104 protein-coding genes and 2 pseudogenes (1 of these 106 only partly in view) are annotated in these 115,343 nt (G+C 34.6%); 77 read left to right on the top strand and 29 right to left on the bottom strand.

The window, feature by feature from the left end; all coding sequences use genetic code 11:
• Window positions 1-61 precede the first annotated feature (61 nt).
• The gene (locus tag BLV64_RS02255) at window positions 62-268 is read left to right on the top strand and encodes a hypothetical protein (protein ID WP_092131862.1); all 207 of its coding nucleotides are present in this window, start codon (window positions 62-64) and stop codon (window positions 266-268) included.
• Window positions 269-359: 91 nt separating this feature from the next.
• Here the strand turns inward: BLV64_RS02255 and BLV64_RS02250 are convergent, their stop codons facing one another.
• Window positions 360-1,289, bottom strand: coding sequence for an SPFH domain-containing protein (locus tag BLV64_RS02250; protein ID WP_092131859.1), 930 nt, complete (start codon window positions 1,287-1,289; stop codon window positions 360-362).
• A 218-nt stretch (window positions 1,290-1,507) separates the two neighbouring features.
• Entirely contained in the window at window positions 1,508-3,016 is a 1,509-nt protein-coding gene (gene gltX, locus BLV64_RS02245; protein WP_092131857.1) for a glutamate--tRNA ligase, read from the bottom strand.
• A gap of 104 nt (window positions 3,017-3,120) precedes the next feature.
• On the opposite strand from gltX, the gene BLV64_RS02240 reads away from it, so the two are divergent.
• From BLV64_RS02240 to BLV64_RS02215, 6 genes are all read left to right on the top strand, one after another.
• The gene (locus tag BLV64_RS02240; protein ID WP_092131854.1) at window positions 3,121-6,576 is read left to right on the top strand and encodes a DUF4175 family protein; all 3,456 of its coding nucleotides are present in this window, start codon (window positions 3,121-3,123) and stop codon (window positions 6,574-6,576) included.
• 93 nt (window positions 6,577-6,669) lie between these two features.
• Window positions 6,670-7,080, top strand: coding sequence for an rRNA maturation RNase YbeY (gene ybeY, locus BLV64_RS02235; RefSeq protein ID WP_092131851.1), 411 nt, complete (start codon window positions 6,670-6,672; stop codon window positions 7,078-7,080).
• An 88-nt stretch (window positions 7,081-7,168) separates the two neighbouring features.
• The gene (gene mnmG / locus BLV64_RS02230; protein WP_092131849.1) at window positions 7,169-9,040 is read left to right on the top strand and encodes a tRNA uridine-5-carboxymethylaminomethyl(34) synthesis enzyme MnmG; all 1,872 of its coding nucleotides are present in this window, start codon (window positions 7,169-7,171) and stop codon (window positions 9,038-9,040) included.
• 68 nt (window positions 9,041-9,108) lie between these two features.
• Window positions 9,109-9,969 (top strand): class I SAM-dependent methyltransferase, encoded by an 861-nt coding sequence (locus tag BLV64_RS02225; protein WP_317042096.1) that lies wholly within the window; start codon window positions 9,109-9,111, stop codon window positions 9,967-9,969.
• A gap of 229 nt (window positions 9,970-10,198) precedes the next feature.
• Window positions 10,199-10,711 carry an OmpH/Skp family outer membrane protein gene (locus BLV64_RS02220; protein WP_092131846.1) on the top strand — a complete coding sequence of 171 codons (513 nt, stop codon included), beginning with the start codon at window positions 10,199-10,201 and terminating at the stop codon, window positions 10,709-10,711.
• 141 nt (window positions 10,712-10,852) lie between these two features.
• Complete coding sequence (locus BLV64_RS02215; protein ID WP_143034122.1) at window positions 10,853-12,871, top strand: hypothetical protein; 2,019 nt, start codon at window positions 10,853-10,855, stop codon at window positions 12,869-12,871.
• A gap of 17 nt (window positions 12,872-12,888) precedes the next feature.
• Here the strand turns inward: BLV64_RS02215 and BLV64_RS02210 are convergent, their stop codons facing one another.
• The gene (locus tag BLV64_RS02210; protein WP_092131840.1) at window positions 12,889-14,043 is read right to left on the bottom strand and encodes a DNA polymerase III subunit; all 1,155 of its coding nucleotides are present in this window, start codon (window positions 14,041-14,043) and stop codon (window positions 12,889-12,891) included.
• 217 nt (window positions 14,044-14,260) lie between these two features.
• Between BLV64_RS02210 and BLV64_RS02205 the strand changes: the two genes are divergently transcribed.
• Genes BLV64_RS02205 through BLV64_RS02195 form a run of 3 tightly spaced genes read left to right on the top strand, consistent with a single transcriptional unit; the run spans window position 14,261 to window position 18,090 of the window.
• Window positions 14,261-15,451 carry a phosphoglycerate kinase gene (locus tag BLV64_RS02205; RefSeq protein ID WP_092131837.1) on the top strand — a complete coding sequence of 397 codons (1,191 nt, stop codon included), beginning with the start codon at window positions 14,261-14,263 and terminating at the stop codon, window positions 15,449-15,451.
• A 48-nt stretch (window positions 15,452-15,499) separates the two neighbouring features.
• The gene (locus tag BLV64_RS02200; RefSeq protein ID WP_092131834.1) at window positions 15,500-17,089 is read left to right on the top strand and encodes a LysM peptidoglycan-binding domain-containing protein; all 1,590 of its coding nucleotides are present in this window, start codon (window positions 15,500-15,502) and stop codon (window positions 17,087-17,089) included.
• 23 nt (window positions 17,090-17,112) lie between these two features.
• Window positions 17,113-18,090, top strand: coding sequence for a DUF4837 family protein (locus BLV64_RS02195; RefSeq protein ID WP_245705849.1), 978 nt, complete (start codon window positions 17,113-17,115; stop codon window positions 18,088-18,090).
• A gap of 69 nt (window positions 18,091-18,159) precedes the next feature.
• Here the strand turns inward: BLV64_RS02195 and BLV64_RS02190 are convergent, their stop codons facing one another.
• Complete coding sequence (locus BLV64_RS02190; protein ID WP_092131831.1) at window positions 18,160-18,348, bottom strand: Sec-independent protein translocase subunit TatA/TatB; 189 nt, start codon at window positions 18,346-18,348, stop codon at window positions 18,160-18,162.
• Between the two features lie 115 nt (window positions 18,349-18,463).
• Between BLV64_RS02190 and BLV64_RS02185 the strand changes: the two genes are divergently transcribed.
• From BLV64_RS02185 to BLV64_RS02060, 26 genes and pseudogenes are all read left to right on the top strand, one after another.
• Window positions 18,464-19,333 (top strand): M23 family metallopeptidase, encoded by an 870-nt coding sequence (locus BLV64_RS02185; RefSeq protein ID WP_092131829.1) that lies wholly within the window; start codon window positions 18,464-18,466, stop codon window positions 19,331-19,333.
• Window positions 19,334-19,336: 3 nt separating this feature from the next.
• Window positions 19,337-20,836 (top strand): GH3 auxin-responsive promoter family protein, encoded by a 1,500-nt coding sequence (locus BLV64_RS02180; RefSeq protein WP_092131826.1) that lies wholly within the window; start codon window positions 19,337-19,339, stop codon window positions 20,834-20,836.
• Between the two features lie 28 nt (window positions 20,837-20,864).
• Window positions 20,865-22,562: a DUF6909 family protein gene (locus tag BLV64_RS02175; protein ID WP_092131824.1), complete on the top strand. Its 1,698-nt coding sequence runs from the start codon at window positions 20,865-20,867 to the stop codon at window positions 22,560-22,562.
• 134 nt (window positions 22,563-22,696) lie between these two features.
• Window positions 22,697-23,764, top strand: a complete 1,068-nt coding sequence (locus BLV64_RS02170; protein WP_092131821.1) for a hypothetical protein — start codon at window positions 22,697-22,699, stop codon at window positions 23,762-23,764.
• 135 nt (window positions 23,765-23,899) lie between these two features.
• Complete coding sequence (gene rfbB / locus BLV64_RS02165) at window positions 23,900-24,982, top strand: dTDP-glucose 4,6-dehydratase (RefSeq protein ID WP_092131818.1); 1,083 nt, start codon at window positions 23,900-23,902, stop codon at window positions 24,980-24,982.
• Window positions 24,983-24,984: 2 nt separating this feature from the next.
• On the top strand, window positions 24,985-25,848 hold the full coding sequence (gene rfbA, locus BLV64_RS02160; protein WP_092131815.1) for a glucose-1-phosphate thymidylyltransferase RfbA: 864 nt from the start codon (window positions 24,985-24,987) through the stop codon (window positions 25,846-25,848).
• A 9-nt stretch (window positions 25,849-25,857) separates the two neighbouring features.
• Window positions 25,858-26,397, top strand: a complete 540-nt coding sequence (gene rfbC, locus BLV64_RS02155) for a dTDP-4-dehydrorhamnose 3,5-epimerase (protein ID WP_092131813.1) — start codon at window positions 25,858-25,860, stop codon at window positions 26,395-26,397.
• Window positions 26,398-27,246, top strand: a complete 849-nt coding sequence (rfbD, locus tag BLV64_RS02150; protein ID WP_092131811.1) for a dTDP-4-dehydrorhamnose reductase — start codon at window positions 26,398-26,400, stop codon at window positions 27,244-27,246.
• A gap of 248 nt (window positions 27,247-27,494) precedes the next feature.
• Entirely contained in the window at window positions 27,495-28,619 is a 1,125-nt protein-coding gene (wecB, locus tag BLV64_RS02145; protein WP_092131808.1) for a non-hydrolyzing UDP-N-acetylglucosamine 2-epimerase, read from the top strand.
• Between the two features lie 3 nt (window positions 28,620-28,622).
• Window positions 28,623-29,837, top strand: a complete 1,215-nt coding sequence (gene wecC, locus BLV64_RS02140; RefSeq protein ID WP_092131805.1) for a UDP-N-acetyl-D-mannosamine dehydrogenase — start codon at window positions 28,623-28,625, stop codon at window positions 29,835-29,837.
• Between the two features lie 12 nt (window positions 29,838-29,849).
• A complete protein-coding gene (locus BLV64_RS02135; protein ID WP_092131802.1) occupies window positions 29,850-30,350 on the top strand; it encodes a hypothetical protein in 501 nt (166 codons plus the stop codon).
• 11 nt (window positions 30,351-30,361) lie between these two features.
• The gene (locus BLV64_RS02130) at window positions 30,362-31,678 is read left to right on the top strand and encodes an oligosaccharide flippase family protein (protein ID WP_092131800.1); all 1,317 of its coding nucleotides are present in this window, start codon (window positions 30,362-30,364) and stop codon (window positions 31,676-31,678) included.
• Window positions 31,678-32,664 (top strand): nitroreductase family protein, encoded by a 987-nt coding sequence (locus tag BLV64_RS02125; RefSeq protein WP_218138662.1) that lies wholly within the window; start codon window positions 31,678-31,680, stop codon window positions 32,662-32,664. The genes BLV64_RS02130 and BLV64_RS02125 overlap by 1 nt, the downstream gene beginning before the upstream one ends.
• Before the next feature lies 1 nt (window position 32,665).
• Entirely contained in the window at window positions 32,666-33,778 is a 1,113-nt protein-coding gene (locus BLV64_RS02120; RefSeq protein WP_092131797.1) for a polysaccharide pyruvyl transferase family protein, read from the top strand.
• A gap of 44 nt (window positions 33,779-33,822) precedes the next feature.
• Window positions 33,823-35,037 carry a hypothetical protein gene (locus BLV64_RS02115; protein WP_092131794.1) on the top strand — a complete coding sequence of 405 codons (1,215 nt, stop codon included), beginning with the start codon at window positions 33,823-33,825 and terminating at the stop codon, window positions 35,035-35,037.
• Window positions 35,018-36,277, top strand: a complete 1,260-nt coding sequence (locus BLV64_RS14820) for an O-antigen ligase family protein (RefSeq protein ID WP_092131791.1) — start codon at window positions 35,018-35,020, stop codon at window positions 36,275-36,277. Before BLV64_RS02115 ends, BLV64_RS14820 begins: the two co-directional genes overlap by 20 nt.
• A 22-nt stretch (window positions 36,278-36,299) precedes the next feature.
• Window positions 36,300-37,349 (top strand): glycosyltransferase family 4 protein, encoded by a 1,050-nt coding sequence (locus BLV64_RS02105; RefSeq protein WP_092131789.1) that lies wholly within the window; start codon window positions 36,300-36,302, stop codon window positions 37,347-37,349.
• Window positions 37,346-38,506 (top strand): hypothetical protein, encoded by a 1,161-nt coding sequence (locus BLV64_RS02100; protein WP_092131786.1) that lies wholly within the window; start codon window positions 37,346-37,348, stop codon window positions 38,504-38,506. Before BLV64_RS02105 ends, BLV64_RS02100 begins: the two co-directional genes overlap by 4 nt.
• A gap of 337 nt (window positions 38,507-38,843) precedes the next feature.
• A pseudogene (locus BLV64_RS14860) lies at window positions 38,844-39,005 on the top strand (DapH/DapD/GlmU-related protein); the annotation flags it as partial.
• Window positions 39,006-39,008: 3 nt separating this feature from the next.
• The gene (gene asnB / locus BLV64_RS02090) at window positions 39,009-40,835 is read left to right on the top strand and encodes an asparagine synthase (glutamine-hydrolyzing) (RefSeq protein WP_092131780.1); all 1,827 of its coding nucleotides are present in this window, start codon (window positions 39,009-39,011) and stop codon (window positions 40,833-40,835) included.
• On the top strand, window positions 40,835-41,977 hold the full coding sequence (locus tag BLV64_RS02085) for a hypothetical protein (protein ID WP_143034121.1): 1,143 nt from the start codon (window positions 40,835-40,837) through the stop codon (window positions 41,975-41,977). Before asnB ends, BLV64_RS02085 begins: the two co-directional genes overlap by 1 nt.
• Window positions 41,955-42,698, top strand: a complete 744-nt coding sequence (locus BLV64_RS02080) for a WecB/TagA/CpsF family glycosyltransferase (RefSeq protein WP_092131775.1) — start codon at window positions 41,955-41,957, stop codon at window positions 42,696-42,698. Before BLV64_RS02085 ends, BLV64_RS02080 begins: the two co-directional genes overlap by 23 nt.
• 351 nt (window positions 42,699-43,049) lie before the next feature.
• Entirely contained in the window at window positions 43,050-44,402 is a 1,353-nt protein-coding gene (locus BLV64_RS02075) for an exopolysaccharide biosynthesis polyprenyl glycosylphosphotransferase (RefSeq protein WP_092131772.1), read from the top strand.
• A gap of 323 nt (window positions 44,403-44,725) precedes the next feature.
• Entirely contained in the window at window positions 44,726-46,024 is a 1,299-nt protein-coding gene (locus tag BLV64_RS02070) for a UDP-glucose dehydrogenase family protein (RefSeq protein ID WP_092131770.1), read from the top strand.
• Window positions 46,024-47,016, top strand: a complete 993-nt coding sequence (locus BLV64_RS02065) for a UDP-glucuronic acid decarboxylase family protein (protein ID WP_092131767.1) — start codon at window positions 46,024-46,026, stop codon at window positions 47,014-47,016. Before BLV64_RS02070 ends, BLV64_RS02065 begins: the two co-directional genes overlap by 1 nt.
• 3 nt (window positions 47,017-47,019) lie before the next feature.
• On the top strand, window positions 47,020-48,429 hold the full coding sequence (locus BLV64_RS02060; RefSeq protein ID WP_092131764.1) for an exopolysaccharide biosynthesis polyprenyl glycosylphosphotransferase: 1,410 nt from the start codon (window positions 47,020-47,022) through the stop codon (window positions 48,427-48,429).
• Between the two features lie 47 nt (window positions 48,430-48,476).
• On the opposite strand, the gene BLV64_RS02055 is transcribed toward BLV64_RS02060, so the two are convergent.
• The gene (locus BLV64_RS02055) at window positions 48,477-48,857 is read right to left on the bottom strand and encodes a hypothetical protein (RefSeq protein ID WP_092131762.1); all 381 of its coding nucleotides are present in this window, start codon (window positions 48,855-48,857) and stop codon (window positions 48,477-48,479) included.
• Window positions 48,858-49,004: 147 nt separating this feature from the next.
• Window positions 49,005-49,169, bottom strand: coding sequence for a hypothetical protein (locus BLV64_RS14615; RefSeq protein ID WP_218138661.1), 165 nt, complete (start codon window positions 49,167-49,169; stop codon window positions 49,005-49,007).
• A 64-nt stretch (window positions 49,170-49,233) separates the two neighbouring features.
• On the opposite strand from BLV64_RS14615, the gene purD reads away from it, so the two are divergent.
• Window positions 49,234-50,505: a phosphoribosylamine--glycine ligase gene (gene purD / locus BLV64_RS02045; protein WP_092131757.1), complete on the top strand. Its 1,272-nt coding sequence runs from the start codon at window positions 49,234-49,236 to the stop codon at window positions 50,503-50,505.
• 19 nt (window positions 50,506-50,524) lie between these two features.
• Here the strand turns inward: purD and BLV64_RS02040 are convergent, their stop codons facing one another.
• Window positions 50,525-50,752, bottom strand: coding sequence for a DUF6341 family protein (locus tag BLV64_RS02040; protein WP_092131755.1), 228 nt, complete (start codon window positions 50,750-50,752; stop codon window positions 50,525-50,527).
• A 39-nt stretch (window positions 50,753-50,791) separates the two neighbouring features.
• Here BLV64_RS02040 and BLV64_RS02035 point away from each other — a divergent pair, with 39 nt between their 5' ends.
• Window positions 50,792-51,715, top strand: a complete 924-nt coding sequence (locus BLV64_RS02035) for a DUF6427 family protein (RefSeq protein ID WP_092131752.1) — start codon at window positions 50,792-50,794, stop codon at window positions 51,713-51,715.
• On the opposite strand, the gene upp is transcribed toward BLV64_RS02035, so the two are convergent.
• Window positions 51,704-52,363 carry a uracil phosphoribosyltransferase gene (upp, locus tag BLV64_RS02030; RefSeq protein WP_092131749.1) on the bottom strand — a complete coding sequence of 220 codons (660 nt, stop codon included), beginning with the start codon at window positions 52,361-52,363 and terminating at the stop codon, window positions 51,704-51,706. The genes BLV64_RS02035 and upp overlap by 12 nt on opposite strands.
• 281 nt (window positions 52,364-52,644) lie before the next feature.
• On the opposite strand from upp, the gene BLV64_RS02025 reads away from it, so the two are divergent.
• Complete coding sequence (locus tag BLV64_RS02025) at window positions 52,645-53,256, top strand: DUF4254 domain-containing protein (RefSeq protein ID WP_092131747.1); 612 nt, start codon at window positions 52,645-52,647, stop codon at window positions 53,254-53,256.
• 28 nt (window positions 53,257-53,284) lie between these two features.
• Window positions 53,285-54,304 carry a glycosyltransferase family 9 protein gene (locus BLV64_RS02020; protein WP_245705848.1) on the top strand — a complete coding sequence of 340 codons (1,020 nt, stop codon included), beginning with the start codon at window positions 53,285-53,287 and terminating at the stop codon, window positions 54,302-54,304.
• Window positions 54,305-54,364: 60 nt separating this feature from the next.
• On the opposite strand, the gene BLV64_RS02015 is transcribed toward BLV64_RS02020, so the two are convergent.
• Window positions 54,365-55,423 carry a ferredoxin--NADP reductase gene (locus BLV64_RS02015; protein ID WP_092131743.1) on the bottom strand — a complete coding sequence of 353 codons (1,059 nt, stop codon included), beginning with the start codon at window positions 55,421-55,423 and terminating at the stop codon, window positions 54,365-54,367.
• Window positions 55,424-55,623: 200 nt separating this feature from the next.
• Between BLV64_RS02015 and BLV64_RS02010 the strand changes: the two genes are divergently transcribed.
• From BLV64_RS02010 to BLV64_RS01920, 19 genes are all read left to right on the top strand, one after another.
• Entirely contained in the window at window positions 55,624-57,096 is a 1,473-nt protein-coding gene (locus tag BLV64_RS02010) for a DUF5687 family protein (protein ID WP_092131741.1), read from the top strand.
• A gap of 21 nt (window positions 57,097-57,117) precedes the next feature.
• Window positions 57,118-57,825 carry an ABC transporter ATP-binding protein gene (locus BLV64_RS02005; protein ID WP_177165284.1) on the top strand — a complete coding sequence of 236 codons (708 nt, stop codon included), beginning with the start codon at window positions 57,118-57,120 and terminating at the stop codon, window positions 57,823-57,825.
• 186 nt (window positions 57,826-58,011) lie between these two features.
• Complete coding sequence (gene porW, locus BLV64_RS02000; protein WP_092131739.1) at window positions 58,012-60,564, top strand: type IX secretion system periplasmic lipoprotein PorW/SprE; 2,553 nt, start codon at window positions 58,012-58,014, stop codon at window positions 60,562-60,564.
• Window positions 60,565-60,583: 19 nt separating this feature from the next.
• Window positions 60,584-60,985, top strand: coding sequence for a bactofilin family protein (locus tag BLV64_RS01995; protein ID WP_092131736.1), 402 nt, complete (start codon window positions 60,584-60,586; stop codon window positions 60,983-60,985).
• Complete coding sequence (locus BLV64_RS01990; protein WP_092131734.1) at window positions 60,957-61,181, top strand: AtpZ/AtpI family protein; 225 nt, start codon at window positions 60,957-60,959, stop codon at window positions 61,179-61,181. The genes BLV64_RS01995 and BLV64_RS01990 overlap by 29 nt, the downstream gene beginning before the upstream one ends.
• 23 nt (window positions 61,182-61,204) lie before the next feature.
• The gene (locus BLV64_RS01985; RefSeq protein WP_092131731.1) at window positions 61,205-61,576 is read left to right on the top strand and encodes a DUF6168 family protein; all 372 of its coding nucleotides are present in this window, start codon (window positions 61,205-61,207) and stop codon (window positions 61,574-61,576) included.
• A gap of 137 nt (window positions 61,577-61,713) precedes the next feature.
• Window positions 61,714-62,823 (top strand): F0F1 ATP synthase subunit A, encoded by a 1,110-nt coding sequence (gene atpB / locus BLV64_RS01980; protein ID WP_092131728.1) that lies wholly within the window; start codon window positions 61,714-61,716, stop codon window positions 62,821-62,823.
• Between the two features lie 111 nt (window positions 62,824-62,934).
• A complete protein-coding gene (gene atpE / locus BLV64_RS01975; RefSeq protein WP_008638050.1) occupies window positions 62,935-63,123 on the top strand; it encodes an ATP synthase F0 subunit C in 189 nt (62 codons plus the stop codon).
• A gap of 99 nt (window positions 63,124-63,222) precedes the next feature.
• Window positions 63,223-63,723, top strand: a complete 501-nt coding sequence (locus tag BLV64_RS01970) for a F0F1 ATP synthase subunit B (protein ID WP_092131725.1) — start codon at window positions 63,223-63,225, stop codon at window positions 63,721-63,723.
• A gap of 75 nt (window positions 63,724-63,798) precedes the next feature.
• Window positions 63,799-64,335, top strand: a complete 537-nt coding sequence (gene atpH / locus BLV64_RS01965; protein ID WP_092131722.1) for an ATP synthase F1 subunit delta — start codon at window positions 63,799-63,801, stop codon at window positions 64,333-64,335.
• A gap of 27 nt (window positions 64,336-64,362) precedes the next feature.
• Window positions 64,363-65,943 carry a F0F1 ATP synthase subunit alpha gene (gene atpA, locus BLV64_RS01960; protein ID WP_092131719.1) on the top strand — a complete coding sequence of 527 codons (1,581 nt, stop codon included), beginning with the start codon at window positions 64,363-64,365 and terminating at the stop codon, window positions 65,941-65,943.
• Window positions 65,944-65,988: 45 nt separating this feature from the next.
• Window positions 65,989-66,849 (top strand): ATP synthase F1 subunit gamma, encoded by an 861-nt coding sequence (gene atpG, locus BLV64_RS01955; protein ID WP_092131716.1) that lies wholly within the window; start codon window positions 65,989-65,991, stop codon window positions 66,847-66,849.
• A gap of 128 nt (window positions 66,850-66,977) precedes the next feature.
• Complete coding sequence (locus tag BLV64_RS01950; RefSeq protein ID WP_092131713.1) at window positions 66,978-68,618, top strand: hypothetical protein; 1,641 nt, start codon at window positions 66,978-66,980, stop codon at window positions 68,616-68,618.
• Window positions 68,619-68,824: 206 nt separating this feature from the next.
• Complete coding sequence (locus BLV64_RS01945; protein WP_092131710.1) at window positions 68,825-70,285, top strand: oligosaccharide flippase family protein; 1,461 nt, start codon at window positions 68,825-68,827, stop codon at window positions 70,283-70,285.
• A 1-nt stretch (window position 70,286) separates the two neighbouring features.
• Entirely contained in the window at window positions 70,287-70,721 is a 435-nt protein-coding gene (gene dut, locus BLV64_RS01940) for a dUTP diphosphatase (RefSeq protein ID WP_092131708.1), read from the top strand.
• A gap of 121 nt (window positions 70,722-70,842) precedes the next feature.
• Entirely contained in the window at window positions 70,843-71,862 is a 1,020-nt protein-coding gene (locus BLV64_RS01935; protein ID WP_092131705.1) for a sugar phosphate nucleotidyltransferase, read from the top strand.
• A 21-nt stretch (window positions 71,863-71,883) separates the two neighbouring features.
• A complete protein-coding gene (locus BLV64_RS01930; RefSeq protein WP_092131982.1) occupies window positions 71,884-73,245 on the top strand; it encodes a tetratricopeptide repeat protein in 1,362 nt (453 codons plus the stop codon).
• On the top strand, window positions 73,245-74,021 hold the full coding sequence (locus BLV64_RS01925; protein ID WP_092131702.1) for a lipoprotein insertase outer membrane protein LolB1: 777 nt from the start codon (window positions 73,245-73,247) through the stop codon (window positions 74,019-74,021). Before BLV64_RS01930 ends, BLV64_RS01925 begins: the two co-directional genes overlap by 1 nt.
• Entirely contained in the window at window positions 74,021-75,253 is a 1,233-nt protein-coding gene (locus BLV64_RS01920) for a murein hydrolase activator EnvC family protein (RefSeq protein ID WP_092131699.1), read from the top strand. The genes BLV64_RS01925 and BLV64_RS01920 overlap by 1 nt, the downstream gene beginning before the upstream one ends.
• 59 nt (window positions 75,254-75,312) lie before the next feature.
• Here the strand turns inward: BLV64_RS01920 and BLV64_RS01915 are convergent, their stop codons facing one another.
• A complete protein-coding gene (locus BLV64_RS01915) occupies window positions 75,313-75,822 on the bottom strand; it encodes an acyl-CoA thioesterase (RefSeq protein WP_092131696.1) in 510 nt (169 codons plus the stop codon).
• A gap of 116 nt (window positions 75,823-75,938) precedes the next feature.
• Complete coding sequence (locus BLV64_RS01910; RefSeq protein ID WP_092131694.1) at window positions 75,939-76,877, bottom strand: HU domain-containing protein; 939 nt, start codon at window positions 76,875-76,877, stop codon at window positions 75,939-75,941.
• A 104-nt stretch (window positions 76,878-76,981) separates the two neighbouring features.
• On the opposite strand from BLV64_RS01910, the gene dprA reads away from it, so the two are divergent.
• Window positions 76,982-78,085 carry a DNA-processing protein DprA gene (gene dprA, locus BLV64_RS01905; protein ID WP_092131691.1) on the top strand — a complete coding sequence of 368 codons (1,104 nt, stop codon included), beginning with the start codon at window positions 76,982-76,984 and terminating at the stop codon, window positions 78,083-78,085.
• Here the strand turns inward: dprA and trpS are convergent.
• Window positions 78,082-79,050: a tryptophan--tRNA ligase gene (gene trpS / locus BLV64_RS01900; RefSeq protein ID WP_092131688.1), complete on the bottom strand. Its 969-nt coding sequence runs from the start codon at window positions 79,048-79,050 to the stop codon at window positions 78,082-78,084. The two genes, dprA and trpS, sit on opposite strands and share 4 nt — an antisense overlap.
• Before the next feature lie 126 nt (window positions 79,051-79,176).
• Here trpS and BLV64_RS01895 point away from each other — a divergent pair, with 126 nt between their 5' ends.
• Window positions 79,177-79,932 carry a lysophospholipid acyltransferase family protein gene (locus BLV64_RS01895; RefSeq protein ID WP_092131685.1) on the top strand — a complete coding sequence of 252 codons (756 nt, stop codon included), beginning with the start codon at window positions 79,177-79,179 and terminating at the stop codon, window positions 79,930-79,932.
• 74 nt (window positions 79,933-80,006) lie between these two features.
• Here the strand turns inward: BLV64_RS01895 and BLV64_RS01890 are convergent, their stop codons facing one another.
• The 4 genes from BLV64_RS01890 to recA all read right to left on the bottom strand — a co-directional run bounded on the left by BLV64_RS01890 (window position 80,007) and on the right by recA (window position 83,755).
• Window positions 80,007-81,638, bottom strand: a complete 1,632-nt coding sequence (locus tag BLV64_RS01890; RefSeq protein WP_092131682.1) for an outer membrane beta-barrel protein — start codon at window positions 81,636-81,638, stop codon at window positions 80,007-80,009.
• 1 nt (window position 81,639) lies between these two features.
• Entirely contained in the window at window positions 81,640-82,188 is a 549-nt protein-coding gene (locus tag BLV64_RS01885; RefSeq protein WP_092131679.1) for an RNA polymerase sigma factor, read from the bottom strand.
• A 25-nt stretch (window positions 82,189-82,213) separates the two neighbouring features.
• On the bottom strand, window positions 82,214-82,621 hold the full coding sequence (locus BLV64_RS01880) for a hypothetical protein (RefSeq protein ID WP_092131675.1): 408 nt from the start codon (window positions 82,619-82,621) through the stop codon (window positions 82,214-82,216).
• A 123-nt stretch (window positions 82,622-82,744) separates the two neighbouring features.
• The gene (gene recA, locus BLV64_RS01875; RefSeq protein ID WP_092131672.1) at window positions 82,745-83,755 is read right to left on the bottom strand and encodes a recombinase RecA; all 1,011 of its coding nucleotides are present in this window, start codon (window positions 83,753-83,755) and stop codon (window positions 82,745-82,747) included.
• A gap of 426 nt (window positions 83,756-84,181) precedes the next feature.
• On the opposite strand from recA, the gene trhO reads away from it, so the two are divergent.
• The 15 genes and pseudogenes from trhO to BLV64_RS01795 all read left to right on the top strand — a co-directional run bounded on the left by trhO (window position 84,182) and on the right by BLV64_RS01795 (window position 98,828).
• A complete protein-coding gene (gene trhO / locus BLV64_RS01870) occupies window positions 84,182-85,246 on the top strand; it encodes an oxygen-dependent tRNA uridine(34) hydroxylase TrhO (RefSeq protein WP_092131669.1) in 1,065 nt (354 codons plus the stop codon).
• Between the two features lie 193 nt (window positions 85,247-85,439).
• Window positions 85,440-86,906, top strand: a complete 1,467-nt coding sequence (ricT, locus tag BLV64_RS01865) for a regulatory iron-sulfur-containing complex subunit RicT (RefSeq protein ID WP_092131666.1) — start codon at window positions 85,440-85,442, stop codon at window positions 86,904-86,906.
• A gap of 7 nt (window positions 86,907-86,913) precedes the next feature.
• Window positions 86,914-87,405, top strand: a complete 492-nt coding sequence (locus BLV64_RS01860; RefSeq protein WP_092131663.1) for a gliding motility lipoprotein GldH — start codon at window positions 86,914-86,916, stop codon at window positions 87,403-87,405.
• Window positions 87,406-87,424: 19 nt separating this feature from the next.
• A complete protein-coding gene (locus tag BLV64_RS01855) occupies window positions 87,425-89,761 on the top strand; it encodes a penicillin-binding protein 1A (RefSeq protein WP_092131660.1) in 2,337 nt (778 codons plus the stop codon).
• Between the two features lie 386 nt (window positions 89,762-90,147).
• Window positions 90,148-91,683, top strand: a complete 1,536-nt coding sequence (locus BLV64_RS01850; RefSeq protein WP_092131657.1) for a hypothetical protein — start codon at window positions 90,148-90,150, stop codon at window positions 91,681-91,683.
• A complete protein-coding gene (locus BLV64_RS01845) occupies window positions 91,652-92,281 on the top strand; it encodes a hypothetical protein (RefSeq protein ID WP_143034120.1) in 630 nt (209 codons plus the stop codon). Before BLV64_RS01850 ends, BLV64_RS01845 begins: the two co-directional genes overlap by 32 nt.
• 306 nt (window positions 92,282-92,587) lie before the next feature.
• Window positions 92,588-93,541, top strand: coding sequence for a hypothetical protein (locus BLV64_RS01840; protein ID WP_092131652.1), 954 nt, complete (start codon window positions 92,588-92,590; stop codon window positions 93,539-93,541).
• Window positions 93,481-94,323 carry a hypothetical protein gene (locus tag BLV64_RS01835; RefSeq protein ID WP_143034119.1) on the top strand — a complete coding sequence of 281 codons (843 nt, stop codon included), beginning with the start codon at window positions 93,481-93,483 and terminating at the stop codon, window positions 94,321-94,323. The genes BLV64_RS01840 and BLV64_RS01835 overlap by 61 nt, the downstream gene beginning before the upstream one ends.
• A 2-nt stretch (window positions 94,324-94,325) precedes the next feature.
• On the top strand, window positions 94,326-94,757 hold the full coding sequence (locus BLV64_RS01830) for a hypothetical protein (RefSeq protein WP_092131647.1): 432 nt from the start codon (window positions 94,326-94,328) through the stop codon (window positions 94,755-94,757).
• 387 nt (window positions 94,758-95,144) lie between these two features.
• On the top strand, window positions 95,145-95,462 hold the full coding sequence (locus BLV64_RS01825) for a hypothetical protein (RefSeq protein ID WP_092131644.1): 318 nt from the start codon (window positions 95,145-95,147) through the stop codon (window positions 95,460-95,462).
• A 185-nt stretch (window positions 95,463-95,647) separates the two neighbouring features.
• On the top strand, window positions 95,648-96,082 hold the full coding sequence (locus BLV64_RS01820) for a hypothetical protein (protein WP_143034118.1): 435 nt from the start codon (window positions 95,648-95,650) through the stop codon (window positions 96,080-96,082).
• Window positions 96,075-96,709 (top strand): annotated as a pseudogene (locus BLV64_RS14855) (DUF6705 family protein). The gene BLV64_RS01820 and the pseudogene BLV64_RS14855 overlap by 8 nt, the downstream one beginning before the upstream one ends.
• 219 nt (window positions 96,710-96,928) lie before the next feature.
• Complete coding sequence (locus tag BLV64_RS01805; RefSeq protein WP_092131633.1) at window positions 96,929-97,216, top strand: hypothetical protein; 288 nt, start codon at window positions 96,929-96,931, stop codon at window positions 97,214-97,216.
• A gap of 154 nt (window positions 97,217-97,370) precedes the next feature.
• Window positions 97,371-98,072, top strand: coding sequence for a CoA transferase subunit A (locus tag BLV64_RS01800; RefSeq protein ID WP_092131630.1), 702 nt, complete (start codon window positions 97,371-97,373; stop codon window positions 98,070-98,072).
• Between the two features lie 102 nt (window positions 98,073-98,174).
• Window positions 98,175-98,828: a 3-oxoacid CoA-transferase subunit B gene (locus BLV64_RS01795; protein WP_092131628.1), complete on the top strand. Its 654-nt coding sequence runs from the start codon at window positions 98,175-98,177 to the stop codon at window positions 98,826-98,828.
• A 455-nt stretch (window positions 98,829-99,283) separates the two neighbouring features.
• Here the strand turns inward: BLV64_RS01795 and BLV64_RS01790 are convergent, their stop codons facing one another.
• Window positions 99,284-100,975: an ABC transporter ATP-binding protein gene (locus tag BLV64_RS01790; RefSeq protein ID WP_092131625.1), complete on the bottom strand. Its 1,692-nt coding sequence runs from the start codon at window positions 100,973-100,975 to the stop codon at window positions 99,284-99,286.
• Window positions 100,976-101,154: 179 nt separating this feature from the next.
• Here BLV64_RS01790 and BLV64_RS01785 point away from each other — a divergent pair, with 179 nt between their 5' ends.
• Window positions 101,155-103,575, top strand: coding sequence for a GEVED domain-containing protein (locus BLV64_RS01785; protein ID WP_092131623.1), 2,421 nt, complete (start codon window positions 101,155-101,157; stop codon window positions 103,573-103,575).
• A gap of 225 nt (window positions 103,576-103,800) precedes the next feature.
• Here the strand turns inward: BLV64_RS01785 and BLV64_RS01780 are convergent, their stop codons facing one another.
• The 12 genes from BLV64_RS01780 to hemA form a co-directional block, all read right to left on the bottom strand.
• Complete coding sequence (locus BLV64_RS01780) at window positions 103,801-104,514, bottom strand: 3'-5' exonuclease (RefSeq protein ID WP_092131620.1); 714 nt, start codon at window positions 104,512-104,514, stop codon at window positions 103,801-103,803.
• A 32-nt stretch (window positions 104,515-104,546) separates the two neighbouring features.
• The gene (locus BLV64_RS01775; RefSeq protein WP_092131617.1) at window positions 104,547-105,707 is read right to left on the bottom strand and encodes a serine hydrolase domain-containing protein; all 1,161 of its coding nucleotides are present in this window, start codon (window positions 105,705-105,707) and stop codon (window positions 104,547-104,549) included.
• 348 nt (window positions 105,708-106,055) lie between these two features.
• Complete coding sequence (locus tag BLV64_RS01770) at window positions 106,056-106,532, bottom strand: methylated-DNA--[protein]-cysteine S-methyltransferase (RefSeq protein ID WP_092131615.1); 477 nt, start codon at window positions 106,530-106,532, stop codon at window positions 106,056-106,058.
• Window positions 106,533-106,542: 10 nt separating this feature from the next.
• Entirely contained in the window at window positions 106,543-107,658 is a 1,116-nt protein-coding gene (locus BLV64_RS01765; RefSeq protein WP_092131613.1) for a CNNM domain-containing protein, read from the bottom strand.
• A gap of 111 nt (window positions 107,659-107,769) precedes the next feature.
• Window positions 107,770-108,762, bottom strand: a complete 993-nt coding sequence (hemB, locus tag BLV64_RS01760; RefSeq protein ID WP_092131611.1) for a porphobilinogen synthase — start codon at window positions 108,760-108,762, stop codon at window positions 107,770-107,772.
• Window positions 108,763-108,803: 41 nt separating this feature from the next.
• The gene (locus BLV64_RS01755) at window positions 108,804-109,178 is read right to left on the bottom strand and encodes a YchJ family protein (protein ID WP_092131608.1); all 375 of its coding nucleotides are present in this window, start codon (window positions 109,176-109,178) and stop codon (window positions 108,804-108,806) included.
• Window positions 109,179-109,207: 29 nt separating this feature from the next.
• Window positions 109,208-110,110: an oxygen-dependent coproporphyrinogen oxidase gene (gene hemF, locus BLV64_RS01750; RefSeq protein WP_092131606.1), complete on the bottom strand. Its 903-nt coding sequence runs from the start codon at window positions 110,108-110,110 to the stop codon at window positions 109,208-109,210.
• Window positions 110,100-110,639 (bottom strand): GNAT family N-acetyltransferase, encoded by a 540-nt coding sequence (locus BLV64_RS01745; RefSeq protein ID WP_092131604.1) that lies wholly within the window; start codon window positions 110,637-110,639, stop codon window positions 110,100-110,102. The genes hemF and BLV64_RS01745 overlap by 11 nt, the downstream gene beginning before the upstream one ends.
• A complete protein-coding gene (locus tag BLV64_RS01740; protein WP_092131602.1) occupies window positions 110,636-111,418 on the bottom strand; it encodes an EI24 domain-containing protein in 783 nt (260 codons plus the stop codon). Before BLV64_RS01740 ends, BLV64_RS01745 begins: the two co-directional genes overlap by 4 nt.
• A 71-nt stretch (window positions 111,419-111,489) precedes the next feature.
• Window positions 111,490-112,521 carry a uroporphyrinogen decarboxylase gene (gene hemE / locus BLV64_RS01735; protein WP_092131600.1) on the bottom strand — a complete coding sequence of 344 codons (1,032 nt, stop codon included), beginning with the start codon at window positions 112,519-112,521 and terminating at the stop codon, window positions 111,490-111,492.
• A 58-nt stretch (window positions 112,522-112,579) separates the two neighbouring features.
• Window positions 112,580-114,166 (bottom strand): hydroxymethylbilane synthase, encoded by a 1,587-nt coding sequence (gene hemC, locus BLV64_RS01730; protein ID WP_092131597.1) that lies wholly within the window; start codon window positions 114,164-114,166, stop codon window positions 112,580-112,582.
• Window positions 114,159-115,343: the 3' portion of a glutamyl-tRNA reductase gene (gene hemA, locus BLV64_RS01725; protein ID WP_092131595.1), read on the bottom strand. It continues 63 nt past the right edge of the window; 1,185 of the gene's 1,248 nt are visible here — the last part of the coding sequence; its start codon lies off the right edge, out of view — the gene reads right to left on this strand; it ends in the stop codon at window positions 114,159-114,161. Before hemA ends, hemC begins: the two co-directional genes overlap by 8 nt.

Below are 115,343 nucleotides of genomic sequence, written 5' to 3'. Positions count from 1 at the left end.
TATTATAAGTTAGTTATAATATAATCTTGTAACTGGAACCTTTAATTAAAAACTAAAAATTATGGATAGTAAAGCTAAAGATATACTTACAGATATTACACGTCTAACTAATGAAATAGAATCGAAGTATCCGGAGATGCAAAAGTATTTAGACGAAACACGAGCAACCTTACCACAAGGAGCTTTTGAAAATTCTGAGATGGATGTTAGTGCTCTTGAAAATTATAGAAACAGTCTTAAAGAAATGATGTTAAAGTATAAAAAATAGCATTAGAATGTAAGGTAATTAAAAGATATAAAAAAGGCTGTTACGTAAGTAGCAGCCTTTTTTTGATGGAGCAGTAGGTAATAGATACCTTCTATTCCTCTAATTCTTTAGCCTTTTTAGACGCTTTCATAGCTTCTCCTATTTGGTTACTTGCTGTAAAGCTAGCTACCATGTCATTTAACATTTGGCTTCCTGCTTGTGGTGAGTTAGGAAGTAATATTAAATTACTGTTAGTTTCACTACCAATAGCTTGTAATGTATCGTAATGTTGTGTTACTACAATAAGAGCAGACGCTTCTTGAGAATTAATACCAACACGGTTTAAAACATCTACAGACTCCTCTAGACCACGAGCAATCTCACGACGTTGATCGGCAATACCTTGTCCTTGTAAACGCTTACTTTCTGCTTCAGCTTTCGCTTTTTCAACGATTAAAATACGTTGTGCATCTCCTTCATATTGAGCGGCAGTTTTTTCTCTATCGGCAGCGTTAATTCGGTTCATAGCTATTTTTACCTGGGCATCTGGGTCGATATCGGTAACTAATGTTCTAATGATATCAAATCCGTAGTCCATCATAGCATCATTAAGTTCTGCTTTTACGGCCAAGGCAATGTCATCTTTTTTAACAAAGACATCATCCAATTTCATTTTAGGAACTTCGGCACGAACCACATCAAATACATAACTCGTTATTTGTTCATGCGGATAATCTAACTTGTAAAAGGCATCATAGACTTTTTCAGTCACCACTTTGTATTGTACTGAAACTTTAAGTTTGACAAATACATCATCCAAAGTTTTGGTTTCAATAATAACATCTAATTGCTGAATTTTTAAACTCAAACGACCAGCAATTTTATCGATAATAGGAATTTTTAATTGTAATCCAGAGTGACGAATGCTTTGGAATTTACCAAAACGTTGCACAATAGCTGCACTCTGTTGTTTTACTGTAAAGAAGGAAGATATTAATATAATAATTCCGAATACAATAATAATAGGAAGAAATAGATTCATAAATGTTTATTTTATAAGGTTAATGTACTTGCTCTAATTTAAGGTATATTTAATGACTAACATCTTAATTTAGAATGAAAAACACATGTTTATCTTATTAGTAGTACCTACGCTATGTTTGTTACATCCTTTCCATAGAATATTAAATTTTTTTCTAAAGCATAAAAAAAGCGAGTTCCCTAAAGGACTCGCTTTTTTTGATTGTTAGTGCTAAGTTATTATAATATAGCGATCACTTTTTCTATTCGTTTAACGGTTTCTTGTTTTCCTATCATATACATAATATCGAACACATCAGGACCTTGTAGAGCACCAACTAAGGCTAGTCGCAATGGCATCATAATTTTACCAAAACCAATAGCGTTACTAGTGATCCATCCTTTTATTTCTGTTTGAAGCGTTTCTACTTCAAATTCTGTATTTTTTGATATAATATCCACCAACTGAAGCATTAAGTCCTTAGTATCGTCCTTAAATGCTTTTTTAGAAGCTTTTTCATCATAAGATTCTGGTGCAACAAAGAAATAACTACTTAACTCCCATAAATCTGAAATAAAAGTGGCACGTTCTTTAACTAATCCAACCACTAAAGCGATATAATTAACATCTATACTAGCTAATTCGTTGTGTTGCTTTTGGAAGGTTTCAGCAATAGCATCATCGTTTTGCTCTTGCATATAATGGTGGTTAAACCATTTTATTTTATCCGGATCAAAACGTGCTCCAGCCTTGTTTACACGTTCTAGTTCGAAAGCGGCAACCAATTCGTCTAAACTAAATAATTCTTGTTCTGTACCTGGATTCCAACCTAAAAAAGCTAAGAAGTTAATAACGGCTTCTGCGAAATAACCCTCTTCTTTATACCCTCTTGAGACTTCTCCTTCTGGAGATGTATATTCTAAAGGAAATACTGGGAAACCTAACTTGTCACCATCACGCTTACTTAATTTTCCTTTTCCTGTTGGTTTTAGAATTAATGGTAAGTGTGCAAACTCTGGTGCTTCCCAACCAAATGCGGTATATAACTGCATGTGTAATGCTAAACTTGGTAACCATTCTTCCCCTCTAATAACGTGCGAAATTTCCATTAAATGGTCGTCAACAATATTAGCAAGGTGGTAAGTAGGCATACCATCACTTTTAAATAAAACCTTATCGTCAAGTATGTTGGTATCAATTTTTATTGCACCACGAATACTATCGTTTAGGTGTAAAATTTGATCTTGAGGTGATTTAAAACGAATCACATAATCCTCTCCAGCTTCTAATTTGGTTTTTACATCCTCGGCAGAAAGTGATAATGAATTATTTAATTTTTCTCTATTATGCCAGTTGTAAATAAAGGTTTTCCCTTTAGCTTCATGATCTTTTCTATGAAAATCTAATTCCTCTGCAGTATCAAAAGCGTAGTAGGCATTGCCGCTAGCTATTAATTCATCAGCATATTGTTTATATAAATGTTTGCGTTCACTTTGTTTGTAAGGTCCGCAATTTCCTTCTTTTCCTGGACCTTCATCATAAGGGATATTACACCAGTTTAAAGAGTCGATAATGTATTTTTCGGCCCCTTCAACAAAACGATTTTGGTCGGTATCCTCAATTCTTAGAACGAAAGTTCCGTTGTGTTTTTTCGCAAATAAATAGTTAAATAAGGCAGTACGAACGCCTCCAATATGTAATGGTCCTGTTGGACTTGGTGCAAAGCGCACACGAACGTTTTTAGACATTTTCTTGTGTTTAAGACTGCAAAGATACAATTAACACGCAATTATTTATTTGCTAAAAAATAAAATTGTAGTTTTATAAGTTAAACACAGTAAACAACGGCGATTTGAGTACTTTTAAAACCATACAGAATAAACTGGAGGAGTTTATTAAAAAATACTATATCAACGAATTGATTAAAGGCGTGATATTATTTTTTAGTATCGGCTTACTTTATTTTTTAATTACCCTTTCGATCGAATCACTTTTGTGGTTAAATACAACGTCTCGTGCTATTTTATTTTGGTTATTTATAGCCGTAGAAGTTGCTTTATTTTATCGGTTTATCGCCCTGCCTTTAGCTAAACTTTTTCATCTAAAACAAGGTATTAACACAATTGAAGCTTCTAAACTTATCGGAGATCACTTTCCAGAAGTGAACGATAAGCTATTGAACGTTTTACAATTGCATTCTGAACATTCACAGTCGGAGCTTCTTTTAGCTAGTATTGATCAAAAATCTGAAGAATTATCACCAATTCCCTTCAAATTGGCGGTTAATTTTAAACAAAATCTTAAGTATTTAAAATATGCTGCTATTCCGTTAGTAATTATTATTGCGGTTGCTATTTCAGGAAAATTAAATTGGTTTAGTGATAGTTATGAACGCGTCGTGAATTATAAAACAGCTTATGAGGCACCAGCACCTTTTCAGTTTTACGTTTTAAACGATCCGTTAACAACAACCGAAAACCAGTCGTTTACCTTGATAGTAAAAACAGATGGTGAGGTTATTCCAGAAACTGCCCAAATAGAGTTTAATAGTGAAAGCTATTTTTTAAAACAACAGGGTAGTGGGGCTTTCGAGTTTGTATTCGAGCAGCCTAAATCGGATATTTCGTTTAGATTAAATGCTAATGGTGTGTATTCTAAACCCTATACCTTGCAGGTGGTAGAGGTTCCTACTTTATTGAGTTTTGATATGGCTTTAGATTATCCGAGTTATACTAATAAACCTGACGAAGTGATTAGAAGTTCTGGTAACGCTGTGTTACCTCAAGGGACTAAAGTGACGTGGACAATTCAAACAAAGGCGACCGAAAATGTGCACTTATACAGTAGTGATACATTAGTTTTTACAGCTGTTAATCCAGAAACGTTTCAGGCAAGTAAGCAGTTATTTAATGGCTTGGATTATTCTATTTCTACGAGTAATTCTAATCTTAAAGATTATGAGAATTTAGCTTTTAATCTAGCGGTTATTAAGGACCAATATCCAGAACTTTCAATTGAAACTAAAGTAGATTCTTTAGATTTACAAACGCTTTATTTTTACGGAAAAGCAAGCGATGATTATGGAATATCAAAACTGCGTTTAGTGTATTATCCTGTTGATAATGAGGTTAATAAAGAGGTGAAGTCTATCCCTATAGCCGCTTCTAATTATGCTGAATTTATAACTGCATTTCCTAATGATATTGATATTAAAGAGGGTATTGCTTACGAATTGTATTTTGAGGTTTTTGATAATGATGGGTCGCGTCGACCAAAAAGTACTAAAAGTTCTGTTTTTACATACCGAAAGCGAACACAATCTGAAGAGGAGCAAAAGCAATTAAAAGAACAAAATGAAACCATTCAAGGTTTAGATAAAGCTTTGGATAAATTTGATAAGCAGCAAAAGGAATTGGAGCAGCTTTCTAAAACGCAGAAAGAGAAATCGGAATTAAATTTTAATGATAAAAAGAAATTAGATCAATTTATTAAACGACAAAAGCAACAAGAAGAGATGATGCAGGAGTTTAATAAAAAGTTGAAAGATAATTTAGATGATTTTCAGAAGGAGAATAAAAAAGAAGATCCTTTTAAAGAGGATTTAAAAGAACGTTTAAAGGAAAATGAAGAACAGTTAAAGCGTGATGAAAAACTTTTAGAGGAACTTAAAAAGATTCAAGACAAAATTTCTAAAGAAGAACTTTCAGAAAAAATAGAGAAATTATCTAAGCAAAATAAAAGTCAAAAACGAAGTTTACAGCAGATCTTAGAATTAACGAAACGTTATTATGTATCTAAGAAGATGGAAAAAATAGCAGAGGAATTACAAAAACTTGGTGAAAAGCAAGAGGCCTTATCTAACAAAGATTCTAAGGATAATACGAAAGAGAAACAGGATAAACTTAATGACGAGTTTAAACAGTTGCAAGAGGAAATGGATCAATTACAAAAGGAGAATTCCGCTTTAAAGCAACCCTTAAAACTTCCTCGAAAGACTAAAGAAGAAGCCGCTATAACGCGAGAACAAAATCAAGCGAGTGAATCTTTAGAAAAAAAGGAAAACGCCGAGTCCTCACCTTCAGAACAGCAAGAGTCCCAAAAGAATGCGCAACAAAAACAAAAGAATGCTGCTCAGAAGATGAAAGAAATGGGTATGCAAATGCAACAGCAAATGGGACAGTCGGGCCAAGAAAGCCTAGAAGAGGATATGACTATGTTGAGACAGATTTTGGATAATCTGCTGCTTTTTTCTTTTGATGAAGAAGCTGTTATGAATGATTTTCGATCTATCGAAACCAATCACAATGAATATGCTAAATATCTAAAAAAACAGAAAGATTTGCGTACACATTTTGAACATGTAGATGATAGTTTATTTGCGCTTTCCTTACGTCAGCCAAAAATCAGTGAGCAAATTAATAATCAGATTTACGAGGTGTATTTTAATGTAGATAAAGCTTTGGATCAGTTGGCAGAGAATAATATTTATCACGGAGTTTCTGCTCAACAGTACGCGGTGACTTCTGCTAATAATTTAGCTAATATGTTGAGTACTATGTTTGATTCTATGCAAATGCAAATGATTCCTTCACCGGGTCAGGGATCTGGTGATATGCCTTTACCGGATATTATTATGAGTCAAGAGGAGTTGAATGAGCAGATGAAGGATGGTATGAAAAAGGGTGAACAGGGACAACCTAAGGAGGGCGACGGTCCAAAGCCTGGGGAGCAAGGTACTCCTGGAAAGGAAGGGGAATCTGGAAAAGAGGGACAGGAGGGTAAATCAGGCGAGGATGGTACTGGTGGTGAGTCTGGTAAAGGTGGTAAGGATGGCAAAGGTCAGGGAAATGGTGAAGGTTCTCAAGGTTTAGATGGTTTTAATGAAGATTTAAATGGGGAGTTATACCAAATATATCAAGAACAACAGCGTATTCGCGAGGCTTTAGAAGACCGTTTGGAGAAGGATGGTATAAGACAAAGTAGAGAAGCTAAACAGCTTTTAAAAGATATGGAAAATGTGGAACTAGATTTGATTAATAAAGGTTTTACCAATCAAACATTAAGTAAAATGATGAATTTACAGCATCAGTTATTAAAACTTGAAAATGCTACTTTTCAACAAGGTCAAGACACAAAACGTAAGGCAGATACCAATACTAAGACTTTTGAGAATACAACACAGAATCAAATTCCTAAGGCTAAAGAATATTTTAATTCAATCGAAATTTTAAATAAGCAAACCTTACCTTTGCAGCCGATTTATAAGGAAAAGGTTCAGAATTATTTTAAAATTCAAACGACCGATTAAGTTAGTCTGTTATAACTATATGTTGTTAGTTTGTTAAACTAGTTGTTAGTTCTTCTTTTTTTTTAGTACATCTGTTAACTATAATAGTATTACATGATACATTTTAATTATGAAAATGATTTTAGCCTATCAAATGAAGGGCGTTTATCTACTTGGTTAATATCGGTTATAAGCGCCGAAAATTGTTCTATTTCTGAGATTAATTATATTTTCTGTGATGATGATTATCTACATAAATTGAACGTGGAATTCTTAGAACATGATACGCTTACCGATGTTATCGGTTTTGATTATTCTGTGGGCAAACAGTTGGAAGGTGATATTTTTATTTCTACTGAACGTGTTGCAGATAATGCCAAAGATTTGGAGGTCTCTTTTAATGATGAATTATGTCGTGTGATGGTACACGGCTTACTACATTTTTGTGGTTATAAAGATAAAACTTCCGAGGAAGCTAAAGAGATGAGAGCAAAGGAGGATTCGTATTTAAAGGCGCTTGTTTAAAGTCGTTAATTCGCCCTATCTTTGCAAAAATATAATAACCTTAGATAATTGTTTCACGTGGAACAATCTAAAATAAAATATACAGATAATGTTTAATGAGGAATATGATGTTATAGTTGTTGGAGCTGGTCACGCTGGAAGTGAGGCTGCTGCTTCGGCCGCTAATATGGGGAGTAAAACATTGTTGATTACAATGAACCTTCAAAACATTGCCCAAATGTCTTGTAATCCTGCTATGGGAGGAATTGCAAAAGGACAAATTGTAAGAGAAATTGATGCATTAGGTGGGTACAGTGGTATTGTAAGTGATACGAGTGCTATTCAATTTAAAATGCTAAATAAGTCTAAAGGACCAGCGATGTGGAGTCCTAGGGTTCAAAGTGATCGTATGCGTTTCGCCGAAGATTGGCGACTACTTTTGGAGCAAACAGAGAACTTAGATTTTTATCAGGAAATGGTTTCTGGGTTGATAGTAGAAGGAGGAAAAGTGTGTGGAGTAGTTACTTCTTTAGGGTTAAAAATTAAATCTAAAACGGTAGTTCTTACAAATGGAACGTTCTTAAATGGATTGATTCATATTGGTGATAAAAATTTTGGTGGCGGTAGAGCTGGTGAAAAAGCGGCTACCGGTATTACCGAACAATTGGTGCAATTGGGGTTTGAATCTGGTAGAATGAAGACTGGTACACCACCTAGAGTTGATGGTCGATCTTTAGATTTTTCGAAGATGATTGAACAACCAGGTGATGTTTCGCCTGAGAAATTTTCTTATTTAGATGTCACTAAACCATTAACGCATCAGCGCTCTTGTCATATGAGTTATACCAGTGAAAAGGTACACGATTTGTTGCGTGAAGGTTTCGATCGTTCGCCGATGTTTAATGGTAGAATTCAAAGTTTAGGACCACGCTATTGTCCGTCTATAGAAGATAAGATTAATCGTTTTGCAGATAAGGATCGTCATCAATTATTTGTGGAGCCCGAAGGATGGAATACGGTAGAGTATTATATAAATGGGTTTTCTACATCCTTGCCAGAAGATATTCAGTTTAAAGCTCTACGTTCGGTGGTTGGTTTTGAGAATGTCAAATTTTTTAGACCGGGTTATGCTATAGAATACGATTACTTTCCGCCAACACAATTAAAGCACACTTTAGAGACGAAGTTAGTGGATGGTTTGTTTTTTGCAGGTCAGATTAATGGTACAACAGGGTATGAGGAAGCGGCTTCTCAAGGCTTAATGGCAGGTATAAATGCTGCTTTAAAAGTTCAAGAACGCGATCCATTTATATTACAACGTAACGAGGCGTATATTGGTGTATTGGTAGATGATTTGATTACCAAGGGTACTGAAGAGCCTTATCGTATGTTTACTTCTCGTGCGGAATATAGAACCTTATTGCGTCAAGATAATGCCGATTTCAGATTAACGCCTAAAGGTTATGAATTGGGATTAGCTAGTGAAAAACGTTTAAAACGTATGGAAGAAAAACAGGAGGCTTCTGAAAAGTTAGTCCAATTTTTTAGAAATACAAGCGTAACAGCCGAGGAGGCTAATCCTGTTTTAATCGCTAAAAATTCTGCTCCAGTTAAGCAGCAAGGAAAAATGTTTAAGTTGTTTGCTAGACCAAATATTACCATAGACGATGTGCGTCAATTTGATGCGGTCGAGGAGTATATTACTTCTAATAATTTGGATAGCGAAGTTATCGAGCAAGCAGAAATTCAGGTTAAATATTCTGGTTATATCGATAAGGAAAAGAATAATGCTGATAAATTAAACAGGTTAGAAAATGTAAAAATTCCCGCTAATTTTGATTATTCTAAATTGCAATCTATGAGTTTAGAGGCTCGTGAAAAATTAAATAAAATACAACCCGTAACCGTGTCACAAGCATCGCGAATTAGTGGTGTTTCTCCGAGTGATATTTCAGTGTTATTAGTTTATATGGGTCGTTAAATAATTATACAAGTGGGTTGTGTTTCACGTGGAACACAACCCACTTTATCTTTCTAAATTACTTTTGAGTGGAAATAAATAAAACAGCGTCTTTGTATAATGCGGTCAAAGATTTTACAGTATCTGGTGAAACCTTTCAATTAATTTATAATAAGGAATGGGATTATTTAGAAACCTATCCGCAGCCTTCAAAAGATAAATTACCGGAATATTATAAGAGTGAGGATTATATTTCACACACGAATGCGAAACGTAATCTTTTTGAAAAAGTATATCACGCTGTTCGTACTATTTCATTAAAACGAAAAGTTAAACTAATTAATAGTTGTTCTTCAACCGGAAAACAGCTTTTAGATATAGGTTGTGGAACTGGTGCATTTTTAGCGGAAGCTCAGAAAAATAAATGGAATATAACCGGAGTGGAACCAGATGATAAAGCGCGTGCTATTGCGAAATCAAATACGGGAATCGAAATTTATAATACGGATGCTCTAGATCAATTTACCTCTCATAGTTTTGATGTGATTACCTTGTGGCATGTTTTAGAACATTTACCAAATCTTGAAGAACATATTAACGTATTGCAACGTTTATTAAAAAAAGATGGTACGCTAATCGTAGCTGTGCCTAATTACAAAAGTTATGATGCAAGGTATTATAAACAGTTTTGGGCAGCTTTTGATGTGCCGAGACATTTGTGGCACTTCTCTCAAGATGCTATAAGTCGATTGTTTAGTAAAAAAGAAATGGACGTGGTAAAAACACTGCCAATGGTTTTTGATGCCTATTATGTAAGCTTGCTTTCTGAAAAATATAAGAAAAGTACCTGGCAGGTGTTTAGAGCTTTTTATCGCGGTTGGATCTCAAATAGTAAAGCAAAACAGACTTCTGAGTATTCTTCTCTTATATACTGTATAAAAAACAGGTAAAAACGAATTTTAAAGCGATTTAAGGGGTTTTTACCGTTGATTAAGTATTGTGTATCGAATAAAATGTAAAACCGCTTTAAACCCCTTTAAATTTAATGGTTTTTAATAGATTTAATTTATTTAAATAAAATTTAATATAAATATTATTTATATATGTATAATGAGCTTAAAAAAATGAAAGTCGGCCGTACTTTTATACTTTTGCCAAAACCTTTAAAAAAAATATAAAATGAAATATTACTTAGTAATCCTTTTCGCATGTTTAGCATTAACTTCTTGTGAGAAACAAAAGATAGCATTTGTCGATAACGGAAAAGTGATTAATGAAATCCAAGAGAAATTAGATTTAGAAGCTAAATACAAAATCAAGGAGGATGCGTTTAATGCAAAAGCCGATAGTTTAGATGAAGCTATTCAAGCAGAAGTTTTAGAATTTCAAAAGAATGTTGAAAAAATGTCCAGAGCAAATCAAGAGAAAAATTACCAAGCTCTAGTTCAAAAAAAACAAGCTCAAGATCAAAAATTACAATTCGAAAGACAACAAATTACTCAAGAGTTTAGAACGGATGTTGATAGTGTTATCGCACGAGTAAAGACCTTTGTAAAAGACTACGGTAAAGCAAATGGTTATACTTATATTCTTGGTACTAGCGAAGTCGCTGCTACAGTTCTTTATGGTTCTGAAGAGAATGATTTAACCAATATTGTAATCGAAGCTTTAAACAAAGAATACAAAAAATAGGACGTACAACTTAATAGTTTAGTACTATTTTAAAAGCGTTAAACAGCAGTTTAACGCTTTTTTTTGTTTATAATATGCTATATATCAATAGATTTAATTTTAATACTTATATTTAAATGCTATTAATTATTTCTATTTAAGATGATGAAAACGTCCCATTGGTTGTTACTCATTTTCTTTGCCTTTACAAAATTAACCACGGCGCAGGTAACACTACCTTTTAAAGCTCAAAAGGAGTTTTATATTTATGGCAATGCTACTGTGATTGGTAATACAATAATGGGTAAAGATGCTATAACTTCTTTTAATGATATCTCGTTAACCAACGATGATATCGATATGACCTATACCGATATTGATCAGGACGACACGACTTTTAGTTCGAGTTCGGCCATTTTAGAATTGCCAGCTAACCATACTAAAATAAAATATGCTGTGCTGTATTGGGCAGCAACGTATAGTTATGAACGGGGTCATAGGCAGGAGTCTGGAGGACAGTTTTTATTTCAAGGAAAACGGGTTAAAAACCGAAGTGCTATTAGTAAGATAAAATTCAAATTACCAGGAACCGACACCTATAAAAATATTAATGGAGATATCATTTTTGATGGCGCTAATGATAAAGCATTTTCTTTAAATTCACCTTATGTCTGTCAAGCCGATGTAACTAAACTCTTAAAGCATGCTAAAGAAACTAATGGTGAATACACCGTAGCAAACGTAACCGCAACACAGGGCTTTGTTTCTGGTGGGAGTGCTGCTGGATGGTTGCTTTATGTGGTTTATGAAGCACCGACGAAAAATCCACAGTATATTACGACGTATAACGGTTTTGCCCACGTAGGTAGTGACGCTGTAAAAGTGACTTTCGATAATTTTATGGCTTTAGAAGAAGGTGAAATAAACACTTCTATTACCTTATCAGCTTTAGAAGGGGATTCTGCTTTAATAGACGATGAGATTTTAATTTCTAATCCTGTGCTCAAACGCATGATGTTGCTAAGTACAAATCAGCGTTCCCGAAATAATTTTTTCAACAGTAAAATCACAAGAGATGATTCTGAATTTATTAGTCGTAATCCGGCGAGTATAAACACACTGGGATTCGATATCGCTACCGTTACGATTCCGAATCAATCGCAACCTATTATCGATAACAATACGCAAAAGGTTGATCTTATTTTTAATACACGATCCGATCGCTTTTATCTGTTTTTTACGGCTTTCCAAACCGAAATTAGTAAAGTGTTTTACGAGCAACAGCAACAAAAAGAACGCACTCTTGTAGGTGCTGTTAGCCAACAGCAAAGAGCAGAAGATACTAAGGCTAAAAAGGCGAGGACCAAAGCTGAAAACAGCTTAGAAGCGGAAGAATTACTAGAGAAAAAGAAGAAGGATAAATTGGTGAATAAAGAAGGGGAGGTGAGTTCTTATAAGAAACCGGCTCCTAAAATGACTGAATTTAAACCAAAAAAAGAGCCTAGCGTTGCTAAAGTTCAACAACCACTACGAGCAAGTAAAATTAATGAAGAGAAAGACTTAAGTTCTAAAAGTAAAACCTCTAAAGTTTGGGTGGTTGACGCTCCTAAAAAAGAAGATGTATTTGTTTCGAGACCTTCATCAAAACCACCAAAAACAGAACAAAGGCGAGCAATAGACTATTCGCAAGAAACCTCTGATAAACCTTTGCCTATTTGGTTAAAACAAAAACAAAAGGTCGCGCCAAAAGACGATAAAATTTACCGGCCTAAAGGACAAATATTACCGGAGTCTCCGGGTTATAATTCCTTGGCTTTAAATCGTGATAATTATGAAAAACTCTTAACTGTCGAAGATTATATTTATGAAACCCAAACCTTTAAGCGGGTTTTAAATCAGGAATCGACAATTTTGGAAGATGTCGAATCGGGTTATTATATTATAGCGACTTTGGTCTATGATTTTGATGAGGCTATTCGCTATCAAAATGAACTAAAAAGTAAAGGGGTAAATTCTAAGATTTTTAAGGGTAACGGTAATAGCTATTATGTGAATCTCTATAATTCAGATAATTTTTATGATGTTTTTATGCTTCGGAAGGCCTTTATTAAAGTTGATTTTTTAAGTAAGGTGTGGATCCTAAATATAAACATCAAAAAGGGTGGTCTTAAAAAGATTTAAAACGAATACAGCTTATTTTATTCCGATTTTTTATGTAGTAAACGTGTTAATTTAATAGATAAATCGGTAAGAATAATTTTTGAATTTCCGTTACGTTCAATATGATAAATAGCGTCTTGGATTTCTTGGGAGATGTCTAAAATATTATTGTTATGAACAAAAGGCGCGAAATTTTCTAGTTTAAATTTTTCGGTTTTAATATCCATAAATACTAAATCTGGAGTACCATAATTTAGCAGCAGTGCTTGTCGGAAAAAATCTAAACAAAAATTAAGAAACTGTTTTTGCGTTTCTCGGCCTGTTTTTGCGATATCCTCACTCCACGAAATTAAATCATGAATGGCTGCCTTGTTTCCTTTAGCTTTAAAAGCAGCACGAATCCAAAAAATAAACCAAGTTTCAAACTGAATATCCTCGCTATCTTGATAGACTAAATCGCAGGCTTTATTGTAATTACCATTTGCTTGATGCGCTATTTTAGTTGCTTCAGCATCATTTATATCATAAGTTTTAATTAATGCTTCTTTAATATCAAATTCTGCTAATGGCGGGAAGTGTAATAATTGACATCTAGATTTTATCGTGGTAATTATTTGTTCTTCATCTTCAGCTATTAGAATAAAAACAGTTTTATTTGGCGGTTCTTCAATCAGTTTTAAAAGTTTATTAGAAGCCGAAGTATTCATTTTTTCGGCCATCCAAATAATCATTACTTTATAACCACCGTCATAGGCCTTTAAACTTAAAGCCTTTACAATATCTTGTGCCTCATCGACACCAATTTGCCCTTGTTTATTGTCTACCCCTAAGTATTTGTACCAATCAAATAAATTACCATAAGGTTGTTTACTTAATAACTCGTGCCATTCTTCAATAAAATGTTTAGAAACGGGATGTTTTTTAATTTTATCATTGCTCGTAACTGGAAAGGCAAAATGTAAATCCGGATGTGCAAACGATTCGAATTTAGAGTTACAACTGGCGTTTCCCGAGTTATTTTCTCCGTCAGAATTTTTGCACAAAATATACTGAGCATAGGCAATAGCCATGGGTAAAGTCCCAGAGCCCTCTGGACCAACAAATAATTGGGCATGAGGAATTCTTCCGTTATCTACGCTTTGCGTAAGATGTTTTTTTATATGTGTTTGACCTAAAATATCACTGAATTGCATAGCGCAAATATACTTTAGATAACAAATAAAAACTATTTTTTGGTTTCAATATGTTTTACACTTTTAATTTTTAAGAGTGATCGCAAAAGAGTATCACAGTATTTGCATATATTTGAAGCGATTTAGATAAATTTTTAATCCTTAAATAATAGTGTAAACACCTTGTTTAACAAGTGTTTATGATTAAAAATAGACTTATAATAATTATAATATTCAAATGAAGACTTTACAAGATTTTAATTTTAAAGATAAGAAAGCATTAATTCGTGTTGATTTTAACGTCCCTTTGGATGAGAATTTTATGGTTACAGATGCTACAAGAATTGCCTCTGCAAAACCGACATTAATTAAAATTCTTGAAGATGGTGGTAGTTGTATTTTAATGTCTCACTTAGGGAGACCAAAAGGTGTTCAAGATCAGTTTTCATTAAAACATATTATTAGTAAAGTTGAAGATATTATAGGGGTGGAAACAAAATTTGTTTCTAATTGTGTGGGAGCTGAAGCTGAAGAAGCAGCAGCAAATTTACAGCCTGGAGAACTTTTAATTCTTGAGAATTTACGTTTTCACGATGAAGAAACAGCTGGTGATACAGCATTCGCTGAACAGCTTTCAAAATTAGGTGATATTTATGTTAATGATGCTTTTGGTACGGCTCATAGAGCACATGCATCGACAACAGTAATTGCTCAGTTTTTTCCGGGAAAGAAATGTTTTGGAAGTCTTTTAGAAAAGGAAATAAAGAGTATCGATAAAGTATTAAAGGACGGTGAAAAACCAGTATTAGCTATTTTAGGAGGTGCCAAAGTATCCTCTAAAATTACTATTATCGAAAATATATTAGATAAAATAGACCATTTAATTATTGGTGGTGGAATGGCCTTTACTTTTGTGAAAGCTCAAGGCGGTAAGATTGGTGATTCTATCTGTGAGGATGATAAAATGGACTTGGCTTTATCTATTTTAAAACAAGCCGAAGAAAAAAATGTAAAAATTCATATTCCTGTAGATGCTTTAGCTGCCGATGCTTTTAGTAATACAGCAAATACTCAGGTGGTCGCTATTAATGCAATCCCAGATGGCTTTCAAGGTTTAGATGTGGGACCAGAGTCTATAAAACAATTTCATGATGTTGTGATGCAGTGTAAAACCATTTTATGGAATGGTCCACTAGGTGTTTTTGAAATGGAAACCTTCGCTAAAGGAACTATTGGATTGGGAGATTCTATCGCTGAAGCAACTAAAAATGGTGCCTTTTCACTTGTAGGTGGCGGGGATTCGGTAGCCGCAGTAAAACAATTTGGCTTCGAGAAAAAGGTGAGTTATGTGAGTACTGGTGGTGGCGCAATGTTAGAAAGCTTAGAAGGTAAAACCTTGCCAGGAATTGTTGCTATTTTAAACGATTAAATAAGAAAAACTGTTTAGTAACGTTAGACTTAAAACTAAATAACAGTAATGAAATTATATACATTATACAGTATACTATTAGGTACTCTGTTTTGTGCTGCTCAAAGCTACGGACAAGATACACTAATCGTGTCGAAAAAGAATGACAGCCTAAAGGTTACCAACATAAATGCTACTGAAGTAGTAACAGAAAATCTTGAAATTTTAGACACGCTTATCGATGGTAAAACGTACTTAAAGTCGTCTGATGAATTGTTAAAACCTTCTGAAGTTTTACAAGATGATAAGGTCGCATCAGATTACGATAAGAAATGGATTGAAGAGCTGTATAATAACTCTTTATTTGATACGATTTATCGCGATGTTACCAACTTAAAATATGAAGTTGTAGAGTATCCTGAATTGTCTACCGATACTTTAAAGGCACGGTTAGAACGCTTAAATGCCCGTACACCTTTTAATGTGGAATACAATCCAGGATTAGAAAGTGTTATTAAATCGTTTTTAAAAAGAAGACATCACTCTCTAGAACGATTAATGGGATTAAGTAATTTTTATTTCCCAATGTTCGAGCGTGAATTGGATAATTATAATATTCCTTTAGAGATGAAATATCTCGCAATTGTAGAATCGGCACTAAAACCTAGAGCTAAATCTAGAGTAGGAGCGACGGGATTATGGCAGTTTATGTTCGCTACTGGTAGGCAGTATGGATTAGATGTAAGTAGCTATGTCGATGAGCGAAGTGATCCTATAAAATCTACAGAATCGGCAGCTAAATATTTGGCGCGATTATATGAGATTTTCGATGATTGGGATTTGGCGTTGGCAGCTTATAACTCGGGTCCTGGAAATGTAAATAAAGCAATAAGACGTTCGGGAGGATCTCGAAATTATTGGAATATTAGACCTAATTTACCACGTGAAACAGCAGGGTATGTTCCTGCGTTTTTAGCCACTATGTACATCTTTGAATATGCTGAAGAACACGGATTTGTAAAACACAAACCACAATTTAATTACGTTGAAACAGATACGATTAGAGTTAAGAAAACCATAACTTTAGGCCAGGTCTCTGAGTATACTGGAGTGGATATGGCCACTTTACAGTTTTTAAATCCCGCTTACAAATTAGACGTTATCCCGTATATAAAAGGCAAAAATTATACGTTAAGATTACCGCGTGAATATGTCGGTACTTTTGTAAATAACGAAGATAAAATTTATCAATTCGTTCAAAAGGAATTAGACGCACGAGAAAAGCCGTTACCACAATTAGTAGAGGTAGATACCAAAACGCGGTATAAAGTGAGGAGCGGTGATTATTTAGGTAAAATAGCCCGTAAATTTGGTGTTAGAGTCAGTCAGATAAAACAATGGAACGGCTTACGAAGTAATAATCTTAAAGTTGGTCAGCGTTTAACGATTTATCCTAGAAACCCGTCAAGCGTTAGTCAGGCTTCAAAAACGACCGTGACTAGTAGTACTGCTAAAACCTATAAAGTGAAGAGTGGCGATTCCTTATGGAGTATTTCACAAAAATTTCCAGGAGTTTCTGTTCAAAATATTAAAGATTGGAACGGTATTAGTGGTAATAAATTAAAACCAGGAATGACCTTAAAAGTTTCTAAAGGATAATTCTTGTTAAAAATCAATATATTATGATACGAAAAGGACTTTTAGTTATTGCTGTTGTCTTAATTACGCTCTCGTGTAAGGATGGAAATAAGAAAGGACATCGCGTTATTCCCGAATCTTCAGGTCCCTTAAATACAGTGGCTGTAGTAATAGAAAATGAAAAATGGGAGGGCCGTTTAGGACAAGCAGTTAGAAACGTACTAGCCGCTCCTATAGATGGATTGCCTCAGGATGAACCACTATTTTCATTAAAACAGATTCCACCACATGTATTTACCGGGTTTTCTAGAATAAATAGGGATATTATTAAAATTGAATTGGGAGAGGCTGGTGTGACCATTCAAGATAATGTGTACGCACGACCTCAGAAATTTATTGTGGTAAGTGGTGCTAATATACAAGAGATAGAAGAGCAATTACAAGCAAATGCACAAACTATTGTTAAGGCGTTTAAAGTCGAAGAAATAGCCGAAAAACAACGTCGTATTCGCAAATCGTTATTTCCAGCAACAAGTCTTAAAAAGAAATTAGGTGTCGATATTCAGTATTCAACAGCGTATCGCATTTCTAAAGATGAAGATAATTTTTTCTGGATGCGTAAAGATATTCCTACAGGATATACAAACTTATTAGTTTATGACATTCCTTTAAACAGCTTAAAAGATAAAGATAGTTTAGTAAGTCGTATTGTAAAAATTAGAGACTCTATTGGACAAAAATACATCCCAGGGCCTACAGACGGCAGTTATATGATTACCGAAAAAGCCTATGCGCCTCATTTGTTTGAAACCACTTTAGATAATAAACCAGCATGGGAGGTTAAAGGACTTTGGGAAGTTCAAAACGCTTTTATGTCAGGACCGTTTATAACTTATATTATAGAAGACAAAGATAATAATAGGTATGTAGTAGCCGAAGGGTTTGCTTACGCGCCATCTATAGAGAAAAGAGAGCATGTATTTGAACTTGAAGCTATGATAAAATCTATTAAAATAGACTAGTATTAAAACATACAGATATAAAAAAACCAACGTATTTACGTTGGTTTTTTTATATCTGTAAAAGATTAATTATTTAGAATCTTTAGCTTTTTCTTCATCTTCTTCTTTACTAGCGTCTTTAAATTCTTTAATTCCGCTACCAAGACCTCTCATTAATTCTGGTATTTTTTTACCTCCAAACAATAACAGTACAAGTATAACGATAACCGCTATTTGCCATGGACCAACCATTCCTAAAAATATATTTGATGCTATCATAACTTTTAATTTAGGATGCAAAGTTAGTAATTAAAGTTTAAAAACAACGTTATAAAGCTAACTTTAGCATATTCTAAATCAGGTAGAGTTATTATTTTATTTACTTTTGCTTATTATGACAGTCAAGAAGAAGAAATCCAAGAAAATATCTAAAAAACTACTACACAAGTATCGATTAGTGATTCTAAATGAAGCTACGTTCGAAGAGCGCTTATCATTCAAACTTAACCGGTTAAATGTATTTGTACTTGTTACCTTGTCTTCTATTCTCCTTGTCGTCTTCACGATACTTTTAATCGCTTTTACGTCGCTTAGAGAATACATACCAGGATATTCATCTACCGCTTTAAAGAAGAAAGCTATAGAGCTTAATTTTAAAACGGACTCGCTACAAAAAGTTATTACTTTGAACGAACAGTATTACGCCTCTATAAAAAAAGTGTTAGAAGGCGATGTAAAAACAGTGGTATTTAATAGAGATTCTATTATTAATGCGGCGAGTATTGAAACTGCAGATATTAATTTAAAACCAAGTCCTGAAGATTCCCTATTGCGAGAGCGCGTTGAAAAGGAAGATAAGTACAACCTTTTTGAATCGGCAATCTCTAAAACCAACTTTATACTATTTCCGCCAGTAATTGGTACGATTAGCGAAGCTTATAATCCTGAAATTAAACATTACGCTGTTGATATTGTAGTCGCAAAAAATACGCCAATAAAGGCAACTGCTGATGGTACAATAATTTTTTCTGAATGGACTGCCGAAACCGGTTATGTGGTAATTATAGAACATAGCCATGGTCTTATTTCTGTTTATAAACACAATGCGTCGTTAACAAAAAGTCAAGGTGATTTAGTGAAAGCAGGAGAAGTCATTGCTACTTCAGGTAACACTGGAGATTTTACTACGGGACCTCATTTACATTTTGAATTATGGAGTGACGGTTACTCTGTAAATCCAACAAATTTTATAGATTTTAAATAGCTTATGTCAATTAAATCTTTACTTGCAAAACCCTTTGCTTACTTTACATATTTAAGTGTTAAAAAATGGGCCGATAAGCCTATTAAAACACAAGATAAGGTCTTTCAGGATCTCATTAATCAGGCTAAAGACACCCAGTTTGGTAAGGATCATAAGTTTTCAGAAATACAGACTTACGAGCAATTTGTAGCGCAAGTGCCTATTCGTGATTATGAAGACCTAAAACCGTATGTAGAACGTGTGGTTGCAGGGGAGTCTGATATTTTATGGCCAGAAAAACCCCTGTATTTTGCAAAAACCTCTGGGACGACTTCAGGAGCGAAATACATTCCTATTACTAAAGAAAGCATGCCTAATCATATTAAAGCCGCACGAAATGCGATTTTAATGTATATTAACGAAACCGGGAATTCAAGTTTTGTTAATGGTAAAATGATTTTTTTACAAGGCAGCCCAATTCTAACCACTCAAAACGGAATACAATTAGGGCGTTTATCTGGAATAGTTGCGCATTATGTTCCTAAATACCTTCAGAAAAACCGAATGCCATCTTGGGAAACCAATTGTATAGAAGATTGGGAAACGAAAGTGGAAGCTATTGTAGATGAAACAGTAGACCAAGACATGTCGGTGATTTCAGGAATTCCTTCCTGGGTACAAATGTACTTTGAAAGACTTCAGAAACGCACGGGAAAACCGGTAGGCGAGCTGTTTAAAAATTTTAATCTGTTTATTTATGGAGGCGTTAATTATGAACCTTACCGCGCCAAATTTGAAAATTTAATAGGAAGGAAAGTCGATAGTATAGAGCTCTATCCTGCAAGTGAAGGGTTTTTTGCTTTTCAAGATCGTCAGAAAGAAAAAGGCATGCTATTACAACTAGATTCGGGTATGTTTTATGAATTTGTAGAAGCCGATTCCTTTTTTAAAGAACACCCTAAACGCATCACGATTAAAGATGTGAAAGTGGGGGTTAATTATGTAATGTTAATTTCTACAAACGCGGGTCTTTGGTGTTATAATATTGGCGATACCGTACAGTTTACGAGTACACAACCGTACCGAATTATTGTGTCCGGTCGTATTAAACATTTTATATCAGGTTTTGGAGAGCACGTTATAGGTAAAGAAGTAGAATATGCTTTGCAAGAGGCTATTGTTACTGGAAACGCGAGAGTGTCAGAGTTTACGGTAGCTCCTCAAATTACTCCAGAATCAGGTCTTCCTTATCACGAGTGGTTTATAGAATTTGAACAGGAACCTGATGATATACATGCTTTTGCATATAAAATTGATCAGGCATTACAACAGCAAAATAGTTACTATTTAGATTTAATTGAAGGCAAAGTACTTCAGCCTTTAAAAATTACCAAAGTACAAAACAACGGGTTTCAGGAGTATATGAAATCGATAGGTAAATTAGGCGGACAGAATAAACTGCCGCGTCTATCTAACGATCGTAAGATTGCTAATGCATTGCAAAAGTACATTGTTGGGAAATAATGCTATCTTTGTTTGTTAAATAAAGCATATGAATAAAGAAAAATTCCATGTAAGAACCAGAGCACAAGAAAGTTCTAATGCCATAGAGCGTATGTATATTACTATGCGCCATTTATTTAATAGAGGGTTTTATAAACCCATGGGTATTTCGGGAGAAACGCTTCGTGAATCCCTATTGGTATTACGACCAGAAATTTATGGCTCTATAGCCGATGAAAAAGCCGAGTTAGATGGCTTATTGTATGTTATAGATAGGTTGCCTGCTGGAATTGAAGAGTGTCGTTTTATTAATTTAACAAGCGATGAAGGTTATGCTAACTCTCATTTTGAAGTGATTATTCCTCCTAAACGAAGACGAAATTGTTACCGTATCGACAAGGAGCAAATGAATATTGAAATCACAAGAGGGCGCTCTGAGATTTATGATATTTTAACGCATTTAACCTTTTTGTTTATCGAGTCTCATAAAATAAGCAAGCGTGTGCTTATTGATGAAAATGGAAGCACAACCCGCGATTGGCAAAAGTTGGAAGCTGCGGTGTTAACCGAAGATAAATTAAGTTTAAAAGAGCGTGAAATCGCTCTATCTCATACAGCAAATATTTTAGGTCGTACTTTTGAACAAGTAAAAGAGGCGCACTCTAAATTTGCCACTAACCAGCAGCCAGAACGTATTTTACATATTATCTATTGGTTAGGAAAATTAGCTATCGATGAGGTCATATCTAACAATAAACGCACGGTAACCTTTAGTCCGGTATTACGCGAGCGCTTGGGGCACCATATTCATGGTGAAATGTGGGCAAATACCATAAAAGAAACCTTAGAAAAGCATAATTTATTATCGCGACCTATTCATATTATTAGTGCCAATTTACATAGTGTTATGAACACCTTGTATGCACCTTTAGCGATAAAACAAACCAAAGCTGATAAAGACATATTTGTAACCTATGAAAAGCTGAGTAATTCTGATAATGAAGCCTTGCGTAAAAAGGTAACTCAGAAGGCGCTACAGCAAGGTATGTTGTTTATTAAAGATACCTCGGGTACCAATATCGATGTTCAGATTTTTGATACCGCAAAGTTAGATCTTGAAAAATTAGATCTGGGTGTTAAAACTATAGAGAAAGATAAGGAAGCCCCTGTGCTTTTTGTAATGGATTATGCATTTGGAGAGCAAGCGTACGAAACTATAGACGAGCTCTTAAAACCTTATAAGTCTAGAAAACAAGACATTCATTTAAATGTGGATTCTGTATCTATAATGGGTAAAGCGGGGATTTTAGAAGGTGGAAAAGGAGATATCATGATTCCGTCGGCACATATTTTTGAAGGCACAGCCGATAATTATCCATTTAAAAATGAATTGAGTAAATCGGATTTAGAAGGCGAGGGGATCGATGTGTATGAGGGAGCAATGGTTTCTGTTTTAGGAACCTCTCTTCAAAATAAAGACATTTTAAAATTCTTCCACGATTCTACATGGAATGTTATCGGACTTGAAATGGAAGGCGCTCATTACCAAAAAGCCATCCAAGCAGCTTCAAAAGTAAGACGTAGCATAAACCCTGATGTTAAAGTAAGATATGCCTATTACGCTAGTGATAACCCATTAGAAACAGGAAGCACACTAGCTTCTGGAGGTTTAGGAACCTCTGGAGTAAAACCGACATACCTGATTACAAGAAAAATTTTACAACAAATTTTTAATAGTAACACATAGCATATTTTATTTAAAGAGTTGTTGATTTTTCTTATTTAAAATAAATTGTACATTTATTAACCTAATTAAATTTATTAAAGTATTTAATTATTGCTTGTTTCTAACAAGTAATTCTATATAACGAACTAATCTTTATGAGTGAGATACACAAGCAGGAACCTAAATCGAACCCAGAAGAAATCGATTTAATAATGTTTTTTAATTTAATCGGAAATACATTTTCGAGATTATTTAATTTTATAGGAGGGGTAATTAAATCAATTTTTTCGTTTATAATCTCTATTTTAAAGGTTATTATCGATTTTTGGAAACCAGTACTAATTGTTCTAGCAGTTACTTCTGTGCTAGGTTATTTTTTAGAGCGTACTAATACACCTATTTATAGTTCTGAAATGCTAGTAGAACCATATTTTGGTACTAAGTATCAATTGGTATCTAATATTGGTTATTTCAATTCCTTAATTTCAAATAAAGATTATGATGCGCTTAATGTTATTTTTGATAACGATAGTTTAGATGTGGATGTTAAAGCGTTAACGGCGTTTAAAATTAAACCAGGACCTGAATCTGAGAACGAAAAATATTTAGCTTATCAGGAGTTTATGGCTCAATTAGACAGTACACGTACTGCTGATCCTATTAGTTATCCTGAGTTTTTAGAAAATAGAAGTATATACCAAAGTACTATATTTACAATAGTTGCAGAATCAACGAAAAAAAATATATTTAAAGACCTAGAGCCTGGTGTTAGTTCAGCATTTTCCAATGCTTTTTCTAATACTAAAAAAATAAAAGAAGAAAAATTATACAAACTTCAGCGAGATAATATTCAGAAAAACTTAGAAGAAGTTATGTCTTTACAACGTGTTTATATTAACATGTTAAACGAGGAGGCAAATAGCCCAAATAAAGAAGTTATGTTGGGTGGATTAGCCCTATCTCAAGAACGGTCAAATACTAGGGAATATGAATTGCTAGAAAAAGAGATAGAATTACGAGAAGAATTACAAAAAATAGAAGAAAAAATAATTACAAAGGATGTTTTTGTAGATGTTATTTCTACGTTCCAAAATATTGGTAATAAAGAAGATAAACTAATAGAAAAGTATTCTATTATTTTACCTACTGTGGTATTTTTAATCTTATGTTTAGGGTTTATTATAAAGCGTGTCGTTGTTTTTGTTAATAATTATAAAGCCTAGATATAGCTTAGTATACACTAGAAACCAATGGTGTTTTAACTTTAGATAGCTAACCTAAGCTTCTGCTTTTAAGATTATAGTATTACGCCTTTATAATATTCCAATCATGTAATTGATTAGACCCATACCATTACTATGTTAAATCAACAGTTAAAAAAAGAAGATAAATCAATATTAATTACAGGAGGTGCTGGGTTTATTGGCTCGCATGTTGTAAGATTATTTGTTACTAAATACCCGAACTATCACATCTATAATTTAGATGCATTAACGTATGCTGGTAATCTTGAAAACCTAAAGGATATTGAAGAGTCTGAAAATTATACTTTTTTAAAAGCCGATATTACAGACGAAGAACAAATTAACACCTTATTTACCACCCATCAATTTGATAGTGTAATACATTTGGCTGCCGAAAGTCACGTGGATCGCTCTATTTCCGACCCTTTAGCTTTCGCTAAAACGAATATTTTAGGAACTATGATTTTGCTAAATGCGTTTAAAAACCTTTGGCAAAACGATTGGAAGGATAAGTTGTATTACCATGTAAGTACCGATGAGGTATATGGATCATTAGGACAAACAGGATTGTTTACAGAAACAACCTCTTACGACCCTAATTCTCCCTATTCAGCTTCGAAAGCAAGTTCAGATCATTTTGTTCGCGCTTATGGTGAAACTTACGGATTACCGTATGTAATAAGCAATTGTTCTAATAACTACGGACCAAATCATTTCCCAGAAAAATTAATTCCATTATTTATAAATAATATCATTCATAACAAGCCGTTGCCGGTTTATGGCGATGGGAATTATACTCGAGATTGGTTGTATGTAATCGATCATGCTCGTGCTATAGATACCGCATTTCATAAAGGAGTACTAGGAGAAACGTATAATATTGGAGGTTTTAATGAGTGGAAAAATATTGATTTGGTTAAACTGCTTTGTACACAAATGGATAAGGCTTTAGGAAGAGCTTTAGGAACCTCTGAAGCCTTAATAACCTATGTAAAAGACCGTCCAGGTCACGACTTACGATATGCTATCGATGCTAACAAAATTAAAAATGAATTGGGGTGGCAACCTTCGGTAACTTTCGAAGAAGGTTTGGAGAAAACCATAGCATGGTATATGGCAAACGGAGATTGGTTAAAACAAGTAACCTCTGGAGCCTATAAAACATATTACAGTAAACAGTATAATCAAGACGCTTAATTATGAAAGGAATAATATTAGCAGGTGGGTCGGGAACACGATTACACCCTTTAACATTGGCTGTAAGTAAACAATTAATGCCTATTTACGACAAGCCAATGATCTATTACCCCTTATCGACATTAATGTGGTCGGGAATTAAAGAGATATTAATTATTTCAACGCCTCAAGATTTACCGTTATTTAAAAAGCTGTTGGGAGATGGTACACAGTATGGTTGTTATTTTGAATATGCTGTACAAGAACAACCCAACGGATTAGCTGAAGCTTTTATTATCGGTGAAGAATTTATTGGAAATGATAAAGTAGCGCTAATTCTAGGAGATAATATCTTTTATGGTACTGGTTTAGAAAAGCTTCTTCAAGCCAATAACGATCCCGATGGAGGTATTATATATGCTTATCACGTATTGGACCCTGAACGTTACGGTGTGGCAGAGTTTAATAAGGAAGGACAGGTTATTTCTATTGAAGAGAAACCTAAACATCCAAAATCTAATTATGCAGTTCCTGGAATTTATTTTTATGATAATAGTGTAATTAATATCGCTAAAAATATAAAACCAAGTCACCGTGGTGAATTGGAAATAACCGATATTAATAAAGCGTATTTAAAGCAAGGCAAATTAACAGTAAGTGTCTTAGATAAAGGCACCGCTTGGCTAGATACCGGAACCTTTAATTCGTTAATGCAAGCGTCTCAATTCGTTCAGGTTATAGAAGAGCGTCAAGGTCTCAAAATTGGAGCTTTGGAAGAAGTGGCATATAAAATGGGTTATATAAACAAAGAAGAATTTAGAATCCTTATACAACCACTTATAAAAAGCGGTTATGGTAAACATTTATTAGGTATTTTAGAGCAGTAAAATTTTACAATGAAAGCAATCCCAACGAAATTAAAGCAGTGCTTTATTATTGAACCTTCAGTTTTTATCGATTCGAGAGGATATTTTTTCGAAAGCTTTAATCAAAAGACATTTAATGAACTTATTGGACAAAAGGTTGATTTTGTTCAAGATAATGAATCTTACTCTACAAAAGGGGTCTTAAGAGGTTTGCATTTCCAAAAAGAGGAATGGGCACAAGCTAAATTAGTGCGCGTAGTTAAAGGTTGTGTTTTAGATGTAGCAGTTGATATTAGAAAGGATTCTCCTACCTACGGGGATTATTTATCAGTAGAATTATCGGATGATAATAAAAAACAATTATTTATACCTCGCGGTTTCGCACATGGCTTTGTAGTGCTTAGTGATACCGCAATATTTTCGTATAAATGCGATAATTATTACAATAAGGCTTCAGAAGGTGGAATTATATACAATGATACTACTCTAAATATCGATTGGAAATTACCATTCGATAAACTTATTATCTCTGAAAAAGACAGTATTTTACCAACATTCGAAACCCTATAAATGAACCCAATACATGTTTTAGTAACAGGCGGTAAAGGTCAGTTAGGCTTAACTTTTAAAGAGGCAAATTATGCTGAAAATGAAACCTATGTTTTTGTAGACAAAGACGAGTTAGATATCACTAATAAATCTGTCATTGAAGGTTTTTTCGCTAACTATAATTTTCAATATTGTATTAATTGTGCGGCCTATACCAATGTAGAACAAGCTGAAACGGATAAAGAGACTGCTTTTTTAATTAATGCCGATGGTGCAAAGTATTTGGCTGAGGTGTGTAATACATTCGGTACCACCCTGATTCATATTTCAACCGATTATGTGTTTGACGGGGAAAAAACTGTGCCGTATGTAGAAACCGATATAACCGGTCCAATCAATGTCTATGGCGATTCAAAACTACAAGGAGAAGACTATATAAGAGCTGTTTTATCCAACCATTTTATAATTAGAACCTCTTGGTTGTACTCTAAGAATGGTAAAAACTTCTTAAAAACGATTGCTAATAAAATTCAAGAACAAGCCGATTTGAAAATCACAACTGCCGAAAGAGGAACGCCTACTAGTTGTGTGGATTTAGTCGATTTTGTACTGTTTATAATGCGCTCAAACAATAAATCGTATGGGACCTACCATTACAGTAACGAGGGAGAGGTTACATGGTACGATTTCGGGCTTGAAATAGCAAAGCATTACACGGACTATGATTCTGCAAAAATAACGCCTGTAGCGGCCTTTAAAACACAAGCGCAACGACCGGCATATAGCGTAATGAGTAAGTCAAAAATCCCTGCAGACTTCCGACGCGATTGGAAGGTGAGTTTAAAGCGTGTTATTGATAGTTTAAGGTAGTATTTAGTTTTTGGGAGTAATGGTTTAGGGTATAGGTTGTAACTTGTATTAAATCCTTTAATTTAAACCAAGTCTATCTGATACTCGCTCAAATTCATTTATAAGGACATCAAATACATCATGTTTGCTTGAAATAAGGTTTGTTCTGGTTAAGATTGTTGCGAAGACCTTTACGATTAACTATTTTAAATAGTACTTTTGAAAAATAGTATACAAGCCAGTTAATTAATTTAAGACGTTCTTCATTCATGAAAAAAAACCTAATTATTTTTGGTACTCGGCCGGAGGCTATAAAAATGGCACCTTTAGTTAAGGAGTTTTTAAAACATTCTGATACTTTTGATACCAAAGTGTGTATTACGGCTCAGCATCGTGAAATGTTAGATCAGGTGTTATCTTTTTTTGAAATCATTCCAGATTTTGATTTAGATTTAATGAAGCCTAATCAGAACTTGTATACGTTAACAGCAGATATCATAACCAATTTAAAACCTATACTAGAGGATTTTAAACCTGATTTTGTATATGTACATGGTGATACAACAACCACGATGGCAGCGAGTATTGCAGCGTTTTACTCTGGAGCTAAGGTGTGTCATATAGAGGCAGGATTACGTACTTTTAATAAGCGTTCGCCGTTTCCAGAGGAAGTGAATAGAAGTATAGCAGGAGTCATTTCCGATTATCACTTTTCACCAACCCCATCGTCTCAACAAAATTTACTTAACGAAAACATTAAAAAAGATACAATCGTAGTCACTGGTAATACAGTAATCGATGCCCTGCAATTTAGTGCGGCAAAAGTGACTTCTAAGACCTATTCTGATACCGAAATAGACCGACTAAAAGAGGTCGTTGATAGCTCTAAGAAATTAGTCTTAGTTACCGGTCATCGTAGAGAAAATCACGGTCAAGGATTTATTAATATTTGTAGTGCACTTAAAGATATAGCCGTACAAAATAATGACGTCCAAATTATTTATCCTGTGCATTTAAATCCTAATGTACAAAAACCGGTCTACGAATTACTAGAAGGTATTAGTAATATACATCTCATCAATCCGTTATCTTATCCTGCATTTGTTTGGTTAATGGGTAAGTCGTATTTAATTATTACAGATAGTGGTGGGGTGCAAGAGGAAGCACCTAGCTTAGGTAAACCGGTTTTGGTGATGCGTAATACTACCGAGAGACCTGAAGCTGTAGAAGCGGGAACCGTGTGTTTAGTTGGCACCAATAAAGATAAAATAGTTACAGAAGCAACCCGTTTATTAAATAATACGGAGGCGTATTCCGCAATGAGTACACTACATAACCCGTATGGCGATGGAGCTTCTTGTAAGCGAATAGTAGAATTTATTTCAAAGTTATAAAGTATGAGTAAAAGTCCGAGTGTTGTAATGATAGGTTTAGGCTATATAGGCTTGCCAACAGCAGCTTTAATAGCTCAAAATAAGACCTATGTACACGGCGTAGATATTAATCCGAGTGTGGTAGACACTATTAATCAAGGTAAAATACATATCGTAGAGCCGGAACTAGATACAGCCGTTGCTAGAGCCGTTAAAGAGGGGTATTTAAAAGCCGCTACAACACCTGTGGAAGCTCATGTTTATCTAATTGTTGTTCCAACACCGTTTAAAGCTAAAAATGAGCCTGATATTTCTTTTGTAGAGGCAGCGACTAGAGCCATATTACCATTACTTAAAGCGGAAGATTTGTTTATTATAGAATCGACATCTCCTGTGGGGACTACCGAAAAGATGATGGATCTAATATATACTGAACGCCCAGAACTTAATGGAAAAATAAATATTGCCTATTGTCCCGAACGTGTATTACCAGGAAATGTCATGTACGAATTGGTACATAACGATCGCGTTATTGGAGGAGTAGATGATAAATCTACGGTGAAGGCCGTTGCATTTTATTCCCAATTTATAAAAGGAGCATTACATAAAACAAATGCACGAACGGCAGAGATGTGTAAATTAGTAGAAAATTCGTCGCGTGACGTTCAAATAGCTTTCGCTAACGAGTTGTCTTTAATTTGTGATAAAGCAGATATAAACGTGTGGGAATTAATAGCTTTGGCAAACAAACATCCCCGCGTCAATATATTGCAACCGGGTTGTGGAGTAGGAGGTCACTGTATTGCAGTAGATCCTTATTTTATTGTAGCCGAATACCCAATGGAATCTCAAATTATAGGTAAAGCAAGAGAGATAAATAACTATAAATCGTTTTGGTGTGCCGAAAAAGTTCAAACAGCAAAACTAGAATTCGAATTAAAGCACGGGCGTAAACCTAGTATCGCATTAATGGGATTAGCGTTTAAGCCTAATATCGACGATTTAAGAGAATCTCCAGCGAAATATATTGTGCAAAAAGTTTTACAAAATGCTAATAACGAAGAATATTATATTGTAGAACCTAATATAACCGACCATAAAGTATTTAAAATAACAGGCTTTAAGGAGGCTATCAAGCAGGCAGATATTATTGCGTTTTTAGTCGCTCACGATGAGTTTAAAACCTTAGCAATTCCTTCTAATAAAGTGGTATTAGACTTTTGTGGGGTGCTTAATTAAACATTTTATACGATGAACAAATTGGTAGTTATGGCAGTTTCTGTATTAATGTTGGTTTCTTGTAAACAAGATAAGTTACTAAAACATTTAGAAACGGGTTTGGTAGATTATGAACGTACGAGGCTAGTTAAAGAGAATTTAATTAATGACATTATTCTAGAAAAATTAGCAATATTTAAAATAGATCAAAATAAGTATAAACTTGTTCTAATGTTGAATAAGAGTATAAAAAGAGAAATAGCAGAAAAATACAGGTTAGGGGTGAAAATTGAAATTTTAAATGGGGATGAGGAAATTAAAACTGCTGAAATGAATAAAGTTAAAAGTTATTTTAGAAATATAGATTTTAACCCTAAACTTAAAGTGTATAATATGAATAATTATTATATACATAATTTTGAAGGAGATTTTAAAAGGCTCGAGAGTATGGATTTATACCTCTATAAATACGAGAATGAGGTTTTTAATGGTGCCATTGGTAACAGAGTGACTCTTAAAAACATAGGATTATAAAAAGCTATATTTTGAAAACTGGACAAAGCACAAATAAACGGTCTTTAAAATCCTCTTTAAAATCTTTATCATTTTTATGGGGAGGTTCTTTTTTAGGAAGTGGGAGTACATTTTTATTATATATAATATTAGCAAGAGAATTTGGGCCTAACGAATTTGGTGTTTTTTCTTCGGCTTTTTCAATTGTTACAATTCTCTCCCTTTTAGCAGGATTTGGTGTATCTCAGTTTTGGTTAAAAGCTTTTGGTAAGGAAGGCTGGGAAGGGATAAGATGGTTAAAACCTTCATTTCTTTTTGTTACAATAACACTGTTTATTATAACCGGATTTATAGTCTTATTGTATGTCTTAAATTTAAATGATGACGGTACTGAAAATTTGTTACTGGTGTTGTGCTTTTATATTTATGGATATATTTCTATTGATTTGGTATCATCAAAACTGCAATTAGAAGAACGATTTATGTTTCTTTCTTTTTGGCAACTCTCTTCCAATTTATTAAGGCTATTATTAGTCCTTTTAAGTTTTTACGTTTTAAATATTTCATTATCTCTCTTTCAAGTTGGATTGATTTACGCATTAGTAGGGTTTTTATTTACAATTCTAAGTCTCTTTAAGTTACGAAAAATGAGTACAGACGAATTTAAATTAAAAGGGCATTTAGATAAGGTGGATATTAAAGTTGTAATCCCGAAATTAAGACATGTTTTATCCGAAACGTGGCCTTTCGGTTTAGGGACTGTATTTGCCTTTATATACATTCAAAGTGATATAATAATGGTAAAGTATATAGCAGGAAATGTAGAGGCGGGGTATTATAATACTGCATTTGTAATACTTACAGGAGTATTAGTCCTGCCTTCTATAATTTTTGGAAAATTCTTGTTGGTCAAATATCATAGATGGGCTAATTCAGATCAAGAAAAGTTGTATTTAGTATATAAAAAAGGAAATATTTCTATGTTTATTCTAGGTGTCTTATTAATGTTGATACTATTAGGGACTTCTAGTTATTTTATTCCAATACTGTTTGGATTTGATTATAACCCATCTATTGCTTTAGTAAATATTTTAGCTTTAACTTTACCTTTTTCCTTTTTATCGTATAGTGTAGGAGCTACACTTGTTACTAAGGATAATATGAAGTTTAAGGTAAAATTAATGGGTTTAATAGCCTTGTTTAATGTACTACTAAATAGTGTGCTTATATCATCTTTTGGGGCAAAAGGAGCAGCTATTTCTACAGTCGTTAGCAATGTTTTACTACTGTTTTTATATCATAGAGCCGTAAACAGAAAGGTTTTTATGCAAAACAAAAATAATATATAATGTTTATTTGGAAAAAAATCAGACCTTTTTTTAGAAGTTTTTATAGGTTGTTAAATGCCTTTAATGGTTTCTTTTACGACTTTAAAAGGTTCTTTTACTATAGTGGATGGAAAGAAAATTTAAAAGACAATCAAGTACGTAATTATAATTCGGCTATGGTGTATCATGGTTTAGAAAAGAGTCTTAGCTATAAGAAAAGAAACCCCAATTCAGGTTGGTCGAACGCAGAAAAAATACTACATAGATTAAGTGTGGCAAATGAAAAAGGAGAATTGGGATATCACGATAAAGCAGCAAAAGACGTACTATTTCAGTTTTTAAATTTACCTGAGAATAAAAGCTTAGATAAATCAAAACAAATGTTATCAGAGCTTGATAAAATGGATTTTCAGTCTAATGATCTACATGGGGCATTACAATATTCTATTAATAATTATAAAAAGGGTATTCTAGAAACGCCTGAAGACTTTTTCTTATCGAGATATTCGCTTCGTGAATTTAGTAAAGAAGTAGTACCAAATAATACAATAGAAAGGGCTGTTCAATTAGCAATGAAAACACCATCTGTCTGTAATAGACAAGCCTGGCATGTTTTTCATAGTTCTGAACAAGAGGTGATTCAAAAAGCATTGAGTTACCAAAGTGGGAATCGACCTTTTGGAAAAGAAGTGAAAAACTTAATGATTATTACAACCGATTTAAAGGCGTTTTTTGCGGGTTCAGAACACTATCAACATTGGATTGATGGAGGGATGATGTCCATGTCTATTATTTATGCATTACATTCTTTGGGTGTGGCATCATGTCCGCTAAACTGGAGTCAAACACCAAAAGCAGATAAAGCGTTAAGGGAAGCACTAAAAATAGAGAACAATCAAACAGTTATTATGATGATTGCTGTGGGGTATCCAGAAAAGGCAAATATAGTTTGCAGGTCTTCAAGAAGACCTTTTCACGAAGTGTTTAGTAAATTAGAATTAAGATAAAATGAAGATAGCATTAATAACAATTCATAGAGTAAATAATTATGGTGCACTTTTACAAGCGTATGCAACCAAAATAGCACTTTCTAAATATGGAGAAGTAAGTACAATAGATTACAACAATAGACACCTTTCGCAACATCTTGATTTAATTCGTTTTGCGCCATCTATTCATGGGTTTAAAATGTTTGCTCATGACATTTTAAGACTTCGAAGTCGTACTAAAATGCTTAAATTATTTCGTAATTTTATCACGTCTAAAATGAATCTTACAAAACCGTATTCCGCTCAAGATCTTATGGACGGTAAGGCAAGTGGTTATGACGTATACGTGTCTGGTAGTGATCAAATATGGAATCCAATTATAGTTAGTCCGAATACTACGATCGATCCCATATTCTTTTTATCGTTTGTAGAAAAAAACGTTAATAAAATAGCATATGCATCTAGCATAGGTAATCATAATTTCAATGACGGTGAAAAAAATGTTGTCAAGGATTTGTTATCTAGCTACAATCATATTTCAACAAGAGAAAGTGATGGAAAAAAGAAACTTGAAGAAATTATTCCTCAAAAGGAGATTCATCATGTGGTAGACCCTACATTGTTACTATCTAAAAAAGAGTGGCTTAATGTGTTTAACATTAAAGAAAGGGAGCCAAAAGAAAAGTACATTTTGGTGTACTCCGTTCCCAGAACCGAACTACTTAAAAATGCTGTGAAATATTTTTCAGAAAAATTAAATTTAAAAGTAATTGTAATTGATAGTATGCTGATTCCGGTTACTAGAATAGGTGAACATATAAAAGATGCAGGGCCAAAGGAATTTATTGAATTGTATACTAATGCTAGCTTTGTTATTTCTGATTCCTTTCATGGAACTTGTTTTGCAACACTATTTGGAAAACCTTTCGCTTCAATAGTGTCAAAAGCAAGGTCTAATAGAGTTGTTAGTTTGTTGAATTTGTTGGGCTTAAGCGATCGATTAATACATGAAGAAAGTGATTTCTCGGATTTAAAATTAGACATCGACGTTAATAAATTGGAAAAAAACTTAACTAAAATAAGATTGGAATCTTTAGAGTATCTTGATACTTCTATTAAAAATCTAAATTAAAACACTTCAATCTTTTGAAAATAAAAACTGTATTTTAGGAATTAATGCCTGTTAGAAAATTAAAAATATCCGAAACTCAAATAGCATTATTTCTATTAATAACAGGAGTAACTCTTAACTATACGTTTGATGGTGTAAATAAGCTAAGTAGTTTATATTTTCCTACATTTTCTAGATTAGCTATTATATATCGTTTGCTATTAGAGCTTGTTTGTTTGTCTACTATTATAGTGTTCTTTAATAAAAAGAGATTAACATGGATGACTTGGTTTTTTTACTTCTTGATTTGTTTTTTTATTGGTAATTTATACTTAAAATATATTATTGAAATCAATGTTTCTTTAGTCGAACAGTTTATCTATTTTAATAAGTATTTTTTTATATTTTTTATATTTTTTGCCACTTATAAAGTACTGGAAGATAGGGATGCACTGCAAAAGGTGATCGAAAACTTTAAAAAAGTATTTTTGGTTAATGGCTACTTGGCTATTATAGGATTACTATTTAATATAAAGTTATTTTCTACTTTTCCTACAGGAACGCCGCGATTTGGTTATGATGGTTTAATATTAGCCCAAAATGAAGCCTCTATTTTTTATTTGATGGCGTTGTTTGTTTATTATTATGATTGGAAAGTAAACAGAAAACCACTTATACAATTATTATTTGCGTTATTTTTATGCGCTATTACCGGAATGAAAGCTGTATATCTTGGCATCATACTCTTGGTTCTTTTCCACTTTTTATCAAGGATGTCAACTAAAAAATTAATCTATTTACTTATTGGAATTGTAGTCTCAACAGTGATTTTTATACTTTCTTTATCAAAAATAAAACAAGTATTTGGATATTATTTTTATTTTTTCACCAATAAAGGGTTTTTATTCACCATTTTAGGGGGGAGAAATACGTTTATAGAATCCCGGGTTTTACCCTATCTAGAAAAATTAGATGTCGTTAATTATACAATTGGTGGCCAAAACATCTCTAATCCTAATGATTATATAGCTTTAGTGGAAATGGACTTTATAGATGTATTTTTGTTTTTTGGTCTGCTTAATGGTGTAATATTTTTGTTCTTGTACAAAAAATATATCATTGGAAGTATTAAAAATAATTTATTCTATTTTATGGTAATTGTGTTTTTTTTACAATCATTTTTCTCAGGACATTTTTTTACATCTAGTGTAAATCCTATTTTTATTATAATAGTGTTTGCATACATAAACACCTATATTAATGATAAAGCAGTTTATTAATAATAAGCTATCTGTTGTATTAAGTGTAGTGGTATGTACAATGCCATTAAAAAGTAATATAAATAGTATCACCATAATTTTATTATTAGCCTACTGTCTATTCTTTATATATTCTAAACGCAAAGAGGTTGTATTTTTACCTACTAAAGCCGTTATAATTTTAATTATTCCCTTTTTGTTTATTTTAATGCAAGGGTTTTACTCAGAATGGAATAGTTACTCCAAAAACTTAGTTCGATCTTTACCGCTAATACTATTTCCTGTCCTGTTTTATTATTTAAAATTTTGGCTAGATAGTAAGCTTGTAAAAATAGTTTTAACGTCGTTAGTGTGTTCTTCTATAGCTTATTCTGTTTTTCTTTTGGGGTTTGCACTTTATCGTCAGTTTCTATTTATGCCAGATTTTTCTACAATTAACTGGTATTTTTTTACATATTATGACTTTACCGAAGTGTTAGATATTCATCCTACATATTTAGGCATGTATTTGTGCTTAGCGTTTACTGCGGTATTATATAGGTATTTAAACACAAAAAATAACCCTTTGATTACTATTTTGTTATTGGGTTTTTTAGGTCTTACTATTTTTCTTGTCGGAAGTCGTATCGCCTTAACTTGTTTGGTTTTAATCATTATTTACTTATTGGCTTTCAAAATAAAAACGTTAGATAAGACAAAGAGAATAATGATATTGTTGCTTATTACTATGATACCTGTTTTAGTGCTTAATTTTATACCAATCGTTAAAGAGCGTATGATTGATATGACTTTTGGTTTAAAAACCGACTACGAGTATGCCAAATACGGAGACGATGGCAAGGATAATAATTATAATGGAGGGTTTGGCCCGAGATTGAAAATTTGGCATTGTGCGGTAGATGTGGGTAATTATAACCCTTTTATAGGCAGTGGTTTTGGTTTTACGCAGCAACGTTTAAATACGTGTTATAATAATAGTAATTTGGAAGCTTATGCAAAAAAAGACTACCAAACTCATAGCCAGTACTTTAATAGTTATGCAAGAGGTGGTGTGTTAGGGTTGTGTGCTCTATTACTATTATATATTTATAGCGTGGTCGTGTCTTTAAGTCGTAAACAGGTGCTGCATTTTGGTTTTCTTATTATTATTGTAGTTGCTTCTGTAACTGAGAATATTTTAAATAGACATATGGGAATTGTATTTTTCGCTTTCTTTAATAGTTTGTTTTTCTTCAATTCAATAAGTAGTAAAAGAACTTAGGTCGTTGCATAAAAAATAAATTATGAAAAAAATTTTATTAATCAATAATGGATATCCCTCAGAAAAAAACAAACATTATGTTTCTTATATAAAATCTATAAAAGAGTGTTTAATAGCTTCAAATTTTGACGTGGATCTATTGGTTATGTCATCGGCATTTAGTTCATTAACTGGTAAAATAAAATGTTATTTATCTTATTATTATAATTTATTGACCTTTAAGAACTATGAAGGTTACGACTATGTTTATATTAATAATTTCCCGCATTCATTTTTACCATTAGTAGTTCATTTTAATAAAATAAATAAAGTAATCATTCATTGGCATGGTGATGATATTGAAAGTGTTGGCCAATTTAAGAGGGTATTTAATAAAATATCTTATGCATTTGTACCCAAAAAGGCATTGCATTTTTCACCTTCAAACTATTTTGCTTATAATGTTTCCGAAAAATTAGGAGTGGACAAAGAAGCTATTATTGTATCACCTAGTGGTGGTGTAGATGTTGGTGTTTTTAAGCCTTTAAACTCAGTTAAAGAACGTCATGATATTATAGTGAAAATTGGGTTTTCTTCTCATTTATCAGCGGAAAAAGGTCTTGATTTAATAATAGAGCTTTTGAATAATGCAAGAAACTTACAGTTTAATCGGAAGGTAGTACTTGAATTTCACTATATTAAATATGGAGCGGATAAGGAGAGATATTCTAAGGTTTTAAAGTCTATTGAAAATACTGTTGAACATTCAATGATGAAAAAAGAAGACATGCCAATATTTTATAATGCTATTGATGTCTTTGTATTTCCTACTAAAAGAGAAAGTCTAGGATCGGTTGGCCTTGAAGCTATGTCTTGTGGTGTTCCCGTGTTAGGCACTAATGATTTTGCTATAAAAGAATATGTTATTCCTGGTATTAATGGCGAATTATTTGAGAAGGATGATTACCAGTCGTTCGAAGATAATTTAATAATTTGTGTTAATAATTTAGAGAATTATAATCCCCGAGAAACCATATTAAAAGAATATTCTAAGGAGGCTGTCGTTAATAAATATAAACAAATTCTAGGATGATAAATTCCAAATGTATGGATGCCGATAGTTTGGAAACCTATGATCCTTATGATATTTGGAAAACCAGTTTGGGGTTTCAAATTAAAAACCTATTTAATAAAAACAGATATGTTGGTGGGGTTTTAGCTGTTTCTGCAACACTATTTGATATGTTAAATCAAAGAAGAAGGTTGTTCTATGAAAAGCAGGAATACCCTGTGGTTAGAGCATTTGCAGCACTTATTTCTTTAAATGAATATAAGAATAGTCAGGAAGCGGTTTGCTTAAATGTCGCAAAGCAACATATAGATTGGTTAGTCGAAAATAGAACAGAAGGTTATAAAAATTATTGCTGGGGCATTAATATTAAATTACCAGTTGCTAAAGATTTAATATACCCCAAAAACACTCCCTTTTCTACTAATACACCCTATGTCTTGGAGGCGTTAATAGCGTATTATAAAATCTCTAATGATAAAGCTATACTTAAAGTTATTTTAAGTGTTTATGCTTTTTTAGAGGATGATATTAAGATAATGCTAGAAACAGAAAGTGAGTTAGCAACATCTTACGGCCCGTTCAAAGATCGAATTATCGTAAATGCTGTATCTTATTCAATGTATTCTTATGCACTATTACTTGATTTTCTCCCAGAACAAAGCAGCTATATAAAGAATAAGATACAGAAGATGTATAACTTTATAAAAAACAATCAAAATAAAGACGGATCGTGGTTTTATGCACCGTTAGATAATAGATCATTTATTGATTGTTTTCATTCATGTTTTATTTTAAAAAACCTAATTAAAACAATGGTCTATGTGCCTTTAAATAATGGAGACGAGGTTGTTGCCAATGGCTATGCTTATGTTAAATCAGCGTTTTTTGACTCAGAGACGGATTTATGTAGACGATTTTCAATGTCTAATAAGCCCTCTATTATAAAATGGGATTTATACGATAACGCTGAAATGATAAATTTAGCTTTGTTGCTTAAAGATTATAAATTTGCTACAATAATTAATAAGTCTGTAAAACGTCATTTTATAAAAGGAGAAGAAATATACTCGCAAATCAATTATTTAGGAAAACGAATAAATAGAAATACGCTAAGATGGGCCGTTATGCCTTATTTATACGCTGAATCTAAATTGAGCCACTATGTTAAACAAAATTAAGTATGCTATTTATTATAGTATAATTCAGTATTTACCACATTCTAAATACGCGATGATTTTTAATAGAATACGCTGTGGTTATGTTTGTAATGTTTTAAAAATAATGAAACCTAATCCTCAAAATTATTTTGAATCGAATATTTATATAGGGAATATAGATGCTGTTAGTATTGGGGAGCATTGTCACATAAACGAGCATGCTTATATTCAAGGTGCTAAAATTGGTGATTTTGTTATGATTGCGCCATATGTTACTATTTTAAAATCGGCACATAATTTTGAAAGAGTAGATATTCCAATGATAAAACAAGGGGAGACTAGTTATGAAATACCCGTTATAGAAAATGATGTATGGATAGGTAGAAACGTAATTATTTTACCTGGTGTTAACATAGGCCGAGGGAGTATAGTTGCAGCAGGATCTGTTGTAACCAAGAATGTCGGTGAATTCGAAATAGTTGGAGGTGTTCCCGCAAAATTAATAAGAAAAAGAAAATAGTGTATGTGTGGTATATTGGGAAGCATTAATATAGATTTTAATGAGGAAACCTTAAACTTAATTGAACATCGAGGACCTGATGATTTTGGAATTAAAACGTTTAATCTTTCAAATCAAAACATCACATTTGGTCATAGAAGACTCTCTATAGTAGACCTCTCAAAAGCAGGGCATCAGCCAATGACCTCTTATTGTCATAATTTTGAAATTATCTTTAATGGTGAAATTTATAATCATTTAGAACTTAGAGAAAAACTTAGAGACATAACTTTTAATGGGACCTCAGATACAGAAACAATAATTAATTATATAAGCAAATATGGAATGGAGTCCGTCAAGGACTTTAATGGCGTCTTTGCTTTCGCAATTTTAGATAAAAAAAAATCTAAGATTCATTTAGTCAGAGATCCGTTTGGTGTTAAACCGTTATATTTTTATAAAACAGAAAATAGCTGTATTTTTTCTTCAGAAATTAAACCAATCCTTAATCGTTGTCCTAATTTAGAAATAAATAAAAAAGTTATTGCCGAAACTTTAAAGTTGCGGTATTCTCCATCACCAGACACTTTATTCTCTAAAGTAGAAAAAGTATCTCCTGGGACGTTAATAACTATAGATTTTTCTGATAAAGTATTTAAATATTCAAAAGAATATTTCGCTTCTAGAGTTCCAAAAACTCAAAATATTTCATTTGAAAAAGCGCTAGAGGACTATGAGTTTTATTTTGAAAGAGCTGTTAAAAGACAACTTTTATCAGATGTAGAGTTGGGGGTTTTATTAAGTGGCGGAGTCGATTCGGCAATGGTGGCTTATTATGCTCAAAAACACTCAGCGAAGCCTCTGAAGGCATTTACTGTAGGTTTCAGTACAGAAGATGATTCTGATGAGATTGAGGCTGCAAAATATACTGCTAAATGTTTGGGGTTAGAGCATTACTATAAAAAGATATCATTCGACGATTTTCTGTCATTAATAGAAAAATCTGTAAAAATTGTTGAAGAGCCTTTAGGAACAACGTCAATTATACCAATGTACTATCTTTCAGAATTAGCTAAAGAACACGTAACAGTTGTGTTAACCGGTCAAGGAGCCGATGAGCCCTTGGGAGGCTATAATAGATATCAACTTGAAGTGTTATTAACTAAAACTCCTAAAGTGATTAGGCCTTTAATTTCTTCAGTTTTTAAAAATTCTAAAAATGAAATTCTTAGAAGAGGAGCCAATGCGATGAAATTTAATGCTTTTTTAGATCGCGTATTAGAGTCTTATACTTTATTTGATAATGTTGCCATTAAAAAGCTAATAAATGAAAAAGAAACATATGCTAAAGAGCGTATCGATAACGTTATCGATTCTTTGGGCTTTGATGTAGAAAAAAGAGCATTAGATAAAAATTTAAGCATAGACTTAAGACTAAATTTAGCAGATGATTTGCTATTGTATACAGATAAAATAACAATGCACCATTCTATAGAAGCTAGAGTTCCAATCTTAGACTTAGAATTAATTGCATTTATTGAGTCTCTGCCTCACGACTTTAAAGTGAAGTTTGGAAAAACAAAAATTATACATAAAGCCTTAGCTAAAAAAATACTTCCGCCAGAAATTATTAATAGGAAGAAGAAAGCGTTTAAGTCACCAACAAAACAGTGGTTCGAAACACATAATAACGAAATATTAGAATTATTAACCAATAAGAATTCTAAGTTTTCTACTTATTTTAATGTTGAAGAAGTCGCAAAGGTTGTAAAATTGCATAAGCGTGGCGAGAATAAAGAAAAAGAAATATTTCTTTTATTAAATTTTTACTATTGGTTCAAGAATTTTTAATGACATTAATTAAAACTAAATATCGAAATCTCAATTTTGCCGTCCTTTTATTGGTTCTGTTATATATAACAGAGGGCTACTTTAAAGTGGTTCTTTATTCCACAGGAGAAACTCCAGGATTATTACAAATATCAAAAGGTATTCTTTTGTTGGGCTTAGGCCTTTACCTTGTACTAAACCAACCTAGGTCTCTTGCGTTTATAGGTCTGCTTTCTGTTAGTTTTTTTATAGGACAATTAGCTTTATCACGAAGTGTTAGTAAAGACGCCTTAATTGCTTTTGCTAAACTGTTATATCCTATACTATTATTGCTGTTTTTTAATAGTTATCATTTGTCAAAAAATCACAAGGATAAGCTCTTTTTGGTTTTCGAGTTTATTATGCTGTGCAATGCACTAGTCGTTTTTTGTGGTTTACTTTTCGATATTAAAATCTTTAATACCTATCTGGGTTCTAGATTTGGTTTTAACGGGCTTTTTGTTTCTTCTGCTACAAGCTCCTACGTGTATGCTCTAACATTAATTTATTTGTTAGCGAAGTATAAGGAGGATGTTTTTAAAAACATCCCTAATTTAATAATTATAGGGTCTATGTTTTGTGTAGGGACTAAGGTTTCTTACTTGTTTTTAGGCTGTTTTCTTACCGTTTATTTTTTTAAATATACTAAAATTAATAGAAAGCTAATCGCTAGTAGCATAATTGGTTTATCCGTGTTTGCAGTGTATGTTTTTTTCTTTAAGTTCGGTATATTTAATGAAATTAGGCAGAAAGATGGGTTGCTATCTTCGCTTATGTCTTACAGAGATGAATTGTTTTTAGAAAGAACTCTACCCTATATTAAAGAACATTGGTCTACACTTAATTATATGTTTGGTGGTGTTTCAGATTTAACTACAAAGTCTCAAATTGAATTTATCGATGTGTTTTATTTTTTTGGATTAGTTGGAGGTGGCCTTTATTACTATCTGTTTTTTAAGGCTTTTTTAGGTTTTAAAATGGAAATACATAGCGCTGTGCTGCTTTCGTTGCTATTCATTATTGTACTTTTGGCAGGTAATTTTTTTAGTTATCCTTCAATTGCTATCTATTTAGTAATTTTAAGAGAATACCTTAAGCGTAATGAACAAAATCAGTATACTTAACACGCACATCCATAACTTATCGATGCAAGAAACTTTGGCTATTGTAGATAATACCATTAGTAAAGGGGGGCAGCTTCATCATGTTGTTGTCAATGCAGGTAAAATAGTGGCTCTGCAATCCGATTTACAATTGCGTCAAAGTGTTAATGAGAGTGATCTAATTAATGCAGATGGCCAAGCCGTAGTGTGGGCTTCTAAAATACTCGGTAAACCCCTAAAAGAGCGTGTAGCGGGTATCGATCTTATGGTGAACTTGGTCGAATTAGCTCATAATAAAAAATATAAAGTCTTTTTCTTCGGAGCCAAGGAAGAGGTGGTGCAAGCCGTAGTTAACAACTATTCTGAGGCCTATTCACCAGATATTATCGCAGGGTATAGAAATGGCTATTTTAAAAAGGAAGAAGAACAAGATATAGCACGAGAAATAGCAAATAGTGGTGCAAATATGTTATTTGTCGCAATAAACTCTCCTACAAAAGAGAATTTTTTATTCACTAATAGAGCATTACTTAAAAATGTCAATTTTATTATGGGAGTTGGTGGCAGTTTTGATGTGGTTTCTGGTAAAGTAAAACGCGCGCCAAAATGGATGCAAAAATCTGGATTAGAATGGTTTTATCGTTTTTCTCAAGAACCTCAAAGAATGTGGAAACGCTACTTGGTAGGAAATAGTAAATTCATCGGTTTGGTAATTAACGAAAAACGAAAAAGTAAATACTAAACTTACGCGCTCAGGTAACTTTTTCAGAGGCATTTGAGGCGGTAAGGTTCAATTACTATTTTACGGCGTCTGCAATAATTAAAATCATCTCGATTTTATGATTAGTTTACTATCTTTGTTATGCTAGAAGAATAAGCAAACATAAAAGCGCTATTAAAACAAACGGCTAATTTCTAGCCGAGTTATACTTTAGATAAACTTACTTTCTTATTATCCAGATTCCATAAGTAGTATATATTGCTTGTATTAAAATGGACCAATAACGACTGAATTTTATTTAATAATTTTAATTGTGCGTGACACATGAATTTTGTTTCTGATCAATAGTGTAATAGAACTGGTAATAAATTAGTGAGATACAGACAACATCGTTTTTCAGGTTTTATAAAACCAATAGTGAGTACGATTGATATTGTAATAATAATATCGACTCTTTTCGTATTTCCAATTTATATAACTAACCTCTATATTTTTATTGGGTATAGTGTATTCTCTTGGTTTTTAATCGCTGCCAAAACCGGATTCTATAATGTGCAAAGACATACAGGTGTGTATCGGATTATTCGTCTTGTTTTTATACAGATGGGGTTTTACGCCATAATTATATATGCTTTTATTGGATTCAACCAGCAACCAAGTCTTTGTCGGCAGCACTTAATATATTATTTTATAAGTAGTTTTGTCTTGGTTTTTGTGTTTAAAACTTTAACCTTTTTACTCCTATTAAAATACCGTTCCGTTTTTAAAGGAAACATACGTAATGTCGTTTTTATTGGAAAGAATAGTAAGATGAATCAACTTATAAAAGTTTTTAAAACGCGAACCTATTTGGGGTATGACGTAAAAAAGCAGTTTAATACCAAAACCGATTCGTTTTCCTTAGAGTCTTGCTTCAAATATATTTTAGAACATAAAATTGATAATATTTACTTTTCGGTTTCAGAACTATCCAATACCGAGATTAACAAATTAATCAACTTTGCGGATAATAATTTACGAGAACTTAAGTTTATTCCTGATAGTAAAGAGGTGTTTTCAAAAAAGTTAAAGTACGAACATTACGATTTTATCCCGGTTTTATCCCTGCGTGAAATTCCCTTAGACGAGCCTGTAAACCTGTTTATTAAGCGGGTGTTCGATATTATGTTTTCTGCACTAGTCATTATTTTAGTCTTATCATGGTTAACACCTATTATTGTTTTATTGATTAAAATGGAATCGAAAGGCCCAGTTTTTTTTAAACAAGAAAGAAGTGGGTTTAGTCGCTCGGTCTTTGGTTGCTATAAGTTCCGTTCTATGACAGTAAATAAAAATGCTCACCTTAAACAGGCCTCAAAAAATGACACACGGATTACCCGAGTCGGAAAGTTTATTAGAAAAACGAGTATCGACGAGCTACCTCAGTTTTTTAATGTGTTTATTGGCGATATGTCGGTTGTAGGACCTCGACCACATATGATTAGTCATACCACTATGTATTCAAAAAAAGTGGATAAGTTTATGGTACGTCATTTGGTGAAACCAGGTATTACAGGCTTAGCTCAAGTGAGTGGTTATAGAGGAGAAATAGAATCAGACAAGGATATTATTAATCGCGTTCGTTTTGATATTTTTTATGTAGAAAACTGGACGTTGTTAATGGATTTGAAAATTATTATTCAGACCATTATTAATGCTTTTAAAGGTGAAGAAAAAGCCTATTAACTACATGTAATAGTGTTTTAAAATATGAATAGGGAAGGACCTTAGCCCCTTTACTGTCTAAAAATTATCACCACATCTGGTGGAAGCAATTTAATTGGTCGGAAGAAAGCACATCATGAACGTGCATTTTTTTTATGCGACTCAAGCCAATGAAAATGCTATGTATTATCAGCATAAACATATTTTAACTTTATAATACGAGTATAAGCCGTTTCTTTTATATTTGCTATTAATGGCATTTTCTAATTAAACGGATAGATATATAGTTGTTTAGAAGTCGTTATTTAGTATAAGAAGAGTTCAGATTGTAAGAAATAAAATACATGAAAATAGCAGTAATAGGAACAGGGTATGTCGGGTTAGTATCCGGAACATGTTTAGCAGAAACCGGAAACGATGTACTTTGTATTGATATAGATGAAAATAAAGTAAAAAGAATGCAACAAGGGGAGGTGCCTATTTACGAACCCCACCTAGATGTTTTATTCGAACGCAATATAAAAGCCAAACGCCTTAAATTTTCTACAAGTTTGGAAGAAGGTTTAGAGCACGGAGACATTATTTTTCTTGCTTTACCAACGCCTGAAGATGAGGACGGGTCTGCCGATTTAAAGTATATTCTAGGCGTTGCCGACAAAATTGGTATACTTATAAAAGATTATAAGGTGATCGTGGATAAAAGTACGGTGCCTGTTGGAACTTCCGATAAGGTCAAGGCAGCGATTGCAAAACATGCGACAGTCGATTTTGATGTGGTGTCTAACCCTGAGTTTCTAAGAGAAGGATTTGCCGTAGATGATTTCTTAAAACCAGAACGTATTGTTGTGGGGGCAAGTAGTGAAAGAGCAATAGCTTTGATGGAAAAACTATACAAACCTTATGTGCGTTCCGGTAACCCGATTTTGATCATGGACGAGAAGTCGGCTGAACTCACCAAATATGCGTCTAATGCTTTTCTTGCCGCGAAAATTACGTTTATGAACGAAATTGCAAACTTTTGTGAAAAGGTTGGTGCCGATGTAGATAAGGTGAGAATAGGCATGGGAACGGATTCTAGAATTGGAAAACGTTTTTTATTTCCAGGTATAGGTTATGGTGGGTCTTGTTTTCCTAAAGATGTAAAAGCGTTACATAAATCAGGTCAGGATCACAACTATGATTTTAAAATTTTAGATTCCGTTTTAACGGTGAATAAACAACAAAAAGTCGTACTTATTCCTAAAATTGAAAATTACTTTAAAGGCGATCTAAAAGGAAAAAATATTGCAATATGGGGCTTAGCTTTTAAGCCTGAAACCGACGATATTCGCGAAGCTCCAGCTTTAGATGTTATCCATAGTTTATTAAACTTAGGCTGTCATATTAAAGCCTTCGATCCAGAAGCTATGGATAACGTTAAACGAAAGTTGGGTGATAAAATAGAATATGCCAATGGAATGTATGATGCCTTAGCAGAGGCCGATGCATTAGTGATTTGTACCGAATGGAGTATTTTTAGAACACCAAACTTCGAAAGAATAAAATCAAATTTGAAAGGTCATGTAATTTTCGACGGAAGAAATCTTTACGATGTTAAAGATGTTGAAAACGAAAACATAACATATATTTCAATAGGAAGATAATGAATAAGAAAACAGTTTTAATTACCGGTGCAGCAGGATTTTTAGGCTCACATTTATGTGATCGCTTTATTACCGAAGGCTATGCTGTCATTGGAATGGATAATTTTATTACAGGTGATAAAAAGAATATTGTACACCTGCTAGAGCATCCTAATTTTCAATTTATTAAGCACGATGTTACAGAATATATTAATATTGATCAGGATTTAGACTATATACTGCATTTCGCATCCCCTGCAAGTCCTATCGATTATTTGAAAATTCCTATTCAAACCCTCAAGGTAGGGTCTTTGGGAACACATAATTTATTAGGGCTAGCAAAAGCGAAAAGGGCGCGAATACTTATAGCATCGACTTCTGAAGTTTATGGAGATCCGTTGGTGCATCCACAACCAGAAACCTATTATGGCAACGTAAATACCATTGGTCCTCGTGGGGTGTATGACGAAGCAAAGCGTTTTCAAGAGGCAATTACTATGGCATATCATAGGTTTCACGGATTAGAAACTAGAATCGTACGAATTTTTAATACTTACGGACCAAGGATGCGCCTTAACGACGGTCGTGTTATTCCTGCATTTATGGGGCAAGCTTTACGTGGGGAAGATTTAACAATTTTTGGTAACGGCCTCCAAACCCGTTCATTTTGTTATGTAGATGATCAGGTGGAAGGTATTTATAGGTTGCTTTTAAGTGATTATTCATATCCTGTAAATATTGGAAATCCTCATGAAATTACTATAAAAGATTTTGCCGAAGAAATAATAAAACTAACCGGAACTGCTCAGAAAGTTATATATAAAGATTTACCAATAGATGATCCATTACAACGCCAGCCAGATATTACACTAGCTAAAGAGTTACTAGGTTGGGAACCTCAAATATCAAGGTCGGAGGGTATGATTAAAACCTTTAATTACTTTAAAAATTTAAGTGAAAACGAACTTTATAAGAGTGAGCATAAGGACTTTTCGAGTTTTAATAGCAAGTAGCTTATGGAGTTTAAACGCGGTAGATATTCATGGCTCTTAAGGCCTTTTCTCATCCTTTTCGATATCTCTGTCGTAAACAGCTTAGCCTTTCGCTATTTTAATTTTAATACGCATGAATTAACTGCGTTTACTTCTCACTATTTCGAAAGTAAAGCGGTGATTTTTATTATATATTCTGTAGTATTTTGGATTTTCTCTACGACTATTTTAAATTTTTATCGGGTATATAGGTATACTTCTGTTATCACCGTGCTTTCACTTATTATTAAACAATTCTTAGTCTTTAGTATTATTATTTTTGCTTTTGTAGGTATGTTTAGAAATATTAATGTGCTAGCATCTAAAGTATTTGAATACCTTGTTTTAACTTTATCTCTAATTGGCGCTGTAAAACTCCTGAGTTATTACGGATTAAAGTCGTTCCGATCCTATCTTAAAGGAAATGTACGACGCGTGGTGATAGTAGGAAATAATGATAGCGCTCGCGAACTGAAGGCTTTATTTTATAATCAAAAACAACTAGGGTATAAAGTTATCGCTACATTTAGTGATACTAATGTCACATCTAATACAGGAACAATTGCAGAAAGTTTCTTGTATTTAGAACGTAATATGGGAGTCGATGAAGTGTATTGTGCAATCGATGACTTAACCGAAAAGCAAGTCAATGAATTTGTGAAAATAGCCAATATTAATCACAGTAATATAAAGTTTGTTCCAAATACTAAAAAGATGTATTCTAAACGATTAAGAACGGATTTCTACAATTATTTACCCGTGCTTTCTATTGAGGAAGTGGCCTTAAATAAAGATTATAACCAGCTTGTAAAAAGAGCTTTCGACGTTTTCTTTTCTTTACTTGTTATTACATTTGTGTTATCTTGGGTTTCTATTATTTTATTTATTCTTATTAAGTTAGAGTCTAAAGGTCCGTTGTTTTATAAACATAGACGGAATGGTAAAAATTATGAAGAGTTTACCTGTTATAAATTCAGGTCTTTAAAAACGACTTCTGAAATTAAAGGGACTTATGTTACCGAAAATGACAGCCGTGTTACTAAAATTGGAAGGTTTTTACGCAAAACGAGTATCGATGAGTTGCCGCAGTTTTTGAATGTGCTTAAAAATGATATGTCGGTGGTAGGGCCCAGACCACATATGCCATCGTATACTGAAGATTACTCTAAAAAAATTGATAAATATAATTTTGTTTTTCGTCATAATGTGCGCCCTGGAATAACAGGATTGGCTCAAATTAAAGGCTATCGAGGAGAAATTAAAACCGATGAGGACATTATAAACCGCATTAAATACGATATATTTTATATAGAAAATTGGTCGTTGCTACTAGACATGAAAATTATTTTTCAAACACTAATTAATATGTTTAAAGGGCAAGACGAAGCTTATTAAAGAGGTTATATGTGAAGTTTAAGGAGTGCTTAGACTTGTTATATAAATTATTTAATTTTCTTAAGTTCTGAAATTAAAAAGCCTAGGGTTTTAAACTCTGTATTTGGAAAGTTTTCTTTTTTTATAACACTGTCAAATTCTAGTATTATTGAATCATTTTTTGTGTAGTACTTTCCATTACTTTCAATATTTGTCCAATATATAACCGAATTACAAAAACTTTGAATCGAATCCTTTTTTTGCTTCTCTTTAACCGTATAAGGTGAATAGTTTTTATAGCTCTCATATTTAAATTGAGATCCATTTTGAATTGTAATGTACTGTAGTTTATTCTTAGAAATATACAGCCCCGTTTTTATACTATTTTGGCTTATTAACGAAAATGTTAATACGTAGAGGAGATGTGCAAAAGTGGGTGTGATAATCATATTTAAAATTGATTAAATATAGTAAGTTTTTAAGTGCTTTTAAAATAGCAATGAGTTAAACAGTACAAGTTTGTAGTAAAATGACCTTCGGGCCCAGTGAAACTAAAATTTGATTTATTTTAAGCGTATTATAGGTATTAGAATTATTTAAAAAGGATTATGCTTTAAGTGGTACGCTACAATTTCTTGCCGTTGTTTTTCAATATATGGTAGGTAATCCGCGGAAACGATATCTGAAATAGTATTAAAATCAGTACAAGCTTTAGCAAATGGAAACCCTTTTAAGCGTAAAGAGAGGTTAAATAAATTCAAAAGAAAAACGGATAAATATGTTTTTGTAAAGTAAATAATTATTTTTGCGGAAACAACAACAACTATGAACATTTTAATTCTTGGTTCTGGCGGAAGAGAACACACAATTGCTTGGAAAATAGCACAAAGCCCTAAGTGTAAACAATTATTTGTAGCTCCTGGAAATTCAGGGACTTCAGAAATTGCTACTAATGTACCTATTTCTGTAACCGATTTTGAGGCGATAAAGGAAGTCGTTCTTAAAAACGATATTAAAATGGTGATTGTAGGCCCAGAAGATCCTTTGGTTCTAGGGGTTCATGATTTCTTTTTAGCCGATGAGGAACTGAAGTCGGTAACCGTTATTGGACCACAAAAGGCAGCTGCCGAATTAGAAGGTAGTAAAGAATTTGCTAAAGAGTTTTTATTTAGACATAATATACCAACAGCAGCTTACCAAAGTTTTGATGCGAATACCGTAGAAGCGGGGTGTGCGTTTTTAGAAACCTTAAAAGCGCCTTATGTTTTAAAAGCTGACGGACTAGCAGCAGGTAAGGGTGTGCTGATTTTAAATGATTTAGAAGATGCTAAGACCGAACTAAGAGCTATGCTTGTCGATGCTAAATTTGGTGCGGCAAGTACTAAAGTGGTTATCGAAGAATTTTTAGACGGTATAGAATTAAGTTGTTTTGTGCTTACCGATGGTAAAAACTATAAGATATTGCCAACGGCGAAAGATTATAAACGTATTGGTGAAGGTGATACCGGACTTAATACTGGGGGGATGGGAGCTGTTTCTCCAGTGCCATTTGCCGATAATGAGTTCATGTCGAAAATAAAAGAACGCGTAGTGATTCCTACTATTAACGGTCTCCAAAAGGATAACTTACCGTATAAAGGGTTTGTGTTTATTGGTTTGATTAAGGTGGGTAACGACCCGTTCGTTATAGAATATAACGTGCGTTTGGGAGATCCCGAAACAGAAGTGGTTTTACCGCGATTAAAGAATGATTTAGTAGATGTTTTTCAAGCAGTCGGTAATCAGACTTTAGATCAAGTAGATATTGCTATCGACGACCGTGCGGCAACAACGGTTATGTTAGTCTCTGGTGGATATCCTGAAGCTTACGAAAAAGGAAAGGAAATTACAGGTTTAGATCAAGTTGAAGGCTCTTTAGTGTTTCACGCCGGTGCCAATGTAAAAGATGGAAAAATTGTGACTTCTGGCGGTCGTGTTATGGCGATTACTAGCTTTGGAAAGACCTACCAAGAGGCCATAAAAAAATCTTATCAAAATATAGCTAAACTACATTTTGATAAGATGAATTATCGTAAAGATATAGGTTTCGATTTATAAGAAACCTATAGCTTTTATTTTATAAGAACGAGTGAGAAGATATTGATTTATCTTCTTCGTTGTTATCGCTATGTTTTTTCAATTGAAGCATCCAGTATACAAATGCTACCATTGTGATAATTACAAAAACCCAAGAGAATAAATTGGCAGCCCACCAATTTTCTAATTCTAATTTTGCTAATTGAGCCAAAGGAGCTAATGCAACATTTACAAAAAAATCCTCAATGGCATAAAAAAAGTCTTTCATCTGTCTTATATTTAAAGAACAAAAATACAAAAACTGCTTATGATTACAAGTTTTTTTAGTAAATCAAAACCAATTAATTTCTTAATTGTATTTTTTATATCATTTGTTGCTTTAATAACCGCAGTTGTTAAATATGATTCTAGCGGATTTACTTGGGATAGAGTCTTGCCTTTAGGGCTCGTTTTTGGTGTGTCTTATCTGTCTATTTTGGTTATCGATTTTATCGTGTCTAAAAACGCGTTAACTCGAAAAAGCAACTACGAAATCCTACTGTATAGCTTGTTCTTATTGCTAGTGCCTCAGGTATTTACCAACCAAGATGTGGTGTTTTCTAATTTGCTTATTCTTTTAGCGTTACGTCGAATTGTAAGTGTGAGATCACAAAAAAATGTGATTAAAAAACTCTTTGATTCCGGGGTGTTGATAGGGCTAGCCAGCTTGGTTTATTTTTGGTCAATCTTGTTTTTTATAGTCCCGATTTTAGCCTTATTTTATTTTAATGAACAACGTTTAAAAACGTGGTTAGTTCCGTTTTTAGGAGTGTTTACCGTCGGAATTACCGCTATTGCAGCGTCTGTAATTATAAATGATACCTTTTTTAGCTATATAAACATTGCGCCTCAAGTAGATTTTGATTTAAGTCACTACAATTCCGTTCAGTTTATTTCGGCCATTACCATGTTATTATCTTTTGGCTTGTGGTCTTCTATATTTTATTTAAAGGATTTAAAAACCAAAACAGGAACCTATAAGCCGTCTTATAAGATTGTTTTTGTAAGTTGTATGGTAGCTAGTGCCATTTTAATTTTAGCGCCTAATAAAAACGGAAGTGAATTTGTGTTTCTGTTTGCTCCCTTATCGGTAGTCATTACAAATTACATAGAAACCATCGAAGAAAAATGGTTTAAAGACCTGTTTGTTATCTTACTTTTTATTATTCCCTTCGCGCTTTTAGTGTTGTAGTTTTTTGCCAAAAGCTAAATCACCAGCATCTCCTAATCCAGGAACAATATACCCTTTGCTGTCTAAAGCTGGATCGACAGCCGAAATCCATAAATGCGTGTGCTCCGGGAAGTGTTCCGAAACAAAATCGAGGCCTTCTTGAGCACCAATTACAGCTGCTAAATGAATGTTTTTTGGCGTTCCAAAAGGTTTTAAAGCTTCAAAAGTTGCTAATAACGATTGCCCAGTAGCAATCATCGGATCTGCTAAAATTAGAGTTTTTCCCTCTAAATCAGGACAAGCTAAATATTCTACGACAATCTCGAAAGATTCAGGCTCTTTTAAATGATGTCTATAGGCTGAAATAAAAGCGTTTTCGGCAGTATCAAAGTAGTTTAAAAGACCATTATGTAGTGGTACCCCTGCTCGTAATATAGAACACAGTACAATGTCGTTATCTATAAGTGGGGTTGTAGATTTACCTAAAGGGGTTGTGATTGTTTGCTCTTTATAATCAAACGTTTTACTCATTTCGTAACCTAAAATTTCACCTATACGTTCAATATTCCGTCTAAAACGCATGCTGTCTTTCTGAATAGTTATATCTCGTAATTCTGAAATAAATGTATTAAGCACTGAGTTTTGTGAGGCAATATTGTGAATCGTCATAAAAATAGGTTTTAAGAGAATACAAAGTTAGTTATTTCTTACGAAACAGATTTGCTCGGCTTAGCTAAACCCTATTTATACTTTTATTCATTTTAAAACATAGCTTTTTAAAAACGATATTGCGGGGTGATGTGAGGTGTTTTTTTCGGGTTTAGTGATGGTAATTGATGGATTTAGTATTAAATAATGGATTAGTAACGTAGAATTTCAGGTCATACCAAGGGAGCTGACTTAATAATCTTATTTTATTTCCTTAGATTTGTATCTAAAATAATGCAACAATGAACTTTACAAGCAAAGCCAATTCAATATTCCAAGAGGTAATAGATACCTATCATATAGTAAATACAGTAGACCAGCCGTTTACTAATAAATACGATGAAAAAGACCAATTAATAGAGCACTTATTATACAGAAAATCCTGGATTGATACTGTGCAATGGCATTATGAAGATATTATTAGAGATCCGCAAATCGATCCTGTAGCAGCACTTACCTTAAAGCGTAAAATTGATGCATCTAACCAGGATAGAACGGATATGGTAGAGTATATTGATAGTTATTTTTTAAAGAAATATGCCGATGTTTCTCCTAAAGATTCAGCTAAATTAAATTCTGAAAGTCCTGCATGGGCGATCGATAGATTGTCGATTTTAGCTTTAAAAATATACCATATGAACGAAGAGGTAGAACGTAAAGATGCTTCTGAGGCTCATAGAGCTGCTTGCCAGACAAAACTAGATGTACTTTTAGAACAACGCGTGGATTTAAGTACTGCTATCGACGATTTACTTCGAGATATTGAGTCAGGAGATAAGTACATGAAAGTGTATAAGCAAATGAAAATGTACAATGACGACGAATTAAACCCTGTGTTAAGAGGTCAAAAGTAAAAATCTTAACCCGCTAAGTTTTGTAGAGATGTCTAAACCACCAAAACATATTTTAGTAATCAGACTCTCTGCTATGGGAGACGTCGCTATGGCTGTGCCTGTATTGCGAGCGTTTTCCCAGCAACACCCTAATGTGAAGCTTACGGTATTAACACGTGCTTTTTTCGAGCCTTTTTTTGCTGATTTAAGTCAAGTTACGGTTTATGCACCCCAATTAAAAGGGAAGCATAAAGGAGTCTTTGGAATGTACGCCTTGTCTAAAGAATTAAAAGCTTTAGGTATTGATGCGGTTGCCGATTTACATAATGTACTACGGAGTAAATTGTTAAAATGGTTTTTAAAAGGATTGCCGTTTAAGCAAATTAATAAAGGGCGCAAAGAAAAAGCAGAGCTTGTTAAAGGCGTTCGTGTAAAGCAACTTAAAACCACTCACGAACGTTATGCCGATGTGTTTCGCGCTTTAGGGTTCGACTTAAATTTAAGTCACCCCACGTTTCCAAAAACTAAAGATTTAAGTGCGAATGCCCTAAAAATAATGGGGAACGATACTAATAAATGGATAGGTATTGCACCGTTTGCTCAATACGATTCTAAAATGTATCCTCTTGATTTAATGGAAGAGGTTATCGCTAATTTGTCGACCAAACATACCGTTTTACTTTTTGGTGGTGGTAAAAGGGAGGAAGCGATTTTAAATGACCTAGCGAAAAAGTATAACCAGGTTATTAATATCGCGGGACAGTTAGCGTTTACTGAAGAATTGGAGCTTATCTCTAATGTCGATGTTATGTTAGCTATGGACTCTGGCAATGCGCATATAGCCGCAATGCTAGGAAAAAAAGTAGTAACGATTTGGAATGTTACTCACCCGTTTGCAGGCTTTGCGCCATTTAATCAACTGGAAAGTAATAGTTTGTTGGCGAATCGTGACGAATTCCCTTTAATACCAACCTCTATTTACGGAAATAAATTCCCTGAAGGCTACGAAAAAGCAGCGAGAACCATACCACCAAAAGTGGTGATTGATAAAATAGAATCTGTATTATAAAAACAAAAAGCGCCATAATTTACGGCGCTTTTTGTTTTTATATTCTAATTTATTGTGTTTTTATACATCGTCGTAATCTACGGTTAAGGTATCCGATTCTGGATGGGCTTGACAGGTTAGGATTAATCCTTCGGCCACCTCATTATCGGTTAAGATATTGTTTTTACGCATTGTAGCTTTACCTTCAGTGACCCTTGCAATACAACTGCTGCAAATACCTCCTTGACACGAGTAAGGAGCATCTAGATCATTGTCTAACGCTGCTTCAAGTATGGTTTGTTTTTGTGGCATTTTGAAAGTTGCTTCCTCGTCGTCTACAATAACACGAACCGTCGAGTTTCCATCGCTAACTGTTGTTGGCGTATCTACATCTGCTGGTTTTGCAGCCTTAAATAATTCGTAGTGAATACGGTCTGTTGGCGTGTTATGCTCGGTTAAAACATCTTTTACCGTGTGAATCATAGCCTCCGGTCCGCATAAATAATAGGCATCAACATCAATGTTTTTATGCTTGTTTTTCATGACGTAGTTTACCGTGCTCTTTTCAATACGACCAAAAATAGCATCCTCCTCATCCGCTTGACTAAATACAAACTGAATATCAAATCGGTTTTTATATTGGTGATGTAAGTCTAATAATTCTTGAAGAAAAATAGTGTCTTCGGTAGTTTTATTTCCGTACACTAAAATTACCTTACTGTGTACTTCTTCTTCTAAGGCGCATTTTATAATGCTTAAAATAGGAGTGATTCCACTTCCAGCGGCAAATAAAGCAATGTTCTTGGTCACTTTATCGTTAGCTTTAAAGTTAAAGCGTCCTTTTGGTGGAGCAACGTCTAGCGTGTCGCCAACTTTTAAGGTGCTATTCGCATAAGCTGAAAACGTACCGTCTTTAACTTTTTTAATTGCGACTTTTACTTCGCCACTTTTAGGAGAGGAGCACATCGAATAGTCTCTTCTAACTTCTTGACCGTTAATTGTAGATTTTAAAGTAATGTATTGTCCCGCGATAAACGAAAAAGCGTCTTTTAAAGCTTCTGGAATTGAAAAGCTAATAGTTACACATTGTGGGGTTTCGCGATGTATGTTTTTTATTGAAAGTTTATGAAATTGAGACATAGATTTATTTTAGATTCTAAAATAGGGAGGCCCTATTGGATTACAGTTCAAATTTAATAAAAAATTTGAACGCAAATGCTCAGTTGATTGATAGAAATAAAACTATTTTGTGGTAGTTTTAAAATGAGGATTCGTATTATTTGTAACAAATCGTCGTTTAGTTGTACTAACTTTAATGTAACGCAAACTAATAACCACTTATGATTAATCGCTTTTTAAGTTTTGAATGGAAACAGTTTTCTCGTTCTTCCTATTTTAAAAAAGGAATTGCTATAAAAATTGTAATGGCTTTTGCTGTGCTTTATTTTGGGGGTATGGCCTTGCTTTTAGGAGTTGGATTGTATTTTATCCTAAAAAAAGCAATGCCAGAAATCGATCCCATGACAACGGTGAATAACTACGTGCTCTATTGGTTTCTTTTCGATTTTATGCTAAGGTATTTTATGCAGCAATTGCCTGTAATGAACGTAAAGCCCTTAATGAGTATTCCGGTAAAGCGGAACACGATTATATATTATTTGCTAGGGAAAACAACCTTGTCGTTTTTTAATATTTTACCACTAATTATCGTTGTGCCATTTTCTACTGTGCTATTGGTACAGGGTTATCCTGTTATTCAGGTTGTGGCATGGTTAATTAGTTTTGTAGCGATAACCTTGTCTCTTAACTTTATAAACTTTTTAGTCAATAAAAACAATCTCGTATTTTATACGGTTTTAGTATTAGTAGCAACGTTTGGAGCCTTAGAGCATTTTGCTATTTTTAAAATTTCAGAACCTGCTGGTTACGCCTTTAACTACCTTTATAACACGCCGTATTTAGTTATTCTACCCATTGTTATTCTTGTCGGCTTGTTTTACGCCACTTTTAAATACATAAAAAAAGGGTTCTATTTAGACGATGCCATTTCTAAAAAAGTAAAAGAAGTTAGTGGTAGTGATTTATCATGGTTAAACCGTTTTGGTGCTGTAGCGCCTTTTTTAAAAAATGATATTAAATTAATCGTAAGAAATGCGCGACCTCGTCAAGTGATGATGATGTCTTTTATGTTTCTTTTTTACGGTTTAATTTTTTATACCCAGGAGACCTATCGCGACATGCCGGCCATTTTAGCTTTTGCTTCCATGTTTATTACTGGAGGGTTTCTTATGACTTTCGGTCAGCATGTGCCATCATGGGATAGCGAATATTATAAGTTGTTAATGAGCCAGAATATACCCTACAAAACCTATTTAGAATCGAAATGGTATTTAATGGTTGCCGCCGTATTGCTATCGTTTATTTTGAGTACGCCCTATATTTATTTTGGTTGGGATATTTTTGGAATGATTGCCGCTGGAGCAGTATTTAATATTGGCTTAAACTCGTATTTAACCCTATTTGGTGGGGCTTTAAACCGTGTGCCAGTAGAGCTTAATGTAAAGGCTAAAGCGTTTAGTAATACCAACGGCTTTAACCCTACACAACTGCTGATTGGCTTGCCTAAATTTTTATTACCGATGCTAATTTTTTATGTGCCTTATAAGTTAATAAGTTTTAACGCAGGCTTAATTGCTCTCGCTTTAGTAGGTGTTTTAGGCATCGTTTTAAAGCCTTATATCTTTAAACTTATAGAAGGTGTATATCAAAAAGGAAAGTATAAAACGATAGCTGCTTTTTCAGAAAAACAATAATTCAATCTCAATTAACTAATTATGATTAAAACAGTCAATTTAACCAAAGTATATAACGAGGTTTCAGTGCTTCATATTGAAAGCATCGATATCCCAAAAGGTCAAAGTTTTGGATTGGTAGGAAATAATGGTGCTGGTAAAACAACCTATTTTAGTTTGTTACTAGATTTAATCCAGCCGTCTTCGGGTTATATAGAAAACAATGGTATTTTGGTTCACGAGAGTGAAGATTGGAAACCGTTTACCTCGTCGTTTATTGACGAAAGCTTTTTAATTGGTTACTTAACCGCCGAGGAATACTTTTATTTTATTGGCGATTTACGTCACCAGTCTAAGGCAGATGTCGATGCTTTATTAGCTCAGTTTGAAGATTTTTTTAATGGAGAGATTTTAAAGCAAAAGAAGTACCTGCGAGATTTAAGTAAAGGAAATCAGAAAAAAGCGGGTATAGTAGCGGCTTTAATTGGTAATCCAGAAGTGATTATTCTAGATGAGCCATTTGCAAATTTAGATCCCACAACTCAAATACGACTTAAGCAGATTATTAAGGATTTGGCGCAAACAAAAGGGGTGACCGTATTAATTTCTAGTCACGATTTAATGCATGTTACCGATGTCTGTGAGCGTATTGTTGTTCTCGAAAAAGGCGAGGTGGTTAAAGATTTAGAAACCAGTCCTGCGACACTAAAAGAATTAGAAGCGCATTTTTCTGGAGAGAAAATAGTTTAGTCGTGGGTTGGTTTTCTTTTATTTTTTGTTATATTGAAATTTAAAGTGTTTCTTTAGTGTAAACTATTAGAAATTGTAAAAAATTAAGCTATTCCAAAAAAGTTGCTTATTTTTACGTGCTTATGTATTAAGAACATAATATTTTCGCAAGTTCTTAGTTATGTAATAGATAAAAAAATTACACCCTTGAAAACAGCTTTAAAACCCATATTATCGGCAGTATTAGTTACCGTAACTTTAGTAGGATGTTCTCGTAAAAAAGACAGTTTTATTAATCGGAATTTTCACGCTGTTACAGCCGAATATAACACCTTATACAACGGATATAATGAATTAGAGCAAGGGCGAAAAAACTTAAATACGTCCTATCGCGATAATTATTGGGCTATTCTTCCTGTCGAGCGCATGCAAATTGAAGAGGATGTGATTCTACCTGGGCAGTCAGAAAATGCAGAATTTAGCATAGCAGAAGAAAAAGCGGTTAAAGCCATACAAATGCACAGTATGAATATCCAGGGTAAAGAGAAAAACCCGCAAATGGATGAGGCGTATTTGTTGTTGGGGAAAGCACGTTATTTCGATCAGCGTTTTATTCCTGCTTTAGAAGCCTTCAACTACATCTTGTATAAGTATCCTGCAAGTGATAAAATTAACCAAGCTAAAGTCTGGCGTGAAAAAACTAATATGCGTTTAGATAATAGTGAGTTGGCTATTATCAATTTAAAACGCCTGTTAGAGCAAGAAGAATTAGAAGGTCAGGATTTAGCTGATGCGACATCCATTTTAGCACAAGCCTATATAAACACGAAACATTTGGATAGCGCCTTAGCTCAAATTGCAGTTGCAGCTAAAACCACTACAAAAAATAACGAAAAAGGCCGCTTCGCTTTTATTGAAGGTCAGTTGTACAACGCCTTAAATAAAGCCGATAGCGCTAATTTGGCCTTCGATAAGGTTATTGCTTTAAATCGTAAAATTCCAAAAAAATATTTGATTAATGCCCATTTAGAAAAGGCTAAAAACTTCGATTATACCACGGGTAATAAATTGGAGTTCATGGAGCATTTAACAAAATTGGAAAAGAACCGTGAGAACAGACCGTTTTTAGATCATATTTATCATCAAAAAGCGCAGTACTATTTAACGTTGGGTAACGATTCGTTAGCGCAGGTGTTTTATAACAAATCGCTACGGGAAAATTCATTAGATAAAATTCTTGTAGCAACCAATTATGAGACTCTAGGAGATATGAGTTTCGATGCTAACCGCTATAAGGATGCTGGATCTTATTATGATAGCACGATGACCAGTATGGTAGAGAATAGCAAGGCTTTTAGAGTAATTAAGCGTAAAAGAGAAAACTTAGAGGATGTTATTTATTATGAGGGTGTTGCTGAGGTAAATGATAGTATCTTAAATTTAGTTTCATTGTCTAAAGATGAACGCTTACAGTTTTTTAAAGACTATACTGCGACTTTAAAATTAAAAGCTGAAGAGGAAGCCGAGAAGCAAGCCGTATTAGAACAGAAAAAAGGACTTGCATTAAATAATGCGGGGAATACAGCCGCGAATACTTTTGCTAAGACAAAAAAGAGTGGGGCGAATAGTTCAAGCTTTTATTTCTATAACGACCAAACGGTAGCCTACGGTAAAAATGAGTTTCTTCGTATTTGGGGGGATCGTGAGCTCGCCGATAATTGGAGGTGGTCATCAAAAAGCGCCGCTTCTAATTTTGCTGCTTTAGAAACAGGTAGTGAAGTAGATGGGAGTACTAATGAATTGTTTGATCCTGAGTATTATATAGCGCAAATTCCGACCGATTCCGATGAGATTGCTACCCTAATCAAAGACAGGGATTATGCTTACTATCAATTGGGCTTAATTTATAAGGAGAAATTTAAGGAGTATGACTTGTCTAAAGACAAGTTTTTAGCCTTGTTAAACAACAATCCTGAAGAGCGATTAATATTACCTTCAAAATACAATCTCTATAAAATTTATGAGCTTCAAGGACGCAGTGATGCGGTTTCTATAGCTAAAAATGATATTATAACAAATTACCCCGAATCGCGATATGCACAACTGCTAAGTAACCCTGGTTTAGCTGCAGAGCGTGATGAAAACAGTCCGGAAAGTGTTTATGAAAACACCTATAAGTTGTTTCAAAATCAAGAGTTCGAGCGTGTTATTTCAAAAAGTAATAGCTCGATTTCAATGTTTGAAGGTGATGCTATGGTGCCTAAATTCGAATTGTTAAAAGCGTTTGCAATAGGTAGACTATACGGCTTTGAAGCTTATGAGAAAGCAATAAATGATGTGGCGGTGAATTACGCAAATACCACCGAGGGTGTACAAGCTCAAGATATTATTAATAATGCTCTAGAAGCATTACGATCATCGGAGTTCTCAGAAAATGAAAGTTTTAAAAGCTTTAAAGTGGTTTACGAATTTCAAAACACAGCAGATAATGGTTTGGAAGATTTTGTAAAAACTTTAGACGAAAGCGTAAAGAAAGTGGAGTACTTTAATTTAAGCACTTCGGTCGACGTATATAATAAAGACACAACCTTTGTAGTTGTTCATGGTTTAAAAAGCATAGAAGGCGCTCAAGGCTTTATGCAATTGTTAGAAAAAGAAGATCGAAAAAAACTTACGCGCCCGTTTACTTCTATTTCATCAAAAAACTACCGCACCATTCAGATTCATAAAAATATAGATACCTATAAAACCATTCAATAACCCCAAAATATTTAATAGTATGTTTTCCGATAATAAAAAAAGTAAAAACGATTCCCATTCATCCATTCAAAACATCATAGCAAAAGGAACTACTATAGTAGGCGATTTCACTAGTGAAGGCGATTTGCGCATCGATGGTGTTATTGAAGGTAATGTCAAAACACCAGGAAAAGTGGTTGTTGGAAAAACAGGTGTTATTACAGGGACTTTACACTGTGCAAATGCCTATTTTGAAGGGGCTTTTTCTGGGAAGTTACAGGTAACAGATACCTTAAATTTAAAAGCAACCGCTGCTATTCAGGGCGAGGTAATGACTCAGAAATTAGCTATCGATCCGGGAGCTACTTTCGATGTAACCTGTGAAATGAAAACAACAGTAAAAGATATAAAAGGTGACTCAAAAACCCAAAAAACCGCTTAATCCTTTTATCCGATTTACGACCATAGCTCTACAAATGGGATTAACCATTTATTTAGGTAGTAAATTAGGAGAGTGGTTGGATATTAAGTTTGATAATCAAGATCAGTTGTACTATAAAATAGTGACGTTGTGCGCTGTGTTTATAGCTATTTTTGCAGTTATTAAGCAAGTAATTAATTTAACTAATAAAGACTAATTTAATTAAGATTCTATTACCCAATGTATAAACGTATACTCATTTTTGTACTGGCCATCGCAGTACTATTTGCCTTGACTTATAATATTCATAATTACCTAAATACATCCGAGCTTTCATATTCCTTATTACTCGTCTATAGTTTTCATGCGATTGCGGCAGCTCTTGTTTATTTTCTAGTGGAGCTATTAGCGTCAATTTTACCCAATCAGGCAGGGTATGGCTACCTTATGACCATGTTTTTTAAAATAGGATTCTTTGTATTATTATTTCAAGAATCGGTTTTCAGTAAGGAGACTTTAACCCAACCAGAACGCATAGGTTTGGTGATTCCATTGTTTATTTTTTTATTGGCTGAAGCTATAGTAGTTGGTAAGCTGTTAAATAGCAAATAGTTACTAATTATACCTTGTCGATTTTAAACTTTATTTATTAGTTGAAAATCTATTAAAAAAAAGAGTTTGGCATTTGAAATTATTCCGTACATTTGCACAAAATTTGCAGGACATAAATTTCATTATTTAGATAAAGTATGATGGTAGCAACAAAATCTATCAAGTTTTTAGTAGTATTCGTTTTGGCATTAACTTCATTTACGGCGTTTGCTCAAGATGATGCTGTAGAAAACAATTTAGTAGATTCACCAGATGAAATAAGAGAGTATATTGCTCATCACCTTAAAGATTCTCACGATTTTCATTTATACACAGACAATGCCTCAGGAACTCATTATGGTTTTCCTTTACCGGTTATTGTATGGACAAGTAATGGATTAAAAACATTTATGTCTTCAGCGTTTCACCATGATGATAACGGAGAAGTTGTTGTTGATAAGGATGGAACAAAAATAGTTAAATACCATACTAAATTATATGAGTTAGAAGAAGGGGCAGCTGCACTTTCTTTTGATGAAGACCACCACCCAACTAACGCGTCTAAAGTTATTGACTTTTCTATTACAAAAAGTGTTTTTGGAATGCTGTTAACAGGATTGTTAATGTTGTTAGGTTTTGGTGCTTTAGCTAGAGGGTATAAAAAAGGAAATACTATTCCTAAAGGATTTTCTAGAGTGTTAGAGCCTTTAGTGATTTATGTGCGTGATGAGATAGCGAGACCAAATATTGGAGATAAAAAGTACCGTAAGTTTATGGGCTTCTTATTAACTGTGTTCTTTTTTATCTTAATCTTAAACTTATTAGGATTATCACCATTAGGATTTAACGTAACAGGACAGATAGCTGTAACAGCTTGTTTAGGTATATTTACCATGATTATTTATGTGTTTAGTGGGTCTAAAGACTTTTGGGCACATACCTTATGGATGCCAGGTGTACCTAAAATATTAAGACCAGTTCTTGCGGTTATCGAATTAATTGGATTCTTAATTATTAAGCCATTCTCATTATTAGTGCGTTTATATGCAAACATTACTGCAGGACACTTCGTAGTTATGAGTTTAATGGCCTTAATGATTACTATGAAGGCTGCTTTTGGTCCAGTAGCATCAACAGGAGTCTCTTTACTATTATCAATATTCATTATGTTTATTGAGATACTAGTAGCGTTCTTACAAGCCTTTATCTTTACGATGTTATCATCGTTATTTATTGGTATGGCTGTAGAAGAGCACGACGAACATTAAAAATTAAGATTGCAGAATAGCAATCATTATATAAAGGGAGAACACTGTGTTAAACGTGTTTAAACTTAAATTAAGAATTTGTTTAATTAATATTTATAAAACCAAATTAGTATGTACAATTTAATTGGAGCAGGAATGATCGTAATCGGTGGAGGTATCGGTTTAGGAATGATTGGATCAAAAGCAATGGAAAGTATTGCTCGTCAACCAGAAGCAGCTGGAAAAATTCAGACTGCGATGATCATCATCGGTGCCTTATTGGAAGGTTTAGCATTCGGTGCATTAATCTTAGGTAAATAAGATTTTCCTAAAAACAAAGAAACACGTTTCTGCAACGGTTGGTTGCAGAAACTGTTTTTAAATTAAACAAACAAAGAGAATTTAAGTAATCTATATAGTATGGAAACTTTATTAAACGATTTTTCAGTAGGCTTATTTTTTATGCAAGCCTTCATCTTATTAATATTAATTGTATTAATGAGAAAATTTGCTTGGAAACCAATTTTAGATGCGTTACAAACGAGAGAAGATGGTATTCAAGAGGCATTAGATTCTGCTGAAAAAGCAAAATTAGAAATGCAAAACCTTACAGCTTCTAACGAGAAGTTACTTCAAGAAGCACGTCTAGAAAGAGACGGTATGCTAAAAGAAGCACGTGAGATGAAAGATAATATGATTGCTACAGCAAAAGAGGAAGCACAAGCACAAGCTAACGCTATGATTGAGCAAGCTCAAATCGCGATCGAAGGTGAGAAAAATGCAGCAATGGCAGAATTAAAAAGTCATGTCGCTGGTTTATCTTTAGAGATTGCAGAGAAAGTAGTACGTCAAGAATTATCTAATAAAGACAAGCAACTAGCATTAGTAGACTCTATGTTAGCTGACGCAAAATTAAACTAAGTATAACAAATTTATAACTTACCTTAGTCATATCGTTTTAACGAAGATAAAAGGAGGTTGTTAGGATAGGAAACTATGGCAGGAGCAAGAGCAGCAATACGATACGCAAAAGCAATGTTAAGCTTAGCAAAAGATCAGAATTCAGCAGAAGCTGTAAATACTGATATGAAGCTATTCGCTAAAACCATTGCAGAGAGTCAAGACTTAAGTAATATGCTTAAAAGTCCAGTTGTTGGTTCAGCTATTAAAAAATCGGCGTTATTAGAGATTTTTAAAGGATCTAATGCATTAACCGTTAATTTAATAGATACTTTAATTACAAATAAACGTTTAGCGCTTTTAGAAGAAATAGCACTTCAGTATGTGGTGTTGTTTGACGAATCTAGAGGGATGCAAGTGGCAACGGTAACAACTGCTGTAGCATTAACAGAAGAGTTATCGGCTAAAGTGTCTGCGAAAATAAAAGCCCTTACCGGTAAAGACGCAGAATTAAAAAATATTATAGATGAAAGCATTTTAGGTGGTTTCATTTTACGAGTTGGAGATATTCAGTACAATGCGAGTATCGCAAACCAATTAAGTAAACTAAAAAGAGAATTTACATTAAACTAAGATAGTTATATCTAAATAAATAATAAGATGGCAGAAGTAAACCCAGCTGAAGTATCAGCAATCTTAAAACAACAACTTTCAGGATTTGAAGCTAGCGCTTCTTTAGATGAAGTTGGAACAGTATTAACTGTAGGTGATGGTATCGTACGTGCTTACGGATTAGCTAATGCTCAATATGGAGAGTTAGTGGAATTCGATGGTGGTGCAGAAGGTATTGTACTTAACTTAGAAGAAGACAACGTAGGTATTGTACTACTTGGAACTTCTGTAGGAGTTAAAGAAGGATCTACAGTAAAACGTACTTCTCGTATTGCCTCTGTAAAAGTGGGTGAAGGTATTGTTGGCCGTGTTGTAGATACATTGGGTAACCCTATCGATGGTAAAGGACCTATTGAAGGTACAACTTACGAAATGCCTTTGGAGCGTAAAGCACCAGGAGTTATTTATCGTGAGCCAGTAACCGAGCCATTACAAACAGGTATTAAAGCAATTGATGCAATGATTCCAGTAGGTAGAGGTCAACGTGAGTTGGTAATTGGTGACCGTCAAACTGGTAAAACTACCGTTTGTATTGATGCTATCTTAAACCAAAAAGAATTTTACGATGCAGGTAACCCTGTATATTGTATATACGTTGCTGTAGGGCAAAAAGCATCTACAGTAGCTTTAATTGCTAAAACATTAGAAGAAAAAGGCGCTTTAGCGTATACGACTATTGTTGCAGCTAATGCATCAGATCCAGCAGCAATGCAGGTATATGCACCATTTACTGGAGCATCTATTGGAGAGTACTTTAGAGATACTGGTCGTCCAGCTTTAATTGTATTTGATGATTTATCAAAACAAGCCGTAGCATACCGTGAGGTATCTTTATTATTACGTCGTCCACCAGGACGTGAGGCGTATCCAGGTGACGTTTTCTACCTACACTCTAGGTTATTAGAGCGTTCTGCAAAAATTATTAATAATGATGCGATTGCTAAAGAAATGAACGACTTACCAGACGTTTTAAAACCAATCGTAAAAGGTGGTGGTTCTTTAACTGCATTACCAATTATCGAAACGCAAGCAGGAGACGTTTCAGCATATATCCCAACAAACGTAATTTCTATTACCGATGGGCAAATCTTCTTAGATGGAGATTTATTTAACTCTGGTGTACGTCCAGCAATTAACGTAGGTATTTCTGTATCTCGTGTTGGTGGTAACGCTCAGATTAAATCAATGAAAAAAGTATCTGGTACATTAAAATTAGACCAAGCACAATTCCGTGAATTAGAAGCTTTCGCGAAATTTGGATCTGATTTAGATGCTGTTACTTTAAACGTAATTGAAAAAGGTAAACGTAACGTAGAGATCTTAAAGCAAGCTCAAAACGATCCGTTTACAGTAGAAGACCAAGTAGCAATTATCTATGCGGGATCTAAAAACTTATTAAAAGATGTGCCTGTAGCAAAAGTTAAAGAGTTCGAACGTGATTTTATCGAGTTCTTAAACGCTAAACACAGAGGTGTGTTAGATTTATTAAAGGCAGGTAAATTAACTGATGAAGTTACAGACACTTTAATAACTGTAGCAAAAGATTTATCAGGAAAATATAAAGCATAATTAACATCTCCACGCAAGTGGGGATTTTATTTCATATTTTAAAATATGGCAAATTTAAAAGAAATACGTAATAGAATTACTTCAGTATCTTCAACGATGCAGATTACCAGTGCCATGAAAATGGTATCGGCTGCAAAGTTAAAGAAAGCTCAGGATGCTATTACGGCAATGCGACCTTATTCGGATAAGTTAACAGAACTTTTACAAAGTTTAAGTGCTTCTCTTAATTCTGGTTCTGGAAGTAAATTCGCAGAACAAAGAGAGGTTGAGAACGTACTTATCGTTAGCATTACCTCAAACAGAGGGTTGTGTGGCGCTTTTAATTCAAATATTATTAAGCAAACACAAAGGCTAATTAGCGACACGTATGCAGATAAAAATGTTTCTGTTTTAGCTGTTGGTAAAAAAGCTAATGATGCGTTTGCTAAAAAAGATATCGTTATCGCTAATAGAAGTGATGTTTTCGATGATTTAACCTTCGATAATGTTGCGGAAATTGCCGAAATGCTAATGGAGAAATTTTTAAATAATGAGTACGATAAAATTGAAATCGTATACAATAAGTTTAAAAATGCAGCAACTCAAATTGTAATGACCGAGCAATTTTTACCAATTGTTCCTATAGAAGGTGATGAAGAAAACACTGCAGACTATGTGTTTGAACCTTCTAAAGTTGAAATCATTGAGGAGCTTATTCCTAAATCTCTTAAGACCCAACTTTATAAGGGCGTTAGAGATTCTTTTGCTAGTGAGCACGGAGCGCGTATGACAGCAATGCATAAAGCAACCGATAATGCAACCGAGTTAAGAGATCAATTAAAATTAACATACAACAAAGCACGTCAAGCGGCTATTACTAACGAAATCCTTGAGATCGTTGGTGGAGCTGAAGCTTTGAATAACTAAGTTCTAGTTTACTATTTATAAAAAAAACCTTGTTCTATTAGAACAAGGTTTTTTTTATACCCCTAGTTTAAGGATTAAAAGACTATTTTGCAACAGGATATAAACCAAAAAAATTGAACAACCTACTTATGAAAAAACTATTACTAGTATTACTTTTATCTTATTCCATAACCGCATTTGCTCAATTAGATGTTGGAAACATCGACCTAAACTTTGGAGCAACCATCGAAAATAATGACGGTGATGTTATTCAAATTGCTGGTGAAAGACACAATACTATATACGCTTTATCGAGAAAGAAAAAAGACTTTTTTTTACAAACATTCGATGCGTCTACTAAAGGGTTTAAAAGCAGCTCTTTGCTTGAATTTGAGAAAAAGAACGGCGGTAAATTACAAATTGAAGACCTAGTTATTGTTGGTGAAAAGGTGTTTTTAATGGTGTCTTATTTCGATAAGAAAGCAGATACATATAACTTTTTAGCAAAAGAAATTGAAGGAAATAAAATTGTAAAAACAACCCATGTCTTTTCTGTTCCAGTAGAAAATAAAAGGAATAAAGGGAGCTTTGTGTTTACTACTTCTTACGATGAGTTTAATTACCTTGTTGCTCATGTGGGGATCAATACTAAAGAAGAACAGTTAAAATATACCGTTACTCTATTAGACGACAACTTAACAGAGGTCTTAAAAGATAGTTATGAAGTTGTTTTTCAAGATAAAAACCGACAACAATATGACTTTTCAGATGTTCAAGTAAATGAACATGGTGATGTTTTAATTGCAACAACAGAAAGCTATAGAGACAAAAAAAATAAAACGAGTGTAAACACTATTACAATCCACTCTTATTTAGCTAGTAATAATTATACCAAGCAAGTTACTAATGTAAGTTTAACAGGGAAAAGGGCATTAAACTGTAGCTTAATAGAAACAAAAGACAATACCTTACATGCTATTGGTTTTTATTCCGATATTAAGAAAAGTGGTAAAGCTGAATCTACTGTAGAAGGTATTTATAATGTAACATTTAATTATAATACTGGAGAAGTCACTAAAAAAACATTTAATGCGTTTTCTTTCGATGTAAAAAAGCATCTTATAGGAGAGAGAAGGGCTAAAAAAGGAAAGGATTTGAAACCTTTTTATCAAAATATTGCTTTTGTAGAAAGAGAAAATGGAGGTGTAATTGTGCTCTCAGAATATAAGGTTATTATAGAAGGAGCATCAAGTGGTTTTGGACCACTATCTATTACACCCTATACCTACATTACGAACGAAATTATTGTTTCAGCCTTAAAAAAAGACGGTACCTTAGACTGGAGTAATGTAATACCAAAAGAACAACAAATAACAGTGAGAGAATTAGGTTTTTCGGTTGGCTTTCTTGGAAGCTCAGGTGGAGTTTCAGTTTCAGCAGGTATGTACTTTCCCTTAGCCGTTTTAGGTAGTGGACCAGAGTATTTAAGTGCTATTCCAATTTATCACAATGGACAATTAACCGTTCTGGTTAATGATGACCCTAAAAATATTGGTATAACTAAAATGGATGATGTTAAAAAAGTTCGAAATGTGAATAAAATGATACCTGTAGCTTTTTCGTTCAATGAACAAACAGGTGAATTAACAAGAACAGACCCTACTGAATTTGAAAAAAAGCAAATTGTAGTAAGGCCATCTACTAAATATAAAAAAGCTTCTAACAGCTACCTTATTTATGGCGGAAATAAAGAGGGCAATACTTTAGGGGAATTAACTATAACTAAATAATAATAAATAAAAAAAGCCTCATTCGCTAGAATGGGGCTTTTTTATGCCTTATAGCGAGCTATTATTTTAATAATCTGCACAGCGCTTTTACAGCCTTCATTAGCTATTCGTACTAGTCTCAACTCGAGCTCGTGTAAATCTCGAGCTATTTCCTTTTTTAGGTCTTACGAATTCAATACTTTTAACCTAAAATACCCATAGTCAACTTGAGCGGATTCAAATCTCTTTTTAAACAAACATTCATTTATGGTTTAGCTACCGTATTGCCGCGAATGTTAAGCTTTCTTCTAGTACCGCTGTATACCACCAAAGATGTGTTATCCTCAGTGGAGGAGTATGGTGTAATTTCGTACATCTTCGCTTACTTTGTACTGTTTAACGTCATTCTTGCTTACGGTATGGAAACGGCATTTTTTCGTTTTTTTAATAAAGAAGAAGAGTCCGAAACGGTAACCGGTACAGCATCCATTTCTTTAATACTATCCTCTTTAGCATTCCTCGCTGTGGGCTTATTACTTAAAGATCAAATAGCAGCTCTAGTCGCTATTAAAGTGGAGTACATTACCTTGGTAATTTGGATTTTGTTATTAGACGCCTTGGTTATAATTCCTTTCGCCTGGTTACGGGCTAATACGAAACCCATGCGCTATGCGATTATAAAAATTCTAAATGTTGCCGTTAACTTAGGGCTCAACATCTTCTTTTTATTGGCATTAAAAAAATTAGCACCAAACAGTGCGTTTTTTGAGAGTTTATACCGACCTCATTTTGAAGTTAATTATATTTTAATTTCTATGATCGTGGCTAGTGGGCTAACCTTAGCTTTAATGCTTCCTTTTTATGTGAAATTGAAATACATTTTTAATACGGATTTATGGAAACGTATGATGCGTTATGCTATTCCAGTACTTATTGCTGGAGTTGCCTTTTCGGTTAATGAAACTTTCGATAGAATTTTATTAAAGCAACTCTTACCAGTAGATATTGCCGATAGAGAAATTGCTTTGTACTCGGCGTGTTATAAAATTGCTGTGGTTATGACCTTGTTTATAACCGCATATCGCCTAGGGATAGAACCCTACTTTTTTAGCCATTCTAAAACTAAAAACCCTCAAAAAAATTATGCCAAGATTTTAGAGTTCTTTGTGGCTTTCGGATCCATTATACTTTTAGGAGTGGTGGTGTTTGCCGACGTGTTAAAACGGATTGTGGTGCAAGGTGAGGCGTATTGGGAAGCCATGTGGATTGTCCCTGTCGTACTATTAGCTAATTTTTGCTTGGGTATTTATCACAACCTATCGGTGTGGTACAAAATTACCGATCGGACAAAGTTTGGGGCTTATATCTCAGTTTTTGGTGCCGTGCTTACCTTAGGGTTAAATTATTGGTTAATTCCAATCTATAGTTATAAAGGATCGGCGGTAGCGACCTTAGCCGCTTATGCAGTTATGATGCTCTTATCTTTTTATTTTGGGAGAAAATATTACCCTATTCCCTATAATTTAAAGAAAATAAGCACCTATCTCTTTGTTTCTATTACCCTTTCTGTAGTCTCATTCTATTATTTAAGAGGTAACTATCTCTTTGGTATTTCAGCATTAATTGTATTTTTAACGCTCGTATTTACCATGGAGAAAAAAGAACTTAAACAACTTTTAAAACAGTAATATGCAAATTAAGATAATTAATAAATCTAATCAAGCTTTACCAAGCTATGAAACCCTAGCCTCGGCAGGAATGGATTTACGTGCACATATTAGCGAATCAATCACATTAAAACCTATGGAGCGTAAGATTGTGCCTACAGGCTTGTTTTTAGAGCTTCCTGTGGGGATTGAAGCGCAAGTACGACCAAGAAGTGGTTTGGCAGCTAAAAAGGGCGTAACGGTGCTTAATGCGCCCGGAACAGTAGATGCTGATTATAGAGGCGAAGTAGGCGTTATATTAGTTAATCTGTCTACCGAAGATTTTGTTGTAGAAAATGGCGAACGTATTGCACAATTGGTAATTGCAAAGCACGAACGTGCCCAATGGCTTGAAGTCGATACCCTTTCTGAAACCGATAGAGGTACCGGAGGATTTGGTAGCACAGGAGTGAAGTAACAAGAGATTCCAGATCAAAGCAAAAGCCTTTACCCGAATAGAATCATATTTATAAAAATAAAAGATCTAAATTTTTAGATCGTAGTATAACATAAAACCACCTGCGTTGGCAGGCAATATCATGAAAATAATCGTACCAATGGCCGGACGAGGCTCACGTTTACGTCCGCATAGTTTAACCGTTCCAAAACCATTAATTCCTGTTGCTGGACAGCCTATAGTGCATCGTCTAGTTAAGGATATAGTAAAAGTATTAAATCAACCTATCGAAGAAATCGCTTTTATTCTAGGTGATCCAGCTTGGTTTGGAGACGACGTGGTTTCTAGTTTAGAATCTCTTGCTCAAAGTTTAGGTGCTAAAGCCACTATTTACAGACAAGATCAACCTCTAGGAACAGGACATGCTATAATGTGTGCTAAAGATTCCCTTTCGGGGCCAGCAGTTATTGCGTATGCAGATACTTTAATTAGAGCCGATTTTAATTTGGATCCGGAAGCAGATGCTGTTATTTGGGTTAAACAAGTCGATGAGCCGGAAGCTTATGGTGTTGTTAAATTAAACGAGAAAAAAGAAATTGTAGAACTTGTTGAAAAGCCAGACACTTTTGTTAGTGATTTAGCCGTTATCGGTATTTATTACTTTAAAGATGTCGCTGTTTTAAAAGAAGAGCTTCAACATGTATTAGATAACAATATTATTAATGGCGGAGAGTACCAAATTAACGATGGTATTAAAGGCATGATGGCTAAAGGTAAAATCTTTAAAACTGGAGAAGTTAGTGAGTGGATGGATTGCGGGAATAAAACCGTTACCTTAGAAACTAATCAGCGTATGCTAGGGTTTTTAACTGCCGATGGCGAAGAGCAATTGGTTTCAAATTCCGTAACTTTAGAGAACTCTAAAATTATAGAGCCTTGTTTTATAGGTGAAAACGTATCTTTAATTAATGCGACTATTGGACCTAATGTGTCTATAGGTAATAATTGCACTATTGAGAATGCAACCGTTAAAAATAGTCTAATTCAGAACCATACCAGTATTAAAAACGCTAATTTAGACGAGGCCATGATTGGTAACCACGTAAAGTACAATGGAGAATTCACTAAAATAAGTATTGGTGATTATTCAATAATGGAATAATTTTTGACTTTTTATATTAAAATGCTACTTAAACGCCTTATAACGCTAATTATTTACGGAATAATCACTATTTCGCAGGTGAGTTATGGGCAGGTAGATTTTAATAAAACAGACGATGACCTCGGTAATGTATCCGATGAATTTCAGGAACATTTTTTCGAAGCCCTAAAACAAAAGGCTATAGAGAATTACGACAAGTCGGTAACAGCACTTTTAAAGTGTATTGAAATCGATGATTCGCACTCTGTCTTATATTTTGAATTGGGGAAAAATTACAATGCGCTTAAAAATTTTGGGGCCGCAGAAGAAGCCCTTAAAGAAGCTGTAAGTCAGGAGCCCGATAACGAATGGTACCTTGATGAATTGTATGTGGCTTACGTTAATTTAAAAGACTATCGTAGAGCTATTAAAACCGTAAAGCAACTCGTAAAATTTCACCCCGATTATAAAGAAGATTTGGCTGCTATTTACGTGCAAACGCAAAATTATAAGGACGCCTTAAAAGTTTTGGATGAATTGGATGATGAACTGGGATTGTCTTCTGATCGCGACCGACTAAGGAATCAGATTTATAATGCTACCGGAAGGAAAAAAGAACAGATTGAGAATCTTAAAGAGCGCGTGGATAAAGATCCTGAAGCCGAAAAAAATTACTTAGCACTTATTTATCGTTATAGCGAAAATAAAGAAGAGAAAAAAGCCTACGATACCGCGAAAACTTTACTTGAAATTCACCCAGAATCACAGTTGGTTCATTTGGCTTTATACAAGTTTTATTTAAACGATAATAAGCATGAAGAGGCTATTGCCTCTATGAAAACAGTGCTTAGTAGTAAAGCTATTGATGCAGAAGCTAAAGTGAAAGTTTTGGCCGATTTTGTGCGTTTTGTAAGTGAAAATGAACAGTATGAAGCCGAGTTAGTGGCCATAACTTCAGAACTCACACAAACTACAACCAATGCTAAAACGCTAATCGAGTTGGCGCAATATTATCTGGTTAAAAATAATAAGCAAAAAGCCTTAGACTACTATTTGCAAGCAGAACGTAAAGAACCAGAAAACTTTGGTTTAATTAGAAATATCTTACTGCTATACATCGATTTAGAACAGTATGAAGTCGCCGAGAAAAAAAGCGATCAGGCTTTAGAGCGCTTTCCTTCGCAACCGGTATTATATCTTATAAATGGCGTAGCACTAAATCGATTAAATCGCCATAATGATGCTGTAGAATCTTTAGAAATGGGTTTAGATTATATTATTGAAAACGCAAAAATGGAATCCGATTTCTATAAGCAACTTAGCACAGCATACACAGGCTTAAACAATTTAAAAAAGGCCAAAGCGTTTAGTGATAAAGCCAAATCTTTAGAACCTTTAGAATAATGAGAACACAACGTGTTTTAGGGCTTTTACTTTTAGTAATCGCACTTAGCTTTTCGGGATGTAAGTCGTCACAAACAGTCGTGTCAGACGGGACATTAAACCCTAATTTATCGGCTAAACAATTAATTAAAAATAACTTTAAAAACAACGCCGATTTTAAAACCTTATCGTCGCGAGTTAAAATTGAAACTATAAATGGTGACCAGTCGCAAGCAGTGAGTGTATCCCTGCGAATGGAAAAAGATAAAGTTATTTGGTTGAGTAAATTGGGAATTGTAAAAGCGATGATTACACCAACACGTGTGGCTTATTATAATAAGTTAGACAATACGTATTTTGATGGTGACTTCGCTTATTTAAGTCATTTACTAGGAACCGAGCTTAATTTTCAGAAAGTTCAAAGTTTGCTGTTAGGCGAGTCTTTATTCCCATTAGATCATAATACCTACGCCTTATCCATTTTTGAAAACTCTTATTTATTACAGCCGAAGACACAAGAGGATGTGTTTGAAATATTTTTAATGTTAAACCCAACCCATTTTAAAATGGATTCTCAACAAATCGCCCAATCGGAAACCTCACGTTTACTGCAAATCGATTATTTGACCTATCAAAATGTTGAGGATGAAATACTACCAGAACAAACAAAAATTATCGCTTTAGAAAAAGACGATCAATTAGAAATTAATATTGAAATGAAAGGAATAAGTTTAAATGAAGACCTGCGCTTCCCATTTAAAATTCCTTCAGGATACGAAGCAATTACTTTAGATTAATGAGAATACAACCGACTTATTTTACGCTGCTTTTAGGAGTATTTTTATTGTGTGTTAATGTTGGGTTTTCCCAATCTAGCAAACAAAAAGAATTGGAGGCAAGACGTGTGGAATTGCGTAAAGAAATTCAGAAAATTAATGCCTTAGTGTCTACTAATAAAGACAAGAAAAAGTCTGAGCTAACATTAATTGAAGAGTTAAATTATAAGGTGAGTGTACAGCGTAATTTAATTAAAGTGACCAATCAGCAAGCTAATTTGCTCACACGTGAAATTAATAATAACCAAAAGCAAATTTCACAGTATAGGGACGAATTAACGTCTTTAAAAGCCAACTATGCGAAAATGATTGAACGTTCGTATAAAAACAAAAACAAGCAAAGCCGTATTATGTTTTTGTTATCGTCAAGTAACTTTAAGCAGGCGTATAAACGCGTTCAGTATTTAAATCAGTATGCCGAATTCCAAAAGGAACAAGGTGAAATTATAAAGGCGAAAACCAAAGAGTTGCAAGCGGCTAATACCTTATTATTAAAACAAAAGGAACAAAAAAAGAAACTCATTGCCGAGAATAAACAAATACAAAAAGATTTAGAGCAAGAGATGAAACAGCATGAAATTATCATGCAGTCTATAAATAGTAATCTAGCAAAATATACCGCCGAAGTAAAAGCCAAACAGCAAGAAGCCGATAGAATAGATCGCGAAATCGATAAGATTATTAAGGCCGAAATTGCAAAATCGAATAAAAAGGCGGGTAAGACCAAATCAACATCCACATCAAACTTTGCGCTTACAGCGGAAGCTAAGGCTTTAGCTAAAGACTTTTTAGGCAATAAAGGTAAATTACCTTGGCCTGTAGAAAAAGGGGTTGTAAAAGTACGCTATGGCGATCAGCCGTCACCTATAGATGCTTCCATTCGAATTAAAAGTAGTGGTGTGCGAATTTCAACAGAAAAAGGCGCTAAGGTTCGTGCTATATTTAATGGAGAAGTTATGCGTATCATTCAACAAAAAAGAAGTAACCCCGTTGTTTTAGTCCGTCATGGTAACTATATTTCGGTGTATTATAACTTAGGGAAAGTGTATGTAAAACCAGGGGATAAGGTGACTACCAAGCAAGATATTGGTGAGGTATTTACAAACCCTAATAATGGTGAAACCGTATTAAAGTTTAGTATTTACAAAGATAATCACACGCAAAATCCAGCAGCTTGGATTTATAAGATGTAAATAAAAAACTCCTGTAATTTACAGGAGTTTTTTTATGGGTTTATAAGCGATGTTTTAGTTTAGACAAACAAAGCCTTTAATTCTGTCGCTTCACTCGCTTTCATTTTTCCAGCGATTACTAAGCTTAATTGTTTACGTCTTAATGCCCCTTTGTAACGTTCTTTTTCTAATTCTGTTTCAGCAACAATTTCTGGAATAGCAACAGGTCTTCCTGTTTCATCTACGGCTACAAAGGTATAGATAGCTTCGTTAGCTTTTGCGCGTTCTCCAGATTCTCTGTCTTCTATCCATACATCAATATACACCTCCATCGATGTTCTAAATGCACGAGACACTTTTGCTTCTACTGTTACCACGCTACCTAAGGGTATTGCACGGTTAAATGCAACATGGTTAACAGAAGCGGTAACAACAATACGACGAGAGTGGCGTCTAGCTGCAATACTTGCAGCACGGTCCATTCGTGCTAATAATTCGCCTCCAAATAAATTGTTTAAAGGATTTGTTTCACTTGGTAATACCAAGTCTGTCATAACTGTTTTTGATGCTCCCGCTGTTTTTGCTTTCATAAAATAAATGTCTATAATCCATTTTCCAACCTAAAAGTGGTGGTAAACGAAATGCAAAGGTAAGACCATTTAAGAAAATAGTCTTTAAATTACTCAAAAATTACTAGGAGATTGGTTTAGTTTATGTCTTTAACTAATAGCCAAGCATTTGGATTATTCGAGCGTTTAATAGCATTTAATGCATTAATAGCATCGCGTCTTTCGGTATAGCTTGAATAGATAACTTGGTGTAAGCCATATTTGTTAACGCCAATTTTACGCGCGTTAAACCCTTCGTTTTTTAGTTCTTCAACTTTCTTATCACCATTTTCTTCTATACGAAAAGCCCCAGCAACAATATGGAAATTCCCCGCTTCCTTGTTCACTTTTAAAGTGACTGCCGGTAAGGGATTGTTAATAACAAAATTAGCTTCTTGTATTTTGTGATCTAACTGTTGGTGCGCTTCTTCCTGAGCTATTTCATTATGCGCGTTAATCGTATTAAGGTTGTATTTAGCAACTCCGAAACCTGCAAGAGTTAAAGCTAAAACAGCGACTGCCGCGTATTTTAAATAAGATTTAGATTGGCGTTTTTCGGGTGTAACAGCAATTGGAATCACTTTCTCTACAGCTTCAGCTTCCTTTTTATAGGTTTCTCTAGTGACATTATGAGAAACAAAATGAGACAAGCCAAAAGCATCGGTTAGATAATTTAAATGGTACGACGGACTAAATTGAATCTTAGCTTCCGAGTTAAATTCTAAGTCACCAATGTGTTTAAAGCTAACTGTTTCACCTTGAGTTAATCGTGATTTTAATGCGTGAACCTCTTTAGCAATTAGTGCCATAGCTTCTTCAAACGCGATGTTTTCAGCATCCGCAATATAGCGTGCTAATAACCCATCGTTGGTCTGAATTTGCTCGTTAAACGATAGCATTTTCTTTGGTGGATAAAATGCATTCGTTGTATTATGAACTGTCGCCGATACACGTTGTGATAAAAATGCGCCAAAGTCTGGCACCGTAACACAGTCGTAACGGTATAATAAATCGCTTATGTAAGTCTCTAATTGCATAAGAACAAAGTTAATTTATTTTGTTTGTGAATAAAACTTAAGCCTTACTTTTTATTAACAGTTATAAAATTTGTTTATTGTAGTCTATAAATCAACGGTTTGCTATGACGGAAAATGACTTGCTTTACACTTTAGCGCTGCAACATGTTGCCAAAATAGGAGACACAACAGCTAAAAAATTGATTAATCACTGCGGATCTGCAGAGGCAGTGATGAAAGAAAAACGCCACAACTTATTAAAAATTGATGGCATTGGTGCCTGGACTATAAGCGATATGTTTCTTAGAAACCACCTCGAAGCAGCCGAAGAGGAATTAAAATTTATTAAAGACGAAGGCATAAAAGCGCTTTATTTCACTTCTGAGGAATATCCTTCTAAATTAAAACACTGTATAGATAGTCCTATTCTACTTTTTGAATCTGGGAATATAAACCTGAATAAAAAACATATTATTAGTATTGTTGGTGCCCGAAAAGTTACCAGTAGCGGTATTGCTTTTTGCGAACGACTGGTAGAGGAATTGGCGCCTTTTGACCCTATTATTGTTTCCGGTTTTGCCTATGGTACCGATATTACTGCTCAAAAAGCAGCCTTAAAACACGAGTTGCAAACGGTAGGGTGTTTAGCTCACGGTTTAAATCAGATCTACCCTAAAGCGCATAAAAAATATGTTGCTGCTGTCGAAAATAATGGTGGTTTTTATACCGATTTTTGGAGTTCTTCGGTTTTTGATAAAAACAATTTCTTAAAACGAAATCGGCTTATTGCAGGGATTAGCCAAGCTACAATAGTTATCGAGTCGGCCGAAAAAGGGGGTAGCTTAGTAACTGCCGATATAGCAAATTCTTATAATCGCGATGTGTTTGCCGTTCCTGGCCGTATTACCGATACCCAAAGTGTAGGTTGTAATAATTTAATTAAACACCAAAAAGCTCACCTGCTATCCAATCCCTTAGATGTGCCCTATATTTTAAACTGGCAGCTAGAAGACAATAAAACACCAACGATACAAAAACAATTATTTGTAGAATTGGACGCTAATGAAAAGCTTGTTTATGCTTTTTTGAAAGAAAGTGAAAAGGAACTTTTAGATGTTATTGCTCTAAAATGCAATATGCCAACCTATAAGTTGGCTGGCATATTGTTAGGTATGGAATTAAAAGGAGTGGTACGGCCACTTCCTGGTAAATTATTCGAGGTTATTTAGTAACCGATTTTTTCTCTTACACGTTTTAATACAGCATCGGCAACGACTCTTGCTTTTTCTGCTCCTTTTGCTAATGCTTCGTCTACGGCGTCTAAATTATTCATATAATAAGTATAGCGTTCGCGAGGCGTTTCAAACGTTTTTAAAATCAATTCATATAGGGCTTGCTTAGCATGACCATAACCATAATTTCCGTTTTCATAATTGGCTTTCATCGTTTCTATTTCCGACTCTGAAGCTAGCAAACTATAAATAGCGAAACAATTACAAGTACTCCAATCTTTAGGGTCTTCAAGGGCTGTGCTATCGGTTTCAATGCTCATCACCTGCTTGCGCAATTGCTTTTCTGGTAAAAAGATGTTAATAGTATTGCCTTTACTCTTACTCATTTTAGCACCGTCGGTACCAGGAATAATCATAATTTTATCTTCTATTTTTCCTACTGGCATCACAAATGTTTCACCCATTTTAGCATGAAAGCGAGAAGCGACATCACGGGTCATCTCTATGTGTTGCAATTGGTCTTTTCCTACCGGAATTATTTCAGCATCGTATAATAAAATATCGGCAGCCATTAACATAGGGTAGTTAAATAAACCTGCGTTAACATCCTCTAAGCGGTCAGCTTTATCCTTAAAGCTATGTGCTAAGGTTAAGCGTTGATACGGAAAAAAACAGTCTAAATACCAAGTTAACTCTGTAGTTTGCGGAATATCACTCTGTCTGTAAAACACCGTTTTCTCTATATCTAAACCTAAAGCAAGCCAGGTTGCAGCCGTAGAATAGGTGTTTTCACGCATTACTTTAGCATCCTTAATCTGTGTTAATGAATGTAAATCGGCAATAAATAAAAACGAATCGTTATCAGCGTTTTTAGAGATTTCAATTGCCGGTAGTAATGCGCCCAATATATTTCCTAAATGTGGCGTTCCTGTGCTTTGTATTCCTGTAAGTATTCTAGACATAATCACGTTCCGTAATCACGGAATTGTTATTTAATTAAACTGTATTTTATGTTGAGTAAACAAAGGTACTTTTTTTAAATAAAATGTAACCATTTACTTCAATCCAATTATGTATTTTTACGGCTTATGATTATTTTAAAATATATTTTCACCTTTCTTTATCGCGTTTGGTTTTACATCTTAATGGCGATACCCATAATAGTGCTATTACCATTTCTTTTAATTTCTATATTAAAAGAGGAGTGGTATCCTTTTTTCTTTAGGCTAGCGCGAATTTGGGCGCGGTTTATTCTTATTGGAATGGGTTTTAAATCGCGTATTACACGTGACCAACACACCGAAACAGGAAAAAGTTATATGTTCGTGGCTAACCATACTTCGATGACCGATATTATGTTGATGTTGGTGACCGTAAAAAATCCGTTTGTGTTTGTCGGTAAGCAAGAACTCGCTAAAATACCTGTGTTTGGATTCTTTTATAAGCGCACCTGTATTTTGGTGGATAGAACAAGTGCTAAAAGCAGGCATGCCGTGTTTTTAAGAGCTCAAAAACGATTAAAGCAAGGTTTGAGTATTTGTATTTTTCCAGAAGGAATGGTTCCCGAAGAACATATCGATTTAGCCGCATTTAAAGATGGTGCCTTTAGGTTAGCTATTAACCATCAAATTCCGATTGTACCGATTACATTTGCCGATAATAAAAAACGTTTTTCTTACACTTTCTTTAGCGGTAGTCCGGGGAAAATGCGCGTTAAAGTGCATCGCTTTGTACCTACCCAAGGCTTAACAATTGCTGACACTAAAACGCTAAGAGAAGAGGTGCGAGAAATAATACATCACCAACTTAAGCAATTTAATAACACACAAAAAAACTGTTCATGACACCGAACAGTTTTTTCATATGCTCTCGATAGTAATCGAGATAAAACCATAAACCTACCTACTAAGTTTATGACCTAAAATTTGTAGCTAAAGCCAGAATACACGCCTATAATATAAGGTTTGAAATTACCTGAAGATTCGTTGTATGTATTTAATTGGTATTTAAAAGTGGGTTCTAGATTAAAGCTAAACGCTTTTGAAAAATCATAGTTTAATCCCAATCCTATATTTGTACTAAAGCTAATGTTATTTATGTTATTGGCTTCTCCAATTTTTGTTTTATAATTTTCGAACTCGGTAACCACTTGGTTATCGCTTAAGAGAAAGGTGCTCATTCCTCCTATTATATGCAATCCAAATTGCTTTTTAATAAGGGTGTATTCCAATTCTAATGGGACTTCTATATAACTCATTCGCTGACTTAAGGCCGCGTTAAATTTATCGTTAAAGACGCTATTTATTTGTTGCACGTTAAAACTAGATGTACTGATAACAGATAAGCTTTCTCCGTTTGGTGTAGGCTCGAAATCGATATGACGCATAGGTTTTATATCTGGATTTTCAGACGATACGCTTTGGTAAACAATAACGCCAGCAGTATCATAACTTAAGTTTAGTTTATTTACTCCAGATCGTAATTTTAGCTTATCGTTTAACGCATACCCCACCTGCACACCATAACTCATATTAACCTCACCGTCTTTGGTGTTATTAACGAACTGTTCGTCGATCGATGAGCCTTTACCTAGTGAGTTAAAATAAACCGGGGCAATAGTGGCATTTACACTCCATTTGTTCGTGATTGATTCTTTCTCTATGTTGTCTAAGGCTTGAAGTTTAGCTATCGCATCTTCTATCGACTCGCCTAAAGAAGCGTCTGTAGTCGGGAGGTCGTAAGTTGTTTTGCTTTTTAATAAATTGCCTAGACTTAGAGTAGCTATTTTTTTCTTTATTGTAAACAGCTCGTCTTTTGATGTATTCGTGTTGCTAGTCGTTGTGGCGTAAGTATTTTGTTGTTTATCTCTAGGGTGTCGAGTAGGCGTGGAATTTATATTTTTATTGTTTTCTAACTGACTACTGTTTGCTACTTGGTAATTTGTTGGTGTTGAAGCCGAAGTGGAAGTCGGATTTTGTGCTAATGTGGCTTTATTGGTTAATGCGTTTCCGGTAGATTTTTGTTTGATCTCGCTATTATCACTGTCTTTTGATGTGGAGGTTAGTGCCGATTGATGCGCTTCAGGCGTTGTGATGGTTCTTGTGCTATTAGTTAGTTGGTCTTCGCTATTGGTTACTGCATGTGTATCGGAAATGAGATGTTGTGATGCTTTAGTGCCACCCGGTGTGGTATCACTTATTACGTCAGCATTGTTAGTTTTAGTTATTGTGGTTACAGGTGATGTGTTCGTTGTACTACTATCGGTTTTCGATGAGCCCCTTGTGGTATCTTCGGGCGTATTGATGCCATTAATAGTGGGGTCTAATGATGAAGAATCGCTAGTAAAGACGTTTACACCAACGGTAACGAAAATTAAAAGTACTGCAGCAATTGCTGCCCATTTAGACCATAATTTAGTGATTGGTTTAGCTGTTTTTTTAGGAGGGTTTAATTCCTTTTGAATGTTTTGCCAAACGGCATCGCTGGGTTTGGCTTCAAAGTCTTTAAACTTCTCTTGAAAAAGTCTATCGATGTGCTTTTTATTACTCATTTTATAAGGATTGGGAGTGAGCTCCCGGTTTATATGCTTTAATTTTCGTTTTTAAAATCTGACGAGCGCGAGCTAAGTTAGATTTCGAGGTGCCTTTATTTATTTGTAACGCCTCAGAAATTTCTTGGTGCGAATACCCGTCTAAAACATACAGGCTAAAGACCAGGCGGTATTGGTTTGGTAGCTCTTGAATTATTTGTAACAAATACTCTAACGACACAGCGTCTTCTTCATCTTCTGTGATGGTTTCGTCTTCAATTTCATCGTCCTTAATGATATCGAAAATACCCCCTTGTTTTCTATACCGTTGTAAGGCGGTATTTATAGTAATGCGTTTTAACCAACCTTCAAAAGACCCTTTATTTTTATACTGTCCTATTTTTTTAAAAATAGTGATAAACGCATCTTGTAAATTATCTTCCGCTTCGGCATAGGACCGCGAGTACTTTAAGCATATCGAAAATAATGTACTCGAAAAGAGCATATAAAGTTCGCTTTGTGCTTTAGTATCATTAGCCTTACAATGTTCTATGAGTCTATCTAAACTCAAACTATCTAAACGGTTTAGTTACTATTTATTCTATTACAGGAATGTCGTAATTCAAGTAAATATCTTCATTATTTTCATCTTTACCATTCCAAAACATAAATTTATAAACCCCAGGATCTGTAGCTTTAAAATTAAAAGAAGCTTCTGTTGTTGCATTTATTTCGTAGCAATTGGTATTGGTATACACGGTACTAATAATAGAAACAGTGCGCTCGTTTTGGTCTTTTGAATAATAAATATCGCTAAAAGAATGACAATTTGTGGGTTTTATATAAAAAAGTGTAATAGTATAAATCTCTCCCAGCTCAAAAGTGTCAGGAATATCAACCGATTCGATAGGAAGTAAAGTTTGATAACTACTCAATGAATCATCATCATTGACACTACATGATAATAGGAGTGTAGCTAAACAAGCTAGTAGGTACTTTTTCATAGGTGTTAATTAGACTTAAAAAATTGCGCATTTACTAGTAGATGCTCTAAGTATGAAAAGGTTGCGTGTAAAAACAAAAAAATCCCGAAAAGTTCGGGATTTTTATAGATTGTAATAAGAAGGCTATTGCTCTAAGTCTTGTTTAATAGCGTCTTTAATTTTTTCTTCTAATTCATCAAATAACTCAGGGTTGTCTTTAATAATGGCTTTTACAGCATCACGTCCCTGACCTAATTTGGTGTCACCATAGCTAAACCAAGAACCGCTTTTCTTAACGATTTCTTTTTCTACAGCAACATCTAAAATCTCTCCAACCTTACTAATTCCTTCGCCATACATAATGTCGAATTCTGCTAGTCTAAATGGCGGAGCAACTTTATTTTTAACGACTTTAACACGGGTTTTATTACCCATAACATTTCCGTCGGTATCTTTAATTTGCGTCGATCTTCTGATATCTAAACGAACAGAAGCGTAGAATTTTAAGGCATTACCACCTGTTGTCGTTTCAGGGTTACCAAACATAACTCCAATCTTTTCACGCAATTGGTTAATAAAAATAACGGTACAGTTGGTTTTACTTATAGATGCCGTTAATTTTCTTAAGGCTTGAGACATTAAACGGGCGTGTAATCCCATTTTAGAATCTCCCATTTCTCCTTCAATCTCACTTTTTGGTGTCAGTGCCGCTACCGAGTCAACCACAACAATATCTATGGCTCCCGAGCGGATTAAATTATCTGCAATTTCTAGTGCTTGCTCCCCGTTATCTGGTTGAGAAATGATTAAATTATCGATATCTACGCCTAATTTTGCAGCATAAAATCGGTCGAAAGCGTGCTCTGCATCAATAAATGCTGCAATTCCACCTGCTTTTTGTGCTTCGGCAATAGCGTGTAATGTTAACGTTGTTTTTCCAGAAGATTCTGGTCCGTAAATTTCTATAACACGACCTCTTGGGTATCCTCCAACCCCTAAGGCGATATCTAATCCTAAAGACCCAGACGGAATAGCATCAACATCTACTACTGCAGCGTCACTCATTTTCATTACTGTTCCCTTTCCGTACGCTTTGTCTAACTTATCTAAAGTTAATTTAAGCGCTTTTAATTTTGCTTCTTTGTCGCTGCTCATCGTTTTATTTTTTCGTATTTGTTAGGCTAAAATACTACTTCATTTTAAGTATTACAATATTTATGACGCAACCTTTTTATTCTTTTTGCATCTACTAAATAAAGCAGGGAGAATTTTGCTATGAAAAAGACTATTTACTCCTGTTTTTATAAGTCTAACTTTAATTAATACATATTAAAGTCATGAAATATTTAAAAAGAATATTAATTTCAAAAACGTTAGGTGTTTCAGTTTCTGTTTATGTAAACAGTAGCTGTAAAGCCGATGGTGGTTAGCTCGTGTGTTTTTTTTAGAGATAAAAAAAATAATAACGAGTTAGTCTATTAAAAGTCCTTTGCAGAGCGTAAAGGACTTTTTTTTGTTGAAAACCTTAGAAAACAGTACTTTTGCAAAAAGTAATCTTTAACCTTAAAAAATTAGTATAGCATGCAACTGTACAATAAACTAAGTGCCAAAGAGAGAGCAGAGCTTATAGAAAAAGCCGGACAAGAACGTTTAACGCTTTCTTTTTACCAGTATGCCAAAATTGGCAACCCTCAAATCCTTCGCGATCATTTGTTTTTAACGTGGAACGCTTTAGACGTTTTAGGAAGAATTTATGTCGCTACCGAAGGTATTAATGCCCAGTTATCTTTACCGGCAGATCGTTTTAACGAATTTAAAACGCATTTAGATACCATCGATTTCCTAAAAGACATTCGATTAAATATTGCTATCGAGCAAGATAATATGTCCTTTCTAAAACTGAAAGTTAAGGTGCGTAAAAAAATTGTTGCCGATGGCTTAGAAGATGATGCTTTTGATGTGACCAACAAAGGGGTTCACGTTGCTGCAAGTCAGTTTAACGAACTTATCGAAGACGAAAATACGGTGTTGGTCGATATGAGAAATCATTACGAAAGTGAAATCGGTCATTTTAAAAATGCCGTGACTCCAGATGTTGATACCTTTAGAGAATCTTTAGATATTATAGAAGAAGATTTACGAGAGTTTAAAGAAGATAAAAACTTGGTTATGTACTGCACTGGAGGTATCCGTTGTGAAAAAGCTAGTGCTTACTTTAAGCATAAAGGCTTTAAAAATGTATACCAATTAGAAGGTGGTATTATCGAGTATACACGTCAGGTTAACGATCAAAAACTAGAGAATAAATTTTTGGGTAAAAACTTTGTTTTCGACGATCGTAGAGCCGAAAAAATTAGTGAAGATGTGATTGCCAATTGCCATCAGTGTGGTGCGCCTTGCGACACGCATGTAAACTGCGCTAATGAAGCCTGTCATTTACTATTTATTCAATGTGAATCGTGTAAAGAAGACATGGATAACTGTTGTTCTACCGCTTGTAAAGAGATTCACGCTTTACCATACGAAGAGCAAAAGGAATTGCGAAAAGGACAAGGTAATAGCAATGATATTTTTAAAAAGGGAAGAGCCGATTATTTGCCTTACAAAAAGGACTTAAGAAACATTTTTGAGACGTTGAAAAAATAAGTCTTATTTTCATATTCAATTATTTAAAAGCCCGATATACTAATCGGGTTTTTTTATGTTTTATAGTCTTTAGAATAATCTTATATTTACAAATCGAAGTAAAACTTTGTATTGTATGATTTTAACTTAAAAAGCATACAATTTTTTTAATCATCTTCTGGCGTTAAGTCGTTCAGAATCAATATATACATATATGGCTTGCACAAGCTGCTCAACAAAAGACGGCCAACCTAAAGGCTGCAAAAATAATGGAACTTGCGGTACAGATAGTTGCAATAAGTTAACTGTTTTTGACTGGTTATCTAACATGTCAGTTCCAAATGGAGAAAAACCTTTCGATTTTGTCGAAGTTCGCTTTAAAAACGGACGTAAGCATTATTATAAAAATACAGAGAGTTTATCATTAAGTATCGGTGATGTGGTCGCTACCGAGGCGCAATCAGGCCACGATATTGGTGTGGTTACTTTAACCGGAGAATTGGTTCGTGTTCAAATGAAACGCAAAAAAGCCAGTCAAACTGGTGATGAGGTTCAAAAAATATATAGAAAGGCCTCTCAAAAAGATATCGATATTTGGTCGGATGCTCGTGATAGAGAGGAACCTATGAAGGTGAAAGCACGCCAATTTGCGATTGATTTGAATCTTCAAATGAAGATTTCTGATATCGAATTCCAAGGGGATGCTAGTAAAGCAACATTTTATTACACGGCCGAAGATCGTGTCGATTTTAGAGAGTTAATAAAACTTTTTGCTAAAGAATTTAGAACGCGAATCGAGATGAAACAAATCGGTTTCCGTCAGGAAGCAGCGCGTTTAGGAGGTATTGGCTCTTGTGGTCGCGAATTGTGTTGTTCTACGTGGTTAACCGATTTTAGATCGGTAAGCACATCGGCAGCACGTTACCAGCAATTATCATTAAACCCACAAAAATTAGCGGGTCAGTGTGGTAAACTTAAATGCTGTTTAAATTATGAGTTAGACTCGTATTTAGACGCTTTAAAGGCATTTCCAAAAACAGATATTAAGCTGTATACCGAAAAAGGAACTGCAGTATGCCAAAAAACTGATATTTTTAAAGGGCATATGTGGTATGCTTATGAAGGGGAGTGGATGAATTGGCATAAAATTACTACCGATCAAGCACGAGAAATTATAGAGCTTAACCGCAAAAAAGAAAAAGTAGAAAGTTTAGAAGAGTATGCTTCAGATTTAGTGGAAGAAGCGATTACTACAGAGTTTGAAAATGTTGTTGGCCAAGATAGTTTAACGCGTTTTGATAGTCCAAAAGGGCCTAAAAAACGTAAAAATACTAAAGGGAGAAATACAAAAAATAAAAACACCCGTAAACCGGCAGCGCGAACGGATGCTAAAACAAGCGATAAACCTAAAGCGGCACCTAGCAAACCTAGAAAGCGACAGGAAGTAAAAGGTGAAGCTAAAACAGCAAATAAGCCTAAGCCAAGACCAAAACAACGGCCTAAGCCAAGAGCAAAAACCGACGATAAAGCGGGGGCAACAGATCAAAATAAAGGGCCAGTAAAAAAGCCGGCAAAACGACGACCAAAACCAAACCCGTCAAAAGGTAACGATAAAGGCAGGCCGAAAACAGGCGGAAGTAAAGATGTAAAAGGGCAAGACAACGTAAAAAATAAAGACTAATATCAACATGCTGAGTAGATTACTATTAGGAATTGTGTGTAGCTTGTGTTTGTTTTCTTGCGATTCGAATGCTGTTTTTGACGCGTATAAAACGGTGCCAGATGCATGGAATAAAAATGAGGTGGTTAGCTTTAATATTAAGGCTCCCGATTCTATAAATCCGTATAACCTATTTGTAAACTTGCGGAATACCAATGCGTATAAGTTTAATAATTTATTTCTTATTGTAGAAATGAATTTCCCTAATGGCAAAGCAGTAAAAGATACCTTAGAGTATAGAATGGCTGCGCCCGACGGGACGCTATTAGGAACGGGACTAGGAAGTATAAAAGAAAACAAATTGTGGTATAAAGAAGGTGTTGTTTTTGATGAAGGTGGGGAATACACAGTGCATATTCAACATGCCATGCGAAAAAATGGTGATGTTAACGGTGTCGTAGATTTAGAAGGGGTAACCGATATTGGATTTAGAATTGAAAAACCTTCGGTACAACAATAAAAATAGTAATTTATTATAGATGGCAAAGAAGAAAGAAGCCCAAAAAAGTCCTGATTTTGCGAAGTATGTTCGCGGATTTTGGATTTTATTTTCATTAGGTATATTAGCAGTCGTTCTCGTATTTTCATTAGCCTCTTGGGGTGTTTTTGGAGATATGCCTGATCACACACAGCTAGAAAATCCGAATACTAATTTAGCCTCAGAGATTATCTCTAGTGATGGTAAGACCTTAGGAAAGTTTTATTTTAATGACAACCGAACACCGGTAGGTTACGATGAGTTTCCAAAACATTTGGTAGACGCATTAATTGCTACCGAAGATGCACGTTATTACGGTCACTCGGGTATTGATGGGTGGGGAACCTTACGTGCTATTGTAAAACTAGGTGCTGGTGGTGGTGCGAGTACCATCTCTCAGCAATTAGCAAAACAATTATTTCATGGCGAAGGGTCGACAAATATTACAGAGCGACTTATTCAAAAAGTAAAAGAATGGGTTATTGCGATTCGTTTGGAACGCCAATATACCAAAGAGGAAATTATAGCTCAGTATTTTAATATTTATGATTTTGGTAATAATGCCGATGGTATTCGCTCGGCAGCACGTATTTACTTTGGTAAAGAGCCTAAAGATCTAGATGTTAAAGAATCGGCAATGTTGGTGGGGATGTTTAAAAACTCCTCCTTGTACAATCCGAGGCCTAACCGCAACCCTGTGGGTGTTAGAAACCGTAGAAATGTGGTGTTATCACAAATGGAGAAATACGGTTATATTACGGAAACGGTAAAAGATTCATTACAAAAAACAGAATTAGATTTAAACTATACGCCAGAATCTCACCGTGAAGGAATAGCCACTTATTTTAGAGGGCACCTTGACGGGTATATGAAGGAGTGGATTAAAGACAACCCAAAACCAGACGGCTCGAAATACAATTTGTATAACGACGGACTAAAGATTTATACGACGATCGATTCGCGCATGCAAACCTATGCCGAAGAGGCGGTGCAAAAGCACATGGCTAAATTACAAGCAGAGTTTTTTCATCAAAATACGCCAGATAGAAATAAAACGGCTCCTTTTTTAGATTTATCTAATGATGAGGTGGATGCTTTAATGATGCGTTCTATGAAGCAATCGGAGCGTTGGAGACATATGAAATACGATTTAAAAATAGCTGATAAAGACATTATTGAATCGTTTCAAAAACCGACAAAAATGACGGTTTTTTCTTGGGCTGGAGAAATCGATACGATTATGAAACCTATCGACTCTATGCGTTATTATAAGTCGTTTTTACATACAGGTATGATGAGTATGGATCCTAAAACGGGCTTAGTAAAAGCGTGGGTTGGTGGAATCGATTACAGACATTTTCAATACGATCATGTTAAGCAAGGAAAACGTCAAGTAGGGTCTACTTTTAAACCGTTTGTGTACGCCACGGCAATCGATCAATTGCACATGTCTCCCTGCGATAAATTACCGCGCTCTCAAATTACAATCGAGAAAGGTAAATTTGGAAATATGGAACCTTGGACACCAAAAAATTCCGATGGAAAATATGGTGGAGAAATAACCTTGCAACAAGCTTTAGCATCGTCGGTAAACACCATTACTGCGCGATTAATGGATAAAGTAGGGCCACAACCTGTTGCCGATTTAGCAAAGAAATTAGGTGTAGAATCTAACATACCTGCGGTACCGTCTATTGGTTTGGGAACTGCTGATATAAGTGTCTACGAAATGGTAGGGGCGTATTCGGCTTTTGCTAATAAAGGGGTGTACACCAAGCCAGTAATGATAGAGCGTATAGAAGATAAAAACGGAACCGTTTTATTTCAGTTTACACCAGAAACCCGTGATGTTTTAAGTGCAGAATCGGCTTATGTAACCGTTAAGTTGTTAGAAGGGGTAACACGAGGTGGTTCGGGTACACGTTTACGAACTCAGGGGGCCGAAAAATGGAATAAGATGTATCAAGAAATTATTACGGGGTACCCTTATCAATTTACAAACCCTATTGCCGGAAAAACAGGAACCACACAAAACCAAAGTGACGGTTGGTTTATGGGTATGGTGCCAAACCTTGTAACAGGCGTTTGGGTTGGTGCAGAAGACAGAGCAGCACACTTTAAGACCATTACTTACGGACAAGGAGCATCGATGGCATTGCCTATTTGGGGGATGTATATGAGAAGCTGTTATGAAGATGAAGACTTGGAGATCTCAAAAGGTGATTTTGAAAAACCGTCAGAGTTATCAATACCTGTAGATTGTAGTAATTATAACCCGGAAGACGAAACTGAAGGAGACGAAAAGCAAGAAGGTTTACCAGATGAATTAGATATATAATTTGTTTATAGTATAAAAATTAAAAGCCATTACGCAAGTAGTGGCTTTTTTTTGTGTACAAAATTTGCGTTTTCACTCCAATTACGGTTTTTACCGTAACGAAAAGTGCAAATAAGTTGTAGTTTTCGATGAATGGTATAAAAAGATATTGTGAGATTATTGTTATTATTATACACTTGCTTTTTAATAGTTAAAATCACTAATTTTTAAAAGCAACCAAACGAATGAAAAAAAGAAAATGTAAACAGTATTTAAAACTAGTAATGTTGCTCTTCGGGGTTACATTGGTGTTATCTAGTTGCCAAAAAGATGATGATGTTTGAACAGCTTCTTATCAAAAAATAAGTCCAAAAGGATTTCAGGTAAAACAAATTTCTTTTACAGAATTGAAAAACAAAGTTGAATTACAAAAGCCATTAAATAAACTATCTAAACATTTCAAATCATCACGAGATTTAGACACATATTCAAAAGTAGATGCCAATGATGGTTCTTTTTCGGTGCTAACAGATAGAATACTTGAAGTGTTTACAGATTCGACTACCGTCTATACCTTTTTAATAGAAAGGCCAACCTCTCCTCTTTCTGATTTTGAGAACTTTGTCCTGTTTAAAAATTCAAACAATTATTATAGTTTATTTATTTATAGATATATTAATAATGGAAGCGCCGATGAACTACCTTACAATATAACGAAAGAATCTATCTCTGAAGAACAGATAAGTTTGGGCGAGCTTCAAGATTACACCCAATCGAGAACAGCAGTTGTTGAGATGGGACCCAATGGTTGTGCTTGGTCTTATACGTTAAATTGTATGGATTACGAAACTGTTGAAGTAGATTGCTTTTATGTACTTATGGGTGTCGAGTGCCCAAGTAACAATAATGGTGGAGATGATTCAAATGGTGACTCGGGTTATAATTATGACGGCGGAGGGATTAATGGTAATGATTCGGATAACAACGAGAGTTATAATACGGATCCTTCTTCTGGAGGGTCACATAGTGGTGGAAGCACCACCCCTAACAATGAATTGCCTGTTGGTGTAATTGCACCTACTATGGCAGCACAACTTGCAATGTATTTAGATCTTACTCCAGAACAGGCGTTTTGGGCTAACAAGCAAGAACCTGAAACAATTAAAGAAATACCCGATTATCTATTTGTTAATTGTGCACAGGATTATAACTCTAATAGCTGTCAAGGAGCTCAAGCTTTTGCTATTGAAGCTGTAGTTACTTTGATGAATGGAGGAGAAGTGGATTTTGATGAGCAAATAATAAAAGATTCTTCCTTTATTGGAACTGATGCAGAATGCGTTTTAGATGAATTGATTTCTAATGAAAATAATCTATTTAGGGTCACATCAGAAGCTTTTACGGGTAATAAAAGTAAATACAAAATTAAATTTGTTGTTGGAAATTTGTTGAGTGGAGGTGGTCAGGCTAGTGCTAGTTTACCAAACGAAAATGATGTGATTTTAATAACATTTGATGATGATGCTGTAAATGGGAATGCAATAGAGCTAGCATCAACTATTCTACACGAAACAATACACGCTGAATTACATCGTATAATTCTAACAAATAATGCCCCTCCGAATTCTTTAGATCAAGAAATATATAATTGGTATGTTGTTATGTATAACTATTATGAAAATGCAGGATATACGAGTAATGAAATAGCTACTTACTCGGAGCACAATCTAATGGCTGCGCATTATATTAATCCTGTAGCTAATGGTTTAAGACAATTTGATAACAATTCTCAACCTGTTTCAAGTTATGAGTTTTTCGCTTGGACAGGTCTCAATGCCTATGGCCTACAGAGACAATTAATTAATAGTACCCAACTACAAAATTTAGCCAACTTATCTTTAAACGTACATAATGATGAATATACAAACCCGTGTGATTTATAAATGTTTTATTCTATTATTCTTTACTTTAGTTTTTGGATGTAAAGAAAAACAAAATAGCTTAAGTGTATTTAATGATACCTTCGATTCCTTTTTAACGAAATCTGTAATAGATATAAGGTATAACACGCCTCCCTCTTTCGAAGAATATAAAGATGGTCTTAGTAAAAAAGCAGTACTAATAAGGCCTGATAGTATAAGTAAGTTAAAATTATTTGTTGTACAAACATCTTCAGGTGCTTACCTCGCACGTTACAAGAATTATCTTCCAGAAGATTATAAAAATATAATTAAAAATTCGAGTACCGAAATTAGTTATGTTCCTGAAGAAACAACAGTGTTTTCTAATCATAATTTTGAGGTGAAAATTATTGAGGAAAAAGATATTAAGTCCTTTAAAAGAAGTGAGGAATTTAGTGGGAATAATGTTGGTGGTGTATTTTACTTTAGTAAAATGATTATTAATAAAGAGCACAATAAGGCTATGGTGTATGTGAGTTGGTTTAAAGAAAAACTCAATGGTAATTCTAGTATTATTTTATTTAAAAGAGAAAAGGAAAATTGGGTTATTGATGATGTCGTCGCTATATCCGTTAGTTAATAAGGAGTAATTAATTATTAATTAAGATGTTGTAAGTTAAATATTTAGTGGTGCAATAAACAGCTAAAAAACTAATCGCGTTTACGCATATAAAAATAAAAACTAAAAGCCATTACGCAAGTAGTGGCTTTTTTTAATATTTAAAAGTAAGTTTTCACTCCAGTTACGGTTTTTACCGTAATGAAAAGCGCAAATAAGTTGAGGTTTTCGATGAATGGTATAAAAAGATATTGTGAGATTATTGTTATTATTATACACTTGGCTTTTAATAGTTAAAATCACTAATTTTTAAAACCAACGAAACGAATGAAAAAAAGAAAATGTAAACAGTATTTAAAACTTGTAATGTTGCTCTTCGGGGTTACATTGGTCTTATCTAGTTGCCAAAAAGATGATGATTTAATACAAATTGAACAAAAAAAGAATAGTAACCAAACGGATTTTAAAATCTCAAAAATTGACAAATCTAAGTTAGCAGAAAATACCACACTTACAAGAAAGCTAACAAAACTATCCTCTAATTTAAGAAATAAAAAATCTAATAATTCCCAAAATAAAACCTTAGTTTCAAATGAGTTTGGGTTTACTATTGATACAAGTTATGCGACTTATATAGAAAGTGCAGATAAAACTTATCATTCTTATACCTTTTATATTCAAAGAGATGTAGAGGTAGAAATGTTAGAAAATTTATTAGTTTCTTTAGAGCCAGATGGTACTTATAAAACAAGCATAATATCATATAATATAACTGCGGCCGAAAAAGAAGATATTTCGAATAACATATATGTAGATATAACTAATAAAGTAAGTTCTACAGTTATAAATGATGAGGGTATAATTAGTGATATTTTTAATAAAGCAGCAGATTGCTCAGGTTATGTGCTCGTAGAATGGTGTTCTGGTACTGCAGAACACGATGGATCCAATAATTATGCTGACTGTACAGTTTATAACAGTGATAGAATTTATTTTGGTTGTGGTTTTCCTGGGGGAGGTGGCTCAACTGGTGGTAGCACAGGAAATACGTCTCCAAACACCGGGGAAACAAGTGGAAGCCAAACCAATAACGGTGGCAGTGGTGGTTCATCAAGCAATGGAGGTGTTACAACACCTACTATTCCTCAACCTTGGGAAAAAGTTGTTCTTTGTTTAAGTCAATTAGGCATAGGAGGTTCTCAAATGGTTTTACCGCAGAAATGTCTGCTTGGTTGCAATCTCAACCTAAAGGTGTTGTTGGTCAAATTAGTTACTACATAGATAAGAATGAATGCTCCGAAACTGCTCAAGCTTTTGCTATTGAAGCTGTAGTTACTTTGATGAATGGAGGAGAAGTGGATTTTCCTAACAAAATTATTATAGATTCTACGTTCGTGAATAATGCGAAAGTGAAATGCACCTACCAACAAATTTCTAAAAATAAAAGGATAAAAAATCTTTTAGAAAGTTTTATTGGAGAAGAAAGTGATTATGATTTAAAATTCCAAGTTGTACAAGATTTACAATGTAATAATGCTCTTGACCCAAGTGGTTGTTCATATAATTATCTAGAAACAGATAATTTAGTAAATATTTCAATTGACCAAGACTATGTAAACAGTAACCAGACTCCTACGTTATTTATTGCAAGAACTATAATTCATGAAGCTATACATGCTAATTTATACTTAGCTCTTTTCAACTTGAATAACGGAAACACTATAAACTTACCAGATATTAATAATTTTGAAGCGATATATGAAGAGTATAGAGTTTATAAAGGATGGCAACATGAAGTTATGGCAAATCATTATATTGGCCTAGTAACACAAACTTTACAAGAAATACATCCCTTGTTAAATGATCAAACCTTTATAGATTCGTTAAATAATGATTATCCAGATATGGCAATTGAGCAATTCTATACATGCATTGCTTATTTGGGATTAAATGGCACTGTTGGTCAAACTAATTATTTGAGTATTCCAGAGAATGCAATTAACTATAGTAATAGTTTTGAAGCTGCAAAAGTATATTCAACTAAAATACCTAATTGTAATTAAATATGAAAACTATATACCTGCCAATTCTAGCAGTATTTTTTGCATCATGTTTGAGTAAAGACACTAGATTAATAAGGAATGAAAATACTTATTATTTTTACTTTGATTCAAAGTTTCCAAATAATTCAATGAAAAAATATTATAGTTGGAAAAATGGACCTATAAAGTATATGTATAAACTTGATACTGAAAATATAATTTTTACACCTAAAGATAGAGAAAATAGAAATAATCCTATAAGAGTAAAGATGTTAGCTAATGATACTATGAAACTTAATGTGAAACACATTAAATGGCTTAATAGTTTTAATAATATTCAGAGAGATTCAATATTTCTAAAAAAATCAAATAAGAAATATTATATAATTGAAAAAGACACTTTGGATAATCAATTGTATTTAATTGATGTTGTTTTTACACAAGAAATAGACTAAAAGCATTTTTTTTTTAAACACATCTTATTCTAAAGTTTGTAAAACCTTTGAGAAAGAGGATAGTTGGGAAGAAGATGTAGCTGTTTTCATTATAAATGTGGAAGAAATTGAAAACGATACGTTAGAAAATCTAGTTTTATCATTGAAAGATGACGGAGCATATAATAGTATATTATTTAAATACTTAACTACTGTTCAAAAAAATAAACCATAGAAGATGGATTATTTGTTGATTTAACAGATAGGGTTTTAAGTTTTATTATTGATGATGATATTTTAATCAATGATATTTTTAGTAAAGCTGCTGCTCCAACTCCGGGAAATTGTCTTGCTTTTGATTACTCAACAATTGCTTGTCAAGGTGGTTTTTCACATCAACACGAAAGTGTGTATAATGAAGATATTGGTGGTATGTGTGGAGGTTCTACTTCTTTTGTTGTTGGTGCTAGTTACGATTTCGATTCTATAGATGGACAATTGAGTGGTAGTGGTTCTCCTGGTGGCTCTAGTACTGGAACAAGAGCAATTGGTAAAACAAATAATGATGGTGCTTTCAATAATGGAACTTTTACTATTTCACCAACACCTTGTAGAGGTGATGATTGTCCAGAGGAATTACAAGAATTATTAGATATAGAACCCGGCTCTGTTCCTGCTCCTTATAAACTCTTAAAGAAGCAATCGCAGATTCAGAAAATAATTTAGACGAAGACAGTGAAGAAGGTTATACTTTTAGACATAATTCTAATTTAGACCAATTACTTGCTAAAGTTAGCTCTAGCAATACAGGAGAAGGTTATTGTAATTATATAAAAGTTCTATCTGTTTACGGTGGATTGCATTTACATTTGGATAATACACATCTAAATTTAGATAGTGACTACGAACCTATGTTTTCTCATAAAGACATAAAGGATTTGTTAGGATTTACAGAAATATACAGCAATCCAAGTAGTCTACTAAACAGTTCTTTATTTGTCCGTTTAATAGTAACTTATCAAGGCACTTATGCGATAAAAATAAAAGATTTAACTAAACTGCAACATTTAAACTCTATTTGGTCTGATAAAAAGAAAAAAAAGAGATTTATGACTCTTTTGGATCTGGAATATAGAAGAAAAACTGGTGATTTTTCTAATCCTAATGGAACTGCTGAAGATTACCAGAAAATAATCTTAAAGCATATAAATATTAAATATGATTTAGGTATATCATTATTTAAGACTATAGAAAATAATGGAGAGCCTGTAGGTTGTGAGGAATTAATTTTAGTAAATGGGGACACAGCAAACAGTAGTATAGATAAAAAACCTTGTGATGAATAATAAAACAATAAAAATGAGAAATATAATTTTAATTGCCTTATTAGGAATAACATTTGCTTGTAAGGCGCAAAATCCAATAATAAGTATCCATGATAAGAATGCAGAAATAATTACAGATTCCTATTTAAAAGATATTAATTACGACTTAGATAAATTCGTGGGTACTTGGCTTTATACCAATGGTAATACTTCTTTAATATCAAGTTTGAATAAAAGGAGCAAGTGTATAATGATGATTGGTATGAGGATTTATTAGTAGGAGAATATAAATATATTGAAAATGGAGTTCAAAAAGTTAATACGCTAATAAATTTTGATAACACAGACGATTTAGATAGTGTATACGACCACAGTTTATTAGGGAATTATACTATTTTAAAAAAAGAATTCCCTGGCTGTTCCAATTCTAGTCTTTTAGAAAAACGTGTAAGAATTTATTTTGAAGATCCCAACCCGAATTTAAGTTATCTCGTAGAAACAATGTATATGGGGCTTCGTCACATCAGTGAATTTGGTGTTGCCGATAAAATTCAAATAGATTTTGCTAAAAAAGGGTCTTCTATAATTCCATTTGTTGCACCACAAGAGCCTAACTTGCCTTTTGGTAGATGTATGTTAATCAGGTAATGAAGTGTAATATAGCTATAAAAGCCATTACGCAAGTAGTGGCTTTTTTTTGTGTGCAAAATTTGCGTTTTCACTCCAATTACGGTTTTTACCGTAACGAAAAGTGCAAATAAATTGTAGTTTTCGATGAATGGTACAAAAAGGTATTGTGAGATTGTTATTATTATACACTTGGTTTTTAATAGTTAAAATCACTAATTTTTAAAACCAACCAAAGGAATGAAAAAAAGAAAATGTAAACAGTATTTAAAACTAGTAATGTTGCTCTTCGGGGTTACATTGGTGTTATCTAGTTGCCAAAAAGATGATGTGGATTGTTTGGACAATCAGGCAGGTATCCAAATTTCATCAGTTAAGCGAAAGTCCGTGGGTTTTGAAATTAGTGGTACTAATCTTTTTAATACGCCCTATAAACATAGTAACAGTGCTACTTCTTTTGTAACTTCTGATAGTAAGACTTTTATTCTACCTCGAGTCATCCTCATTAAAATTGCTTATAAATTGTAATTACAAGCTGAAAAAAGGAGTGTAGCGGCATCCTTTTGCGTTTGGCAAAAGATATAGTGCAAGGCCTGTTTTTTGCTTTTTCGCAAAAATTTGCACAAAAAGTGATTCTGAGATTTAAATTCCTTAATTTTAAGCCTCAAAAGACAACTTAAGTATGATTAATAAAAAAGTAAATTCAGTTAAAGAAGCGACAGAAGGCATTTCGGATAACATGACGTTTATGTTGGGTGGTTTCGGTTTGTCGGGTATTCCTGAGAATGCCATTAAAGCCCTGGTAGATAGTAATATTAAAGAGTTAACCTGTATTTCTAATAATGCTGGTGTGGACGATTTTGGTCTGGGCTTATTATTAAAAAAGCGTCAAATAAAAAAAATGGTATCGTCTTACGTCGGTGAAAATGACGAGTTCGAAAGACAAATGCTATCTGGAGAATTAGACGTAGAGCTTATTCCGCAAGGCACTCTTGCCGAGCGTTGTCGTGCGGCCCAAGCTGGTTTTCCTGCTATTTTTACGCCTGCTGGTTATGGTACCGAAGTGGCCGAAGGTAAGGAAGTGCGTGAGTTTGATGGTAAAATGTATGTGTTAGAGCACGCTTTTAAAGCCGATTTCGCTTTTGTAAAAGCATGGAAAGGTGACGACGCTGGAAACCTAATTTTTAAGGGTACAGCGCGAAATTTTAATCCGGTAATGTGTGGCGCCGCAACTATTACAGTTGCAGAAGTAGAAGAATTGGTGCCAGCAGGAACCTTGGACCCAAACCAAATACATATACCAGGTATTTTTGTGCAACGTATTTTTCAAGGTAAAGATTATGAAAAACGTATCGAGCAACGTACCGTTCGTGTACGCGAGTAACACCTCTTTGATCGCGACTAGCCATAACAGTAATACTAGCGTTTGTAACGTGGTATTATATACAGGCTAGTAGTGAAAATAATCACATTAAATTAAAACAGTATGTTAGATAAAATAGGAATTGCAAAACGCATTGCAAAAGAAGTACAAGATGGTTACTACGTAAACTTGGGGATTGGTATCCCAACCTTAGTAGCTAATTATGTGCGCGACGATATAGAAGTAGAATTTCAAAGTGAAAATGGCGTGCTTGGTATGGGACCTTTTCCGTTCGAAGGAGAAGAGGATGCCGATATTATTAACGCCGGTAAGCAAACCATTACTACCTTACCGGGAGCGAGTTTCTTTGACTCTGCAATGAGTTTTTCTATGATTCGTGGTCAACACGTGCACCTAACTATTTTAGGTGCCATGGAAGTGGCTGAAAACGGAGACATCGCCAACTGGAAGATTCCAGGAAAAATGGTCAAAGGAATGGGGGGCGCTATGGATTTAGTAGCCAGTGCCGAAAATATTATTGTTGCTATGATGCATACCAATCGTGCCGGGGAGTCTAAGCTTTTAAAACGTTGCTCATTACCATTAACCGGTGTGGGTTGTGTAAAGAAAATAGTTACCAATCTAGCGGTTATTGAAGTCACCGATAAAGGCTTTAAGTTATTAGAACGCGCTCCTGGAGTTTCGGTTGAAGAGATTGTAAAAGCAACCGAAGGGCAACTTACTATTGATGGAGATATTCCTGAAATGACTATTTAGTAAGTGTTAAGATTTAAGTGTTTTAGTACGAATAGTATCACAAAATAGTGTTAAATGTTAAAATTTCGTGTATTTTATCGAAATTAAACGCCTTTAAGCTGAAGTATTTCGTTAAGAGTTTTATATTGTGGACTCCAAATCTATTGTATTAAATAAACCAAATTTACCGGAACACCTTACTATGCGAAACAGAATAATAAATAATATAAAACACACCATTTCGTTTTCGAAAGGTGTGTTTTTTTTAGTTAAAAAAGTGTGTATGTTATAAACAGCTAAAGTTTACTGCTGTTTTTTTAACACCTCTTTATTTTCTATCACCGTCTATGCGCGATCTTAAACAGGCTTTCTACCTAACACGTATGTAATCCTTTAATTGTTGCTGTGAAGTATGTTTTTTATTACCGATAAACACATCAAATGGCAAGCTCGCGAACAAACTCACCATTCACCATTCAAAGTCCTTTTGGAATCGCGTTAATTAATTTTTTGGTATACGCTTTTTTTGGCGTGTTGTAAATAACGTCTGCATCATCCAATTCTTCTATTTTACCGGCATTCATTACCAATAATTGATCTGACATGTATTTAACGACTGCAAGATCATGAGAGATAAAGAGATAGGTGAAATTAAATTTCTCTTTAAGTTCATTTAGTAAGTTTAGTACTTGTGCCTGTACAGAAATATCTAAGGCCGATACGCTTTCGTCACAGACTATAAGTTTAGGTTGTAAAGCAATCGTACGAGCGATTCCAATACGCTGACGCTGTCCGCCAGAAAACTCATGTGGATAGCGATTAAAATAGGCTTCAGATAAGCCTACACGCTCTAAAATAGCAATTGTTTTTTCTTTGCGCTCAGCATCATTTTTGTACAACCCATGTACCTTCATAGGTTCCATAATGGCCTTACCAACAGGAATTCTCGGGTTTAATGACGAATAGGGATCTTGAAAAATAATTTGAATATCTTTTCTTAAGGCCTTCGTTTCGGAGGCGCTTAATTTAGTTATGTCCACACCTTGATATAAAATACGACCTGCGGTTGCTTTATCCAATTGTAATATGGTGTTTCCTAAAGTCGATTTCCCACAACCAGATTCTCCTACTAAGCCTAGAGTTTCTCCTTCATAGATATTAAAACTCACGGCATCGACAGCTTTAAAGTGTGTGGGTTTAGTAAACCACCCGGAAGTTGATATGTATTCTTTTTCTACGTTTTTAACTTCTAGTAATGGGGGTTTGTTATAGAGGATCTTGTGGTTATCTGCTCGCATTTGCGGTGTAAGCTCCACTGTAGATACTGTAGCATTCATTACGTCGCTTATAGTAGGTAATGTTTTAAGGCGCACGTTTAATGAAGGTCTAGAGTTAATAAGGGCCTTGGTATAATCGTGTGCTGGCGTATTAAAAATGTGTTCTACGGTATTTTGTTCTACAATTTCACCTTTATACATGACTAAAACGCGATCGGCAATTTCAGAAATCAATGCCAAATCATGAGTAATAAAAATTACACTCATGTTGTTTTCGGTTTGCAACTCTTTAAGCAGGGCTATAATATCTTTTTGTACGGTAACATCCAAGGCTGTCGTAGGCTCGTCGGCAATAAGTATTTCGGGTTTGCAGGCAATAGCCATAGCAATCATAACACGTTGCTTTTGTCCGCCAGAAATTTCGTGCGGATAGGCGTTATACACGCGGTTTGGGTCCGGTAGTTTTACCTTTTCAAAAAGTGATAGTGTTTCTGCTTTAATAGCTTTTTTAGATAGAGACGTATGCTGTTTAAGGACCTCTTCGACTTGAGACCCACAACGCATTGATGGGTTTAAAGAGCTCATAGGTTCTTGAAAAATCATGGCTATTTTTTTTCCACGTATCTGCTGAAATGCTTTCGATGAGAGTTGAGTAAGGTCTTTAGTATCGTATAATATGCTTCCCGAAGTGATTTTAGAAATTTTTTTTGGGAGTAAGCCTAAAATAGCTAAAGACGAAACCGATTTTCCGGAACCTGACTCGCCCACAATACCTAAAATTTCATTGGGTTCTAAATGATAGGATATGGAATGAATAATGGCATTCGTTGTGCCATCGGAAACGAATGAAATAGATAAATCTTTAACAGTAAGTAGATTTGTTTTAGACATATTATAGGACCAAAGTTATAAGATTATAAAATTACGGTAAAATCCGTAAACAAAACCGAACAATTTTATTTTGTATGTATTTAATCGAAAAACCGAAAGTTAAATACGTTTAACGCATCACTTTTAATACTTTCGTTGCATTATTAATACTTTTTAAGTAAAAACTTTAAATAAAAACCATGAAACAGAACATTACTTTATCAATTCTATGTTTTATATTTTCCTTCGCTGCGTTTTCTCAAGACCGTCGTTGTGAAACTATGGAGAATCTAGAATACAGAAAACAATTAGATCCGAAATTAGAATCTAGAATGAATGATATAGAGGCCTTTACGCAAGCAAAAGTAGCGCAAATGGAATCTTCTAATAACAAAATAGTAGGTGATATTATTACTATTCCAGTGGTTGTACATGTTATTTATAGCAATGCTAATGAAAATATTAGTGAGGCTCAAATTTTATCTCAAATACAAGTCTTAAATGATGATTTTAGAAGACTTAATGCCGATGCTGATAATACTTGGTCTCAGGCTGCCGATACGCAAATCCAATTTTGTATGGCTACAGTAGATCCTAATGGTAATGCAACAAATGGGATTACAAGAAAATCATCTACCAAAACGTCATGGGGTACTAATGATGCGATGAAAAAAGCGTCACAGGGTGGAGTAAATCCGTGGGATACTTCACAATATCTTAATATGTGGGTGTGTAATATAGGCGGAGGAATCCTTGGTTATGCGCAATTCCCTGGTGGTAGTGCTGCTACCGATGGTGTGGTGATGGGACCTCAATATTTTGGATCTAAAAATGAAGGATCTGGCTTTTATTTATCGGCTCCTTTCGATGAAGGCCGAACAACGACTCACGAAGTGGGACACTTTTTAAATCTGCGTCATATTTGGGGTGATAGTAATTGTGGTAATGATTTTGTTAGCGATACACCAACGCATCAAACCTCTAATGGGGGATGTCCTACAGGGCAAGTGTCTTGTAATTCTACCGATATGGTACAAAATTATATGGATTATACCAATGACTCGTGTATGAACTTATTTACTGTTGGGCAGAAAAATAGAATGCGCGCCTCTTTATTAAACGGAGGTCCTAGAGCAGCATTAGCAGCTTCAGATAAATGTGGTGCAGCAGCACAGCCAACCTGTACCGACGGTATTCAAAATGGTACTGAAACCGGTGTTGATTGTGGTGGTTCGTCATGTTCTCCATGTCAGACAGGAACCCAATATTGCGCATCACAAAGTAATAGTGTGAGCGACGAATACATTAGTCGTGTGCAAGTAGGAAGTATTAATAACACATCGGGAGCGCAATCGTATTCCGATTTTACGTCTCTTTCATCAGACCTATCGAAGGGAACTGCTTACACCATTACAGTAACACCAACATGGACAGGGTCGACCTATTCTGAAGGGTATGCAGCATGGATAGATTACAACAACGATGGTGATTTTACCGATTCTGGAGAGCAAATTTTTTCTAAAGCGGCATCGACAACTTCTCCAGTTAGCGGAAGTTTTACTGTGCCTGCGGGAGCATTAAATGGCGAAACGCGTTTACGTGTAGCTATGAAATATAATGGGATTCCAACTTCTTGTGAAGCTTTTTCTTATGGTGAAGTGGAAGATTATACTGTAAATATTACTACGGGAACTACAAATCCGCCAACAGGGTGCACTGGAGCTGTATCTTCATTTCCTTATAACGAAGGATTCGAAAGTGGCTTTGGAGCGTGGACTCAAGGTTCGGGCGATGATTTTGATTGGACACGTAACTCAGGAGCAACGCCTTCTAGTAATACTGGACCTTCAAGTGCAACTGAAGGGGCGCAATATGTATTTATGGAATCGTCTTCTCCAAACTATTCTACAAAAAGGGCCTTGTTAGAATCACCGTGTTTTGATTTAACAGGACTTTCTCAAGGCGTCTTTAACTTTAAGTATCATATGTATGGTACCTCGGCAATGGGGAATTTAAAAGTGGCTGTTAGCACAAATAATGGAACCAGTTGGACAACAGTTTGGACACAATCAGGAAATCAAGGAAATGCTTGGCAATCGGCAACAGTAGACTTATCGTCGTATGCTGGTAGTACGGTTAAATTAAGATTTGATGGAACTACAGGAACCACATGGCAAGGGGATATGGCTGTTGATGCTATTTCAGTAACGAATGGTACGCCATCGACCGATAAATGTGATGGTGTCGCTGCTTACAATAGCAGTCAGTCGTACGCTGTAGGAGAGCAAGTCACTTATAATGGATCTTTATATGAGCGTACATCTTCTGGGTGGACCAACCTTGGGCCTTGTGGGACTGCAAGAGTCGCAGCCGAAGCGTTTGTTTCACACCTAGGTGTTGAGATAGCAATTTACCCTAACCCAGTAAAAGGTAGTATGTTATTTGTAAAATCTAATATTAAAAACGTACCGTTTACCATTGTTAATATGTTGGGTCAGCAAGTTGGAAAAGGAAGCGATTATACGCATGGTATTAACGTGAGTCATCTAGAAGCTGGCTTGTATATGATACAGTTTAGTATAGATAATAAATTAGAAACGCGAAAATTTATTAAGCAATAGGCACACACGCTGTATGTGCATTAGAGTAACCAGAACATAGAAAAGCCCAAACGTAAGTTTGGGCTTTTTTTTTATCTGTTTTTTTAGAGCTGAAGCTCATCTGCTAATCGGTTCTTTGACTTGTGTTAACACTAGTGATTTTAACACACCGCAGCCTGGTGGTGAATTGCGTTAATGAAAGCGTAATTAAACCTGTTAAAACAGGTCTTAATTACCTTATGAAACCTAGATATGAATAATTTCCTCATCCTTTAAAATAGCCTCACCACGGAGTCTTAAAAAGATTTGAGCAACGGCTATCGTATCCTTTTCGCAATAGTTTACTATGCGTTGTATGTCGTTAGTTTCGTAATAGACTTTATAGACTTCGCTACCATCAATATCATCTTTGGGAGAGGGAATACCTAGTACATTGGTTAATAGTTTTAAAGAGGTGTAGGTTTTATAATCCCCAAATTTCCATAGTTCTAAGGTGTCTAAATGCGGGACTTCCCATGGTTTTTTGCCAAACAAATTGAGTTTATAGGGCAATTCGATATTGTGAATTATCATACGTCTTGCGATATAGGGAAAGTCGAATTCTTTTCCGTTATGGGCGCAAAGCAGATGTTTCGTCGAACTAAAATGCGATAAGAGTAAGCTTTTAAAGGCTTTTAGAAGTTGAGGTTCTTCGCCATAAAAGGAGGTGGTTCTAAAGGTTCGTGTCTCCTCTTTAAAGGTGAAATACCCTACCGAAATACAAATGATTTTTCCGAACTCCGCCCAAATACCTGCCCGGTCATAAAAGGCCTCGGCACTAAAATCTTCTTTTCTTTGGTATTTAGATTTGGCCTCCCATAATTCCTGTTTGGTAGCATCAAGATCCGAAAAGTATTGCGTTTCTGGAACCGTTTCTATATCTAGAAATAAAATGTTTTCGAGATTAAGTTTGCTGATCATACCCCTTCCAAATTTTAATTAGTGTGTCCTGCCTATTGTCCGTTTGCATTAAGCATCTGGTAGGCCTCGTCGATATATACTGAAATGTCTTCGGTAAAGGTTGTGGTGCCTTGATCTGGAGATTTTTGGTGCCCTAAACGAACAATAATTACATTGTCTTCTGGTTGAACTATAACATACTGTCCTAAATGTCCACGCATCATAAAAAAGTGTTTTTCATTATGGTTTTTTAGCCACCATCCGTAGCCATATTCTGGGCTTGAAGGAAACACAGGTTGTATAGATTTCGCTACAAATGTAGAATCTAATACTTGCTTGCCATTCCATTTTCCGTGGTCTTTATATAGTTTACCAAAACGCGCAAAATCTTTGGCATTACTGGCAATGCAGCAGTAGGCTTTTACCAAATCATGGTCGTCGCTATCCACTTGCCAAAGGGTTTCGTTTTCACTACCTAGAGGTTTCCAAAAGCTCTCGGTTAAATAATCATATAATTTTTTACCGGTTGCCTTTTCAATTACCATGGCTAGCATTTGCGTATCGCCACTAGCATATTTAAATGCTGTTCCTGGTTCCTTATCCATTTTTAAGCCTAGTATTACTTTTTCTAAATCGTCGTCAAAGTAAGCACGGGTAGTAATAGAAAGCGGTGAGTAGTAGGCTTCATCCCAATTGGTACCCGAACTCATACGCGATAAGTCGCCAACGGTCATTTTTGCCGCTTTACCCTCGCAAAATTCCGGGATAAAATCACAAACTGGCTGATCTAAACTTTTAATATAGCCTTCCATTATCGCTTTACCCATTAAACCAGAAACATAACTTTTGGCCATAGAAAATGAGTTGGTTTTTGAATCTTTATTGTAGCCATCATAATAATTTTCAAACCAGATGCTATCGTTTTTAATAATCACATAAGCGATAGTCCCCCAGTCTTTATTGGCTTTGTTTAAGCGTTCTGTTTCTTTAGCACGATTATAGTCGGCATGGTTAGGCCACGGTTGTGGTGTGCCGTTTTTTACAACGCGATTGTCGAATTTATGGTAGTCGTCTAAAAAAGCTGTGGTATAACCTTGCATATATATTGTACGGACTGCCTTTAGAAGGTAATCGGTATCTGTTAGGTATAGCGTTGCAATTAATAAGGCGAAAAGAATAAGGATGCCCTTAAGTAGGTTTTTAATGAGTTTCATGCTTAATGATTAGTTTAGAATATTAAATATACTAAAATTATGTGTTAGCGATTGCAGCGGCATCCTTTTCTTTTTTTTCAACAAAAAGAAAAGATATAGCGTAAAGCGCGACGGTTTAAAAAAACCGGAACACCCTAAGTGCTATTATATATCTCGTAGTAATACCAAATGCCTAAAATCGACTACTTGGCTACCCAATAGTTACTCCATAGTTACAGTATAGATAATGTATGGATAGTGTATGGATTGTGTATGACGAGTGTGTTATAATAATGTGGTAACAACAAATAAAGTAGGGGTATAGGGGAGTACTGCTAACAAGGCAGGGCACTTACTGTGGTATGCATTTTAAAATAGGCGTTCTTGGTGGTACGGACTTTCGTGTTCGAGTAGCCATTGTTTTCTGTGTAATCCGCCAGCATAACCGGTTAAGCTGCCGTCACTACCAATAACGCGGTGGCAGGGTATTACAATCCATAGCGGATTTTTCCCATTGGCATTGGCGACTGCACGTATGGCTTTAACGTCTCCCAATTGTTTTGAAAGTTCTAAATACGACAGGGTTTTTCCGTAGGGAATGGTTTGTAATAAAGCCCAAACACGTTGCTGAAAGTCGGTACCCTTAGGGTGGAGCTTCAGATTAAATTCTTGGCGCTCGCCTTGAAAATAGGCTTCAAGTTGGTGCACACAGTCTTGTAAGGATTCGGGAATATTTAAGGAGGGGATTTCTGGGGTGTTTAGTACAGAAATCGAGGAAATACCATGAGAGCCACCTGTTATTTTAGTTACGCCTAAAGGGGAATTAATATAACAGGTGTCTTCCAAAGTAAGGGGGTTATTCTATGTCTTCATTATCGATAACCCCTAATTTTTTTGCTCGTGACTCCCAATTTTTTCGGGCTTGCAATTGTAAATCAGATACTTTATCGCTTTCGTCCATTATTTCTAGTCCTAATAGTGTTTCAATAACATCTTCCATAGTAACTAATCCGCTAACCGTACCGTATTCGTCTACCACTAATGCTAAATGATTTTTAGATTCTAGTAATTTATCTAACAGTTTTGGAATGGGGATATTTCGAGAGACGATGATAATATTTCGCATGAGGTCCCCAATCTTTTTAGAGCCGTTTCCTAGGGCCATTTCCTTAAATATTTCGGCCTTTAGGACCATTCCGATAATATTATCTTCATTTTCAGAATAGATAGGGATTCTAGAATAGCGTAGGGTTGTGTTTTTATTAAAAAATGCTTCTACAGTCGTGTTTTCATCTTCTGTTTTAATCACCGTTCTCGGTGTCATGACATCTTTAGCAAGGACATCTTTAAAGGTTAGTAAGTTTTTAATAATAGTACTTTCATTTTCTAAAAACACCCCTTCCTCATGAGCCATTTCGGTCATTACCATAAAGCCTTCACGACTTAATACACTGCCATGACCTTTACCACCAATAAGTTTGGTGGTTAATTGCAGCAGCCATAAAATACCTGTGTATTTTAATGGGAAAATTAAAATATTTAATGTTTTTGTCGTGAAATTGGTTAATGATTTCCAATAGGTAGCTCCAATTGTTTTTGGTATAATTTCTGAAGCGACTAAGATTAAAATGGTCATAATAGTCGAAACAACACCTACCATTACCTCTTCGGTAAATGACACACCAAAAACCGTAGTTGTTTGGCTACCATATAACTCTTCGTAAGCGACTTTTGCTTGCACACCAACCAAAATAGCACCTACAGTATGCGCTATGGTATTTAAGGTTAGAATAGCAATTAGTGGTCTGTCGACATCCTTTTTTAATACTTCTAAATCATCAGCATAGCTTTTACCCTCTTTCTTTTTTACTGATATATAAGTTGAGGTCACACTTAATAACACCGCTTCGAGTATGGAACAGAGAAACGAAAAGAAGATGGAAACAAAGGCGTAAAGAAAAAGTAAGCTCATGAGCTATTAAATATATTTAATCTATTGGTTAGTAGTTGAAAAGTGTTGAAAGTACAAAAATTATTTAATTTGATTTGTAAAATTATCTTAAATAATAAATGCCTCTTGGGCTTATTTATTTAAGAGTTTAACAACATCTTTCGCAAAATAACTTGCGATAATATCTGCTCCGGCACGTTTAATAGCTGTAATTTGTTCTAGCATTACGGCATCGTGGTCTAACCATCCTTTTTCGGCTGCTGCTTTTAGCATTGAATATTCTCCAGATACCTGGTAAACTGCAACAGGGACATCGACTTCATTTTTAATTTCGCGTACGATATCTAAATAGCATAGTCCTGGTTTTACCATAACTATATCGGCACCTTCGTCTATATCCATTTCTGTTTCTCTTAAGGCTTCAAAGCGGTTAGCAAAATCCATTTGGTATGTTTTTTTGTCTTTAGGCACATCTTTAAGATCGGCAGGCGCAGAGTCTAAAGCATCTCGAAACGGGCCGTAGAAAGCCGAGGCGTATTTTGCCGAATAACTCATTATTCCCGCATCAACATGGCCTTCGTCTTCTAGCAGTTCACGAATAGCCAAAATACGGCCGTCCATCATATCACTTGGTGCTACGAAATTTGCTCCGGCTTCGATGTGTGACAGACTCATTTCTGCTAAAACCTCTACCGATGCATCGTTTAACACCTTGCCGTTTTCGATAATACCATCGTGACCATAAGAAGAATAAGGGTCTAAAGCGACATCGGTCATGACTAGCATCTCCGGACAAGCGTTTTTAACGGCCTTAACGGCACGTTGCATTAATCCGTCAGGATTAGTCGCTTCAGTACCTTTATTGTCTTTTAAATGATCGGGAACTTTAGCAAATAATAGTACCGATTTTAAGCCTAACTTCCACAGCTCTTTAACTTCCTGTTCTAAGGTGTCTAAGCTATAGCGAAAGTAGTTAGGCATAGAAGGAATCTCATCTTTTACTCCTTTTCCTTCTGTTACAAATAGTGGGACAAGGAAATCATTAGGGGAGATTATGGTTTCTCTTACTAAACCTCTTATGGCTGCGTTAGCTCTTAATCGTCTGTTTCTTTTTATTGGATACATAATATGATGTTTTATTAGCAAAAATGGATTTTGCTGACTATTTAATTGTTGTTTTCGGCATACCCTAAGTAATACCACTTGTTGTTTTCTTTTACGAATTTTGAGTTTTCATGAATACAATCCGCTTCACCATGTTCTGAAAAAAAAGCATTGAATTTTACGGTGTCTTCGGTGGACTCTAAAATTTCTAGACGCTGCCAGAGTACTGATTTCGCCCAGTTAACAATGGCCTGTTTTTCTTTAATTGGCCGGGTTCTTTTGTGATGTGTTTGCATCAGGTAATCGCCATCAGCACGAACAAAAGCACTATAGCGCGAACGCATCAATTGTTCGGCAGTTTCTGTTTGTCCGCCATTGAGATGAAAGACTTTACAGCACGAGTCGTAAGATTTATGACTTCCGCAGTAGCAATTCATTATTTAATTTTTATCTGTGAATACTAGACTTATACCCATTCTTTAGGCTGTTGCAATACGCTTACAAGTTTCTCTTCCTCACTACCAGGTTCTGGAGTGTGGTCGTAAACCCATTGCACATGAGGTGGTAAGCTCATTAGAATACTTTCTATTCTTCCGTTTGTTTTTAGTCCGAAAAGCGTTCCTTTATCATGAACTAAATTAAACTCTACATAGCGACCACGTCTAATTTCTTGCCATGTACGCTGGGCGCTGGTATATGGTAAATCTTTTCTTTTTTCTACAATCGGCACATAAGCTTCAATAAAACTATCTCCCACTTCTGTTACAAAATCGTACCATTTTTCCATGGTCATGCTCTTAGTTGTCTTACAATAATCGAAGAATAGACCTCCTATACCTCGGCCTTCATTTCTGTGGCTATTGTAAAAATACTCATCACAGCGCGCTTTATATTTAGGATAAAACTCTGGGTTATGCGCATCGCAGGCCGTTTTACAAATGTGATGAAAATGTGTGGCATCGTCTTCAAATAAATAGTATGGCGTTAAATCTTGTCCGCCACCAAACCACTGATCAACAATTTTTCCACTTTTATCGTACATTTCAAAGTAGCGCCAATTGGCGTGTACTGTCGGAACCATAGGGTTTTTAGGGTGTAATACTAAACTAAGACCACAAGCAAAAAAATCGGCATCTTCAACGCCAAAGTATTTTTGCATGGAATCGGGTAGTTTACCGTGTACTCCAGATATATTTACTCCTCCTTTTTCAAAAACACGACCGTTTTCAATAACTCGGGTTCTCCCGCCGCCACCTTCTGGGCGCTCCCAAATATCCTCTTGAAAAGTGGCTTTGCCATCCACGTGTTCTAAGGCAGCAGTTATTTGATCTTGTAATTCGTGTATGTAATTAAAAAATTTATCTTTCATGATGTAAGGTATATAACTCCATATCTAATGGAGATTGGTTGTTGGGTTTAAATTCTTTTTCTAGGGTTCTAGTCCAAGTAAACCCTGAATGTTCCACAACTTTTATACTCGCGCTATTATCTTTGTAAATAATGGCGATTAGGATTTTTAAATTTAATGTTTTAAATGCGTATGCAGTAAGATTTTGAATGGCCTTGCTGGCAATGCCTTTATTTTGAAAATCTTTAGCGATACCATAGCCAAACTCACCTTTTTGAATTGTCCAATCTAAATCTTTAATAAAAACGAGTCCTACAATAGCGCCAGTAATCGTTTTCTTTATGGTAAATAAAAACTCTTCCTGATTATTAAAAGCGTCTATTTTTTTCTTTACAAAGGCCTCCGAAAGTTCTTCGGTTAAGTTTTCGGCTAGTGTTTTAGGGAAATAAGTTTCAAAATGCTCGTAGTTTGAAGCTAATAAATGATGTATTTGTGGGGCATCGTAGGCTTCAATTCTATCAATGTGGTAATCGTCAAAAACAGCTATCATTGTATTATTTTTTGAGGCGTTAGATTACGCGTTGACACCAGTTGGTCCTCTTGCTTTAGGAGTTCTACTGTTTTTAGTGAGGCCGCAGTTACCGAAAGCGGTAAAACTAATATGATCCCGATAACGGGAATGAGTAAAAACAACATAAAAACAATTCCATTTCCTATAGCCATACCTTTATTCGCTTTTACAAAAGAGATACTGTCTCGGTAATTTAAATGGCGCTCTAAAGTGTAATCCATATTCCCAAATCCGGCATAATAGGATTGCGTTAAAAATAGTAAAGCCGTAGAGACTAATCCTACTACGGGTATTAATCCAATGATTAGGATCGGAATGGTAAATAAAATTTCTAAGGTTAAATTTCTAAGATTTATTTTAATACCACGCCAAAGTTGCTCGCTAAAAGAGGTGTTACGGTGTTGATGCCTGCTCACGCCAAGGACGTGGGCTTCAATTTTTTCTGAAACGGGACTCATAAATGGCGCCGATAGCGCCATAATAATGTGTTTGTAAAGAATAAAACCTAATGCCGCTACGGCAAGTCCTCCTATAAAACTAGAAATGGTGGTAAAGGTTTCTTTTCCCCATTCCCATGTCCATAGTTTAGCAATAAACCCACCAATATCGTCCGATAAACCATACGCTAAAGACACGATAATTAGCGCTGTTAAAATGCTAATACCAATAGGTATGAAAAAGTATTTCCAAAGTTTTAATTTTGAAATTAAAGCTAATGCTCCAGAATAGGCTTTTATGCCTTGAAAAATCGTTTTCATACGTTCTTTAACGCTTTTAGGAAGAGCGTTGTTTTGGGTTACTGCCGAGAGTTCATCGCGGTCAATTTAACCTACGACGGACTTTTATATTCCTTTACGGCATCGATAAATGCTTTCGCATTTTCTAATGGGATGTTTGGTAAAATACCATGACCCAAGTTAACAATGTATTTGTCTTTACCAAAATCGTTAATCATTTGAGTAACCATTTTCTTAATCTCTGCAGGTGGAGAAAATAATCGCGTAGGATCAAAATTCCCTTGTAGGGTTATATTCCCACCGGTTAAGTAACGTGCATTTCGTGCCGAACAAGTCCAGTCTACACCCAATGCTGAAGCACCAGATTTAGCCATCGTATCTAAAGCAAACCAACAGCCTTTACCAAAAGCAATAACTGGTGTTTCTTCTTTTAAAGCATCGATTATTTGTTGGATATACTGCCATGAGAATTCTTGATAATCTACTGGAGATAACATGCCTCCCCAAGAATCGAATACCTGAACAGCGTTCACCCCAGCTTTTACCTTTTCTTTTAGGTAGGCAATTGTGGTGTCTGTAATTTTTTGTAATAATTGGTGTGCGGCTACAGGGTTTGTAAAACAAAATTCTTTGGCTTTATCAAAGTTTTTGCTTCCTTGACCTTGCACACAGTAGCATAAAATAGTCCATGGAGAACCAGCGAATCCAATAAGTGGGATATCGTCATTTAATTTTTCCTTAGTCATTTTTATCGCCTGATAAACGTAGTCTAAGGCTTCTTTAACGTCAGGAACAATAACATTGTCCACATCTTTCTGGCTGCGAATAGGGTTAGGCAAATACGGACCAAAGTTTGGTTTCATTTGCACTTCAATATTCATCGCTTGAGGGATCACTAAAATATCACTAAATAAAATAGCGGCATCCATACCGTAACGGCGAATAGGCTGCACGGTAATTTCACTAGCTAGTTCTGGCGTTTGGCATCGTGTAAAAAAATCATATTTGGCCTTAATTTCCATAAATTCTGGTAAATAGCGACCGGCTTGACGCATCATCCATACTGGCGGACGCTCTACTGTTTCACCTTTTAATGCTCTTAAAAATAAATCGTTTTTTATCATGATAGCCCTCCGCTACAGCGGAACTTTTTTAATTATACTTTAATTTTTTTGTTACTTTTTACGACGCATAGTGCTCATTAACGAGGTCAATAACGCTCTCTACGGTCGGTAATTTTGCAATGCGAACATCTTTAAAATGTTTAGACGCTTCTTTTGCTGTTGTTTCTCCTATACAATACGCCACCATAGTGTCGCTAGGGTTATTTTCTTGTTTAAAACTCTTAACGGTCGATGGGCTGTAAAACATGACCCCTTCAACGCTATCTTTTAATTTTAAAGAATCTAATTTTGTTTGGTAAGCTTCTACTTCGTTAACCACAATATGGTTTTCCGAAAGAATTCTTGGAAGCTCATCTAAACGTTGATCGCTACAAAAGTAAGTAACCTCAGTACCTTCTAAGTACTCTACAAGGTGGTTTGCTAATTTTTCAGCGCTATTTTCTGAGTGCTTAACTTTTCCAATGCGTTTTTCTATTTCACGCTTAGTACGTCGGCCAACACAATAGATGTTTTTGAATTGTAATTCGATAGCCGAAAAATTCGTTAGTAGGGCATCAACAGCATTTTGACTGGTGATAATCACATTTTGAATTTCGTTTTTAATAACTCTTGGAGCAATTCTATTTAAACTTATCTTAATAAAATCACTACTATCTACAGTAACTTTATCATTAAAACTTTGGCGTTGGGTTTCGGTAAACGACTTAGTAGAATACACGTTTGTTTTACGTTCCGAATTCTTAATATCGTCCATTAAACGTTTTCCACCACGCTCAATCACGTAATTTGCACACCATTCTGCTAAATCGTGATGTTCGCCTAATTTTTTGTTTCGTTTAACACTAATTTTCTTGGTACCATCATAACTTAATAACACGGCTTCAAAGAAAATCTCTTCATCTTTAATGTACGCATTGGCTCCAATTGGTGCTGTGCAACCGCCTTCCAATCTATTTAAAAACTCACGTTCTATTTTTACGCAAATTTCAGTTTCTTCGTGGTTGATTTCCGAGCAAATAGCTAAAATATCTTCATCCTTTTCTAAGGCAGCAATCATAATCGCACCTTGACCAGGAGCCGGAACCATCCATTCTAAATTAATAGCGGTTTCTGGTCTCAGGTTTAGACGTCCTATTCCTGCGGCAGCAAAAACGGCAGCATCCCAATGGTCGTTAGCGTCTAATTTTTCTAAACGGGTAATTACATTTCCGCGAATAGGCTCTACAGTATGCGTCGGGTAGCGGTTTAACCACTGCGCTTTACGACGAAGACTTCCTGTAGCAATAGTAGCGTGTTCTGCACCTAAAAACTCTTCCGTGGTTTTATACACCAGAGTGTCGCGAACGTTACCACGTTTTAAAACTGCTGCCTGTGTAATGCCTTTTGGCATAATGGTAGGCACGTCTTTTAAAGAGTGTACAACGATATCGACATCACCGTTTAACAGTGCTATATCTAAAGTACGTGTAAATATACCTGTAATGCCCATTTCGTATAAGGGTCTGTCAAGAACAAGGTCGCCAACAGATTTTACAGGAGCTAATACGGTTTTGTGTCCCAAGTGCTCAAGCTGTTGTTGAACGGCTCTTGCTTGGTACATGGCTAACTCGCTATCGCGAGTACCAATTTTAATTATTTTAGACATGATTTGTTTTTTCTAACTGAAACACTTTTTGAATAAGTTCTAGACTATCGGTTGTAGATATAGTCTCATCTTTTAAATGATGGGCAAAGTGATTCGTTATTTTTTGAATGATATTATTACTAATGACTTCTGCTTGCTCTTCGTTAAAATCAGAAATCTTTTTGCGTTGTGTTTCTAATTCAGCAGTTTTAAAATCTAGTAATTTATGTTTTAATGCTTTTATAGTCGGTGCGAATTTTCTAGTGTTTAACCACTTGTTAAATTCTGCTTGTACCTCGTCGATAATAGTTTCTGCTAAAGGGATTTGAAGTTTCCTCTTTTCTAAAGTCTCATCAGTCATTAGCGATAAATCATCGAGATGAATTAAAGAGACATTATCCAAATCTAATACGTTTTCATTAACGTTTTTAGGAATAGATAAATCTAAAATTAGTAAGTCTTTTTTAGATTGGATAAGGTACTTGTCTACTGTTGGGTTTTGGGCCCCTGTAGCAACAATTAAGATGTCTGCAGCGTTAATTTCCTCTTGTAAATCAGTGTAATCTTTAACGATTAAATTAAATTTACCAGCGACGGCTTCAGCTTTATCTTTTGTTCTGTTAATTAGGGTTATGTGTTCGTTTTTAGTGTGTTTTACTAAATTCTCACAGGTGTTACGACCTATTTTACCCGTTCCAAATAATAAAATGTTATGATCGGCAACATTTTCAAAGCGATTCATAATATAATGTACCGAAGCATAAGAAACTGAAGTTGCACCCGAAGAAATCTCCGTTTCATTTTTGATTCGTTTACTTGCTTGAATAACAGAGTTTATTAAGCGTTCGATAAACGGATTTAATAACTGGTACTTTTTAGACAATACAGCACTCTTTTTAAGTTGGCTGATAATTTCAAAATCACCTAAAATCTGACTGTCTAAACCAGAGCCTACGCGAAACATATGTGTTACAGCCTCGTTGCTTTTATAAATATAAGCGACCTTTCTAAATTCTTCAACGGTTCCTTTGGTATTGTCGCAAAGCAATTGAATAAGCTGAAAAGGGTGTTCTGCAAAACCAAAAATTTCGGTTCTGTTACAGGTAGAAGTTACAATTAAACTTTCAATTCCATTCGCTTTAGCTTGTTCTAAGACCTTGACCTTACTAGCATCATCCAAGCTAAAATGCCCTCTAAT

Origin of the sequence: Bizionia paragorgiae (assembly GCF_900107625.1) — a bacterium.
In the GTDB taxonomy this organism is placed as follows: domain Bacteria; phylum Bacteroidota; class Bacteroidia; order Flavobacteriales; family Flavobacteriaceae; genus Bizionia; species Bizionia paragorgiae.
Note: the sequence above shows the minus strand (reverse complement) of the source record. Positions and strands in the feature narration are given on the sequence as shown.

Coding starts and splice junctions, on each gene's coding strand:
- BLV64_RS02250 (WP_092131859.1), bottom strand. CDS start 1,289: ATGAATCTATTTCTTCCTATTATTATTGTATTCGGAATTATTATATTA.
- BLV64_RS01835 (WP_143034119.1), top strand. CDS start 93,481: ATGTCTGCTTGGTTGCAATCTCAACCTAAAGGTGTTGTTGGTCAAATT.
- BLV64_RS01805 (WP_092131633.1), top strand. CDS start 96,929: ATGAAAAAAAGAAAATGTAAACAGTATTTAAAACTAGTAATGTTGCTC.
- wecC (WP_092131805.1), top strand. CDS start 28,623: ATGAGTAAAAGTCCGAGTGTTGTAATGATAGGTTTAGGCTATATAGGC.
- hemB (WP_092131611.1), bottom strand. CDS start 108,762: ATGTATCCAATAAAAAGAAACAGACGATTAAGAGCTAACGCAGCCATA.
- BLV64_RS02025 (WP_092131747.1), top strand. CDS start 52,645: ATGAACTTTACAAGCAAAGCCAATTCAATATTCCAAGAGGTAATAGAT.
- BLV64_RS02210 (WP_092131840.1), bottom strand. CDS start 14,043: ATGCAATTCAGTGATATTTTAGGTCAAACACATATAAAAAAACATCTT.
- atpH (WP_092131722.1), top strand. CDS start 63,799: ATGGCAGGAGCAAGAGCAGCAATACGATACGCAAAAGCAATGTTAAGC.
- BLV64_RS01780 (WP_092131620.1), bottom strand. CDS start 104,514: ATGATCAGCAAACTTAATCTCGAAAACATTTTATTTCTAGATATAGAA.
- trhO (WP_092131669.1), top strand. CDS start 84,182: ATGCAACTGTACAATAAACTAAGTGCCAAAGAGAGAGCAGAGCTTATA.
- gltX (WP_092131857.1), bottom strand. CDS start 3,016: ATGTCTAAAAACGTTCGTGTGCGCTTTGCACCAAGTCCAACAGGACCA.
- BLV64_RS01845 (WP_143034120.1), top strand. CDS start 91,652: ATGATGAATATACAAACCCGTGTGATTTATAAATGTTTTATTCTATTA.
- BLV64_RS01855 (WP_092131660.1), top strand. CDS start 87,425: ATGGCAAAGAAGAAAGAAGCCCAAAAAAGTCCTGATTTTGCGAAGTAT.
- hemE (WP_092131600.1), bottom strand. CDS start 112,521: ATGATAAAAAACGATTTATTTTTAAGAGCATTAAAAGGTGAAACAGTA.
- BLV64_RS02085 (WP_143034121.1), top strand. CDS start 40,835: ATGACATTAATTAAAACTAAATATCGAAATCTCAATTTTGCCGTCCTT.
- ricT (WP_092131666.1), top strand. CDS start 85,440: ATGGCTTGCACAAGCTGCTCAACAAAAGACGGCCAACCTAAAGGCTGC.
- rfbB (WP_092131818.1), top strand. CDS start 23,900: ATGTTAAATCAACAGTTAAAAAAAGAAGATAAATCAATATTAATTACA.
- BLV64_RS02055 (WP_092131762.1), bottom strand. CDS start 48,857: ATGATTATCACACCCACTTTTGCACATCTCCTCTACGTATTAACATTT.
- BLV64_RS01860 (WP_092131663.1), top strand. CDS start 86,914: ATGCTGAGTAGATTACTATTAGGAATTGTGTGTAGCTTGTGTTTGTTT.
- rfbD (WP_092131811.1), top strand. CDS start 26,398: ATGAACCCAATACATGTTTTAGTAACAGGCGGTAAAGGTCAGTTAGGC.
- BLV64_RS02020 (WP_245705848.1), top strand. CDS start 53,285: ATGTCTAAACCACCAAAACATATTTTAGTAATCAGACTCTCTGCTATG.
- BLV64_RS02185 (WP_092131829.1), top strand. CDS start 18,464: ATGACAGTCAAGAAGAAGAAATCCAAGAAAATATCTAAAAAACTACTA.
- BLV64_RS02220 (WP_092131846.1), top strand. CDS start 10,199: ATGAAATATTACTTAGTAATCCTTTTCGCATGTTTAGCATTAACTTCT.
- BLV64_RS02135 (WP_092131802.1), top strand. CDS start 29,850: ATGAACAAATTGGTAGTTATGGCAGTTTCTGTATTAATGTTGGTTTCT.
- mnmG (WP_092131849.1), top strand. CDS start 7,169: ATGTTTAATGAGGAATATGATGTTATAGTTGTTGGAGCTGGTCACGCT.
- BLV64_RS01880 (WP_092131675.1), bottom strand. CDS start 82,621: ATGAAAAAGTACCTACTAGCTTGTTTAGCTACACTCCTATTATCATGT.
- BLV64_RS02040 (WP_092131755.1), bottom strand. CDS start 50,752: ATGAAAGACTTTTTTTATGCCATTGAGGATTTTTTTGTAAATGTTGCA.
- dut (WP_092131708.1), top strand. CDS start 70,287: ATGCAAATTAAGATAATTAATAAATCTAATCAAGCTTTACCAAGCTAT.
- BLV64_RS02180 (WP_092131826.1), top strand. CDS start 19,337: ATGTCAATTAAATCTTTACTTGCAAAACCCTTTGCTTACTTTACATAT.
- BLV64_RS02070 (WP_092131770.1), top strand. CDS start 44,726: ATGAAAATAGCAGTAATAGGAACAGGGTATGTCGGGTTAGTATCCGGA.
- BLV64_RS01820 (WP_143034118.1), top strand. CDS start 95,648: ATGTTTTCTCATAAAGACATAAAGGATTTGTTAGGATTTACAGAAATA.
- BLV64_RS02255 (WP_092131862.1), top strand. CDS start 62: ATGGATAGTAAAGCTAAAGATATACTTACAGATATTACACGTCTAACT.
- BLV64_RS02120 (WP_092131797.1), top strand. CDS start 32,666: ATGAAGATAGCATTAATAACAATTCATAGAGTAAATAATTATGGTGCA.
- purD (WP_092131757.1), top strand. CDS start 49,234: ATGAACATTTTAATTCTTGGTTCTGGCGGAAGAGAACACACAATTGCT.
- BLV64_RS01785 (WP_092131623.1), top strand. CDS start 101,155: ATGAAACAGAACATTACTTTATCAATTCTATGTTTTATATTTTCCTTC.
- rfbA (WP_092131815.1), top strand. CDS start 24,985: ATGAAAGGAATAATATTAGCAGGTGGGTCGGGAACACGATTACACCCT.
- trpS (WP_092131688.1), bottom strand. CDS start 79,050: ATGTCTAGAATACTTACAGGAATACAAAGCACAGGAACGCCACATTTA.
- BLV64_RS01995 (WP_092131736.1), top strand. CDS start 60,584: ATGTTTTCCGATAATAAAAAAAGTAAAAACGATTCCCATTCATCCATT.
- BLV64_RS01765 (WP_092131613.1), bottom strand. CDS start 107,658: ATGAGCTTACTTTTTCTTTACGCCTTTGTTTCCATCTTCTTTTCGTTT.
- BLV64_RS01910 (WP_092131694.1), bottom strand. CDS start 76,877: ATGCAATTAGAGACTTACATAAGCGATTTATTATACCGTTACGACTGT.
- BLV64_RS01890 (WP_092131682.1), bottom strand. CDS start 81,638: ATGAGTAATAAAAAGCACATCGATAGACTTTTTCAAGAGAAGTTTAAA.
- BLV64_RS01740 (WP_092131602.1), bottom strand. CDS start 111,418: ATGAAAACGATTTTTCAAGGCATAAAAGCCTATTCTGGAGCATTAGCT.
- BLV64_RS14820 (WP_092131791.1), top strand. CDS start 35,018: ATGATAAAGCAGTTTATTAATAATAAGCTATCTGTTGTATTAAGTGTA.
- upp (WP_092131749.1), bottom strand. CDS start 52,363: ATGACGATTCACAATATTGCCTCACAAAACTCAGTGCTTAATACATTT.
- wecB (WP_092131808.1), top strand. CDS start 27,495: ATGAAAAAAAACCTAATTATTTTTGGTACTCGGCCGGAGGCTATAAAA.
- BLV64_RS01935 (WP_092131705.1), top strand. CDS start 70,843: ATGAAAATAATCGTACCAATGGCCGGACGAGGCTCACGTTTACGTCCG.
- BLV64_RS02005 (WP_177165284.1), top strand. CDS start 57,118: ATGATTAAAACAGTCAATTTAACCAAAGTATATAACGAGGTTTCAGTG.
- BLV64_RS01895 (WP_092131685.1), top strand. CDS start 79,177: ATGATTATTTTAAAATATATTTTCACCTTTCTTTATCGCGTTTGGTTT.
- BLV64_RS02115 (WP_092131794.1), top strand. CDS start 33,823: ATGCCTGTTAGAAAATTAAAAATATCCGAAACTCAAATAGCATTATTT.
- BLV64_RS01930 (WP_092131982.1), top strand. CDS start 71,884: ATGCTACTTAAACGCCTTATAACGCTAATTATTTACGGAATAATCACT.
- BLV64_RS01775 (WP_092131617.1), bottom strand. CDS start 105,707: ATGAAACTCATTAAAAACCTACTTAAGGGCATCCTTATTCTTTTCGCC.
- BLV64_RS01920 (WP_092131699.1), top strand. CDS start 74,021: ATGAGAATACAACCGACTTATTTTACGCTGCTTTTAGGAGTATTTTTA.
- BLV64_RS02065 (WP_092131767.1), top strand. CDS start 46,024: ATGAATAAGAAAACAGTTTTAATTACCGGTGCAGCAGGATTTTTAGGC.
- BLV64_RS01800 (WP_092131630.1), top strand. CDS start 97,371: ATGATTAATAAAAAAGTAAATTCAGTTAAAGAAGCGACAGAAGGCATT.
- ybeY (WP_092131851.1), top strand. CDS start 6,670: ATGATACATTTTAATTATGAAAATGATTTTAGCCTATCAAATGAAGGG.
- BLV64_RS02205 (WP_092131837.1), top strand. CDS start 14,261: ATGAAGACTTTACAAGATTTTAATTTTAAAGATAAGAAAGCATTAATT.
- dprA (WP_092131691.1), top strand. CDS start 76,982: ATGACGGAAAATGACTTGCTTTACACTTTAGCGCTGCAACATGTTGCC.
- hemF (WP_092131606.1), bottom strand. CDS start 110,110: ATGAAAGATAAATTTTTTAATTACATACACGAATTACAAGATCAAATA.
- atpE (WP_008638050.1), top strand. CDS start 62,935: ATGTACAATTTAATTGGAGCAGGAATGATCGTAATCGGTGGAGGTATC.
- BLV64_RS02060 (WP_092131764.1), top strand. CDS start 47,020: ATGGAGTTTAAACGCGGTAGATATTCATGGCTCTTAAGGCCTTTTCTC.
- atpA (WP_092131719.1), top strand. CDS start 64,363: ATGGCAGAAGTAAACCCAGCTGAAGTATCAGCAATCTTAAAACAACAA.
- BLV64_RS02170 (WP_092131821.1), top strand. CDS start 22,697: ATGAGTGAGATACACAAGCAGGAACCTAAATCGAACCCAGAAGAAATC.
- BLV64_RS02200 (WP_092131834.1), top strand. CDS start 15,500: ATGAAATTATATACATTATACAGTATACTATTAGGTACTCTGTTTTGT.
- BLV64_RS02015 (WP_092131743.1), bottom strand. CDS start 55,423: ATGTCTCAATTTCATAAACTTTCAATAAAAAACATACATCGCGAAACC.
- recA (WP_092131672.1), bottom strand. CDS start 83,755: ATGAGCAGCGACAAAGAAGCAAAATTAAAAGCGCTTAAATTAACTTTA.
- BLV64_RS01790 (WP_092131625.1), bottom strand. CDS start 100,975: ATGTCTAAAACAAATCTACTTACTGTTAAAGATTTATCTATTTCATTC.
- BLV64_RS02195 (WP_245705849.1), top strand. CDS start 17,113: ATGATACGAAAAGGACTTTTAGTTATTGCTGTTGTCTTAATTACGCTC.
- BLV64_RS02010 (WP_092131741.1), top strand. CDS start 55,624: ATGATTAATCGCTTTTTAAGTTTTGAATGGAAACAGTTTTCTCGTTCT.
- BLV64_RS01840 (WP_092131652.1), top strand. CDS start 92,588: ATGAAAAAAAGAAAATGTAAACAGTATTTAAAACTTGTAATGTTGCTC.
- BLV64_RS01795 (WP_092131628.1), top strand. CDS start 98,175: ATGTTAGATAAAATAGGAATTGCAAAACGCATTGCAAAAGAAGTACAA.
- asnB (WP_092131780.1), top strand. CDS start 39,009: ATGTGTGGTATATTGGGAAGCATTAATATAGATTTTAATGAGGAAACC.
- atpB (WP_092131728.1), top strand. CDS start 61,714: ATGATGGTAGCAACAAAATCTATCAAGTTTTTAGTAGTATTCGTTTTG.
- BLV64_RS02215 (WP_143034122.1), top strand. CDS start 10,853: ATGATGAAAACGTCCCATTGGTTGTTACTCATTTTCTTTGCCTTTACA.
- atpG (WP_092131716.1), top strand. CDS start 65,989: ATGGCAAATTTAAAAGAAATACGTAATAGAATTACTTCAGTATCTTCA.
- BLV64_RS01745 (WP_092131604.1), bottom strand. CDS start 110,639: ATGATAGCTGTTTTTGACGATTACCACATTGATAGAATTGAAGCCTAC.
- BLV64_RS02035 (WP_092131752.1), top strand. CDS start 50,792: ATGATTACAAGTTTTTTTAGTAAATCAAAACCAATTAATTTCTTAATT.
- BLV64_RS01915 (WP_092131696.1), bottom strand. CDS start 75,822: ATGAAAGCAAAAACAGCGGGAGCATCAAAAACAGTTATGACAGACTTG.
- BLV64_RS01985 (WP_092131731.1), top strand. CDS start 61,205: ATGTATAAACGTATACTCATTTTTGTACTGGCCATCGCAGTACTATTT.
- BLV64_RS02080 (WP_092131775.1), top strand. CDS start 41,955: ATGAACAAAATCAGTATACTTAACACGCACATCCATAACTTATCGATG.
- hemC (WP_092131597.1), bottom strand. CDS start 114,166: ATGTCTAAAATAATTAAAATTGGTACTCGCGATAGCGAGTTAGCCATG.
- BLV64_RS01830 (WP_092131647.1), top strand. CDS start 94,326: ATGAAAACTATATACCTGCCAATTCTAGCAGTATTTTTTGCATCATGT.
- BLV64_RS01755 (WP_092131608.1), bottom strand. CDS start 109,178: ATGAATTGCTACTGCGGAAGTCATAAATCTTACGACTCGTGCTGTAAA.
- BLV64_RS01925 (WP_092131702.1), top strand. CDS start 73,245: ATGAGAACACAACGTGTTTTAGGGCTTTTACTTTTAGTAATCGCACTT.
- rfbC (WP_092131813.1), top strand. CDS start 25,858: ATGAAAGCAATCCCAACGAAATTAAAGCAGTGCTTTATTATTGAACCT.
- BLV64_RS02105 (WP_092131789.1), top strand. CDS start 36,300: ATGAAAAAAATTTTATTAATCAATAATGGATATCCCTCAGAAAAAAAC.
- BLV64_RS02175 (WP_092131824.1), top strand. CDS start 20,865: ATGAATAAAGAAAAATTCCATGTAAGAACCAGAGCACAAGAAAGTTCT.
- BLV64_RS01950 (WP_092131713.1), top strand. CDS start 66,978: ATGAAAAAACTATTACTAGTATTACTTTTATCTTATTCCATAACCGCA.
- BLV64_RS02100 (WP_092131786.1), top strand. CDS start 37,346: ATGATAAATTCCAAATGTATGGATGCCGATAGTTTGGAAACCTATGAT.
- BLV64_RS02125 (WP_218138662.1), top strand. CDS start 31,678: ATGTTTATTTGGAAAAAAATCAGACCTTTTTTTAGAAGTTTTTATAGG.
- BLV64_RS02190 (WP_092131831.1), bottom strand. CDS start 18,348: ATGATAGCATCAAATATATTTTTAGGAATGGTTGGTCCATGGCAAATA.
- BLV64_RS01970 (WP_092131725.1), top strand. CDS start 63,223: ATGGAAACTTTATTAAACGATTTTTCAGTAGGCTTATTTTTTATGCAA.